Raw genomic sequence first — 115,343 nt, forward strand, 5'->3', positions numbered from 1 at the left:
AATTGGTTCTCGTTGATGGTAACGTTATAAGCATTTTTGGTAAGCACTTTAAGAATCTCAGGAACCGTATTAGAATGCCCAACAATAACCACGGTTTGTCCATGGTGCGCTGCAATCAGTTCATTGACCAATTCGGCATAAGGTTTGTTGGCCGGATATTCCGTAATGGCAATCTTTTTTTCTGAGGCAAGCGGTGTTACGGTTTGTTTGGTTCGGTTATACGGAGTGGAATAAATCGCATTGACATAAACAGATTGCAATGTTTCTCGTAGCGCATCGGCTCTTATCAGACCTTCTGTACTAAGATTGGTGTCTTTTGTTGTATCTGCTTTTTCGGCATGACGCAAAACGATGAATGTTGTTGTGGTTTGGGAAAAGGAAGTTAAGGAAAACAATAAAATCATAACGGCAGCAATTTTTTTCATAACGGTTATCCTTTAGGTGTTGTTCAAAGATAAATCTTTTTATGAAATACTGCAGCGAAATAATTGTCCATAAAAAAATCCCGATGCATCGGGATTTTGTTTTATAGTTCAACCAAAATTTGGTTCTGTAATAAATCTTCAAAAGTTTCTCTTTCTCTGATCAAATGACCTTTGCCGTTTTTCCATAAAACTTCGGCCGGTTTGAAACGTGAGTTATAATTGGAAGCCATCGAGAAACAATACGCGCCGGCATTTCTAAAGCACAACGTATCGCCTTCATGAATTTCCGTGATTCTGCGATTACTAGCAAAAGTATCGGTTTCACAGATATAACCAACCACGGTATAGAAACGCTCTTTTCCTTTTGGATTAGAGATGTTTTCAATGGTGTGCTGCGAACCGTAAAACATCGGACGAATCAAGTGATTAAATCCGGTGTCAATACCGGCAAAAACCGTTGAAGTCGTTTGCTTGATTACGTTTACTTTGGCCAGGAAATAACCGGCTTCGCTCACTAGAAATTTTCCCGGTTCAAACGCCAAAGTCAATTCGCGACCGTATTCCTTTTCAAAAGCCAAAAAGCGTTTGGTTAATTTTTTACCCAATTCTTCGATGTTGGTTTCGATATCACCTTTTTTATAAGGTACTTTAAATCCTGAACCAAAATCAAGGAAGTCTAAGTCTTTAAATTGTTTTGCGGCATCAAATAAAATCTCGGCAGCATACAAGAATACTTCAATGTCCAAAATATCAGAACCTGTATGCATATGGATTCCATTGATGTTCATTTTGGTGTTTTCCACGATGCGCAAAATGTGCGGAATCTGATAAATAGAAATCCCAAATTTACTATCGATGTGACCTACGGATATATTCTCGTTTCCACCAGCCATTACGTGCGGATTGATACGGATACAAACCGGAACTTTCGGATGTTTGGTTCCAAAATGCTCCAATACGGAAAGATTGTCAATATTGATTTGAACACCTAATGCCGCAACTTCTTCTATCTCTTCAAAAGAAACGCCGTTAGGAGTAAAGATGATTTTGTCTGGTGTAAAACCGGCATGCAAACCCAATTGCACTTCCTGAATGGAAACGGTGTCAAGACCTGAACCCAGGTTCTTCAGTAGCTTCAGAATAGAGATGTTTGACAAGGCCTTCATCGCATAGTTGATGCGAAGCTTCTCCACCTTGGCAAAAGCATTGGTTAAACGATTGTACTGAAATTCAATTTTTTCAGCATCATACACATAAAGTGGATTCCCGTATTCGCGGGCCAATTGTTCTAATTCTGTCGGTTGCATAATTGTTATTTAATTTTCATGCAAAGCTAACGCCCAAGTGGCGCAATTCCAAAGAAAAAAATAACAGAATTCGTGCTTTTTGAAAGCTATTCTACAAATTGTAGCCTAAAACCATCAGCAATTGATTGGTCGATAACAAATTCATTGTCAGAGGTTGAGAAACAACCCATTTCAATTCCGTCTATTTTTAAGATTTCTCCACAAGGATAATCAGGATTATCGACAATCTGGTAGTTGTAAACCCCGGTTTCAAAAACATCCCATTTATCCGGGTCGGTATTATTGTTTAATATGCTTACGGTTTGCGTGATTGGATTGAAATCCCAAGTGATTAATCCTGGTTCAAAATCGTTGTCAATTCCGGCAAAAGTACCGCTAACATTTACAAGCTTCCACTGTCCCTGCGGATTGTTTGCATTTGAATTGGAATCATTGCTGCAGCCTGAAAGCAGAATGATTGTCAACAGGCTAAAAAAAGTGATTAGTTTCTTCATGATTTTTTGATTTAAAACAAAGATACGACAGCTTAAAAAGGGTTGCGTAACAGTTGATAAAAAAATGCAAACTAAATTGGGTTACATTTCTTTTTCGTTTGATTCTAATTAATTACTTTTGTGGCACATTTTGCTGAATTCAGTTCGGCATCTCAACACAAATAAAAACTTCAATATGAATATTCACGAATATCAAGGTAAAGAAATTTTAGCCAGTTATGGCGTTCGCATTCAACGTGGCATTGTGGCTAATAATCCGGTAGAAGCGGTAGCAGCTGCAAAACAACTAACGGCTGAAACAGGAACGGGTTGGCATGTTATCAAAGCACAAATTCACGCTGGTGGAAGAGGAAAAGGCGGCGGAGTGAAGTTGGCCAAAAACCTGCAGCAAGTAGAAGAAATTGCGGAACAAATCATCGGGATGCAATTGATTACACCTCAAACGCCACCGGAAGGAAAGAAAGTACACAAAGTTTTAATCGCTGAAGATGTTTATTATCCGGGAGAAAGTGAAACTTCTGAATTTTATATGTCAGTTTTGTTGAACAGAGCCAAAGGAAGAAACATGATTATGTATTCTACTGAAGGCGGAATGGATATTGAAGAAGTTGCTGAACACACACCACATTTAATCTTTACTGAGGAAATTGATCCTGCGGTTGGATTGCAAGGTTTCCAAGCCCGTAGAATTGCTTTCAATTTGGGTCTTTCAGGAAATGCTTTCAAGGAAATGGTGAAATTCGTTGAAGCTTTATATAATGCTTATATTGGTTCAGACGCTTCTATGTTTGAAATCAATCCGGTATTAAAAACTTCTGATAACAAAATCATGGCGGTTGACGCCAAAGTAAATATAGATGACAACGCTTTGTTCAGACAACCTAAATATGCTGACATGCGCGACATCCGTGAAGAGAATCCAATTGAGGTTGAAGCCAAAGAAGTTGGGTTAAACTATGTTGACCTTGACGGAACGGTTGGTTGCATGGTAAACGGAGCCGGATTGGCGATGGCTACTATGGACTTGATTAAATATGCAGGTTTTGAGCCGGCAAATTTCCTTGACGTAGGTGGAACAGCGGATGCAAAACGTGTTGAAACGGCTTTCCGCATCATCTTAAAAGATCCAAACGTAAAAGCAATTTTGATCAATATTTTTGGTGGTATCGTTCGTTGTGACCGTGTGGCACAAGGAGTTGTTGATGCTTACAAAAACATGGGTGACGCTATTAAAGTGCCAATCATTGTGCGTTTGCAGGGAACTAATGCTGAGATTGCCAAAGAATTAATCGATAATTCAGGAATGCCGATTTTATCTGCGGTGCAATTCCAGGAAGCTGCTGACCAGGTGAAAGCTGCTTTATCTTAAGAAAGAAGTACGATTTACAAAATACAAAGTAAAAATCCTGAGCATAGCTCGGGATTTTTTATTATTTTTCGGCTTTATTTTTATCACCAAGTTAATCTCTAAATGGATATCAAAAACTTTTCCACCAAAAGAATAAATATACTGATCGTTTTGATTTCATCGTTGATGATGATTGTCGTGTTGAATTTGCCTTTTAAGGCAAAACCTTTTGGTGATATTACGTTTCATGAAGAATCAAAAAACTTAGCCTTGTTTTTAAAAGGTGACATTGGTTATGATAAAGTCACGATAACCAAAGCGCCCGGACCGATTATTTTTTATACGCCGGCTTATTTGGTGGCACCATCTGATGCTACCGATAACCAGCTTTGGGTTTATGGCGTAGTGTTTACCTTTATCATCATTACCATTAGCCTGCTGCTGATTTTTAGGATTGGTTCCTCTTTCTTTTCCAAGGAAGTCGGATTGCTGAGTGTGCTGCTGTTCTTTATTTTTCCCATCCATTGTTATTATTCCTTGGGAATCTTGGCTGAAGCACCGGCATTTTTTTCATTGACATTAGCGCTTTTTGGTTGGTCAATCGCCTATCATAAACCGGAGAAAAAGAAAGGTTGGCTGTTGTTGATTTTAGGAATGTGGTTTCTGATTTTGAACAGGCCAAATGCCATGTTGCTTTTAGGGTTTGGCATTTTAGTAGTGCTTTTTACCTTTTTTAAAAACAAAGATTTTTTTGCAGCCTATGGAAAGAAATTGGTTATTGCCTGTTTTGCGGTTGGGGTTTTAGGTGTTGCCGTACTTCAATTGGCCAAAATTATAACCGGAACCAAATCCGTTGGCAATCAGGAAGAGTTACTCTATTTTGTTGCCCATCAGGGAAGATTTCAATTCAGGGAAGAACCGACAGATTTTCGTTTTTGGGATAATGAAATCAGACCCGACAGTAAAGATTATCAAAATTGGGTACAAAGCATAGTCGATTTAGAACAAACGAAAGTCAAAACGGGGCAAACCCATAGCGCCGTATACCGCCAATTTTTGATTGACGATGCGTTAGAACATCCCTTTTTGTTCACCCGACAGTTCTTTGTCAAGTGTTTTTATGGCCATGTGTATTTTATCAATAGCGTGAAACCCAAAGATTTTGCGCTCGGCCCAATTCACGGCGTAATTGGTTATTGGTCATTTATTTTATTGATCAATTCCATCAATCTCATTATTTTATTTGGAGCATTTTTGTTTTTATATAAAGAAAAGAACCTACTCAGGTATTGGCCGTTTTGGGCTGTCATCATAGCCTTGTTGATATTTCATGGGCTGACTTACATGGAACCGCGCTATATGTTCCCGGCACGTGTGGCATTGTATATTATGAGTGCGGCAGGTTTATATAAAATTGGTTGGATACAAAGAAAAGTGGATTTTATGTCGAAATTTGTTTTTACGTCTAACAAACAAATCAGCTAATGGAAAGTAATCAAAAACCAATCATTGGTGTTGTTTCACCATGTTATAACGAAGAATCGGTGTTGAATGAAACATCAGCCCAACTAAATGCTATCATCGCCGATTTGGTTTCGAAGGATGTCATTTCCGAGAAAAGTTTTGCAGTTTTCGTAGATGACGGAAGTAAAGACAATACCTGGAAAATCATTGAAGAGAATGCCAGGCAGTTTGTTCATATTAAGGGTTTAAAACTGGCCGGAAATGTAGGACACCAAAAAGCATTGTTGGCAGGCTTGCTTACGTTTAAGGATGAGGCCGATGCTTTGATTTCCATCGATGCCGATTTGCAGGATGATGTGCGTGTGATTGAAGAAATGATTGTGAAGTTTAAATCGGGAACTGATGTGATTTATGGTGTCCGCAAAGAAAGAGCTACTGATACTTTCTTCAAGCGCAATACGGCGCTGATGTTCTATAATCTGATGAAGAAGATGAGAGTCAACATCATTCACAACCATGCCGATTATCGTTTGTGCAGCAAAAGAGTTTTGAATGCCTTATCGGATTTTGGAGAAGTTAATTTATTTTTGCGGGGCATTATCCCAACAATTGGTTTTAGCAAAGATGTCGTTTATTATGACCGTTTGGAGCGTTTTGCCGGAGAATCCAAATATCCTTTCCGCAAAATGGCGGCTTTTGCCTGGAATGGTGTGACTTCGTTTAGTAATTATCCATTGAAACTGGTAACCATAATAGGTTTTGTTATCTTTTTCTTTTGTTTGCTGATGACCGGTTATGCCTTGTTTGCCCTGTATACGGGTAATGTGGTTCCGGGTTGGCTTTCAACGGTATTGCCAATGTATTTTTTAGGCGGAGTTCAATTGTTCTGTTTCGGAATTGTAGGCGAATATATTGGCAAAATATATTCAGAAGTAAAACAAAGACCAAGATATTTTATAGATAAAAGAGTAGATTAATACAGCAGTTATGAAAAAAAAATATGAAGAAAAGTATCACGATGTAGAAACCAATCATTGGTGGTTCAAGTCAAGGAGAAAATATTTGCTCGACTTGTTACAAGATGCACCTAAAGACAGCAAAATACTGGATATTGGTTGTTCTTCGGGGGTTTTCTTAAAAGATTTGGAAGCGCTGGGTTTTTCGCTCGAAAACCTTTATGGTGTTGACATCAGTGAAAAAGCAATTGCCAATTGTAAAGCCAATGGGATTGCCAATGCTTTTGTCATGGATGCCCAAAATATTACCCTAACAGAGACTTTTGATATCATCATCGCTTCCGATTGTTTGGAACACTTACAAGATGATAAAATAGCACTGCAAAACTGGAATTCGTTGTTGAAAATAGGAGGCAAGATGTATGTTTTTGTGCCAGCCTTTATGTCTTTGTGGAGTTATCATGACGTAGTCAACATGCATTTCAGGCGCTATACTTTACCCGAATTAAAATCGAAAATGCTGGCTGAAAAACTGCAGATTGTTAAATCCAGCTATTGGAATTTCTTTTTGTTCGTACCGGTTTATGCGTTTAGAAGACTGACGTCAGTTTTTCAAAAAAACAAAACAGGAGAAAGCGATATTTCAATTGGTAACGCTTTTGTCAACAGTACTTTGCTGCAGCTTATCATTGTTGAGAATAAACTCCTGAAAGTGTTTAATTTTCCATTTGGCGTAAGCACTTTTTGCATAGCCCAAAAAACATCATAATAAGCCGTTGCAAATTCTCGCCCAAAATAGCTAAATACTCATTTAACGCATTTTCAACCAAAAGGAAATGCTATTTTTGTTTGGAACATTACATAAATGTACGAATGAGAATAGAAAAATACTTTCTTTTGGTTGGCTCGTTACTTTTTTCTGTTGTCTGTTGGTCACAAAATCAAAAGACCGACAGCCTGATTTCAGTTCTGCAAAAAACCAGAAATGATATTGACAAAGCAGCATTACTCAACACCATAGCCGATCAATACAAAACCAGCGATCCTAAATTAATGTTGGATTATGCCCAAAAGGCATATGATTTGGCCCAAAAAATCGATTACGAATTAGCCAAAGGAAATGCACTACTGAACTTAGGGAATGCCAATATCATCAGCGGAAATTACCCAAAAGCACTACAATATTTTACTGATGCTCAGCATCTTTTTGAAAACCTGGTCATCAAAAATGATCTTGACAAACAAAAAGGCTTGGCTAAAGCGTTGGGAAGCATCGGGATTGTTTTCTCTGAGCAAAGCAATTATTCAAAAGCATTGCAATATTATCTGAAAGCGGTAAAGATTTACGAGCAAATAAAAGATGAAGAAAAATGTGCCAAATTGTACAACAATATTGGTGTCGTTTACAAATCACAATCGTCCGATTTTAAGGCTTTGGAGTATTTTATCAAAACCCAGAAAATTCAGGAGAAACTAAAAGATCCCAACATTGGAATCACTTATACTAACATTGGAAATGGGTACTTGAGGCAAAAAAACGTACCTGTAGCCTTTAGTTATTATACTAAGGCCAAAACAGCTTTGGATAAAAATCCAAATCCTAGGGCTTTGGGCGAATGGTATAACAATGTTGGGTTGTATTATAAAACTTTAAAGCAGAATGAGAAAGCGGTAGCCCATTGGAATTCGGCCATTGCTACCTTTGAAACCATCGATGATAAATTTGGAATAGGCGATAGCTATATTCATTTGGGCCAATTGTTTTTGGAACAAGGTAAACTCCCCGAAGCGACTCAGTTTGCTAATAAATCATTGGCTTTAGCCAAAGAAATAAAAGTGTTGGAGCAAGTGGTTATTTCAGAAAAATTGCTGAGTGATATTTATGCCAAACAAAAAAATCCGGCCTTGGCTTTGGAACATTTCAAATTATACAGCCGGGCCAAAGACAGCCTGACCAATGAGGAAAATATCAGGAAAAGTGTTGAAGAAGAATTGAATTTTGATTTCGAAAAACGCGAAGCTGTTCAGCAAAAAGAGATAGAAAAACGGGATTTATTGCTAAAAGAAGAATCGAAAAGAAACAATTTACAACTCTTTTTTGCTGCGGTTTTCGGGTTATTGGTTTTCGGGATTGCCTTCCTGATTTATAACAGAATCCAACTCAAAAAGAATCTAACACTGCAAAAAGAACTGGCAGAATACGAACAAAAAGCACTGCATTTGCAGATGAACCCGCATTTTGTGTTCAACTGTCTGGGTTCGATTTCGAGTTTTATCGTGCAAAACGGTACCGATTCGGCGATAAAATATTTATCAAAATTCTCCAAGCTGATGCGATTGACTTTGGAATACTCAAAAGAGTCGTTAATCCCGATTGACAAAGAGATTGAGAGTTTGCAAAACTATTTGGAACTGGAGCAATTGCGTTTCAATAATAAATTTACCTTCACCATTTTTAAAAGCAATGACATTGAAGACGATATGGCCTTGCCGCCGTTGTTATTGCAACCTTTTGTGGAAAATGCCATCATACATGGAGTAATTCCCAAAAAAGAAATAGGAAGTATTGCGGTTCGCTTTACGATTGAAAAAGAAAGTTTGTTTTGCACCGTAGAAGACAACGGGATTGGGTTTAATGAGTCCAGGGCACAAAAGGAAAATTCGGTTGTGGCACATAAATCAATGGCGCTTGACATTACCAAAAAACGTTTGGAGATGATAGAATCGACCACCAAGCAAAAAACGGAATTCAAAATTGAAGAGATAAAAAATAATCCGGAAGAGGTTTTGGGCACCAAAGTAACCCTGCATCTCCCGATACAATACATAAAATAACAGAAATGATTACAGCCATATTAGTTGATGACGACAGCAATTTGAGAAACGGGATGAAAAGCCTGCTCTCGCGTTATGCACCGGAGATACAAATTATTGGTGAAGCCGACAGCGTTGAATCAGGAACCGCACTTTTATTGGAAAGTCAGCCACAGGTTTTGTTTTTAGACATTCATTTGGGTGATGGTTCGGGGTTTGATTTGCTGGAAGAAGTCAGCAAAAAAGGAAAAATTAATTCCCAAATCATTTTTATCACGGCGCATGAACAGTATGCCATCAAAGCTTTCCGGTTCAGTGCTTTGGATTTTTTGCTAAAGCCGGTTGATCCGGAAGAATTGGGCAAAGTAATCGGGAAATTAAAACAGGTCATTGATAAAAATGATAGTGTGGCACATATCGATTTGCTGTTGGAAAACATCAAAAAGAAAGTTGATAATTTCAAGCGTATTGCTTTATCGAATTCTGACGGGATTCATCTTTTTGAAGTGAGCGATATCATTCGCTGCGAAAGCGAAGACAATTACACCAAGTTCTATATCAAAAACAACAAACCGATTTTGATTTCAAAAACACTAAAGGAATACGAGGATTTGTTGACCGAACACGGATTTGAACGGATTCACCAAAGTCATCTGATCAATTTGGCTTATTTGAAATCCTATATCAAGAAAGATGGTGGTTATGTGATTATGGCAGACAACAGTAATCTTCCGATATCACAAAGAAAAAAAGATCGATTACAGGAATTATTGAAGACGATGTAACGAATTCTAAATCAAAACGGGCGGTTACTCATTTAATAAGAATTACTAAAACGACATCATGTAAATTTATAATGTCAAAAAACGAAACAAAATATAATGAATAAATTATACTTTTTATTACTGCTATTTACCGGAATGGCTTTTGCCGCGCCACCTATTGGAACGCCCAATAATTTGCAGGCGTGTGATAATGGTAATGATGGTGTTGAAGTTTTTGATTTAACGGTTAATACTTCGGTTGTACTTGGTGCTTTGAATGCAGATTCATACAGTGTTGCTTATTTTGTATCCAGTGTCGATGCAAATAACTATGTCAATCCCATTGCCAATCCAAATGCATTTTCGAGTTCAGGTCAGGTAATTTATGTCAGGCTGGAAGAGAATGCCGATACGTCAAACTTTGCCGTAGCCAGTTTTAATTTGCAGGTTGTAAGTTTGCCGTTCGCAACCATTTCAGGATCTGCAAGCATTTGTTCAGGAGATATGGGTGTTATTTTTATCACCGGTACGCCTAATGCTGTAGTCACCTATACCGTTAATAATGGTGCGCCTCAAGTCATTATTTTAAATGCAACTGGTACAGCTACTATAGCGGCACAAGCTGTTTTCACTAGTGTTTACCAGCTGGTAAGTGTGTCTGTCGGAAGTATCCCTTGCACCCAACCGCTAATCGGATCCGTAGTGATTACCGTATATTCAGTGCCATCGGCGGAAATTGTAACGCCAGACCAAACAGTATGTAGCAATACCTCAATAGACGTTACGTTTCAAGGTTCCGGTGGTAGTGCTCCTTATATTTTTACTTACTCCATCAATGGCGGTGCTATGCTGACGGAATCCTCAAATCAGGGTAATTTTGCAACCATTACACTTCCGGGAACACCGGGGATTTATGATGTGGATTTAATCAGTGTACAATCCTTAGCAAATAATTGTTCCCAAAATGTTTCTGACAGCGTTCACCTTGTTGTAAGTGAGGTGACTACTACTACACCGCAGAATTTATATGTAGTTGATAATCCTTTTGATGGTTTTGCGGAATTTGATTTGACTTTAAATACTGGATTTTTAATAAACGGAGATCCAAATCGTACCATAACTTATCATGAAACTTTAACAGATGCCGAAATAGACGGAAATGCGATAGCTGCACCTTCTTCTTATATTAATTTGAGCAACGGACAAATGATTTGGGCCAGAGTTGAAAGTAATTTTTCCGGCTGTTTTGTGATTAGAAGTTTTAGGTTATTTGTGACTGATCCAAATGCGCCCAATGATTTTATCTTTATTCCGGATGCCAATTTTAAATCGGCACTGATTACCATTGGTGTGGATACCAATAATGACGGGCAAATCCAATATGTGGAAGCTACAGCGGTTACGCAACTGACTTTCTTTTCCAACCTTGGTATCGCCGATTTGACCGGAATCAATTTCTTTACTAATCTGACTTCGGCCAACTTTAATAATAACCAAATAGCAGGAATCCTCGATATTTCTAATCTGATTAATTTAAACTCTTTTGAATGTAACTATAATCAGATAACAGGTTTGTTGCTTCCTTCTTCCGGAGCGCTGACACAGTTGTTTTGTGGCCAAAACCAAATTACAAGTTTGAATGTTAGTGGCAACACCGGACTTCAGACATTGTATTGTACCGATAACGAAATAAGCTCTTTGATTTTGACGCCTTCATTGACGATACTTTCCTGCGACTGGAATAACCTGACCACATTTGATATTAGTAATCTTACCAACCTTCAGCATTTACAATGTAGTGGTAATGATAATCTGACTTCGTTTACGGCAAACAATTTGCCTAATCTAACGTTGTTGACTTGTATTAACAATCCATCATTACTTTCTATGGATATTCAGGGTTGTACCGGTCTGGAGTTTTTAGTGACCACAGGGGATACTGCTCTGAGTTCACTCAATATTAACGGTTGCACCAATTTGAATTATTTAGATTGTGCCAATGGCCAACTTACTACTCTTGATGCTTCCAATCTTCCTCTATTACAGAGAATAATGTGTAATAATAACCTATTGACTTCTTTGAATATTTCCGGCTGTCCGGTTATAAAAAATTTGATTTGCAATAACAACCAATTGACTACTGTAGACGTTTCAGGTACTCCTGAATTGGAGATTTTTACAGGTAACGACAATCAATTTACTGCGTTAACGGTTACCAATAAACCTAATCTTATCAGTTTTAACTGTAATGCCAATGCGAATCTGGCCAGTCTTGACCTTTCAGGTTGTAGTGTTTTGGGAGCTTTGTATTTAAGTGAATTGGGACAGCTAGCCACTTTGAATGTTTCAGGTTGTACAGCCATGATTGCATTGCAGTGTGAACTAAATGTATTGACCAGTTTAGATGTTTCTGGATTGACTAATTTGTTGACTTTGTATTGTCAAGCTAATCAAATTTCTACTTTGAATCTGACTAACTGTACTTCATTACAATTTTTGAGTTGCTCCAGTAACAATCTTACCACATTAGACGTTTCAGACTCGCCTTTGATTATTACTTTAGATTGTTCAGATAACGACCTTACAGCGTTGGATGTATCTAATCTCACAAGTATGACAAATTTGCATTGTAGTACAAATGCTTTGACTACTTTGGATGTTACCAATTCTCCAAACCTGGCAGTATTAAACTGTACTGTGAACAATTTGGTGTCACTTTTCGTTAAAAACGGAGCCAATGAAAGTGTTGGCTTTCACACCAATCCAAATCTTATTTATATCTGTGCCGATGAAGCCCAGATCAATGGCTTTGTAGATGCTGTGGCACAATACGGTATGAATGCTCAGGTAAACACCTATTGTTCTTTTACACCCGGTGGTCATTACAATAACATTAACGGAAATATTGCTTTTGATTGGAATAATAACGGCTGCGGACCGGAAGATGCCCACCCGTTTATCAGGGTAAATATTTCAAATCCGACTTTTGCAAGTGCAACTTTTACGAATGCTTCAGGAGGTTATAATTTTTATACCGGTGAAGGCGATTATGTCGTTTCACCTGAGTTTGAAAACCCGACATGGTTTAATGTGTCGCCAACCGATCCGGTAATCAGTTTTCCTAATGACGATAACAATATTGCCTCACAAAATTTCTGTATTACGGCCAACGGTGCTCATCCCGATTTAGAAGTGGTAATTTCTCCACTTTTTCCTTCGCGTCCCGGTTTTGATGCAATTTATAAAGTGGTTTACAAGAATAAAGGAAATCAAGTTCTATTTGGGAATGTTAGTTTCTCTTATAATGATGATCTAATGGATTTTGTTTCGGCTTCAGTGGCTGCATCAACAAGTAGTTTTGGAAACTTAACCTGGAATTTTACCAATTTAGAGCCTTTTGAAACCAGAAACATTACGGTAACGTTGAATATCAATGCGCCAACGGATACGCCTGCGGTTAATATTGGTGACTTGTTGACTTTTACAGGAACTATAAACCCAATGGATAATGATGAAACTGTAAATGACAATACTTTCATATTTAATGAAACCGTAATCGGTTCTTTTGATCCGAATGATATTACCTGCCTTCAGGGTGGAATTGTTTCCCCTGTAGAAATTGGAAACTATTTGCACTATGCCATTCGTTTTGAAAATACCGGGACAGCAGAAGCTGAAAATATCGTAGTGAAAACCGAAGTTGATCCGACCCAGTTTGATATCAATTCACTTCAGTTATTGAATGCCTCACATGGTGTTGACGCCAGAATCAACGGGAATATAGTAGAATTCATTTTCCAGAATATCATGCTGGAATCAGGTGGACACGGGAATGTATTGCTAAAAGTAAAATCGAAAGACACCTTGCAATCAGGAGATATGGTGAGCAAACAAGCCAATATTTATTTTGATTACAATTTCCCTGTCGAAACCAATGATGCGGAAACCATTTTCCAATCGCTTGGCCATCCTGATTTTGAGATTGATAATTCGATAAGCATTTACCCGAATCCTTCAAACGGAATAGTCAATATCAGTGGAGATTTCAATATAAGGTCAACGCAGTTGTATGATGTACAGGGAAGATTGCTCCAAACCAATTTGGTTAATGAAAGCAGTACAGTCATTGATCTTTCCGCACAATCGAACGGAATGTATTTTATAAAAGTGATTACCGACAAAGGAATTAAAGTAGAAAAAATTGTTAGAAAGTAAGTTAATAGAAGTGTGGCCATATGCCTCTCTGTAATGGAGAGGCTTTGGTGTTTTGTGCCTTAAAAGAATAAATTATGAAAAAACTATTTTGTCTTTTAGTATTGATTTCGGGTATTTCCAATGCCCAAATTGTAAATATACCTGATGCCAATTTTAAGGCGGCGCTATTGAATGCAAGTACTTCAAATGCGACAGCTTCAAATGCCTATCCAACAACGGCAAGTAGTTTTGTTAGTATAGATTCAAATGATGATGGTGAAATTCAGGTTTCAGAAGCTTTGAATGTTTATTATTTGAATGTATATAGTGATGGTATAAGTGATTTGACCGGTATTGAGTACTTTACCAATTTGAGATTTTTGAATTGTGGCATGAATGATATAGCAACTTTAAATTTAAGCGCATTAACTTACCTTCAAGAATTGAATTGTCAAAACAATAATTTAACGGTCTTGGATGTCAGTGAATTAACGAATCTTATTTATTTAAGTTGCGGGATGAATAACTTAACCACTTTAGATATAAGTGCGTTGCCGCTTCTTCAGGATTTATATTGCTATAGCAATGATTTGACAACATTAATAGTAAGCCCAATAAATAATCTGATGGGTTTGCAATGTAGTCAAAACAACTTCGCCACTTTAGATTTTAGCATGTTAACGCATCTTACCTTTTTGAATTGTTCTTATAATCAATTAACAGCCATAGATGTAAGTATGCTGACTGATCTTACACAATTGTATTGCCATAATAACCAACTAACTTCCTTAGATGTAAGCGCATTGACCAATCTTGTTGAACTCACATGTATTTACAATCAACTGACAGTTTTGGACGTAAGTGCATTGCCTAATCTTTTAGAGCTATATTGTTATAATAATAATTTAAGTACTTTAAATCTAAAAAACGGAAGCAATGAGACGACCCTTCAATTTTCAGGCAATCCAAACCTGCTTTATATTTGTGCTGACGAAGATCAATTGGTTTCAGTTGAGGACAAAATACTTAATTATGGTTATGTAAATTGCCATGTCAATACCTATTGTTCCTTCACACCTGGCGGAAACTACAACACTATATCAGGGAATATCAGTTTTGACAGTGATCAAAACGGTTGTGACGAAAATGATGAAACTTTTCCACACATCAGAGTAAACATTAACGACGGAACCAATCAGGAATATGGTTTTACCAGTGCTTCCGGGAATTATAACTTCTATACAGAAACCGGCATTTTTACGATTACACCGGCGATTGAAAATCCAACCTGGTTTAATTTTACCCCAACTAATGCTTCTGTGGCTTTTACAGATGACAATAATAATATTTCAGATAATGATTTCTGTGTTTCGGCCAATGGCGTTCATTCTGATGTAGAAGTGGTTATTGAACCGATAATGCCGGCGCGACCTGGTTTTGATGCGGTTTATAAATTGGTTTATAAAAACAATGGAAACCAAACGGAAACAGTATTTGTTAACTTTAACTATGATGGTACCAGACTTCAATATGTTTCCAGTTCATCTGATCCGGTAAATGCTGCCACAGGAAGTTTGGCCTGGCAGTTTTCTAATGTGATGCCGTTTGAAAGCGGCAGTATTTTGGTAACGCTTAATGTCAATGCACCAACCGATACGCCGGCTGTAAATATTGGAGATGTTTTAGCGTTTAGCGCATTTGTTGATATTACCACAGATGAAGACTGGGATGATAACGCATTTGACTATAATCAAACAGTGGTAGGTTCTTATGATCCAAATGACATCACGTGTCTTCAGGGCGGAATCGTTTCACCAGTAGAGATTGGAAATTATTTGCATTATGCCATTCGTTTTGAAAACACAGGAAATGCAGCAGCAGAGAATATAGTGGTGAGAACAACCGTTAATCCAACCGGTTTTGATGTCAATTCGTTACAGCTTTTAAACGCATCGCACACTGTTAACACAAGAATAAGCGGCAATATCGTAGAGTTCATTTTTCAGAATATCATGTTGGAATCAGGTGGTCATGGCAACGTATTGCTGAAAGTAAAATCGAAAAGTAATTTGCATCAGGGCGATATGGTAAGCAAGCATGCCAGTATTTATTTTGATTACAACCTTCCGGTGGAAACCAATGATTTTGAGACGGTTTTCCAATCGCTTAATAATCCTGATTTTGAGATTGACAATTCAATCAGTATTTATCCAAATCCATCCAATGGAATAGTTAATATCAGTAGTAACTTCAATATCAAATCGATTGAGTTGTTTGATGTTCAGGGAAGACTTTTGCAGACTAACATAGTCAATAACAATAATACAACCATAGATATCTCAACCCAGTCTATTGGTGTGTATTTCGTCAGAGTGGTATCTGATAAAGGATTAAAAGTAGAAAAATTTGTTAAGCAATAATTTTGGGTTAAAATTTATTGTGTGAAGAGGCGCGCCATAGGTGCGCCTTTTTTGTTTACTGGTTGATTTCCAAAATTTATCAAATAATTAACGAAAACGTTGCCATAATTCTTTTTTATTTCATTTCGAATTCCCTAATTTTGTTAAATTATTAATTTATCAAGATTTATTTCCAATTTATATCATGTCTAAAACAGCTATATTAGAACTTGATGGCGTAAAGTATGAGTTTCCTGTAATCGTAGGAAGTGAAAACGAAGCCGCCATCGACATTGAAAAACTTCGTGCATTAACCGGTGCTATAACACTTGATCCGGGCTATAAAAATTCAGGGTCGTGTAAAAGCGATATCACTTTTCTGGATGGAGAAGAAGGAATTCTTCGCTACCGTGGATATGCTATTGAAGATTTGGCCGAGAAAGCCGATTTTCTTGAAGTTTCCTATTTAGTAATTTTTGGTGAACTGCCTACAAAAGCACAATTACAGCAGTTTGAAAATGATATCAGAAAATATACATTGGTCAATGAAGAAATGAAAAACATCATCGATGGTTTTCCTAAAACAGCTCATCCAATGGGCGTTTTATCTTCCCTTACCAGTGCGCTTACCGCCTTTAACCCAAAAGTGGTAGATGTTGAAAATGAAAAGGAAATGTATGAAGCTGTTTGTAAAACCATGGGTAAATTCCTGGTGATTGCAACCTGGACATACAGAAAAATGATGGGTTATCCTTTAAACTATTATGACAATACCATAGGTTATGTTGATAATTTTATGCAGTTGATGTTTAAATTGCCAACCGGGCCATACAAAGCCAATCCTGTTGTAATTGATGCCTTAGATAAATTATTCATCCTGCATGCCGACCACGAACAAAACTGTTCAACTTCTACCGTTAGAATCGTTGGTTCTTCACACGCCGGTTTGTTTGCTTCAATCTCTGCTGGTGTTTCGGCACTTTGGGGCCCATTACATGGCGGTGCCAATCAGGCAGTTTTGGAAATGCTGGAAGCCATTCAAAAGGATGGAGGAGATGCAGATAAATATTTGGCAAAAGCAAAAGATAAAGATGATCCTTTCCGTTTGATGGGATTCGGACACAGAGTTTATAAAAACTTTGATCCAAGGGCCAAAATTATTAAAAAAGCAGCCGATGAGGTATTGAATACTTTAGGAGTTGATGATCCAATTTTGGATATTGCCAAAAAATTAGAAGCTTCTGCTTTGGTTGATGATTATTTCGTATCCAGAAAATTATATCCAAACGTTGATTTCTATTCGGGAATCATTTATCGTGCCTTAGGAATTCCAACTGAAATGTTTACAGTAATGTTTGCTATAGGACGTTTACCGGGTTGGATTGCACAATGGAAAGAAATGCGTATCAACAAAGAACCAATCGGAAGACCAAGACAGGTTTATACTGGTTATCCATTGAGAGATTTTCAACCGATGGACAAAAGATAAAAACACGAAAAGTTTTTGATACAAACTCCTTGCGAAAGCAAGGAGTTTTTTTGTTTTTATGCCAAAGAGAAAAGTGATGTTTCCCATCTTTTTCCGGTTGGGTTTTAGATTAAAATCGATCCTTTTTAGTCATGCATTTTACTACTGTGATCTAAAAATTAACACAATGTAAAGAAAACAGTATAATGTAAGAATAGTTAATTAATATTTAATAAAAATATGTATTTCATCGATAAAATGTGTATTTTGAAGATTTTTTGAAAACAATCATATAAATTTGGTTTAATAAAATATAAGCAATAAGAACTATTTTGAAGCAAAACCTACAGCCGCCGAGAGATAGTGAAGGAACAAAATAAAAATTTAAGCCACACCCAAAATGTAACCTGAAACAACGAGTTTTTAAATTATTTTTCTAATGCCCCAAATTTTTTAGTTATGAAAAAAAACTACATTTTCTTTACAACGCTAGCTCTTTTATTGATTGCTTTTAAATCTAGCGCACAAACTGATAATACTTTCTCAGGAACAGGTGCTGGTGCGAATAGTACCGGAAATTTTAATACTGGATTTGGTGTAGATGCTTTAAAAGACAACGCCAGTCACAGTAATAATGCTTTTGGAGCCAGAGCGCTATCCGTAACTATCGGAGGTTTTAACAGTGCTTTTGGTAATGAGTCTTTAAGAAATAATACAACCGGTACATTAAATAGTGCTTTTGGTACCAGAAGTTTGTTTAGTAATGTGTCCGGTCAAAGTAATATTGCCTTTGGACACAGAGCAATGGAAGCTAATGTATCAGGAAGCGGTAATACGGCAATTGGTTATGGCGCAATGTTGAAAGCTATTGGAAATAACAATGTTGCCCTTGGAGTAAATACACCGAGAAATTTAGTTTCCGGAAACAACAACGTTTTTATTGGTGCTGAAACCGGTAAAAACCTAATCAATGGAAGCAATAATCTTTTCTTAGGGAATGTCGCACTTGAGCCGGCGTTAACGTCAGCCAAATTAGCGGGAACTAATACCGATGGAACTATAATCCTTGCCGATGGTTTAGGAAATCAAAGATTTTTTGTCAGCAAGTTTGGTAATGCCGGACTTGGTTTAGGAAATAACGTAATACCGGCCAACAGACTTGATGTAAATGGAGGAGTTGTAATCGGGAAAAACTATGTGCCTTCTGCTGGTACTACAACTGCAACTACAACTTTGGCACCTACAAATGGATTGCTGGTTGAAGGAAAAGTTGGGATTGGCAACAGATTACCTAATAATAAAGTTGAAATCACTCATGGTGTAAATGGTAATTCAGGACTTAGATTTACAAATTTGACCAGTCAATACACACCGCCGGTGGCTCAGACTTCTACCAAATTTTTAACGGTTAATGCCAATGGTGATGTAGTGTTGCAAAGAATGGCGGGCTTAACCAATACTAATGTTATGTCGTCAAATGCGAATTTGATGACTACTAATGTTAATAGTGTTACTGCTTCGGCACCAATTGTAAATTCTATTTCGAACATCATAAATTCAAGCAACCAATTGATTACTTCAGTAAATGGAGTAGCTAGTGCTCCCGTAAATCTACCACAATCTCTGGATAATAGCGTTACAAACGAATTGCAGACACTTTCACAAGTTGGAAATACAATCACGCTTTCTAACGGCGGTGGTTCGGTAACCATTCTGCCTATAGAAGATACCGATACCGATCAACAGTCTTTGGGATTAACCGGAAACGTGCTTTCTATTTCAAATGGGAATAGTGTGACTTTACCAACAGTAACACCTCAAACACTTACACAATCAGGAAATACCATTACACTTTCAAATGGTGGTGGTTCAGTTGTGATTCCACCTTATATAGACACCAATACTGACCAACAATCTTTATTTTTATCTGGTCAGGTGCTTTCTATTTCCAATGGGAACAGTGTAACATTACCTGCACAAACCCTTTCACAATCAGGAAATACTATATCACTTTCTAACGGTGGTGGTTCAGTTGTAATTCCGCCTTATGTAGATACCAATACTGACGAACAAGTATTATCAATAACAGGAAATGTACTTTCTATCTCTAACGGAAATAGTGTAGTATTACCAAACCACGGTCCGCAATCAATTACACAAAATGGTGCTATCGTAACCTTATCAAATGGTGGTGGTTCAATCACACTTCAATCTTCTATTGTAACAGCCGGTACCAATGTGAATGTCCTTGGAAACGGTACTGCCGGAACACCTTATGTGGTAAGCGCTACCGATACCAGTCTTTATGCTGACAATGGTGCTATCGATGCTACTACAACTATCAGTGGAAACAGAGTGGTTAATATGAATAACAGCAACATTTGGTTCAATACAGCAAATAGTAGCTCTAATGCTAAAATCTATTTAGGTTCAACTGCTTCCTATCCAAATACAACGGGTAACTACAAATTGTTTGTTGAAGGCGGAATTTTGACAGAGAAAGTAAAAGTAGCTTTGAGAAGTTCAGCCAACTGGGCGGATTATGTTTTTGCCAAAGACTATAAATTAATGCCATTGAAAGAAGTAGAGAAATTTGTTACGGCTAACAAACATTTACCAGGGATTGACTCTGCTGAAGTATTGGCCAAAAATGGTCTTGACGTTGCTGAAATGCAGTCCAAACAAATGGAAAAAATTGAAGAGTTAACGCTTTACATTATTGACCAGGACAAAAAAATCGAAGCACAAGATAAAGCTATTGAAAAAAATAATAAAGAAATTGAAGAATTGAAAGCTTTGGTACAAGCGTTAATGGCAAAAACTAAATAATATGTATAAGATATTTAAAATAGTTTTACTAAGCTGTATTGCTTTCAATTCGGCTACTGTTTCGGCTCAGCTCGATCAGTATCTGGCGGAAGAAAGCAACAGGATTTCACTGTCCCAACAGACAGAGACTGAAATCATACGGTTTATCAATGATAATTTTAAAAATTATAAATTATCAAAAGAGGTAACGGAAGATGTTATAAAGCATCTCAGAGAGGAGGAAGTTTTTTCGGATGAAGAATTGCAAAAAGCTATAATCAATACCAAAATATACGAGCTTAGAAAGTTATTCTTTTATCAAAACCCGGATAAAAAAGAGCATTATATAGCCAAACCGCTTCCACAAACAGTGATGCAATCTTGTGTTAATGGTGATTTTGAAAGCAATACAACCGGTTATTCCTTTTGGTCTGATGCCTATGCACAACCGGCAACCGGCACTGGATGGTTTCAATCTTGTTCTATGCCGACTGCGCTAAATGCAACCAATATGGTAACGCCATCAACCAATAATTTCAATTCAACGATAACATTGATTGACAGTGGAAGTCCGGGTTACCAACAGTATGATCCGACTTTAGCAGCATTAGGGGTAAACATCCCAACGATAAGTTCGAGTGGAGGAAACAAAAGTATCAAACTGAACAATGCCAATGGTTTTGGTTCTTCTGATGTAACCACTATGTCCAGATATTTTCCGGTGATTAATCAATCGACTATCGATTTTAATTTCTCCCTAATCATGGACAACAAACCGGCTCATGGTCAACCGATTCAACCATTTTTCAGGGTTAGGGTTTATGACCAATTCAATAATATAGTGGATGAAATTTGTATCATCGCCAATCCGGATAACTGTTTGTTTAATACTTTGGTCATTGGAACGAACAGAAGGGTTTTATACACCGACTGGATTTGTGCCCGATTGAATGTGCAGGATATTTTAAACCAACCCGGAACAATTGAATTCACAGTAAGTGATTGTGAACCATCGGCTCACTTTGGGACCGTATATATTGATAATATTTGTGGGTCTGTTTGTGCTGTTCCTCAGCTTGGCGCTTTGAGTACCGATCCAACCAATTTCAATTGTCCGGATATGACAGGCAGTACGCCAATTCAGGTATGTGGTACTTATCAGCCACCGGTTAATGCAACAGTGAATTCGATTTCATTGAATATTGTTCAAAATAATGTGGTAATTGGAACTATGGCAGCGCCAACGACTTTGACGCCAAGCACGTATTGCTTTAATGTGAATCCGAGTTTGTTTGGAGCCAATCCTGCAGGAGATTTTGAATTCCAGGTTACTGGTAGTTTCAATGTCAACTGTCCGGCGGGAACCTTTGTTTATGAAATTACCGATAACTCGTCGAGCCTTGGTCCCGATGTAAGTTTTGATAACTGTTGTGAAGCCATATTGACGTTAAGTTCTCCAGCGGACGATGTAAATAACCTGGCTGTTGCGACAACAAAGAAAAAAGAAAGATCCGATTGGATTAAAGCGACCAATATTGTTACTGTGGGTGATAATGTTACCGGTAACGGAGTAATCTATCACGCGGCCAATTATGTCGAGATGAATCCGGGATTCGAAGCGGTTTTTGGGGCACAATTTTCGGCCTATCCTGAAGGTTGTACGGCCAACTTTATCTACAAGGCACCAAGTGTAACCGAGCAGGAAGCAAGAAATGCGATGCAGGCTGAAGAACCTGTCGTTAACTTGGTTAAAATAGCCAATGGTTTTGCTATCATTCCAAATCCATCAAGCAGTTCTATTGAAATTGTGATGAAAGATGCCCAATTCAACAAAGTGAATATTACATCAATCGATGGCAAAACGGTTTTGGATCGCAATATTGAAATGACCGATAAAACACGATTGGATGTAAGCAGTTATGCTAATGGCGTCTATATTATCAACATTACTTCCGAAGATGGCCGAATCCATACCGAGAAATTGATTAAGAATTAATTTTACTTCAAATACTTATAAACAAAGCTTCTCCTAACCGGGAAGCTTTTTTATATTTGTCCATTACCAAAACAAATTTATGTTACAATTAAATGTAAAAGACGAAACTTCAAGATTGAGAGCCGTTGTACTAGGTTCAGCCAAGAATAACGGACCAACACCAAGTGCCGCTGAAGCGTATGACCCAAAATCATTAGAGCATATTCTCGCAGGAACTTATCCTGTAGAAGCAGATATGGTCAAAGAGATGGAAGCGTTCAATCAGGTGTTTCAAAAATATAATGTTCAGGTTTTCCGCCCGAATATGATTGAAAACTACAATCAGATTTTTACCCGAGATATCGGGTTTGTAATCGACGATGTTTTTATCAAAGCCAATATTTTACCCGACAGAGAGCGTGAACTCGATGCAATTCAATATGTGATTGATCAAATCAATCCTGCCAAAGTGGTCCGTCCGCCGGAAGAAGTACATATCGAAGGCGGTGATGTGATGCTTTGGAATGATTATATTTTTATAGGCACTTATAAAGGTTCCGATTATAAAGATTATATCACGGCACGTACCAATATGTTTGGTGTGAATTATATCAAAGAATTATTTCCGAACAAAAAAGTAAAGGAATTTGATTTGGTGAAATCTAAGTTGGAAGCTCGCGATAATGCACTACATTTAGACTGTTGTTTTCAACCGGTAGGAAAAGACAAAGGCATCATTTATAAAAGTGGCTTCCGCGAAGAATCAGACTATGTTTTCTTAGTGGAATTATTTGGCAAAGACAACCTGTTCCACATCACGCGTGACGAAATGTACAATATGAATTCCAATGTTTTTTCCATCGATAATAACGTAGTGGTTTCTGAAAAAAACTTTACAAGATTAAATAATTGGCTTCGCGATAACGGATTTATCGTTGAAGAAATACCATACGCAGAAATAGCCAAACAAGAAGGACTTTTGCGTTGCTCAACCTTACCCTTAATTAGAGACTAAAATGAAACAAACTACCAACTCCATATTAATGATTCGTCCGGTAGCATTCCGCATGAACGAACAAACAGCGGTCAATAATTATTACCAAAAAGTACTTGATGGATTGTCGCCTGAAACGGTAAATGCCAAAGCACAGGCAGAGTTTGATGCTTTTGTAAACAAGCTGCGAAAAGTAGGTGTAAATGTGGTTGTGGTAGAAGATACTTTAGAACCGAACACTCCGGATAGCATTTTTCCAAACAACTGGATTTCGTTTCACGAAAACGGTGATGTGGTTTTGTACCCAATGTTTGCCGAAAACCGTCGCGCCGAAAGAAGAGAAGATATTCTAGATATCCTCGAAGATGACGGATTTGAAATCAACGAAATCATGGATTATACTTTGGCTGAAGAAGACAATGTTTTCCTGGAAGGTACCGGGAGTTTGCTTTTGGATCGTGAAAACGGAAAAGCCTATTGTGCACTTTCGCCAAGAGCCGATGAAGAACTGATGATTGAATTCTGTGAGGATTTCGAATTCACTCCGGTGATTTTTGAAGCATTCCAAACCGTAAACGGTGAGCGAAAACTGATTTACCATACCAATGTAATGATGACTTTAGGCGATACGTTTGCCGTAGTTTGTGCTGATTGTATCGATGATAAAAAAGAACGCAAAATGGTCTTGGACAGCCTGCGTGGTGATGATAAGGAAGTAATCCTGATTACCGAAGACCAGGTCAATAACTTTGCAGGAAACATGCTGGAAGTAAAAGGGAAAAACGACGAGCGATTCTTGGTGATGAGTGAGTCGGCCTATAAAAGTTTGACCAAAAAACAAATCGCCCAATTGGAAGCTCATGTTGAGATTATCCATTCCAGTCTGGATACGATTGAAGCTTGTGGCGGCGGAAGTGCGCGTTGCATGATGGCCGAAATCTTTTTGCCAAGAGAAGAATAACTATTCAAAATTCAACTATAAAAAAGCCTAAAATCAATTCGATTTTGGGCTTTTCATATTTTGATGGATATTATTAAATTCCCCTGATAATGGCCAAAACTGCACTGATGATATACTGAATTCCAATAGCAACGGTTAAAAAACCAACGATTCTGGAAATGGCCACAATTCCGGAAGCACCAAGGTATTTGGCCAAATAATGAGCACTTCTCAAAACCAAAAAAATCAATAACGACACTATAATAATGGAAATGACAGAGGATAAAATTTCCGGAGTTGAATGGTGGTCTTGGTTGAAAGCAATTAATAGCGAAATAGAACCCGGTCCGGCAAGCATTGGCATCGCCAATGGCGTTAATGCAATGGAATTTCTGTTTAACGAATCTTCTTCTACTTCTTTGCTGATTCCTTTCCTTTTTTTCGGATTGGCATTAAGCAAACCAAATCCTGAACTGGCAATCAAAATACCACCGGCAATTCGGAGTGCGGAAATGGTAATGCCAAAAAAACTCAAAACATATTCGCCAATAAAAAAAGAGATTAATAAAATAATGCAAACATTAATAGCAGTCAATAGCGATACCCGTGAGCGTTCTGATTTATTATAGTCTTGCGTTAAACCTACAAAGAAAGGAATGGCACCAATTGGGTTCAAAACCGAAAATAAAGCACCAAGCAGAACAAAAAAAGTATTCAAAAAGATTTCCATTTTTCTAATAATTCTAATCAGTAACAAAGATAAGTAAAGAATAAAAGTAAGTGTTAATTTAAAAACATTATTAGTTAAATTTGTGCCATGAAAAATAAGAAAACATTGGTGCTTGGCGCTACGACAAAACCTGAAAAATATGCTTTTTTGGCCATTAATAAATTAGTAGAAAAAGGACATTCGGTATTGGCTATCGGGCAAAATACAGGCGAAGTAGCCGGCGTTAAAATTTACACCAAACAAATTCCGCTTAAAGGGATAGATACGGTTACGCTGTATTTAAATCCAAAGCGACAAATAGAGTATTACAACTACATTATCGAGACGAAGCCGAAACGCGTCATCTTCAATCCGGGAACGGAAAATCCTGAGTTTTACCAGTTATTGCAAGCCAATGGCATCAAAGCGGAAGTAGCTTGTACGTTGGTGATGCTGGCTACAAATCAGTATTAAAGTTTCTTCTTTACGGCAATTTCAAATTTTCCGGGATAGTACTTGCCGTCTTTTTTGTATCCAAAATGGAATAGGTATTTTTTGTTGAATTCTTTATCCATTAAATTAATTTTGAGCAATACTTCATTTTCCTTTGTTGATTTTTCTTCGGCATGCAGTAAGCCAATTCCGGAAAAAGTCAATGACTGAACATCTATATTTTCTGTTGTAATCGAAATGATGTTGATTTGGTTTTTGAGCAAAAAATCATATTCGCTTACTATTTTCAGGACTATTTTGTCGCCATTATTTTCATAAACAAAAGCATTCTCAGCATTTTGGCCAATCGATTTTGAAGTGCAAAAAAGCAATAGTAGAAAAAAAAGGTTCTTCATTTTTTAAAATTTAGTTTGACTTGTTGCAGGTTTACTAATCAATAACAATCCGATAAATGTGATGAAACCATTCACGATAATCAATTCGTTATCCAAAACGTAATCGCCTAACAGCGCTGCGGAATATTTGCTGATAAAGAAGCAAATCGCCGGGGATATCACACAAACCAAAGGCACGAATTTGTCATGGACAGTTTTGGATTTCATAAACAAACCAAAGGCATACAATCCCAAAAGCGGTCCGTAAGTATAAGACGCGATTTTGAAAATCATCTTCACTACCGAAGCGTCGTTCACTGCATTAAACAATACAATCACCAAAAACATCAGGAATGAAAATCCGATGTGAACCATATGGCGTGTTCGTACAATGTTGGGTTTGTTTTGGTTTTCGACTCTGTCCATGCCTAAAAAGTCCACACAGAAAGAAGTTGTTAAAGCGGTTAAAGCCGAATCGGTTGTAGCAAAAGTAGCTGCTGTCAATCCCAATAGGAACACTACTGCCGGAACAATTGTCAGGTGATTAAACGCAATTTCGGGGAACAATAAATCGGTTCTGGCCACGCCATCAACTATCGGAACGGCGATGCCATTTTTCTCGGCATACAGATATAGCAAGGCGCCAACGCTCAAAAAGAAAATATTGATCAGGACAAAAATCCCGGTAAAAGTGAACATGTTTTTTTGGGCTTCGCCGATGTTTTTGCAACTCAGGTTCTTTTGCATTAAATCCTGGTCCAGTCCAACCATCGCAATGGTCACAAAGATGCCGCCAAGTATTTGTTTCCAGAAGTAATTGCCTTTCAGGAAATCTTCAAAGAAAAACACTTTGGAATAATTGCTTTCTTTTACGGCTTCAAAAGCCTGAAAAGCGCCGAAATCCAAACTGTCACAAATGAAATAAATCGTCAGGAATACCGAAGAAACCAGGAAGAATGTCTGTAAAGTATCAGTAATGATGATGGTTTTTAGTCCGCCGCGATACGTATAGGCAAAAATCAATCCGAGCGAAATCAAAACGGTCAGGGCAAACGGAACATTAAAGGCATCAAACACATAACGCTGCAATACAATCACCACCAAATACAATCGGAACGCAGAACCAATCGTTCGGCTGATTAGGAAAATGGAAGCCGCAGTTTTGTAGCTAATCACGCCCAATCGTTGTTCGATATAACTGTAAATTGATGTCAGGTTCATGCGGTAGTACAACGGCAGCAAAACCTTGGCAATGATTAAAAAACCAATCGCATTTCCCAGGACAAACTGGAAATATTTAAACTGCAAATCGGGATTGCCTACTTCACCAGGAACGGAGATAAATGTAACGCCTGAAAGTGCGGTGCCTATCATTCCAAAGGCCACCAAATACCATTTTGAGTTTTTATTGGCTTTGAAAAAAGTATCGTTATCTGAGCTTTTTTTACTGACCAGATTGGAAATCAAAATCAGTAAGCCGAAATAAATAATGATGATAATCAGGATGGTTGTTGGTGACATATTGCTGTTTTTATAGAAAGCCAAAATACTAAAAAATGTGGCTGCGTTGGTTTGGTTATTCGGTTATTTGTGAAGAATGGAATGTTAATAAAAAATATATTTCCGATAGGCCAAAAATCTAACAATCTGACAGGGTATTTTGTTACTTTTGCCTCATGGAATTTTCTTCAAAACTTTTAGAAAAAGCAGTAAACGAAATGGCACAATTGCCTGGAATTGGAAAGCGAACCGCTTTGCGATTGGTGTTGCACCTGTTGAAACAACCGGCGGAGCAAACGCAATTTTTGTCTCAGGCGCTGACGACTATGCGCGAGGAAATTAAATTCTGTAAAAATTGTCATAACATTTCCGATGTAGAAGTTTGCGAAATCTGTAATAATCCCGCCAGAAATCACAAAATTATTTGTGTGGTCGAAGAGGTACGCGATGTAATGGCTATTGAAAACACCAATCAGTTCAAAGGCATTTATCATGTCCTGGGTGGGAAAATTTCACCCATTGACGGCGTTGGCCCCAGCCAGCTGAACATCAGTTCTTTGGTTGAAAAAGTAAAATTAGGACAGACAGAAGAGTTGATTTTTGCGTTGAGCTCAACAATGGAAGGCGATACAACGAATTTTTATATCTTTAAACAAATCAAAGACTTCAATATAAAAACATCCACCATTGCCAGAGGAATTGCGGTGGGAGACGAATTGGAATATGCCGATGAGGTCACTTTGGGTAGAAGTATTTTAAATCGCGTTCCCTTTGAAAATTCCCTGAAAAATTTATAACAAAATAATAGCGGGCTACATTTTTCTATTTAGATTTGAAAAACTATCTTTGTTTGCTAATTTTTTTAAAAAAACTAATGAATAAACCCAATATATATTTATTTTTTCTATTTAGTCTTTTATTAACCTCTTGTGTTCCTACCAAGGATTTGATTTATCTGCAAAACAACAACGAAGGAACAACTGCTTCGGTAACTCCTTCAAATCAAAAGCCTTACCGACTTCAAACCAACGACTTGTTGAGTGTTACCATCAAAGCCATTGACTCAAAATTGGTGGAGATATTTAACCCAACCGGAGCGCAAAACATTGTTGGTGCACCCGAACAAGGTGGTTACCTGAATGGTTATTCGGTTGATGATCACGGAAACATTCGATTGCCAATCTTAGGCGAAATTAATGTCTTAGGTTTTACCACTGAAGAGGTTAGAGGCAAAATTGAAAAATTACTTTTGGAAAAATATTTTAAAAATGAAGCCGGAATTTTTGTGACGGTAAAGTTAACCGGATTCAGATATACCATCAATGGTGAGGTCAACAATACAGGAACAAAAACAATCTATCAGGATAAAGTAAATATTTTGGAAGCCATCGCCAATGCTGGTGATATTACGATTACCGGTGACAGAAAAGATGTTAAGGTGATTCGAAGTTTTCCGCAAGGCAGTGAAACCTTTAGCATTGATTTAACCGATAGTAAAGCGATGAATTCGCCGTGTTATTATCTTCAGCCGAACGATTATATCTATGTAAAACCATTGAAACAAAAAACATGGGGAACAGGAAAAACAGGGATAGAATCTTTGACCACTATAGTAACTTTATTATCATTAGCAACCACTACTTTTTTGTTACTTAGAAATTAACACTCATTTCCATGCTAGACGTAAAAGATTTTACTTTTTTTGATAAACAAAACAGCTTTGATTTTAAAGGATTTTTAATCAAGACCATCAGTTATTGGAAGTGGTTTGTGGTTGGTTTGATTATTGCTTTTTCCATTGCGCATCAGGTAAATGTTAGAAAGCAAAAGATTTATGGCATAGAAACTACCATTGCGGTTCAGGAAGAAAACAATTCTTTTTTTACTTCAAATACCAGTTTGGTCTTTAACTGGGGCGGAACTTCAGATAAGGTTCAGATGATTTCAACCACTTTAAAGTCGAGATCTCACAATGAAAAAGTTGTTGACAGATTAGAATTTTACATTGATTACCTGAAACAAACCAAATATTTCCTCCAGGATGTTTATGGTGAAGTTCCTTTTGAAGTGGTCTTGGATAAAGAGAAAAACCAATTGATGGATCAGTTTATCAAGGTAAAAATGGTTTCCAAAGATTCTTATCAGATCACGATTCCTTTTCAAAGCGGCACAGCTGATGTGATTCGTTATGCCGATAATAAGAAAACAACAATCAATGTACCGGCTAAAGAGTTTAAGCAGGTATTCAGGATTGGAGAAACTGTCAGACTTCCGTTTCTGAATTGGAAATTGAATTTATCCGCGGATTCCTGGAAAAATTTTGAAGAAGAGATTTTAGTTCGTTTTAATTCTTTTGACAATACCGTTTCGTCATTCAAGGGAATCAGAGTTGATTTGGATGAAAAAGCAGGGTCAATCCTTAAGTTGGGCATGGAGGGGACCAACAAAGCAAGGATGGTAAAATACCTTAACACCACAGTAAAGGTTTTGATTGATGCCCAATTGGATAATAAAAATAAATTTGCGGAAAATACCATCAACTTCATCGATAAGACTCTGGTTGACATGGAAAATCAGTTAAAGAATTCAGGTAATGAATTAAAAGATTTCAGCAAATCCAATGATGTAATAGACATTGAAGAAGGTGGCTTGTCTTATAAAAATCAGTTGCTGGATCTAGATACCAAAAAAGACGAAGTTGAACGGAAGATAGCCTATCTGAATTCCTTAAAAACCTATCTGAAAAACAGCGTTGATTTTTCAAAATTGCCTGCGCCAACGGTTGCCGGGATTGAAGAAGCAAATATTACGACCAATGTCGGTAAATTAATTGCCTTGTCAATTCAAAGATCTGATTTGGGATATTCCATCAAAGGTGATATCTATTATGACAGGGTTGATAATGAAATCGAATCAGTAAAAAAAGTACTCTTGGAAAATGCCAGTTCACTGCGAGTTGCATTGCAGTATGATTTGGATCTTGTGAACAGAAAAATCGCAAAGATTGAAGGCGAAATCACCAAACTTCCTGAGAATAAGCAAGAATGGTTAAAACTGTCGAGAAAATACAACTTAAGCGATAATATCTATAATACATTTTTGCAAAAAAGAAGTGAAGCTTCCATTGTAAAAGAATCTAACGTATCCGATATTCAGTTTATTGATCCGGCCAAAGATGTTGGCGGTGGATTATTAGGGCCAAAAACCAGTGTGAACTATGTTTTGGCATTTTTTGTTGGTTTACTGGTGCCGTTGGTTTTAGTATTCTTCATTTTCTTTATCAGCAATTCCATTCAGAATATAGAGGATATTTCTTCACTAACGCAATTGCCATTAATTGGGATTGTCGGGATAAAACATTCTGAAACCAATTTGTCTGTATTTGAAAGGCCAAAGTCGGCACTGTCAGAATCATTCAGGGCGATTCGTTCATCCTTACAGTTTTTATATAAAAAGCAAAGCATTGAAGGAACAAAAACCCTCATGCTGACTTCTTCGGTCAGCGGTGAAGGAAAAACATTCTGTTCCATCAACATTGCTACTGTTTTTGCCTTGAGTGAGAAAAAGACAATCATACTCGGACTCGATTTAAGAAAACCGAAAATCTTTGATGATTTTAATATTCAAAATGATATCGGTGCGGTCAACTACCTGATTGGACAAAAGAAACTGGAAGATGTTATCCAACATACACACATACCATACCTGGACGTTATTACTTCCGGACCAATTCCGCCAAATCCATCTGAGTTAATCCTGGGTGATTCCATGAGAGAAATGATGGAACAACTGAAAAGGGATTATGATTATATCATTTTGGATACGCCGCCGGTAGGTTTGGTTTCTGACGCGATGGAGTTGGCACAATATTGTGATGTTACCCTATATATCGTTCGCCAGAACTTTACCAAAAAAGAAATGTTGACGCTTTTGAACAACAGGACAAAACGCGGTGAGCTAAACAATGTGAGTATCATTTTCAATGGTTATGAAAATAAAGCCAAATATGGTGTTGGTTACGGTTACGGTTATGGATATGGTTATAGCTATGGTTATGGCTACGGAAGCGGTTACCATGAAGATGATGAACCATCAGGATTTTTTGCGAAATGGAAATTCAGAATCCTAAAAAAATTAAGGATATGATGAATAATGAAAAAGCAATTCTGATTACCGGAGGTGCTGGATTTATTGGTTCAAACCTCTGTGAGTATTTTTTAGACAAAGGATATTCAGTCACTTGCTTAGATAATTTTGCCACCGGTCACCGACACAATGTCGCTGAATTTTTAAACCATAAAAACTTCAGGCTGATTGAAGGCGATATCAGAAATATTGAGATTTGCCATGAAGCAGTAAAAAATATTGATTTTGTGTTGCACCAGGCAGCTTTAGGCTCAGTGCCGCGTTCTATCAATGATCCTGTAACCAGCAATGAAGTAAATGTTTCAGGATTTTTGAACATGCTTTTGGCTTCAAGGGATGCAGGTGTGAAGCGTTTTGTTTATGCTGCCAGTTCTTCAACTTATGGTGATTCGGAAAGTTTGCCAAAAGTTGAGGATAAAATTGGTAAGCCGCTTTCGCCTTATGCCATTACAAAGTATGTAAACGAATTATACGCTGATATTTTTAGCAAAACTTACGGATTGGAAACCATCGGTTTGCGCTATTTTAATGTTTACGGCAGAAGACAAGATCCAAACGGTGCTTATGCTGCGGTAATCCCAAAGTTTGTCATGCAATTGATGGCGCACGAAAGCCCGGTAATCAATGGTGATGGGAATTATTCAAGGGATTTCACCTATATAGACAACGTGATTCAAATGAATGAATTGGCGATGTTGGTACAAAATCCGGAAGCTGTGAATACGGTTTATAATACAGCTTTTGGTGACAGGACAACATTAAATGATATGGTCAGCTATCTCAAATTGTATTTATCAGAATTTGATGAGCAGATAGCCAATATTCCTGTCATACACGGTCCAAGCAGAGCAGGAGATATTCCTCATTCATTGGCCAGTATTGACAAGGCAAAACAATTATTGAACTATAGTCCAAAGTTCTCGTTTCAGCATGGGCTGAAAGAAGCAGTGGCTTGGTATTGGAAGAATTTAAAAAAAGATTAAAAATTACAATTGATAATGAAAATAACTAATATTTGTTGTATCGGAGCAGGATATGTTGGTGGTCCAACCATGGCAGTAATAGCCGAAAAATGTCCACACATAAAAGTAACTGTTGTCGATTTAAACGAGGCCAGAATTGCCGCATGGAATGATAAAGATGTAAACAATATTCCGATTTATGAACCGGGATTGAATGAAATTGTAGCCAATACAAGAGGTAAAAATCTATTCTTTTCTACTGCGGTTGATAAAGCCATAGACGAGGCAGAATTGATTTTCATATCGGTAAATACCCCAACGAAAACTTATGGAACAGGAAAGGGAATGGCTGCCGATTTAAAACACATAGAGCTTTGTGCCCGCCAAATTGCCAAAGTGGCCAAAAACGACAAAATCATTGTAGAAAAATCTACTTTACCCGTAAGAACGGCTGAAGCTTTAAAAAGCATCTTGGACAATACCGGAAACGGAGTTCAGTTCCAAATATTGTCTAACCCTGAATTCCTTGCAGAAGGAACTGCGGTACAGGATTTATTGAGTCCGGACAGGGTTCTGATTGGTGGTGAAACCACACCTGAAGGACAAAAAGCCATCGAATCTTTAGTTGATGTTTACGCCAATTGGGTACCGAGGGAACGCATTTTGAAAACCAATGTCTGGTCATCTGAATTATCAAAATTGACCGCCAACGCATTCCTGGCGCAAAGAGTTTCGTCTATCAATGCGATGTCAGAATTGTGTGAGAAAACGGAAGCCAATGTAAATGAAGTGGCTAAGGCTATCGGAATGGACAGCCGAATTGGTTCTAAGTTCTTAAAAGCCTCTGTGGGCTTTGGAGGTTCTTGTTTTCAAAAAGACATCTTAAACTTGGTTTACATTTCAAAAGCTTTCGGATTAAATGAAGTAGCCGATTATTGGGAACAGGTGATTATTATGAATGATCATCAAAAAAGACGTTTCTCCAGAAATATAGTGCAGACTTTATACAACACGGTTTCGGGTAAAAAAATAGCTTTCCTGGGTTGGGCGTTTAAAAAAGACACCAATGATACCAGAGAATCAGCCGCGATTTATGTAGCCGATGATTTGATCAATGAGCAGGCTAAAATTGCACTTTTTGATCCAAAAGTTGGCCACCAGCAAGTGTTGTCTGATTTGGATTATTTGAATACCAGAAAACCTTCAGAAAACGAAAATCACATCAATACTTTTGACAATCCTTATAAAGCTTGTGAAAATGCTCATGCTGTGGCGATTCTAACAGAATGGGACGAGTTTAAGGATTATGATTGGAAGAAAATTTATGACAGTATGTTAAAACCGGCATTTATTTTTGACGGTAGAAATCTTTTGGATGGAGACAAAATGAGAGCCCTTGGTTTTGTGTATCAATCTATTGGTTCTTAATTAAATAATTATATTTGCCCGCTTGAATTAAATAAATTTTAAACAGTTTTTATGAATATTAAAATTGCAGTTATAGGATTAGGATATGTAGGTTTACCTCTTGCAAGACTTTTTGCTACGAAATATCCTGTCGTGGGTTTTGATATCAATCAGAATAGAATTCAGGAATTAAACTCTGGAGTTGATTCAACACTTGAAATTGACGAAGAGACACTGAATAAAGTATTGGTAACATCAAGCAATAACGCACAAGGATTATTTTGCAGTAGTTCCATTGAAGATATTGCCTCCTGTAATTATTATATAGTAACCGTTCCGACACCAGTTGATAAAAATAATCGTCCCGATTTAACACCTTTATACAAATCGAGTGAAACTGTTGGAAAAGTATTGAAAAAAGGAGATATCGTAATCTATGAATCTACAGTTTATCCCGGTGTTACCGAAGAAGAATGTATTCCGGTTCTGGAAAGAGTAAGCGGTTTAAAATTCAATATTGATTTCTTCGCAGGTTATTCTCCGGAAAGAATCAACCCGGGTGATAAAGAACATACTGTTGAAAAAATCCTAAAAGTAACTTCGGGTTCAACTCCCGAAATCGGAGAAAAAGTAAACGATTTATACAAATCAGTGATTACTGCCGGTACGCATTTGGCACCATCAATAAAAGTGGCAGAGGCGGCAAAAGTGATTGAGAATTCACAACGTGATATCAATATTGCTTTTGTCAATGAATTGGCAAAGATTTTCAATTTATTAGAAATAGATACGCATGCAGTCTTAGAAGCCGCCGGAACCAAATGGAATTTTTTACCATTCAAACCGGGATTGGTTGGCGGACACTGCATAGGCGTTGACCCATATTATTTGGCACAAAAAGCACAGGAAAAGGGTTATCATCCAGAAATTATTTTGGCCGGACGCCGACTCAATGACAGTATGGGCGAATATGTTGCTTCTCAGGTTGTCAAATTGATGATCAAAAAAGGCGTAACGATTAATGGTGCCAAATTGTTGATGTTGGGCATTACTTTCAAAGAAAATTGTCCTGATGTCCGCAATACCAAAATTGTAGATGTAGTTCACGCTTTGGAAGATTATGGTATCGATGTTACCATTTTTGATCCTTGGGCAAAACCTTCGGAGGTAAAGCATGAATACCAATTGACAACGACCAACGAATTACCTTCGGATACTTTTGATGCCATTGTTTTGGGTGTTGCCCATAAGGAATTTGTAAGCGTTGATTTGTCGAAATTGAAAAAAGCAAATGGCGTTTTATTTGATGTTAAAGGCGTTTTAAACGAAAAAGCTGACGGAAGATTATAAAGATGAAGAAGATTTTAATAACAGGTGGTGCAGGATTTATAGGTTCGCATGTGCTTCGTCGTTTTGTGACCAAATATCCGGCCTATGAGATATATAATCTGGATGCGCTGACTTATGCCGGGAATCTGGAAAATATTGCCGATATTGAGCATTCACCCAATTATACGTTTATAAAAGGAGATATCGTTGATGCCGATTTTATCAACGGTTTATTTCAAAAACACCAATTTGACGGTGTGATACATCTGGCCGCGGAATCCCATGTTGATCGTTCGATTACAGACCCACTGGCGTTTGTGAAAACCAATGTGATTGGTACGATGAATTTATTGAATGCTTTCAAAACCATTTGGAAGGATAAATTTGAAGGCAAAAGATTTTACCATGTCAGTACCGATGAGGTTTACGGAAGTTTGGGAACTACAGGTTTGTTTACAGAAACAACGCCTTATGATCCAAATTCACCTTATTCAGCATCGAAAGCAAGCTCAGATCATTTTGTTCGTGCTTACGGAGAAACTTTTGGTTTGCCTTATGTGATTACCAATTGTTCGAATAATTACGGCCCGAATCATTTTCCTGAGAAACTGATTCCACTTTTCATCAATAATATCATTAATAACAAGTCATTGCCGGTTTATGGTGATGGAAATTATACCCGTGATTGGTTGTTTGTCATTGACCATGCGATTGCTATCGATTTGGTTTTCCACGAAGGAAGAAATCATGAGACTTATAATATTGGTGGCTTTAATGAATGGAAGAACATTCAGTTGGTTAAATTGCTTTGTCAAAAAATGGATGCTAAATTAGGCAGGGTTTCGGGAGAATCTGAGAAGTTGATTACTTATGTAAAAGACAGACCGGGCCACGATTTAAGATATGCTATCGATGCTTCTAAAATTAATACCGAATTGGGTTGGGAACCTTCAGTTACTTTTGAGGAAGGTTTGGAAAAAACAATCGATTGGTTTTTGGCCAATGAAGAATGGCTGAAGAATGTGACTTCTGGAGAGTACGCCAAATACTACGAAAAACAGTACCAATAAGTTATTAAAAAAATACCTTATACAAGCCATGTTTACATGGCTTTTTTTATTCCTCACTTTGTGGTTTTTAATTGCGTTTTAAGTATTGTTGAATTTTCAATCTCGTAATTTTACTACCAAAAAATTGTACAGCTTCTATTATATTAACTAAAAATCAATAATTTATTAACACGAAAACGTTTTCGTTTGTGTAGTAAAATTTCGTTTTGTAATTTAGTTAACATAATTTTATAGTTTTATCGACCCACAATCTACATTTACGCTAAACTAATCATCAGCCTAACCTTATATGATGATTAAATTGGTTTCTTCCTGATTTAAGCAATGGTCTTAATTTTAACTAAAATAATCTATTATGGAAAAAAAATTACTTGTTCAATCTTCAAGCCAACTTTGCAAATTAAAATCGCCTGGTTTTTTTAAGGCGTGGTTATTAATGTTGGTCTTAATTACTTTTTCTTCTAAGAAAAGTTTTTCCCAAACAATAGAACAATTTAATTATGCCGCCGGAACTGCTGCCCTGAATGCTAAGAATGGTGGATCAGGATGGTGTACTTCAGGTTCTACCAATTGGTTTAACACCAATACGGGGTTGGATATTTTTAACGGGACGATGGCTTATAGTAAAAACTCATTGGCTTTGAGTACTTTGGGTACCACTTTTCCATCCACAGGGACAGGAGGTCAAAATAACTTCAGAAAAATCACCTCTTATTTAGGTCAGGGTTGTGGAAATAATACCTACTACATTAGTTTTTTAGTTCGCCAAAAAGGCGGTTCCAATATGAACGGATATGCTGGTGTTTCTTTGTTTAGTTCAAACTTGGCTGCCTGTGACGCAGGAACACAAGCCGGTACTGAGCAATTAATAATTGGAAAAAGAAATGGTTCTGGGAATGTTAATTGGGGTTTTCAAATAGGAAACAATATTAATAACGGTAACAATACCGGTGTGGCAATTGATGGAACCACTCGTTTAATTGTGGTAAAGATTAGTGCAGGTTCGGGTTCGACATGGTCAATCAGAATGTGGGTTGATCCGGCTTTGAATAATACTCTTACTGATGGACAGATAGGTACGGCAGCGGGATATTGTGAGTATTTGAACGCAGGCTTGTCGGGGAGTACTTGTTTTGACAAATTTAGAATCGAAGGTGGCGGCGGATCAGGGATTGATTTAGATGAGTTCCGTTTTAGCTCAACTTATACAGACGTTATCCCGGTTCAAGCTCCGGGAATCAGCATCGGAATCACAAGCGGAGCCAATCCGGTTTGTTCAGGTACTTCAGTAACTTTCACAGCAACACCAACCAATGGTGGAACAACACCAACATACATTTGGAAGAAAAATGGCAATGCTATTTCGGGGGCAACAGGAGTAACGTATACTGGAGTAGCAGGAACTGATTTTGTAAATACGGATCAAATAACCTGTCAGGTTACACAAGATGTCGGAACTTCAGGATTGACTGCACAAAGCACAACTTCAAGTGCAATCACAATGACTGTTAATACTGCTGTGGCTATTACGACTAATGTGACCAATGGCTCAGCTTGTCAGGGCAATAGTGCTGTTTTCTCTGTTGCTGCAACAGGTACAGGTTTAGGATATAAATGGCAGGTAAATACAGGGAGTGGCTTTGTTGATTGTACAGCTGCTGACGGATCAGGTTTTACGACCAATACTTTTACTACAGTGGCAACAACTGGTGCTATGAATGGTTATGTTTACCAATGTTTGATTACCGGAACAGCACCTTGTAGCGGACTTACATCAGCTTCAGGGACTTTAACCGTAGTTTCAAATCCAACCATCAGTGTTCCACCGACAACTAATGCCTGTACGGCACAAGGAACGGCATCGATAGTTTCATCACCGGCAGGAGTAAGTTCTTTTGCTTGGTACAGAGTAGGTTCACCGGATATATTGTTGACTAACACTACAATTAGTGGTGTTACTTACAGCGGCGCAACTACGGCAACTTTATCAATGTCTGGACTAACAGTTGCAGATAATGGCGCTCAGTTTTATGTTATTGGCACTGGTTGTGGTGGTAATACAGCAACTTCAGGATTAAGCACATTGACAATTAATACGACACCATCACAAACCATTACAGCGCCTGCAAGCACTTGTGCCAATTCAACAGGAAATCTTGCTTCTGTTCCGAATGCAGGTGTTGGTGCAACTTATGCATGGACGATAGGCGGTGGAACCATTACCAGTGCAGCCAATATTCAACAAATTACCTTTACTGCCGGTGCTTCAGGGTCAGTGACTTTGAATTGTGTGGTAACGGCTAACGGATGCCCTAGTGCCGGAGGACAAAATACTTCGGTAACCATCAATGCGATTCCATCTCAAACTATCACGGCTCCAGGTTTTGTTTGTGGAAGTTCTACAGGAAATCTAGCGTCAGTTCCGGTTAGCGCCGGTGGCAGTTATGCTTGGTCAATTACCGGTGGAACGATAACAAGCGCAACCAACATTCAGCAAATTACTTTCACGGCTAATGCAAGTGGATCAGTTGTTTTGAATTGTGTGGTGACTTCAGCTCAGAATTGTTCAAGTGCCGGAGGTCAAAATACCAGCATTCCAATTACACCTGCAACAGCAGTTACGGGTAATCCTTCCAAAACACCTCAGTCTATTTGTCTTGGTGGGTCAGCAACAGCGCTTTCGGTTACTGCTGTAGGATCAGCGCTTACATACCAATGGTATAGCAATCTAAATGACAGCAACTCTGGTGGTACATTAATTAGTGGTGCTGTTTCAGCCAGTTATACTCCAACTTTTTCAGGAGGAGCAACGTTATATTACTATTGTGTAGTCGGAGGCGGTTGTGCACCAACTTCAGTACCAAGTGATACTTCGGGACCAATTACTTTTGGAGGATTGCCAAGTGATACGGCAAATTATACAATAACCAACGGAGGAAATCAAGGTTTGGGCTTTGGTCCTTGGGCTTACTCAGTAAGTGGTAGCGGTGGTACTTTTAACGGAAGTTCTGACATAGGAACTGCTTGGGGGATTTATGCCAATAATGGAGGTTCTGTAACTGCCAGCAGACCATTTTTGGTGCCATTGTCTTCAGGAAATACCGTAAGCTTTGCTTTTGATAATGGAGGCGTAGATAATGTAGGAAGTAAAGTTGGTGTTCGATTAAAAAATGCCAGTAATAATGTTTTGACAGAGTTCCGCTTTTTGCAGGGAGTAGCACAGTATTCCATTGCGGATTCAGCAACAAATGATACTGGAGTTAATTATACTTCTACCGGATTGAGCAATGTTACTTTTGCTTACACAGGATCAAATACCTATAGCATTTCAATCACCCGCTCGGGTGTTACCACTGTTTTGACAGGTAGAACTTTTGCAAGTGTTGCAGGAGGTTCAGTTCCTTCACAAATAGAATTCTTTAACAACAACGCCGGTGACGGAAGCACAAGAGATGTTTTCTTTAATAACTTAAATGTAAATTACCCTAAAATATTTGTGCAGCCTTCGACTGATACACAAACAGTTTGTCAGAATGCAGCAACTACAGCACTTTCAGTTACTGCCTATGGCGCTAATTTAGGATATCAATGGTATAGTAACCCAGGGAATATTCTATTAGGAGGTGCAACATCATCTAGTTTTACACCACCAAGTGCTACTGCCGGAACCAATACCTATTATTGTGTAGTTAGTTATACAGGTTGTGGTACTGCACCAACACCTGCGACCAGTTCTTCTTCAGGAAACATAACTGTAAATCCTTCAGTGGGTACACCAAGTTTTACGACGGGCTCAACTTCACTTTGTCAGGATGCACCTGATGAGACTTACACTGCAATAGCTTCAAATAGCACCGGTATTACTTATAGCGTTTCGCCGGTTGGAGCAGGAACAATTAATCCAACATCCGGTTTGATGAATTGGAATGCCAATTTTACAGGTCAGGCCACCATAACAGCCAGTGCAGCAGGTTGTAACGGACCAACAACTTTTAATCGAATCGTTGACGTTTTACCTTCTGTTGGGACGCCTAGTTTTACTGCAGGTGCAACTGCGATATGTCAAAATGCTGCGAACGGGACTTATACGGCTACTGCAACTAATGCTACAGGAGGAATCTTTTATGCTGTAGAACCGGAAGAAGCCGGAGTGATTAATGATGTAACCGGTGTAATGGATTGGGATCCTGCTTTTACAGGGGAAGCCACGATAACAGCTTTTGCTTTTGGATGTAATGGTCCTACTACTGCTGATAGAGTAGTGACAGTTAGTACAAACCTAGCTTGGTATCGAGATTTTGATAACGATGGTTATGGTGATCTTAATAACAGCACGAGTAGTTGTACCCAACCTGTCGGTTATGTTGCCAATAGTACTGATTGTAATGATTCAAATAATGCTATTCATCCAAATGCATTTGAGGTTTGTTTCAATGGTATCGATGATGACTGTGATGGATTTTTATCTGAAGGTTGTGCACCAGCCCTGACAAGTATCCTGCCAAGTTTCTGTGGCAATACTTTGTCAAAAGCCAAAGCAACCATCACGGCTTCGGCAGCCACCTATTCAGGTCCTTTTAGTGTGACTTATTTATTCAGAATAACCAATTTGTCTACAAATACAACAGTTGATTTACCAAGAGCATTTAGAAATTTCAACTTGGGAATGACTAACATCATTGCTTATGGAACTCAATATTCAGTAATAGTAGCTGCAGTTATCAATGGTGAGCAACAACCTTTCAGCGCACCTTGTTTAATCTCAACTCCCGGAGTGCCAACCACTAAATTGGTTCAGTGTGGTACAACCGCTACTTCAATGAGTTCTTCTATAGCTTGTAATTCTGTGAGTTATGCATTAGCTTATCAATTTGAGGTTTCCTTAGCCTCAAATCCTGGCGTTGTTAAGGAGTTTGAAAGACTTTACAATAACTTCTCAATGATAATGGCTGGTACTGCGCCAAATGCATTACCACTACTTTACGATACTGATTATGTAGTTAGGGTAAGAGCAAAAGTATTGATTGACGGTGAAGAAGTTTGGGGAGCCTATGGTGATCCATGTACGGTAACCACGCCATTGGCGCCAGATGCTTTTATGGCTGCATGTGACGAAGACGGAATCACACCAGCAACTATGAGTACGATATTGTATGCCAATACAATCAACTATACCAGCATGTATCGTTTTACTTTAGTTAGTGAAGAGTTAGGATACAACCAATTTGTGGAGCATACGTTTAACAATTTCAGATTGAGTGATTTTGAAGCATTATCGCCTTTAACTCCTGGCGCAACTTATTCCATCTTTGTTGATGTTCAGTTGTTTGGTAACTATTATCCTGGTAAAGATTGTCAGTTAATTGTTCCGTTCCCAGCCAAAACAAGAATGGTTGAAACAGAATTTGAAGTTAAAGCTTATCCAAACCCGTTTGCCAACAACTTCTTGATTGATGTGACGAGCGAAAGCGATTCACCGGTAAGCATCAAAGTTTACGATATGGTTGGACGATTGGTTGATCAACAACAGTTTGGCGTTAACAACTTAGAGTCTTCGCCAATCGGAGACCAATACCCAAGCGGTGTTTACAATGTAGTAATCACACAAGACGAAACGGTAAAAACACTTCGTGTAGTGAAAAGATAAAAGTTCAGTTTTGAAAATTAAAATCCCGGCCATTTGGTCGGGATTTTTTTGTTTTTGGATTGTTGAAAAGCAGAATGTACTACTCGTATTTGGAAAAAAATACAAAAAAAATCAACCATTTACCCTTTTTGACGATTTTTTTAGCTGATGCAAGGAGAAATTAGTTCTCAATAAAAGTTCTATATATTTTTGAATTGTAATTATTTATCAATAAGATATTTATAGTAATCTAGATTGACATTGATTTCAAGAATATTTTGCCCAAAAGAATATTAACGTTTAAAAATACCTACAATGAGAACAATTTTACCCTTTTTGAAAATGTATAATAGAGTACTTATAATTGCTTTATTATTTTTTAGCACTTCAGGCTTTGCAACTACTTTTTATCTGAAGAACGCTAATGTAGCTACAGCAAATGTGGTTACGAGTTGGAATACCGATTCTAGTGGCGGAGGTGCAGGCTCAAATGCGGTCGCAGGTGACTTTGCAAATACGGCACATATTTGGGTTATTCTAAGTGGCCAAAATGCAATTTTTGCAAACAACACTACAACCACTATAGCCGGTACCCTACAGATTAACGGTACATTGCAAGTGGCAAATAATCCCTCAAACAATATTAGTACAACCTTAAATGCTACCGGGACGGTAATATTTAGTGCTGTCAGTACCAGTCAGGTTACTTTGTCTAATGCCGGTGGTAATGGTTTAACTACGTTTGCTTTAGGTGCCTCCGGGACTTTACGAACGCCTAATATCAATGGTGTTTTTGGAACCTCATGTTCTTTCGCGCCTATTGGTACTAAATCTGCAGTTACTTTGCCTGCAACTGCTTCTTATGAATTTAATGGAACGGCTAATCAATCTACCACAGGCTTGCCGGCAACAGTAAATAATCTTATTATCAATAATACCGGAGGAACGAATACTACGAATGTGGTTTCGTTGGCTCAGAGTACAGTTGTTACTACGACGCTGACTATGACTTTAGGAAATCTGAATATTGGTAATTTCAATGCAACTGTCGGTAATATTGCTATTTCATCAGCCTCGTCTTCCAAAATGGTTATTGCATCAGGAACAGGTGAATTGAGAAAACGATTTACAGCCAATGGTGCTTTTACCTTTCCCGTTGGAGACAATAATGGTACTACAGAATATTCTCCAATTACTTTAACAGTAACCGGCACTTCTTATACCAATGCTTATTTAGGAGTAAGAGTTACTAATGCCAAACATCCAAGTAATAACAGCGTAACACATTTTTTAAATAGATATTGGAGTGTAACACAATCTGGTATAAATACGGGTGCAGCTTCTTCTTCTGCAACTTATGTCAATGCTGATGTTTCGGTTTCAGAAACAGATATTTCAGCGGCACGATTGCAAGGAACATTTAACCAAAGTACAAACCCTTGGGAAAAATATGGTGCATTAGGGAGTAATACCTTAACCACAACTAGTGAGACGGTTACGGCAGGACAGACTACAGCATTCACCGGGATTACAGCTGCAAATCCAACGGTAGCAATATTAGGAGGAAATGTTACTGTATGTCAAAATGCTAATACAATCTTAACCGCAGATACAACAGGAGATACACCTTTTGCCTATTCTTGGACTGGTTTAATTTCGGGAAGCAACACTATTGCTGCAGTAACCGCCAATACGGCTACGCCGGGTGGTCCTAATTCTTATAGTGTAACCGTTTTAGACGGGAATGGAATATCAGCAACAAGTGCTTCTGTAGATGTAACTGTAACAGCAAATTCAACGCCAACAGTTTCTTTGGCAAGTGATGATGGAGATAATTCATTTTGTGAAGGCACTAATGTTACGTTTACGGCTACAGCCGGAAACATCGCAGGCGGAACAGTAACATACGATTTTAAAGTGGATGGAAATAGTGTTCAATCGAGTGCTTCTAATATCTACGCAACAACAAGTTTGACAAACGGACAAGCAGTGACTGTTGATATTACGGTATCCGGTGGCACTTGTTTGACTACTAACTTGGCAAGCAGCAACAGCATCAGCAATTCAGTAATAGCCAATGTTACTTGGTATTTAGATTCCGATGGTGATGGTTATGGTAATCCGAATAGTACAACCAGTTATTGTACACAACCGTTTGGCTATGTCGCCGATAATACAGATTGTGATGATTCAAGTGATTCGGTCTATCCGGGAGCAGCAGAAATCTGTTTCAATGGGGTTGATGATGATTGTGATGGCTCTCTTTATAACGGTTGCTCACCGGCATTTACTAATATAATACCTAGTTTCAATGGCAGTACTTTATTAAAAGCAAGATCAACTATTACAGCTTCAATTGCATCTTATTCAGGCCCGTTTGCAGTGACTTATTTATTCAGAATAACCAATTTATCTGCAACACCACAAGTTACAGTTGATTTGCCAAGAGCTTTCAGAAACTTTAATTTAGGGATGACAAGTATTCTTGCTTATGATAGTCAGTACTCCGTGATGGTAGCCGCAGTTGTGAATGGTGAGCAACAACCTTTCAGCGCTCCATGTATCATCTCAACACCAGGTGTTCCAACAACCAAACTAGTTCAATGTGGAATAACACCAACATCAATGACTTCAGCTATCCCGTGTAATTCTGTGCCTAATGTTGTAGGGTATCAGTTTGAAGTAGCACTGGCGTCAAATCCTGGTGTTGTTAAAGAGTTTTTCAGACTCTATAATAACTTTTCAATGCAGTTGATTACGAATGCTCCATCTAATGTGCCATTGCTTTATAATACAAATTATATAGTTAGGGTAAAAGCAAAAGTATTGATTGATGGCGAAGAAGTTTTTGGAGCCTATGGTGATCCATGTACGGTTACCACTCCAAATGCACCGGAAGCATTCATGGTTGCCTGTGATGAAGACGGCATTGAGCCGGCGAGTTTGACTACAGTATTGTATGCGGGTCATATTCCATATACAACGATGTATAGATTTACATTGTATAATGAAGCGCTTGATTACAATGAGTCTATTGAGCATTCGTTTAATACTTTCAGATTGAGTGACTTTGATGCGATAACACCTTTGGTTCAGGGAGAAACCTATTCGATTACAGTAGACGCCATGATTTTTGGCAACTATTATCCAGGAAAGGATTGTCAAATAATAGTGCCGTTCTCTGCCAAAACAAGATGGCTTGACTCGCCATTTGAAGTTAAGGCTTATCCGAATCCATTTGCCAATACCTTCCTGATTAATGTAGCGACTGAAAGTAATTCACCGGTCAGTATTAAAGTCTATGATATGATTGGCAGATTGGTTGACCAGCAAACGAATGAAGTGACAAATCTGGAGAATTTACCAATAGGATCACAATACCCAAGTGGTGTTTACAATGTAATCATTACTCAGGATGAGCAGGTGAAGACACTTCGTGTGGTAAAAAGATAATGATTATTTAACTTATGAAAATTAATCCCTGCCTAACGGTGGGGATTTTTTTATGGTTTTCCGTAGTGTTTTAAGCCTAATTTTAAAAAAAGGATAGCAAAATTTCCCAACTTCATTTTTGGAAGCATATTCTTACTTGTGGTTATTAACTCAATCGATGTAATGCCGATAAACTACAAAAAAAATCGACTAACGAACGGTTTGTAATTGGTTAACAATTAGTTAATCTTTTTTTGTTTTCAAAACACTTTTATTGTTTAGATTTGTTACTGCTTTAAACTTTTTTATATGAAAAATATTTTACTTTTTAGAAAGCCATCGTTGCTTTCGTTTTTAAGTTTTGCTTTGTTAATGTTGCTTTTACCCGGACAAGGATTTGGGCAAACTACTCTTGTAGGTTGGGATGGATCTAGTGCCACTGCAACAACTGGTATAGCAATTAATAATACAAGACAATTTACGGCGGTTGGAGGTCCAACTGTCACTGTGAATTCTGCAACTTGTACTAAAAGTTTTTCAGCTAGTGGTTGGGACGCTGGTAGTGGAACCAAATATTGGCAGGCTGCAAGTATAAATACCGTTGGTTATACAACCATTAAGTTGACAAATACAACCCGTTCATCAGGGACCGGTCCTAGAGATTTCAAAGTTCAATATAATTTAGGAGCAGGATGGGTAGATGCATCTATAACTTATGCTATTACCAGTACTGCTTGTACGGTTTCAGTCAATAATGTTACTTTGCCGGCTGCCTGTGAAAATCAAACTTCAGTATCATTACGTTGGATTATGACTTCTAATACGCAATCTGGTTCAGCTTCAGCTGTTGCTGCTGCTGGTACATCTCAAATAACAGCTATTAGTATAACAGGAGTTCCAAATCCAACTCCAACGACAACTTCAATTACACCTAGTTCAGCTACAGCCGGAGGTGCCGGTTTTGCTTTAACGGTAAATGGGACTAATTTTATTAACGGTTTATCTACTGTTACTTGGAATGGTGCCAATAGAACTACAACTTTTGTCAGTGCGACAGAATTAACTGCTACAATTCCGAATACGGATATTGCAAGTGCGGGAAGCGCTAGCATTGGCGTTACAACAACAGGCGCAGCGAGTGTTTCAAATACACAGACATTTACAATAAATTCAGCCGGCGTGCCTACTTTAGTTGTTACAGGAAATACAGCTCATGGGACAATTTGTCTTAACAGTTCAACACCCACTAAAACTTATACGATTACTAATAACGGATCATTAGCATCCAATGTAGTGGTTAGTTCAGATAATCCCGAGTTCGTCGTAACTAATTTGTCTTCTAATACTATAAACGGATCTGGTGGCACTGCTACTTATGATGTTACTTTTACCCCTACTAATTTTGGGGCAAGAACTGCAACCATATCAGTTTATTATGATACAAGTACTTTAGGGACAACCAGTTCATTAACAGGCACAGGAGTTTCTCCGGTGGTACAGTCTGTGACATCAATCGGAGCTACAAGTGTTGTAAATACAACTGCTACATTAAATGGAGACGCTACTTTTGGCATTTGTCCTAATACAACGGCTAAAGGATTTGTTTACTCAAAAGATGGTGACGATACTGATCCACAGGTTGGAGATGCCTTGGTTACTAATGTACCTGTAACTCCTTTAGGCTCAGGAGGAGCTTATTCAACTCCACTGACAGGATTAACACCAAATACTTTATATCATTTCAGAGCTTATGTTTATGATGGTTCAACTTATGCCTATAGTAGTTTACAATCTTTTACTACTTTACAGGTTGCTTCAAAATTGGCTTTTGGGGTAACCCCACCAACATCAGGTTCATCCTTAAATAATTTAGCTTCTTTTACTGTAGTAGCCCAAAGACCTGATAATTCTATCGATACAGAATATACAGGAACGGTAACTTTAGTAAAAGGAACAGTAAGCGGTTCAGCCAATTTATCAGGAAATGTTATTGCAGCTGTGGGTGGTACAGCTACTTTCAGCGGTGTTCAGTTTGACGCACCCGGGACATTTACCCTTACGGCAACAGCATCAGGTTTGACATCTTCTGCAGCGAGTAGCAATATCACAATTACGCTGGCTAATGCCTCGGCAATTGTATGGAATGCTGCTTCATCAGGTACATGGTTGACTCCTGGGAATTGGAATCCAACAACTTTACCATCTTCAACCACTACCGCTCAATTTGCTGGTGTTGGGACCAATACCACAATTGGGATGAATATGAATGGTATTTCTTTAGCCAATAGAACCATTGGAGCAATTGAATTTGCAAGTAGTGCCACATTGGCCAAAACGATTACCAATAGTTCTACAGGAACATCAAATGACCTAATATTGAATGGAGTTGTGGTAAATGGTATGCCTAATGTTATTTTAAGAAACAACAGTTCAGTAGGGATGACAATAGCACAAACAACAACTCAAGCAATAGGAGTTGTATTGGGTAATACTACAAATAACAATATTAATATTGATGGTACAGGGAATATAACCATAGGCTCACTAATTAGTGGGGGTGCTTCTAATCCTTTAACCAAAGGCGGTTCAGGTGCGGGAGTGTTAATTTTAACCAATCCGGGTAATACCTATACAGGAACTACAACAGTTACAGCAGGAGAATTAAGATTGAATCCTTCAAATACCACGGCTACTTTTGCTTCGCCGGTTGTCTTGAATGGAGGTACACTTGGTACTACAAATATAGCTGCAAGCACAACGCTTACCAGCTCATCAACTTTAGGTTTAACAGAATCATCAACGATTGCATTAGGTGCTAATGCACACTCTTTGAGATTTGCGGCTAGTAATGGCGTTTCTTGGACACCATCAAAAACAATCACAATTACCGGTTGGACAGGAACAGCAGGAGCTTCAGGAACCGCAAGTAAAATATTTGTTGGTACTTCAGCAAGTGGTTTGACCGTTGCTCAACTAGATGCGATTACGTTCCAAGGCCATACCAGTGGTACTATGATATTAAGTACAGGTGAGATTGTACCAAAATTACCATCTTATACTGTAACTTATGATGCCAATGGCGGGACAGGTTCACAAACAGATCCAAGCAGTCCTTATGTTTCAGGGTCAACGGTAACGGTTTTAGGACTTGGTTCTATTACCAGAACAGGCTTTACATTTACAGGTTGGAATACAGCAGCCAATGGAAGCGGTACATCTTATGCTCCAAATGTCACTTTTACTATTTCAGGAAACACAACCTTATTTGCCCAATGGATTGTTACAACTTATACCGTAACTTATGATAATAATACAGGTACCGGTTCACAATCTGACCCGAATAGCCCTTATGTAACGGGTTCAACGGTAACGGTGCTAGGTGCGGGTTCAATGGCAAAAACAGGTTATACCTTTGCAGGATGGAATACAGTAGCTAATGGAAGCGGAACTTCTTATGCTCCTAATGACACTTTTACAATTCTTGCCAATACCACTTTGTTTGCACAATGGAATATCAATAGTTATTCCCTAACTTATGACAGCAATGGTGGAACAGGAACACAAACGGATCCTAATAGTCCATACAACTACAATACAAGCGCAACGGTACTTGGCATTGGTTCAGTAGTTAACCCAGGGTTCAGTTTCACTACCTGGAACACACAAGCTGATGGTTTAGGAACTGATTACAACCCGGGTTCAAGCATAACGATGACAGCAGATACAGTTTTGTATGCTCAGTGGATTTCGTTGGCGGCACCTAGTTGTCCGGATGCAACAAATATAACGCCGACAGCTGCTCAAATAGTATGTCAAGGAAATGCTTCTAATCAATTAACAGCCAACATTACATTGGCAGGAACAACAGGAACACCAACATTATCTTACCAATGGTATTATAATGCTACGAATTCTAATTTAGTTTCAACAGCTACCTTAATTTCAGGAGCTACTAGTGCTACTTATACACCGTTGTCTACTTCAGCAGAAATAGGAACGCGTTATTATTTCTGTGTGGGATATGCTACAGACAATAGTTGTGCTCAAACCAATGGGACACAAACGCTTGCTTCAAATGCAGTAAGTGTACACGTTGAGGGAACTCCGGCTACGCCAACCATTTCAGCAGGAAGTGCTACTACTTTTTGTGCTGGCGGAAGTGTTGTTTTAACCTCTAGTTCAGCAACCGGAAATACATGGTCAACCACAGAGACTACTCCAAGTATTACAGTTTCCGCTTCAGGAAGTTATACGGTTACGGTAACTGTTAATGGTTGTCCAAGTGCAGCTTCATTGCCAACAACGGTAACTGTTAATCCATTACCGGCAGCACCAACAATTACGCCAAGTGGTTCAGTGACAGTATGTGCAGGAGAAAGTATTACTTTATCTTCGAGTTCAGCTACCGGAAATGTTTGGTCAACAACTGCAACTACACAAGATATTACTGTAAGTTCAACAGGAACTTACACGGTACACTTTGTTGATGGTAACGGATGTTCAAGCCCTGAATCAGCAGGAACTACGGTTACTGTAGCTTCATCGTTAGTGGTTGGAACAGTGGCTAATTTAGTTGTTCCAACACCTGGTCCACATGTAGTGATTAGTCAGGTTTATGGTGGAGGTGGAAATTCAGGTGCCACTCATAGAAATGATTTTGTTGAATTGTTTAATCCAACTACTTCTTCTGTAAATTTAGCAGGATATTCGATTCAATATGCCTCAGCAACGAGCACTACTAACTTTGCAGTTGCTACTATAGCAAGTGGAACCATAGCACCAGGTAAATATTTTCTTGTTCAATTAGCTTCAGGGGGTGCAGTAGGTGCATTACTAACTGGTGTTGATGCAGACTTAAGTGCAAGTGGTGTTAATATGAGTGCTACAACTGGTAAAGTTGCCTTGGTAAGTAATAATACACCAATAACCGGAGCTTGTCCATCAGTAGGAGCGATAGTTGATTACGTTGGATTCGGTACTACTGCAAACTGTGCTGAAGGTACCAGAACAGCTGCGCCATCTGCTACATTATCAATTATTAGAACTAATCCATGTGTAGATAATAACACTAACAGTCTTGAATTTGCAACAGGAACTCCAAACCCTAGAAATAGTGGAACTGCAGCTTCACCATGTACTTCAAGTGCTCCAACAGAAAGTATTTGTAGTGGTGCAACACCAAGTGCTGTATCAGTTTCAAATGCGACTGGAAGTACTGGGACATATACTTATCAATGGTACAGTTTCAACGGACTTACAACAGCACCAACAGGATCTACTATTCCTGTGGGATGGACTTTAGTAGGTTCTGGCCAATCTTTTAGCCCTTCAGCTTTGACTCAAAGTACTACTTTTGCGTGTTATATAACACCTACAACTTGCGCTACCGGAGCTTGGGCAAATAGCCAACGTCAGGTAACTGTTAATGCATTGCCAACAGCTGCCATTGCAGAAACTGATGCTTCAGGAGCGGCAAATGACAATAATATCTGTTCAGGCGGATCAGCTACTTTAACAGCAAGTGGTGGAACTTCTTACTCCTGGAATACTGTTCCTGTACAAACTACAGCTGCTATTGTAGTATCTCCAACAACAGATACAACTTATACCGTAACAGTAACCAATGCAGCCGGTTGTTCTTCAACTTCACAAGCTACGATTACAGTTTCTCCTTCGCCTACAGCAGCGATTACACCAAGCGGTCCAACTACATTTTATGCAGGTGGAAGCGTTACTTTAACAGCGAGTGGCAGTACTTCATATTCTTGGGATACAGCACCAGTACAAACGACTGCTGCGATTATCGTATCACCATCGACTACGACTACTTATACTGTAACCGTAACGAATGCAAGTGGTTGCTCAGATACAGAACAAATCACAGTAACGGTTAATCCGTTGCCAACTTTCACAAGCATCGTTCAGTTCTATGATCCGATACCACCTTGTAGTGGTGTTGAAGATGCCTTTTTTGATGTAAACGGACTTTTACCGAACACATTCAATACGTTATATTATACGATTAATAACGGTCCTGTGGCATCAATAAATTTAGATATGTCAAACCCAGGAGGATATGTTGGATTCACTTTACCGGTGACATCTGTTAACAACGGTCAAATTTTGAGAGTAACTTCTATTGAAATAACAGGTGCTCCAGAATCTAATGTTGTTATAGCTCCAAGTGGTAATAGCGCCATTGCCTTAGCTGTAACAACTATGGCTACCTGGTATCGAGATTTTGATAATGATGGTTATGGTGATCTTACTAACAGTACGAGTAGTTGTACCCAACCTGTCGGTTATGTTGCCAATAGTACTGATTGTAATGATTCAAATAATGCTATTCATCCAAATGCATTTGAGGTTTGTTTCAATGGTATCGATGATGACTGTGATGGATTTTTATCTGAAGGTTGTGCACCAGCCCTGACAAGTATCCTGCCAAGTTTCTGTGGCAATACTTTGTCAAAAGCCAAAGCAACCATCACGGCTTCGGCAGCCACCTATTCAGGTCCTTTTAGTGTGACTTATTTATTCAGAATAACCAATTTGTCTACAAATACAACAGTTGATTTACCAAGAGCATTTAGAAACTTCAACTTGGGAATGACTAACATCATTGCTTATGGAACTCAATATTCAGTAATAGTAGCAGCAGTTATCAATGGTGAGCAACAACCTTTCAGCGCACCTTGTTTAATCTCAACTCCCGGAGTGCCAACCACTAAATTGGTTCAGTGTGGTACAACCGCTACTTCAATGAGTTCTTCTATAGCTTGTAATTCTGTGAGTTATGCATTGGCTTATCAATTTGAGGTTGCCTTAGCCTCAAATCCTGGTGTTGTTAAAGAGTTTGAAAGACTTTACAATAACTTCTCAATGATAATGGCTGGTACTGCGCCAAATGCATTACCACTGCTTTACGATACTGATTATGTAGTTAGGGTAAGAGCAAAAGTATTGATTGACGGTGAAGAAGTTTGGGGAGCCTATGGTGATCCATGTACGGTAACCACGCCATTGGCGCCAGATGCTTTTATGGCTGCATGTGACGAAGACGGAATCACACCAGCGACTATGAGTACGATATTGTATGCCAATACAATCAACTATACCAGCATGTATCGTTTTACTTTAGTTAGTGAAGAGTTAGGATACAACCAATTTGTGGAGCATACGTTTAACAATTTCAGATTGAGTGATTTTGAAGCATTATCGCCTTTAACTCCTGGCGCAACTTATTCCATCTTTGTTGATGTTCAGTTGTTCGGAAACTATTATCCTGGTAAGGATTGTCAGTTAATTGTTCCGTTCCCAGCCAAAACAAGAATGGTTGAAACAGAATTTGAAGTTAAAGCTTATCCAAACCCGTTTGCCAACAACTTCTTGATTGATGTGACGAGCGAAAGCGATTCACCGGTAAGCATCAAAGTTTACGATATGGTTGGACGATTGGTTGATCAACAACAGTTTGGCGTTAATAACTTAGAGTCTTCACCAATCGGAGACCAATACCCAAGCGGTGTTTACAATGTTGTGATCACACAAGGAGAAGAAGTGAAAACGCTTCGCGTCGTAAAACGATAAATCATATTATTAACAATAAAAAAAGACTTTTGAGCAATCAAAGGTCTTTTTTTATGAATAAACCGGCAGCCAACATTTGATTCGATTGCCATTTATAATTAGGTTGGTAATATTCAAATTAGTAATTTTGATTTTTTCAAAAATTGAAGGTTTTTGATATCAATATTTTTAAATTATTTTAGCGATTGTGGTTAAAGAGAAAGTGATGTGTTTTATGCTTCAGGCAAGACTTGGTTCGACTCGTCTGCCAAGGAAAATGATTCTCCCTTTTTTTAATGAGAAGAATATCCTTCAATTGATTATCGAAAAATTAAAAGCCTCTTTTCCTGAAATCCCTATAGTATTAGCAACTTCAATTGAACCGTCCAATGATGAGTTGGAAACTTTGGCGTTGCAATTGGGTTGTCTGGTACACCGAGGCAGCGAAAAAGATGTATTGCATCGTTTTATTGAAGCCGGACAGCAATTTAATTTTAAGAATATAATTCGGGTTTGCGCGGACAATCCTTTTCTTGATGTAAAAGAAATGCAACATTTGGTTAAATTTACAAAGGAAAATGACCAATATGATTATGTGAGTTTCAAAGTGAATAATGAACCGAGCATCAGAACGCATTTTGGTTTTTGGACAGAATTTGTGACATTGGAAACCTTGGAAAGGGTAAATGCTAAAACAAAAGATGAATTTTATCACGAGCATGTGACCAATTTTATTTATCAAAATCCCGCAGCCTTTAAAATAAAATTCCTGGCAGTAAATCCGGTTTTGGAAGGCAGAAAAGATGTGAGGATGACCTTGGATACGTCAACCGATTTTGAAATGTTGTCTGAGATTTACAAAAGATTATATTTGACCTATGGAAATCAGTTCGGGATTGATGAAATCGTAGCTTTTTTGGACACGCATCCCGATTATAAAGTCGCAATGACTGAACAAATAAATATTAATTCAAAATAAGCCCCATTTTATATTGTATAAATTATGAATGACATCACAAAAAACGGCACTTATATCATTGGAGAAATTGGACAAAACCACAATGGATCGGTAGATATTGCCAAACTGATTGTTGAATTGGTTTCAAGACCTGTTTTTGAGGCCGATTTTGGGTTGGAATTAAAACCAATGAATGCCGTTAAACTCACCAAAAGGGATTTGAAGGAAGAATTGACCGATACCCAAATGAATCGTCCTTATGATTCACCACATTCTTTTGGGAAAACCTATGGCGAGCACCGCGAATTTTTGGAGCTCAACGATGAAGAACATTTTGAAGTATATAAATATGCCAAAAGCAGAGGACTTGATTTTGTAGAAACACTGTGTTCTGTTGGCTGCCTTTCTTTGTTGAAATTATTCACTCCGGATTGCCTGAAAGTGGCCAGTCGTGATTTGACCAACTTACCGTTATTGGCCGCCATGGCGGAAACCAAGATTCCGATTGTATTGTCAACTGGTATGGCCGGAAAAAAGGAATTGGATGATGCGTTGAATACGATTTCAAAATACCACAATAATATTTCAATCCTGCACTGCGTTTCACAATATCCAACGCATCCTGATAACCTGAATTTGAGAACGATTACTTATCTTCAGAAGAACTACGGGCAATATGTTATAGGGTTCTCCGATCATACCATTGGTATTTCAGCTCCGGTTGTTGCGGTGGGAATGGGAGCAAAAATTATTGAAAAACACATTACCATCGACAGAAACATGAAAGGCACAGACCAAGCCGGTTCTTTAGGCCCGGATGGTGTTTTCAGAATGGTTAGAGATATCAGAATTGCTGAAAAATGGGCAGGTGTAGAGGATATTTATATCGAAAAAGACGTCCTTTCCGCCAAAGTAAAATTAGAGCGTTCCATTGCGACCAAGCGACAGTTGAATGTTGGCGATGTAATACAGGAAGAAGATTTACAGCTTCTAAGTCCCGGTGATGGCTATAAATGGAGCCAGAAAGCCGAAATTATAGGAAAACAGGTTCAAGTGACTGTTCCCAAAAATGAGTTGATTTATCCGGATATGATTAGGTTCTGATAAAAAACGCATAGTTTTTACAGGACTTATTTGTTTAAGGCTTTTTTACATTTAATAATTAATTAAACTATTGATAAATGGGCATCGAAATAAAAACTATTGCTTCAGCGACGGAACTTAACAAAAGAGAACAGTTTTTTGAATTATTTGAAAAATCACCTATTCCGAAAAATGAAAGGCTGACTAATTCAGGTTTGTTTGTAAAAAGGCAAGACCTAACAAAACAATTGTTTTTTAATGATTTGTATAATCAATTTTTAAATGTACATGGTGTCATTATGGAATTCGGAGTTCGCTGGGGACAAAATTTAGTGACACTTAACAACCTCAGAGGCATACACGAACCTTTTAACCACAGCCGGAAAATAATCGGGTTTGATACCTTTGAAGGTTTTGCCAACGTAGATAAAAAAGACGGGAATCATGAGATAATAAAAAAAGGTGCATTTTCAGTCACAGAAAATTATGAAGAATACCTACAACAAGTATTAGAATACCACCACAGTGAATGCCCTTTGAATCACATTAATAAAAATTTGTTAATCAAAGGGAATGCCATAGTAACTTTGGAAAAATATTTAAAAGAACACCCGGAAACAATAATTGCATTCGCCTATTTTGATTTTGATGTTTATGAACCGACAAAAAAATGCCTGGAATTGATAAAACCCTATTTAACTAAAGGTTCTATCATCGGTTTTGATGAATTAAATGACCCCCAATTTCCGGGAGAAACAGTAGCTGTAAGAGAAGCCTTTGGACTGCAAAATGTCAGGATACAAAGGAGTAAATATAGTGGAATCCAATCTTATGTCGTTATAGAATAAAATTGATTTCCGATGTTGAGAGGACTGTAACTGTTCTCAAAATGAATTGATTGTCCCAATATGATTAAATTTTAGTAATGATAATTGATAGTTTGGTTTTAGGAAAAGAATTGAGATATCTATTTCAAAAATTCTATGTTTTGGAAAAGGTAGACATCAATTTTGAAGATGATGCCATTTACGAAAAAGCGCTGGCTGTTTTCCAGTTTGATTATCAACGATATTTTCCTGAAGAAGTAATCCTAAAGGAGCATTTATTTTCGAGAATTGAATTGATCGGCATTTTATTATACCGAATTGCAAGGAATTATTATTTAGACGGTAAAGAAGAAATTGCTTTGCATTACAGCAACCTCGGAAGGATTATTTCCGGATCTGAAATATTTTACTCAGCCGATATCGGCAAAGGGATAAAAATTAACCACGGATTTGGAACTGTAATTGGCGCCCGATGTACAATAGGGGAAAATGCATTAGTGCATCAGAACGCTACGCTTGGAGACCGAAATGGAGGAAGGCCAATTTTGCTTGATAATGTCACCGTGTATGCCGGAGCCAAAATTTTAGGAAATATCATTTGTGGCAATAACTCGGTCATTGCAGCCAATTGTGTTTGTATGATTGATGTGCCCGATAATGGACTGATTGCCGGAGTTCCCGGAAAAATAAAGAAAATATGAAGAAACTGCCAAAACTGATAATAACTGACATTGATGGCGTTTGGACCGATGGCAGCATGTACTACGATCAAACCGGAAACGAACTGAAAAGATTTCATACTTATGACAGTGCCGGAGTATTGTTTGCAAGGCTGTTAAATATTCCGGTGGCGATTTTAACCGGAGAAACGACTGAAATTGTCAACAGAAGAGCTGCGAAACTCAATATCGAATACCTTTTTCAAGGCGTGAAAAATAAAGTCGAAACGACTCAGAAAATCTTAGACGAACTCAAAATTGGTTTTGAAGATTGTGCTTTTATCGGCGATGACATCAATGATGTAAAGCTTTTAGGCAAAGTTGGATTTAGTGGTTCTCCTGCCAATGCCCCCGATTATATTAAAGCAAAAGTGCATTATGTAACGCAAAAAAAAGGTGGTGAAGGTGCTTTTCGTGAATTTGTAGAGCACATTTTGAGAGAACAGGGCGTTTTTGAAGAAGTTTTAGAAAAAGCAATTTCCAATCATGAAAAATCAAATTGAGAATTATTTTGACAGGCTTTTTCCTTTAAACAGAAGTCTTACCGGGAATGGCGTCAGACAAACCTTTGACATTTTAAAAGAATTGGTTGACTTTGAAATCACAGAAGTGCCATCCGGTACAACGGCTTTAGATTGGACAGTGCCCAAAGAGTGGAATGTCAACAATGCTTATATCATTACGCCGGAAGGAAAAAAAATAGCTGATTTTTCAGTGAATAATCTCCATTTGATGGGTTATTCCGTTCCGTTTTCGGGAAGCCTGACTTTTGAGGAATTGAAAAATCACATCATGACGCGTCCCGATTTTCCAGAGGCCATTCCTTATGTCACTTCCTATTATGTGGAAAGATGGGGTTTTTGCCTAAGCCACAACGAATTTTTGAGTTTGCCAAAAGAAGGAAATTATGAGGTTGTAGTTGATACTACATTGAAAAATGGCGCAATGACGGTTGGCGAAGCGGTCATCAAAGGAACATCAGATAAAGAGATTCTTTTTACCTCTTATTGTTGTCATCCGAGTATGGCCAACAATGAACTTTCGGGAATGTTGGCGTTGGCGTTTTTGTACCAATTGGTTAAAGCCAAGAAAAATTTAAAATATACTTACCGATTTTATTTGGCACCCGAAACCATTGGCGCCATTTATTATTTGTCCCAAAAAGGATTGGATTTCAAACAAAACCTTCTCGGCGGCGTTGTATTAACCTGTTGCGGAGATGCCGGCCCAATGACTTTGAAAAAATCGAGAAGCGATTCCTATTTCAACGATGTGTTGAAAAACATTTTAACCCACAGTCACAAGAAAGCCTTTACTGAAATGGATTTCTTCCCGATGGGAAGTGATGAGCGCCAGTATTGTTCTCCGGGATATGATTTGCCGGTAGTATGCCTGACCCGAACGATGTATGGCAAATACAAAGAATACCATACTTCAAAAGACGATAAATCGATTATTGATTTTGGCGCTTTGGAAGAGTACATTTTGTTGTTGAACGAATTGGTGGACAGCATTGAATTGGATGGGAATTATACCAACAAAAGCCCTTACGGCGAACCACAATTGGGCAAAAGGGGTTTGTATCCAACCCTGATGGCGATTGAAGAACGGGGCGAAAGCTTGGCCCGATTGTTATACCTGCTGAATTACAGCGATGGGAAGCATTCTCTGTTAAATATCAGTAATATGATGCAACAACCGATGGTTTCGTTTCAAAATGAAATTAATCAGTTAGTGGAAAAAGGACTATTGGAAAAAGCAGAATGATGTTCAGAGACCGTAAAACACTTTTTTATTTCAATCAGTATTTTGTCATTAGACTTGGCGAGAAAATTTACAAATTCGATTCTAAAATTGAAAGCTTCCCGCTGATAAGAAGCCTTTTTACTTTATTGTTTCATGCCGCCAAACTGTTGTTTAAAAGGCAAGACACTTCCATTAAAAAAAAATATCGGCATATCGTTTTTATTGAAACGATAAATCAGAAGAATGCCATTTTGGATGTTTTCAACTTTATGCAGAATGATAGGGAAGAAGTCTTGTTTATTGTCAACAATGGCATCACCATAGATGGTTTTGATAACCTACAATTCAATAACAGAAAGGCCTTTTTACTCGGGTTGTTTTATTGGCCAAAAGCCTGTTGCGTTTCCCTAAGATACACCCAAAGAAATAAAGGAATTATAAACCGGGTGCATGTTTTGGTGAACCTGTCCTTGTTCCTTTCCTCAGAGAAGATATTTAACCGATATATCGAAAAAACCGGTGCGCAGAAAATCATTTTAACCAACGATCACAATCTCCAACCTTTGGCATTACTACTTTCGGCTAAAAGAAAACAGGTTAAAAGTTATTACATTCAGCATGCTTCGGTGTCTTCGGCTTTTCCCAAATTATTACCCGATGTTTCGCTTTTGGAAGGGCAACAGGCTATTGATACTTATAACCAAATCGGCAATTATTCCAGAGAAATCAAACTCGTCGGCATTGCCCGACTGGATGGCATTTTGGCTTATAAAAAAGAATACAGGACCAAAGACATTACCGTTGGTTTTTGTTTGAAACCTTATTATTCCTTAGAGTTAATCAGGGAAATTATTGAAGCTATCAAAGCGTCAAATAACGTGGCCGAAGTCATTCTTCGACCGCATCCCGGCAATTCAGCTAAATTTTATAGGTCTTTGGAACAGTTTAATGTTTCGATATCCAATGCAAAAAAAGAAAGGCCACATGAATTCATCAAACGAATTGATGTGATGATCTCGGGTGAATCCTCCATTATTTTGGAAGCATCGTTAATGAAAACAAAGACCATTTACATTGATGATAAGATTGCCCAACTGGATTTGTATGGATTTATTAAGAATAGAATAACTACATTTGCCCAAAACTTAAGGGAAATTACCCAAATGCTCGACACGATGGATGCTTCGCAAATAGAAAGTCAGTATGCCAATTGCGGATATTATTGTAGTACAGTAAACACTCCATTCGAAAATAAATCACGGGAATTAATATTAAATAATCTCTTATATAATGATAAATAAAATTATTGGTATCATAAAGAGACTCAGAAAAAGTTATTACAAGCGTAATGTTCTGAAGACAGCACAGTCGGTTAAAGGTGAAGTAACGGTGAACGGACTTACCTATGTTAATTCGAAAACAGTGCTTGGCCATAATGTTCATTTTAATGGGTTAAAGGTTTTGGGAAGAGGAAAAGTGACCATCGGTGACAATTTTCATTCCGGGATGGAATGCGTATTGCTCACGGAAATTCACAATTACAAAGGGACAAAATTACCTTATGATGAAACCAACATCCTGAAAGAAATTATCATTGAAGACAATGTTTGGTTAGGTCATGGCGTAATCATCATCGGAAGCGTTACCATTGGTGAAGGAGCTATTGTTCAGGCTGGTGCTGTTGTGGTAAAAGACATTCCTAAATATGGCATAGCCGGAGGTAATCCTGCGGTTGTTTTTAAGTATCGTGATGAAGAACATTATACGTCTTTAAAGCAGGAAGGGAAATTCCATTAATTATGATTAAAAAGCTTTTTTCTCACACCTTTATCTATGGTTTTGCCAATCAGATTCCCAAAATAGCAGGCGTTTTTTCTTTGCCTTTTATTACCAAGTATCTGACCGAACAGGACTATGGTATTTTTGGGGTGATAACCTCTTACATAGCCGCGATTGAAGTGTTAAGTTCGCTTGGGCTAAGGGTTATATTGGTAAATACCTTTTACAAACACCCTAATTGGTACACCAAAATTTGGCGCGAGATTTATGGTTTTTTAATGATGTGGAACATCGTTTACCTGTTTTTCAAAGTACTCTTCTTATGGATAGTAATGCCCAAGGAAGTTGATAATGTGCCTTTAGTGATTTTTTTAAATGTTGGCGCAGGACTTTTTTTTGGTCCAACAGCAATGATAGGATCAACATTCTTCCAAATACAACAAAAACCGCTTTCCATTGCTATGCGAACGGCGATATTCGGATCATTGACGGTTTTATTGAACATTCTCTTTATTGCTCATCTTAAATTAGGATACCTCGGTTGGTTTTACTCTATTTTTATAGTGTCTGTCATGGGGAATGCTTCCTATTTTTACCCGTTATTTTACAAGTATAAATTAAACCCGATATTTAAGGTTTCATACAAAAGAATCAGGACTTATTTAAGGGTTACACTGCCAACGATTCCACACTATTATTCCTCTTTTCTGTTGAATACTTCCGATAAAATCGTGATGAACCAATTGTCGGTTCCTATTAATGACATCGGAAAATACAATGCCGCCTATACGGTGGGTAATCTGTTTAATTCATTAGGTATGGTGAGTGGATTTGCCATAACGCCGCTGATGAATGAATGTTATAAAAACAAAGACGAAAAAGGGGCCAGGGAATTGGTGTTTGTATTACAGGCTGTCTTTTTTTTGGGATCGTTTATTGCCTGTTTATGGCTTAAGGAAATTTTTCAGATTTTGATTAAAAATGAAGCTTTGGCAGCAACTTATCCTTTGGGAATCATACTGGTGATGGGTTACAATTACAGAGCGATGTATTATGGTGCCATCAATAAATTATTTTATTTAGAGAAGACAAAAATTCTCTGGAAAATTACATTCGTTGCCGGAGTGACAAACATCATCATGAACTTTATCGCCATTCCGCTTTTTGGCTATAAAGCAGCTGCTGTTACTACTTTTATCAGCTTGATGTTTATGGGATATTCCGGTTATTTTCTGAAAGATTTTAAACAAAATTCAACCGTTAATTATTACCCGATTCGTTGGATTCTCATAACGATTCTACTCACCATTGTTTGTTATTTACTGAGAGACATTACGTTGTTTTATAAAATAGGTCTTTCTGCAGTATTTCTGGTTGTTTTGGTTTATTTATCGTGGTCGGTTTTTGTAAAAAAGCGCCATTTAAAACTATAAGCTGATGAAAATAATCAGACTTACAGCACTGCTTGATTTTGGAGGACAGGAACGAAAGTATATTTTGTTTTCTGAAAAGCCTTCGCTTTTAAAACATGACTATATTTTTTCCGCTATCGGGCATGGTGGCCACGCTGAAAAGCTGATAAAGGAAAGAGGATTTGAGGTTAAAATATTCAATCAAAATCCGGCCATTTCCAATATCCGAAATATATGGATGTTGTATAAATGGTTCAAAAAAGAAAAACCTGATATAGTACACACTGCCGCAGCGGAAGCCAATTTTCACGGCGTCATTGCCGCTAAACTGGCCGGAGTTCCCTATGTCATTGCGGAGGAAATAGGCTTTCCAAATCATTCGGGTAAAGCAAAGATTGTTTTTAAATATGTTTACCGATTGGTTTCTAAAGTGGTTTGTGTTTCCAAAGCGGTGAAGGAATTTTTAATACAAATAGGAGAAATCAAGGAACCAAAAGGAATCGTAATTTACAACCCGGTTGGTGATGTAGCCATAAAACAAAGACAACTTACCGATGTATTTACCATAGTTTGTGTGGGCCGATTGGAGAAAGTCAAAAACCAGCAATTACTGGTTCGCGCCTTTTCTGAAATGACAAATAAGAAGAGCAAGTTGATTATAGTGGGTGATGGCAGAGAACGGGAGAATTTAGAACAACTCATCAAGGAGTTAGGATTGCAGGACAGGATTGAAATAACCGGTTTTACACCAAATCCGGAACAGTATTTACAAAAAGCCAATTTGTTTGTGTTGCCTTCGCTTTCAGAAGGTTTTGGCATTGCAGTAGTCGAAGCCATGTTGCAAAAAGTACCTTGTCTGTGTTCAAAAGTTGGCGGAATTCCGGAGTTTATCGAGGAAGGCAAAACAGGATGGTTATTTGACCCATTGCAGGAATCAGAATTGGTAACAAAGCTCAATCAATGCGCCAATATGGATCATGAAGCCATGGAAATGATAGGTGAAAATGGATATCACAGTATTGAAAACGCATTCACCGTTGAAAATTATGTGCAGCAGTTAGAATCTTTATATGAGGCTAAAAAACAATAGAACTATCATAGCTTATTTTATCCCTTTAAAAATTAGCTTACCGAGGTAATACCATAGTGTTGGATGGTAATACAAATTACTCGACATGCTTTTTTCCTTTTGCACAACCAAAGTGTTATTAAAAAAATCAGCTATTGCTTTATTGAGTAGTTCTAATCCTTTCGACAACTGTACAAGCGGATAAGTTGTAAAATTGTCCGACGATGACATCGCCACTTTTTCCTGGGCTATAACGGTTCCGGTATCTATTCCTTCGTCAACAAAGTGAACGGTAACGCCACAATTTTCGATGTCATTGTTGGCCATTGCCCAATAAGCACCGTGTACACCGCGATATTTAGGTGTGATTCCGGCATGGGTATTTATAAAACGACATTCCACAGCAGAAATTACCTTTTTTGAAATGATTCGGGTGCCGTTTACGATGATTAAATCGGGATTAATTTCCTGTAACAATGCTATGGTTTCCGGAGCGTTAACGGAAGAAACCTTTTTTATCTTATCAGCAGGGATTTCGGAAAAATCCAATTGGCTTTGCTCGATAATTTGCTTTCTTCTTTTTTTAGAAAAGACGCTTAACGCTTTTGGGACAACCAATTGGAAACTAATTTGCCCCAAAACGGTTAGTAAACCCAAGCGTTTAATCCTTCTTTTTATGAATACTTTGCTGTTTTCCTTTTCCTCAATGATGGTCAAAGTGATGCCGTGTTCCTTATCAACTGAGTTATAAACCGCAGTTGTTGAGATTCCTTTACCTCCTAATAAAACTATTTTTTTAGACATCCTGTATGATTCTTTTAGCCAGATTTGTCATCGTGATGCTCTCAAAATTATAGGTAGCATTCAAATGCTGATAGTATTTCAAAATCTTTTCAAGAAACGCAAAGTTCTCCTCCTGGTTGATGCCAAAATTATGTGGATGCCACCATAAATGATAGGTCAGGTTGTTTTTAGCGGCATAAGTCATACCTGATTTTATGCGTCGGAGTTTTAATGCGTCAAGAAAAGCTGTTTTTTTGGAATAAGCCCTTAGCAATCTGGTGGACGGAATGTCAACCGGAATTTTTCCTTTCATGGAGGCTTCGCTATAACAGTTATTTCCCGAAAGATTGATATAAACATCAATAAGCCTGAAAGCTCTTCTGAACAAACTTTCTTTTTTGCTGTTTTTGGCAGCATAAAGCCACGAACGTTCATTGCCTCTGTAACATATAATGCCCAAATCTTTACAAACATTTAAATAATCATTGTTGAACTGATTTCTCGGAAAAATTAAAGAGGTCGTGTCAATGCCTTCCTTTTGGGCTACCCAAATGGCTTTTTCAATATCACTTCTAAAATCATCAACCGTTTGTCCTTCTTCCAGACAATAATAATGGGAATAGGTGTGAGTGCCGATTTCCTGTTCGGGATGATCTTTTATTAATTTGATTAGCGATGGTGCAAAATGATATGGGTCAACTTCATGATTGTGGCCTACTTTTTCAAAATGACCATTATAGGGTGATAAGTTTTTATCCTGATAATTGGGAACATTCTTTGGAACGTTATGGATGAGTTGCTCTTTGGTTTCAAAGAATAAAAAACCAACGGTTGAAAAGGTGGCCTTAATTTTATATTGATCAAAAAGGCTTAAAAGTTTTGGGATAACCTGATGAACTCCTTTGATGTTTTCGCCATAGCTTTCAATGGTCTTTTTGTCCCTGACACCCCATAATAGCTCGAAATCAAGCGATATAACAAACTTTCCGTTCTCCATTTTTGAATGCTAAAAAATAATAATCTAATTAAAAAATACTCCTGTTTTTTGGAAGAAGTAAAAGTACTGCTTTTAAGAATTAAAATAAACCTACTAACTAAAATAAAATTATCTTTGGAGCAATAAAATAAAGCTTGATGTTTTCAGTTGTTATATCTTATTATAAAAAAATAAAATATATTGAAAGGTGTCTGGATTCGGTCATGAATCAGTCTTTTCAAAATTTTGAAGTGATTCTGGTTGATGATGGTTCGAATGATAATGTGAAGGAACTTTTGGATCAAAAATATCCCAAGGTTAAATTGATCACTAAAAAAAATGAAGGTGTTTCTATCGCCAGAAATACCGGTATAGCTGCGGCAAGTTTTGACTATATAGCACTGCTGGATGCCGATGATGATTGGCATTTTCAATATTTGGAGTTCATGAATGCCGTTATCCGGGAACATCCCGATGCCAAAATTATCGGAACCCATTATTCGGTCAACAGGGATGACATTCCAAAAGGCAGCACAACACTTCGGTATAGAAAATTAGAGCATTATTTTAAGATTGCGATTGTCAATACACTCTTTACCAGTTCTTCATCGGTTATCCGCAAAAGTTTTTTTGAATCCAATCAGGGGTTTAATCCGGCATTGCGTTCGGGTCAGGATGTAGATGTTTGGTTTAGAACAGTTTTAAGCGGTGGTGGCGTTTATTTTATTGATAATACTTTAATGTTTTATTGCCAGGAAGATACTCAGGGTGTAACCAAGCTAAAACTGAATCAAACCATTGAGTTAAAGGATATTTTTTTGGGCAACATCCCGAAAAATTATTATCCGCTATATGACACGATTGATAATGAGGAATTCAAGGTTTTTATTTCAAAATACATTTACTTTAACCTTTACAGATACTATTATTCTGAACGATTCCACGATTTAGCCGTAGAAATTTTAAAGTCTAAAAAGCACAGCTACTTTTTATTGGATCTGGTTTATAAAATTCCTTTGTTTGTTGGTTATAAACTGATTAGGAAGCCAAAATTCAGTTTGTTGCTAAGGAATTATATGAAGTTTGTGTTCAGGAGAATATTAAAATAACAAGATTGATAGATTGATACGCGTATTACATATTCAGGAAACCATTCGCTCCGGAGGTGTTGAAAGACGTAGGCTTTCAATGGCCAAACTATTGGATAAACAACAGTTTGAGATGAAACTTGTCTGCCAGCATAAAGGTGGCACTATTGGCGAGGAAATCGAAGCGGAAGGTGTTGAAGTGATATGCCTGAATAGGTCACTTACCGGACTTTTTGATAGAAAGCAGCATAAAAGCATCCAAAAGATCATAGAAGATTTCAAGCCTCATATCATCCATGGCGCCGTTTTCGAGGGCGTTACCATGGCCGCGATTAATGGTTATTTGAAAAAAGTACCCATCATCATAATCGAAGAAACCTCTGATCCGCAAAACAGATCATGGAAAGGAAATTTGTTAATGAGATTTTTTGCCTTTTTCTCCGATAGAGTGATTGGCGTATCAAAAGCAGCCACAGATTACCTCGTTAAAATTGGCATTCCTAAATCTAAAGTTGTTTTGATCAATAATGGTGTGTCCATTCCGAGAGTTGTTTCTGCTGCTGAGGTTTTGGAATGCAAAAAAAAGTTTGGTATTCAGGAGACCGATTTTGTTATCGGTTCGGTCGGACGGATGCAGGATGACAATCACAAACGTTTTTCCGACCTTATTAAGTCATTTGCTTTGTTTGCCAAAGAAAAATCCAATGTTAAACTGTTGCTTGTGGGCGATGGAAAACAAAAAGAAACTTATATCAAACTGGCAGCCGAACTTGGGATTGGCGATAAAGTGATATTTGCCGGAAGTCAGTATGATGTGACATTGTTTTACAATATGATGAACATTTTTGCGCTTTTTTCAGCGTATGAAGCGTTTGGATTGGTATTGGCAGAAGCCATGATGAATAAGTTACCCGTCGTAGCAACAAGAGTTGGCGGCATGCAGTATATAGTGGCGGACAATGAAACCGGATTTTTGGTTGAAAAGTTTGAGACAGCCCAAATGACAGAGAAGTTCGAGATTTTATACAGCAATGATGAATTGCGGATTTCCTTTGGCCAAAAAGGCTTGCAGAGAGCTACAGCTGAGTTCTCGGAAAAAAGATATGTAGCCGAAATCAAAGATCTTTATTTGCGAATGTGTGCACAAAAAAATATAATTTAATTTTCTGTTTAATAGCTAAATTTTAATGTCAGTAGCCAATAAAAGAGTGCTTTTTATTACTTGGGATGGACCACAAACCAGTTATATGGAAGGATTGTTTATGCCCATACTGAGCGAAGTGCAAAAAAATGCCGGATATGCTGTTCATGTGATTCAATTTACATGGGGAACCAAAGAAAGAATTGCCATAACCCAAAAGAAAGCGGAAGAGTTAAACATCAATTACACAGCCAAAACCATTTTAAGAAAACCCATTGCGGCTTTAGGAAGTTTACTAACGTTATACAGCAGCATAAATTACTTAAAAAATTACATAAGGAAGCATAAGATTGATATTGTAATGCCAAGAAGCACTATGCCTTCCATAATGGTCAACCGATTGAAGAAAACCAATTTCCAAATCCTCTTTGATGCCGATGGATTGCCATTGGAAGAACGTGTTGATTTTTCGGGGTTGAAGAAAACAAGCAGGCAATACCGCTTTTTAAAGCAGGAAGAAAATAAAATGCTATCCCATGCCGATGGTGTTATTACGCGTTCCAATAAATCGATTGCCATTCATTTAAAAACGTTGAAAGGCGCTAATCCGGAGAAATTTTCCCTGGTTTACAATGGAAGGAATATTGAGGATTTCAAACCAAACGATACGCTGAGAGAAGCCGTAAGAACCGGACTCCATGTCGAGAATGGAGCCCGACTTTTTGTTTACTGTGGTTCTCTCGGACCTCAATATGGCTGGGACCAAATGCTGGCTATTTTTCAACGATTTCAACAAAATCACCCGAATGCCAAATTCTTAATCCTGACCGGAAATATCGAATTTGCACAAGAAAGGATTCCGGAGGAAATGAAAGAAAGCATCCTGCTCAAAAAAGTTCCTTTTGGACAAGTGCCCAAATATCTTTCTGCAGGTGACATTGCTTTTGCCATCAGAGAACCAAAATTCAGCATGCAGGGCGTGGCTCCGATAAAATTAGGGGAATACTTTTTAATGGGAATTCCAACCATTGCGTCTGCAGGAATAGGCGATACCGAAGAATTGATAAAAGAGGCACCCGATTCGTTTTTATTCCATCATGATGATGATAAAAATATAGCCAATGCGGTGGCCTTTGCCGAAAGTCTTTCAAGCGTGAATCATGATAAAATCCGTGAATTCGGTATTCAATTTTTCTCGGTTGAAAAAAGCGCCGAAAGTTATATTAAAGCCCTAGAAAAGCTATCATGAAAGTACTCTATCTCACCAAATATACCCGAAAAGGTGCCAGTTCGCGCATGCGAAGCTATCAGTTTTTTCCAAATTTAGAGCAACACGGTATGCAGATTACTGTTCGTCCGCTCTTTAATGATGAGTACCTGACGCAATTATACAATGAAGAAAAAATATCAAAAGGCAATCTTTTGAAATGCTATCTCAAGCGTTTCTTTGTGTTGTTTTCCGTATTGAAGTATGATAAAATTGTAGTCGAAAAAGAACTTTTTCCTTATTTGCCGGCCTGGCCAGAAATCATATTGAGTAAAATCAAAGGTTATATTGCCGATTATGATGATGCCATTTTTCACAATTATGATTTAAGTACCAATCGCGTCATCCGTTTTTTTCTGAAAAGGAAGATCGATGTCGTGATGAAAAACAGCCAATTGGTTGTTGCCGGAAATGAATATTTGGCCGACAGGGCAAAATCGGCCGGAGCCCAAAACATCATCAGGATACCAACCGTGATTGATTTGGACCGTTATAGCGTGAAAAATGATTACAGCTCCGATCAAATCAAAATCGGGTGGATTGGTTCGCCATCCACTTTATGGCATTTAAAACCTTTTACCGATTTGTTCAATGAATTGGTAGCACTGCACAATGTAAAAATCATCATTATCGGTGCGACTGAAAAATTCGGAGTTACACACAATATTGAATATATAAACTGGTCCGAAGAAAGTGAGGTTGCCGAAATGCTGAAATTCGATATTGGCATAATGCCGCTCACCGAAACACCTTGGGTCATGGGAAAATGCTCTTTCAAACTGATACAGTATATGGGTTGCGCTCTTCCGGTTGTGGCATCACCGGTGAGCATGAACAATGAAGTAGTGGATGTTGGTGTTAATGGCTTTTTGGCTACAACTCCGGAAGAATGGAAGGTTGCCCTGGAAAAATTAATTTTTGATGAAAGCCTGAGAAAAAGGTTTGGTCAGGCAGGCAGAAAAAAAGTAGAGGAAATATACAATCTGGAAACCAACTCAGGGAAAATTATAAAAATTTTGGCTTCGGATTAATTCAACAGTAAAGTTTATATTTACAACCTGATTCAATCAATGCTAAAAGTTCAACTTTTGAAATAACTATGGATTTTTTCTTCATTCCTTTATTTATAGGCTTAGGTTTTCTATTTATCAATAGTTTCAAAAGTTCTTTGTCAAAGTATGATATTACTACTTTGCAAAGATTGTTTGTTTACCATTTGATATTTGGGACCTATTATTGCTTTTTTGTTGCGGGCGATGCTGCCGGTTATTGGAATGCTTCTAAATCAATGAGTTTCGAAGATTCCATTTATAATCTCACCCAGGAACAGGGAACTTTCTTTATTTGTGCCCTCAACTATTTCCCATCCAATTCTTTAGGGCTGTCGTATTTTACCGGAACCATGTTGTACAGTTTGTTGGGTTTTATCGGCCTGACTTATTTTTATATTCTGGCCAAAGACTTGGTGCCCTACAATTCAAAGTTTAGAGGATATTACTTATTCCCATTTTTGTTTTATCTGCCCAACCTTCATTTTTGGAGTTGTGCAGTTGGAAAAGATACTTTACTTTTTCTTTGCATTGCCTTTTTTATGTATGGAATAATGAAACCATTCAAGCGCATCCCAATGCTGGCTTTAGCACTATTATTATCCTATTTCATCCGACCACATATCACCTTTTTCCTTTTGGTTTCTTTTAGTTTGGTGTATGTCAATAGTACCAAAGCATCCGTTTTTCAACGGATTGTGTTTTTAGGTTTGATGATTGGTTTGAGTGTTACCATTTTGCCTTCAGTAATGGAGTTTGCCAAAATTGAAGAAACTACCATAGACAGTTTTGAACAGTTTTCTGAAACCAAATCATCAGTATTGAGCAGAGCCAATGTGGGTTCAGCCATTGATATCTCTTCCTATCCTTTTCCTTTAAAGGTTTTTACTTTTTTATATCGTCCGCTTTTCTTTGATATCAATGGTATTCCAGCGGTATTGGCATCCTTTGAAAATTTACTCTTATTGGTTTTGTCGATTAAAGTACTGCGAAACAAACCTTTGCTGACCTTCAGAAAAGCACCTTTTGTCATACAGGGAATGATTTTCTTCTTAATCATCGGAACCTTAGCCTTCTCACAATCGTTAGGGAATTTAGGGATTATGATTCGTATGCGTAATATGTTTTTACCGGGATTGTTGATTTTTATTCTTTGGTCTTTTTCCTATCAGTACCAATTATCACAGGAGGAAAAGAGAAAAATGAGCTGATATGCTAAAAAATAGATTGTACATATTACTCTTTTTTTACCATCTGCTATTTATTGTTTTTTCCTATTTCCTGGCACAATCTATTGGTGGTGATTCTCTTTTGTATTGGGCAAAAACATTCGACATAGCCCAATACAATTGGTTCCATTTTGCCAGTTATGGCGCTAAATCAATAGTGTTTTTAAATTACCCGTTAATCAAGATAGGCCTGCCTTTTTGGTTTGGATTTTTGCTCTATGGAATTATCGGTTTTTTTGGTATTTTAAAATGGGTGCAATGGGCCGAATTGGTCACAAAAGACCATTTCAATTATAAAGGATTCAACTTTTTATACTTATTGTTTTTTCTTCCTAATCTTCATGTCTGGACTGCAACTTTAGGTAAGGAAGCTTTTATTTTCTGGGGCATTGCGGCTGTCATTTATGCCTTTACCACCCAAAATTTCAAAACGTTCAGTTTTATCGCCGGAAGTTTGACAGTTTTAATTATTCGACCACATGTCGCTTTAATGTTGCTGAGTGCGATTGCGATAGTTTTTTTGTTTCATAAAGGGTTTTCACTTAAAAAAAGAATAACAGTCGCAGCAGTTTCTTTTACCGGAGTGTTGGCATTGCTGTATGCCGTTTTTCAAACCACGAATATCAACTACTGGGATTGGGAAAGGATTAAATACTTTAATGAATATTCTGTTTTGTCTTTCAGGCATTCGGGTTCCTATGTTCCTATGCTCGAGTATAATTATTTCTACAAATGGTTTTCGTTTCAATTTCGACCGCTTTTTTTTGATGCCCATTCCATTTTTTCCTTTTTAGCGAGTATTGAAAATGCATTTTCATTGGCGATTTTTATAGTGGCTTTGTTTTTTGCCCTTCGATTTTACCATAAAATAAACTTCACTCCGGAAATGAAACTCATATTTTTATTTACTTTTATCGCTGGTTTATTGTATGTTGAAAGATATGCCAATCTGGGTATTTTTATGCGAACCAAAATAATGTTTCAACCCTTTTTGACAGTTTCCCTGCTAATGATAATTCATCAGGGTTTTAGATTAATGAAAGACAAAAAAAATGAATAAACCCAAATTGATTCGTATTACCACTGTGCCATTATCATTGGACAAACTTCTGGAAGGCCAGCTTCATTTTATGAATTCCTTTTATGACGTGGTTGCCGTTTCATCTGAGAAAGAATACTTGGAAAAAGTGGGTGACAAAGAAAAGGTAAAAACCTTTCACCTCGAGTTGACCCGAAAAATCACACCGGTCAAAGATTTGATTGCAGTGATCAAACTCTTTGTGTTTTTAAGAAGGGAAAGACCACTCATTGTTCATACACATACCCCAAAAGCAGGAATTATCGGGATGCTCGCAGCAGTTTTGGCCGGAGTTCCCAATCGTTTGCACACCGTAGCCGGAATGCCATTGATGGAAAGTACCGGTTTTAAAAGAAAAATGTTGGATTTTGTAGAAAAGCTGACTTACAGTTGTGCCACCAAAGTCTATCCCAATTCCTATGGTTTGGCCGATATCATTGTGAAAAACAACTATTGTGAGCTGAACAAATTAAAAGTGCTGGCCAATGGCAGCTCTAACGGAATTGATACTGCACATTTTAATCCGGAATTGTTTAGTGAAGAACAAAAAGCGGCTTTAAGAAAAGAATTGGATATCGCTGCAGATGATTTTGTGTTTGTTTTTGTGGGCAGAATTGTAAAAGACAAAGGCATCAACGAATTGGTTGAGGCTTTTGGGCAGTTGTCAAAAGAGAATACAAACACAAAATTACTTTTGGTAGGCGATTATGAATCCGATTTGGATCCGTTAACACCGGAAACCTTAAGCCTGATCAATCACAATAAATCCATTGTGTCTGTTGGCTTTCAAAGAGATGTTAGGCCTTATTTGGCAGTTTCTGATGCTTTGGCTTTTCCAAGTTACCGGGAAGGATTTCCAAACGTCGTAATGCAGGCTGGCGCTATGGGTTTGCCGAGTATTGTTTCAAATATCAATGGCTGTAACGAAATCATAGCAGAAGGTGAAAACGGACTAATCATACCGGTAAAAAATGCGGATGCGTTGTTTGAAGCCATGAATAAAATACTGAACCAGACTAGAATTAAAGAAGGTTTAAAAAGAAAAGCCAGAGCGATGATTGTCAATCGATACGAGCAAAAATTGGTTTGGCAGGCGATATTAGCCGAATATCAAAAATTCGATAAGAATTAAAAAACAAGCGCTACTATTCAATAATTAGTTATTTTTGCGCGTTAGCCGAATTTTAAAAATGTATAAAAACTTCCTCAAAAGAATATTAGATTTTATTGCCGCTTTTATTGGGATTTTAATTCTGAGTCCTGTTTTTTTGGTAGTAACGGTGTTTTTATATTTTGCCAATTCAGGTAAACCTTTTTTTACACAACAGCGTCCCGGAATGCATGGTCAGATATTCAGGATTATCAAGTTCAAAACCATGAACGATAAAAAAGATGAAAACGGTCAATTGCTTCCTGATGCCAAAAGACTAACCGGTATTGGTAAGTTTGTCCGAAGAACTTCTTTGGATGAAATTCCTCAATTGCTAAATGTAATCAAAGGAGATATGAGCATCATCGGACCGAGACCGCTTTTGACGCATTACCTGCATTTGTATTCTGATTTTCAAAACCGACGCCATGAAGTCAAGCCCGGTATCACCGGTTGGGCACAAGTCAACGGAAGGAATGCAATTTCTTGGGATAAAAAATTTGAATTGGATGTATGGTATGTTGATCATATTTCTTTTATTCTGGACATGAAAATACTTTTTAAAACAGTATTAAAAGTGATAAAAAGTGATGGTATAAACGCTGCTGATGCAGCCACAATAGAACCGTTTAATGGAAACTAGTGTAACACTTTATGGTGCCAGTGGTCACAGCAAAGTCATAATCGATATTTTAAACTGCAGCTCAGTGGGCATTGACAACATTATTGACGACAATCCTAAAACGGATACCATTTTAGGGCTGCCAATATTAAGAAGCACAGATGCTGATTTTTCAGCGATTAAAAGCATGATTATTTCCATCGGAAACAACAAAGTCAGACAAAGGATTTCGGATAAAATCAAAGTGAATTATGTCAATGCGATCCATCCGACAGCCATTCTTTCCCCGACAGTCAGCCTTGGAAAAGGAACGGTAATCATGGCCGGAGCCATTATCAATCCGGATGCAGTTATCGGGGATCATTGCATTGTAAATACCGGAGCTGTCATAGAACACGATTGTCATATCGCCGATTTTGTTCATGTTTCTCCGAGCGTTTCACTGGCCGGAAATGTCGCCATTGGAGAAGGAAGCCATATTGGCATTGGTGCCAAAGTCATTCAGGGAATTAAAATAGGGAAGTGGGCCACCATTGGTGCCGGAGCAGTTATTATTAAAGACATTCCGGATTATGCCGTAGTGGTTGGAAATCCCGGAAAAATTATAAAATACAATCAGGAAAATGAGTAATTCAAAAATATGGTTATCGTCACCTCATATGGGTGGCAATGAGCAAAAATTTGTTCAGGAAGCATTTGATACCAATTGGGTAGCACCTTTAGGGCCAAATGTAACCGGCTTTGAACAAGACTTAGAAAAGTATTTAGAAGAAGAAATACATGTCGGCGCTTTGAGTTCAGGAACGGCTGCACTTCATTTGGCACTGATTTTATTAGGCATAAAAAGCGGCGATGAGGTCATTTGTCAAAGCATGACTTTTTCTGCTTCAGCGAATCCGATTGTGTATTTAGGAGCAACGCCAATTTTTATCGACAGCGAACCTGAAACCTGGAATATTTGCCCGGTTTCATTGGAGAAAGCCATACAGGACCGAATTGCAGCAGGTAAAAAGCCAAAAGCTATTGTTGGTGTTCATTTATACGGAATGTCATTCAAAGTGGATGAAATCACTGCGATTGCGGATAAATACGAAATTCCGTTAGTGGAAGACAGTGCCGAAGCATTGGGCAGCACTTACAAAGGCAGGAAGTGTGGTACTTTTGGCGATATCTCTATTTTGTCTTTTAACGGGAATAAGATCATCACTACTTCGGGCGGTGGCGCCATTGTGACTAAAACTTTGGAACAAAAAAACAAAGCGGTTTTTCTTTCCACACAGGCCAGAGACAATGCACCACATTATCAGCATAGTGAAATTGGATACAATTACAGAATGAGCAATATCTGTGCGGGAATCGGAAGAGGACAAATGGAAATACTGGATAAGCATATTGGATTGAGAAGGGCAATGCACGATTTTTATGTCAATCTGTTTGAAAATATCCCCGGAGTTACTGTGTTTTCGGAACCCAACAGCGATTATTTTTCCAATCATTGGCTGACTTGTATTAGCATTGATGCCAATAAAACCAACGGAATTACAAGCGAGAAACTAAGATTGGCACTCGAAAAAGAAGAGATAGAATGTCGTCCACTTTGGAAACCAATGCATTTGCAGCCTGTATTTAGCGATTGCCTGTATTTTGGTGGTAATGTAGCTGAAAACCTATTTGCTAACGGGTTGTGTTTGCCTTCCGGTTCCAATTTAACCGAAAATGATAGAAATAGAATAACGAATGCCGTTGAAGCCGTATTTCGTTAATTTTTTTAATACTTTTACTGTCCAATAATAATTTTTGAATAAGCGTTGAGTAACAATAAAGAAAAAAGATATTTATCAGATTTAAGAAACTATTTTTCCGAACTTCAATTTGGATTTAAGTTAGAGAATTTAAGTTATCTGCCCAGATGGATGGTATTGCTTTTGGATATCACCATGATATTTTTAGGCGGATTCATGACTTATTTCATTTTTGACGGGATAAAGCTGAAGTACATCAGATATGAAAATCTTTCCATTTCAACACCGCTCTACTTTTTTGTCAATATTTTTTTCTTTTGGATTTTCAGAACCTATTCAGGAGTCATAAGACACTCATCACAAGTTGATGCCTTAAAATTATTTTTCTCGCAGTTTTTCTCTATTGCGGTTTTAATATCAATCAATTATTCCGCGTTTATTTATTGGAATAATAAGTTTTTCCTAACCACCGGATTGGTGATAAACGGAATAATATCCTTTTGTTTCTTATTCTTTTACAGAATAGTGGTGAAGTATACTTTTGAACATTATTTTAATAATAAAAATACAGACAACCTCACCAAAGCCTTGATCTTCGGGTCTGATGTGAATGCGATTGCTTTGGCCAACTCGCTGCAGTCAGAATCTCCAAAACGATTTAAAGTGATTGGGTTCATGGATAAGTCTGCCCAAAACACAACGAAGAGGATTCATAATTTACCGATTTTTACCGGGAATGTAATCACAGTTTTGAGAACAATGGATGCCGATGCCCTGATATTTGCCGATAAATCCATTTCAAAAGATGAGCGTTCCCAAATCATTGAAGATTGTTTGGAATACAATTTTAAGGTATTTACCATTCCGCTTTTAAATGATTTAGAAGACCAAAAAGAAATCTCCAAAAAGATTAAAAACTTCGAAATTCTTGATTTGTTGGAGCGTAAACCAATCGTTTTAGACAACAATTCAATCTCGAAGCAGTTGCATAACAAAACCATTTTAGTGACCGGTGCTGCCGGTTCCATCGGAAGTGAAATTGTGCGCCAGGTGATTTTGTTTAAGCCTAAAAAGATTATTGTTTTAGATCAGGCTGAAACTCCATTGCACAATCTTAGCCTGGAAATTTCCAGTTTGGATCCGGACGTGGAAACCATCAATATCATTTCCGATATTAAGAATATTGACGAAGTAGAACAGGTTTTCATAAAGCACAAGCCGGAAGTGGTTTACCATGCTGCCGCTTATAAGCATGTACCATTGATGGAAGAGAATCCGGCACAGGCGATTTTGAATAATGTTATGGGAACCCGAAATTTAGCCGATTTGTCTGCAAAGTATAATGTCAAAAACTTTGTAATGGTTTCTACGGACAAAGCGGTAAATCCGAGTAATGTTATGGGTGCCAGCAAGCGAATTGCCGAAAAATATGTACAGTCACTGGATTATAAATTAAAGAATGAAAACCCTAAAAACTGTACCAAGTTCATCACCACCAGATTCGGAAATGTACTTGGCTCCAACGGTTCTGTAGTTCCTTTGTTCACCAGGCAAATTCAGGCCGGTGGTCCCATTACCATTACACATCCTGAAATCATCCGATATTTTATGACTATTCCGGAAGCGTGCCAGTTGGTTTTGGAAGCCGGAGCAATGGGTCAGGGCGGAGAAATTTATATTTTTGATATGGGTCAGCCGGTTAAAATTATTGATTTGGCTAAGAAAATGATTCGTTTAGCTGGATTTACGCCCGATAATGAAATCAAAATCAAGATTATCGGACTCAGACCCGGTGAAAAATTATATGAAGAATTACTCAATGATACTTCAAAAACTTTACCGACACACAACACCAAAATTATGATTTCGCAAGACGAGTTTCATCACCATGATGATTTAAACAGTTCAATAAATTTACTGATTGAAACTGCTAAAGTCAAACCGAATCACACGATTGTGTCCAAAATGAAAAAAATAGTTCCCGAATACAAGAGCCTGAATTCTGTTTATGAAGCATTGGATAATGTCAATGTGAAAAATTAGTTCTTGCAGCTTCTTTACACAAACTACTAATAAATCTTTATATTACAATATGATTTATAAAATCATATTGTAGATTTGCAATCTTAAAATATTAGTTGATTTAATAATAACTCACAAATTTCTATAAAATGATTAAAAAGTTATTGCTCTTTATAATAGTGTCAATTCTTTTGGTTTCCTGCGCCAACAAAAAAGATATTTTATATTATCAAGACATACAAAATAATTCCCAAGACCAAATTAGCTATTTATCCAGTAATGTTCAGATTAATGACATATTGTATATTAAGGTTTCGGCCATTATACAGGAATCAGCTGATCCGTTTAATATTACCAACAGCAGCAACGGAAATGGAAATGTCAATATAGAATCGTATAAAATTCAGGGATACTTGGTTTCACAGGAAGGAAACATCATTTTCCCGTTATTGGGTAAAATCAATGTTGTTGGAAAAAGTACCGACGAAGTTCAGGATTTATTGGCTAAAAGGCTGATTGATTTTGGCTATATCAAAGAGCCGACAGTAAGTGTTAGAATCATCAATAGCAAGGTAACGGTTCTGGGCGAAGTTAAGCAACCGGGTACTTATGCTTTTGACGAACAGAATATCTCTCTAAACCAAGCCATTGGTTATGCCGGCGACTTAACAATTAATGGGGTTAGAAAAGATGTTTTGCTGATAAGAGAAGTAAATGGAGTGAGAACTTATATTCATTTGGATCTGACTTCTTCTAACTGGTTTAATAGTCCGTACTATTACGTGAAGCAAAACGATATCATTATTGTAAATCCAAATGGACCTAAAATCATGGCTTCCGGTTATTTGAATAGTATAGGAACAACTTTAGGGATAGTTTCCTTTGGAATTACTGTATATTTATTGTTAAAAAACTAATTCGATGGAAAATCTTCATTTTGAATCCCAAAGGGATGAGAACAATCTAAATGTCATCAGTCAAATATTCAGATACGTAAGATTTTGGTATTGGTTTTTATTATCGGCCTTGGTTTGCCTTCTAATTGTCAATTACTATTTGAACCATACGTTGCCTATTTATGAGACCAAAGCCAATATCAGAATCATCGATGATTCCAAAAACACCTTTGTGCTGCCGAATTCCGGCTTTACAGGAATCGGTAAGTCAAAAGTCAATCTTGACAATCAAATTGAAGTTTTAAAATCCCATAGGTTAGTTGAACAGGTAGCCAGAAGTCTCGATTTGACGACCCAGTATTATTCCATAGGGTATTTTAATAATGTCGAAATCTGGAAAAACAGGCCTTTTGCCATTACATGGTTGGATTCGTCCTTGAACATGGAAGACAAAAATATTTCGTTTGATATTGAAATTGTAGATGGAGGTTATAAACTTGTCAATTCAACTGATAGCGATAAAATCTACAATTTTGGTACTATTCAAAAGATTAAGGGAGTTCCTTATAGGTTAGACCTTCAGGTTGGCGCCAAGTTAAACAAATTGCAAGAGAAAAAATACTCGATTCGTCATATCCCAATCAACACTTTAGTGATTGGACTGTCAAATAGTTTGACGATTGTCAACAGCAATGAGAACTCTGACATCCTAAACATATCTATTTCGGGCGGAAATAAAGACAAATCAGAAGCCATACTAAACCAATTGATCAAACAGTTTGACATAGATGGTTTGAACGACAGAAGATTGGTTTCTGAAAGAACGATTGAGTTTGTCAATGACCGTTTCAGATCTTTGGAAAGAGAATTGGATTCCATAGAATCTAACAAAGCCAGTTATAAGCAAAGCAACGAACTGACTTTCATTGAAGCCGATGCTTCTACAGCAACTTCAGGAAAAATTACATCCAATAACGATGTTTTTGCGACGGAAACCCAAATTGAATTATCCAAACTTTTGGAACAAACGGTAAGATCAGATAAGAAACTGAATTTGCTTCCGACAAACTTAGGTGTTAGCAATGGTAATGTTAATGGCTTAATTGCAGATTTTAACACTGTCGTTTTAGAACGTGACCGATTTTTGGTTAGTGCAGGAGATAACAATCCTAAAATCAGAATCCTTAACAGTAAATTGATAGAACTTCAAAGAAACATTTTAGAATCTATCAAAACCTATCAGCAGGAGTTGCAAACTTCGCTTTCCCAAAATAATTTCATCAAAAGAACAAACACTCAGAAATTTAGCGCTATTCCAATTAATGAGAAAGTCCTGAATTCCATAGAAAGACAGCGTGCGATTAAAGAATCGTTGTATATCCTTCTTTTGCAAAAAAGAGAAGAAGCAGCGGTGAATTTGGCGATTACATCTTCTTCATTGAAAGTGGTTGATTATGCGATGACCAATGCAGCGCCAATTGCACCAAAAAGAGGCGCTTTTTATTTAGGTGCATTGCTTATCGGTCTTTTGATCCCTTTTCTGATTATTTACACAGGATTCTTGTTGGATGATAAATTGCATACCAAAGAAGACATTCTGAAACTGACCAAAAACAAAATCATTCTTTCTGAAGTGCCACACATTGATTCTGAGGTGAAACTAACCAGTGTCAATGACAGGTCTTTGTTGGGAGAAACCTTTAGGATTTTAAGAACCAACCTGACCTATATTTTCCCGTTGCAAAAGGAAAAATCAGGTCAGACATTAATGGTAACTTCAACCATCAAAGGAGAAGGAAAAACGTTTACCGCATTGAATTTATCGATTTCCTTTTCGATAATGAACAAAAAGGTTTTATTGATTGGAGCTGATATGCGTAATCCTCAGTTGCACAATTACCTGAATGTTAAAAAGAATGACAAAGGATTGCAAAACTATCTGCACGATATGTCAATCGATTGGCACTCAATTGTTAAGAAAAACATGAACGGAATTGAGAATCTGGATATCATCATGTCGGGTGTAATTCCGCCAAACCCTGCAGAATTACTTTCTAACGGAAGGCTTGAAACCTTAATTGCGGAAGCTAAAAAAGAGTACGATTACATCATCGTTGATACGCCGCCAACATTATTGGTGACCGATACACTGGTTATTTCTCATCTTGTTGATACAACGTTATACGTTGTAAGAGCCGACTTTACGCCTAAAAATATCTTGGAGTTCTCAGTAGATTTGAGCAATAGAGGCAAACTGAAAAACATGGCTTATGTCATTAATAACGTAGGTTCTAACTATAAAGGTTATGGAAGAGGTTATGGTTACAAATACAGTTATAGCTATGCTTATGGTTATGGTTATGGCTATGACAATGAAACCGAAGGTAAAAAGTCATTCTTAAAACGAATTTTATCCATCTTTAAAAAATAAGGATTTAGAAATCAAAAAAAGAATTGTTCTGGAAAGCAGATTTTAAAAAATCATGGTTTTTCAGGACAATTTTTTTTTGCATAAACTCCAAATGTCTCGCGTGGTGAACATCTGAGCCCACAAAATCAATCAGTTGTTCTTTTAATAAAAGATCTGAAATCCTGGCAACACGCTGACCATAATAACCTGTTGTGGAAAGCATGTTCAATTGAAAAAGACAACCGGCTTTCTTTAATTTTTTGTACTTCTCAATGGAATGATGGTAAAAGCCATAACGTTCAGGATGTGCCAAAACGGGTTGGTATCCGGCAATTTGAAGCTCAAACAGGATATCATAAAGTTGTATCGGCGGATTTAAATAGGATATTTCAACAAGAACATAGTTTTCCTTTAAAGTCAGTAATTTTTCATGAATAAAAAGCTCCCTGAACTCTGAATCAATCATGTATTCTGCAGCTGCTTTGAAATTATGCCCAATCTCAGGTACAGTTAACTCTTCTATGGTATTTTTTAATTTGTCTTCAATTTGCGTTCGGGTATTTTGCCATACTTCGCCCATCACGTGCGGTGTGGTGATAAACTTGGTAATGCCCATTTGCTTCATGCCTTCAATGAGCGTTGCAGTATCTTCAATACTCGCAGCACCATCATCAATACCGGGAAGTAAATGGGAATGTATATCGATGTGATTGTTTGGAATTAAATCACATAAAAATGGCTTGTTTCTTTGGAAGAAAATCAAAATATGGAATCTTTTATACAAAAATAGATTATTTTTTTTAATAAAATTGTCGTTTTCTTTTTCTAAATTTGGAAACCAATTGCAAGTCACGAACCGGTAATGAATACCTGAAATGGCTTGATAATTATCAATCTAAAAATGATTAAGAGAAAGGCGATACAATTTCTAAAAACTAATTTCGAACATCTGTTTTTTTTTTACAGCTATCTAAAAACTAAACTTTTATACGTTGTTCTTTTCAGTTTTTTTGTAAGTCTGCTCGATGCATTGAGTCTGTCAATGTTCATTCCGCTTTTTGAAGTCGCTTCCCAAAGTGCCAATGCGACCAATAGCAACAAGCTAAGTCATTACTTTGTTTCCTTTTTGGAACTGCTCAATTTATCGCCAACAATTAACAGCGTGCTGTTTTTGATGGTTTTCTTTTTTGTGCTAAAAGCAGTTTTCAGGTATTTGGATGTGTATTTCAGAAATTTAGTCAATTCCTATTTTGTAAAAAAGATAAGAATCGAACTGTTGAATTTGATTTCAAACCTTAAGTATTCCAAATTCATCTCCACCGATTTAGGAACCATTCAAAACTCACTGACCACCGAAGTAGTCAACGTGAACAATGCCTACACGCATTATATATCGGTGATTCAAAACTCCATTTTTATCATTGTTTATATTTCAATGTCTTTTTGGGTCAATTCTAAATTTACCCTGATCATTATTTTTGGTGGTTGGATTTCCAAAGTTTTGTTCCAAAGATTCTACAGCAACTCCAAAGCATTGTCTTTCTCCATTGCCAATAAAAATGGGATGTTGGCCAGTCTTTTGATGCAACAGGTAAATAATTTCAAGTATTTGAAATCAACGGCGACGATGCCGATTTACTCCAAAAAACTGGAAGAATCAATCGTCGAAATTGAAGATGACCAATTAAAAATCGGGAAAATCAGCGCCAGGGTTTTATCCATCAGGGAACCTATTGTTGTTTTCTTTTTGGTGATTGCCATCTTTGTTCAGGTGAATGTTATTGGCGGTACCTTGAGTTCTGTTTTACCAAGTTTACTGTTCTTTTACAGGGCTTTTAATAGCCTTATGAGCGTGCAGTTGAGCTGGACGGCATTCCTGAAATATGTTGGTTCTGTTCAACACATCACCGAATTTAAAACCCAACTCAGATCTGAAGCCGAAAATTTAAGAGGCAATCAGTTTAATGGTTTTACCAATGAGATTAAGTTTGACAATGTTTCTTTTGAATATTCAAGCGAAAGCAAAGTATTGGACGATATCAACTACACGATTAACAAAAATAAAACCATTGCCATTGTAGGGAAAAGTGGTTCAGGAAAAACCACTTTTGTCAATCTGCTGTCGGGATTGTTGGTGCCAAACCAAGGCCAGATTCTCATCGATAATGTGAGTTTGGATAGCTATAACATCAACACATACCGAAGTAAAATCGGATTGATTTCACAGGAAACAGTTGTTTTTAATGATACTTTATTTAACAATGTGACGTTTTGGTCACAGAAAAACGAACATAATTTAGCAAAATTCAAATCGGTAATCGAAAAGGTTGACCTACAGGAGTTTTTAGAAAGAAGCAATTCCAAAGAAGATATCATGCTGGGAGATAACGGTGTTGTGATGTCCGGCGGTCAGCGGCAACGACTTTCCATTGCCAGGGAATTATTCAAAGACACTGAAATCCTAATCCTTGACGAAGCCACTTCGGCCTTGGATTCCCAAACTGAAAAGCTCATTCAGGAAAGTATAGACAGGATAAAAGGTTCATTAACCATCATTATTATTGCCCACAGATTGTCTACCATCAAAAGTGCAGACACTATTCTTCTGTTGAAAAATGGCCGAATTGACGCAGAAGGCAACTTCCAGGATTTGGTCAAAAAATCACCTGTTTTTTCCAAAATGGTAGAATTACAAGAGATTTAAGCCTTAAACTTTTTCCAAATGTCGCTACAAAATCCAAAGGTTTCCGTTTTAATCTCTACCAAAAACCGTTGCGAAGACTTGCTTTTCTCATTGGGAAAGGTGATGCCCCTGCTCAATGAAAATGTTTCCTGCCTTGTTTTTGATGATGGTTCAACTGATGGCACTTGTGAAAAAGTAAGACAGCAATTTCCCCAAATTACATTGCACAGAAATGAAACTTCGAAAGGGTATATGTATTGCCGCAATCGAATGCTTAATGAAACCGAAGCGGATTATGCCATTTCACTCGATGACGATGCGCATTTCCTGACTCAGAACCCAACAGAAATTATAACCCGTTTTTTCTCTGAAAACCCAAATTGTGGCTTAATCGCCGCCCGGATTTTTTGGAGTAAAACGCCGCCGGACAATCAACAAAGTGATGATGTGACTCAAAAAGTAAAGAGTTTTATTGGTTGTGGACACGTTTGGCGGATGAAAGCCTGGCGGGAAATTCCCAATTATCCGGAATGGTTTGAATTTTACGGAGAAGAAAATTTTGCTTCCTTCCAATTGTTTAAAACCAAATGGGAAGTGCAGTATGTTCCCGATATTTTAGTCCAGCATCGCGTTGACTTAAAGGAAAGAGCCAATGACAATAGTGCTTTTGCCTTTCGTTACCGAAGAGCGATTCGCGCCGATTGGTATACTTATTTTTTGTTTTTTCCTTTGTCTGTGATTCCAAAAAAGCTGGCTTATTCGCTTTGGATGCAGGGCAAAACCAAAATTTTCAGAGGCAATTTCAAGGTAATTCCACCTTTGTTTTTAGCCATAATCGATTTGTTTTTGGCCATGCCAAAATTGATTAAACACCGAAACGCACTAACTTCAGAAGAATATGCCGCTTACGGCAAATTAAACGAGGCAAAAATATATTGGAAACCGGAAAAATAGTTATTTTTACTTCCATTACAATCGATTTTGATGAACAACAAACCCTATTTAATTGCCGAAATTGCACAAGCTCACGAAGGTAGTTTGGGAATTCTGCATTCCTATATCGACGCGGTGGCCAAAACCGGAGTTCAGGCGATTAAGTTCCAAATGCACATCGCCGAAGCCGAAAGCAGTATTCATGAACCGTTTCGTGTCAAATTCTCCAAAGAAGATGCAACGCGTTATGATTATTGGAAAAGAATGGAATTCACGCTTGAGCAATGGAAAGGAATCAAGCAGCATTGTGATGAAGTTGGTTTAGATTTCATCTGTTCGCCATTCAGTAATCTAGCTGTAGATTGGCTGGAGGAAGTTGGAATTCACACCTATAAAATAGGCTCAGGTGAAGTCAATAATTTTCTGTTATTGGAAAAAATTACCCAAACCGGAAAACCAATTATTATCTCCTCAGGCATGAGCAGTTTTGCCGAATTGGACAAAACGGTTGATTTTTTGAAAAGTAAAAAATCCCAATTTTCGATATTGCAATGTACCACCGCATATCCGACAAAACCCGAGCAATACGGACTCAATGTCATAACCGAATTAAAGGCAAGATATAATGTGCCGATTGGTTTTTCAGACCATTCAGCTAAAACCGCTACCGGAATTGCCGCTGTGGCTTTGGGCGCAGAAATTTTAGAATTCCATGTGGTTTTTGACCGCTCGATGTTTGGCCCCGATGCGATAGCATCGCTGACTTTAGAAGAAACAAAACAATTGGTGGAAGCAGTGAATGAGGTTCACTTGGCGCAAAACCATCCGATAGATAAAAACAGCAATGACAATTTCAGGGAACTCAAATCCATCTTTGAAAAATCATTGGCTATCAATAAAAATTTACCACAAGGACATGCCATTACGTTTGCCGATTTGGAAAGTAAAAAACCAAAAGGTTATGGTATTTCCGCAGCCGATTTTGAAAAAGTAATCGGGCGACAACTGAATAGCAATAAGTCCCAATGGGATTTTTTGAATGAAGAAGATTTAGCATGAGTACAACCCGAAAAATAGCTGTCGTTATCACAGCAAGACCATCTTATAGCCGAGTTAAAACTGTTTTGACTGCTATCAAAAAGCATCCCGAACTCGAGTTGCAGCTTATCGTTGCGGCTTCCGCTTTGCTCGACAGATATGGAAGTGCGGTGAATTATATTGAAAAAGACGGTTTCGAAATTGCCGCCAAAGTGTTCAACGTACTGGAAGGCGAAAACCTTACCGCTGCAGCGAAAACCACCGGAATCGGAATACTCGAACTCTCAACAGTTTTTGATAATCTTCGCCCGGATATTGTGGTAACGGTTGCCGACCGATTTGAAACGATGGCTACCGCGATTTCTGCTTCCTATATGAATATTCCTTTGGCACACATTCAAGGTGGCGAAGTAACCGGAAATATTGATGAGAAGGTCAGACATGCCATTACCAAATTAGCCGATTATCATTTTGTGGCTTCCGAAAATGCCAAGCAAAGAGTGATTCAGTTGGGTGAAAATGCCCAAATGGTTTTCAATACCGGTTGCCCTTCGATTGACATTGCACAGGAAGTGGCTAAAAATAACGCACTCACTTTTAATCCGTATGAGAAATATGGTGGCGTTGGTTCGCAACCCGATTTGAGCAACGGTTACATCGTGGTGATGCAGCATCCTGTGACCAATGAATATCAGGATTCCCGAAAACACATCGAAGCAACATTGAGAGCGATTCAAAAAATAAACAAGCCAACGCTTTGGTTTTGGCCTAATGTTGATGCCGGAGCCGATGGAACTTCTACCGGAATCCGTTCATTCCGTGAAAAATATAAAATGGAAAACGTCCATTTCTTTAAAAATATGGAAGGTGATGATTTCCTAAACCTGTTGCATTCTTCGCTTTGCCTTGTAGGCAATTCGAGCGTAGGCATCAGGGAATGTGCTTATCTTGGCGTTCCGACCATCAATATCGGTTCACGTCAAAATCGCCGTGACCGTGGGGAAAATGTAGTCGATGTGACTTACGATGAAAATGAAATTGTTGAAGCAATCACCAGTATTTTGAACCAAAACAACAGGGCAAAATCGGATGTATATGGCGGTGGCGATGCCGGAATCAAAATAGCGGAACTGCTCAAAAAATTGCCGTTGCAGTTCCACAAAACGATTACTTACTAAATACAGCCTGTCATGATATCCATTCTGATCAGAAATAAAAATGAAGCCAGGTATTTAGACAAAACCCTAAAAAGCATCAGCAATCAGCAGTTCACGGTTCCATATGAAATCGTATTTATTGATGATCATTCTACAGACAATTCGGTAGAAATTGCCCTTAAATACGGATGCAAAGTTGTTGAACTCGATAGAAAATTTAGTTATGGTTATGCACTCAACTTCGGAATCCAACATTGCAGTTATGAAATTGTGTTGTTGTTGAGTTCGCATAATATCCTTTTGTCGAATGATTTTTCGGCCAAATTGGTTTCCTATTTTGAAGATGAAAAAGTAGCCGGAGTCCGATGTACGCCGGTGGCGAATGGCAAGCAAATAGAACAATCACTCTATGATATCGTAAAACTCAATGCGGAGAATTATGACCATTCAAAAGATTGGCCTAATCTGTTAGTTGCCAATTGTTCCGCAGTCCGCAAAAGTGTGGCTGAAAAAATCAAGTTTAATGAAACCATACGATCGAATGAAGAAAAGCTCTGGTGTTTGGATGCCTTCAAAAGCGGTTATACCATTTATTCCAATGTTCCATGTTATTTCATTTACAACAAAATAAACAAATTGGATACAGTCATTCGGGATACCATTTCTAAATATCAGGTTGACGGCATAGCACCAACATCAACGGCTTCCTTTATTTTTAACGTTTTTAAATCAATTCCGTGGGCGATAAAAATAGCTTTTGAGACTTGGTATACCAACATTAGGGTAAAGTATAATTTTTTCCTAATTCCTTTCAAACACAAAAAAGGCAATTATAAATAATGAAAAATAAAGTTTTAGTCATCATTCCGGCCCGCGGCGGTTCAAAAGGCGTTCCCAAAAAAAACATCAAATTATTGGGAGATAAGCCTTTGATTGCGCATGCGATTGATTGTGCTAAAGATTCGACTAAAACCACAAAAATAATTGTAACCACAGATTCTGAAGAAATTGCGGAAGTAGCCCAAAAATACCAAAGCGAAGTTATCCTCAGACCGGCAGAACTGGCAGATGATACCAGTAATGTGGTTACGGCAGTGGAACACGTTTTGCAAAATGTTGGTGAATCATACGATATCATTGTGTTACTCCAGCCGACATCGCCTTTGCGAACCGGTCAGGATTTAGACAACGTAATCACCATTTTAGAAGAAAATAATGCGGTTGACGCTGTCATCAGCGTGGTACCATTGGATGATTTGCATCCGGCAAGAATGTATAATATTATTGATCAAAAGTTGAGTTCTTTTGTTACCAACGGAGAAACGTTGAGAAGACAGGATTTACAACCGGTGTATTACAGAAATGGTTGTTTTTATGCCATAAGAACCAATGCTTTTCTCAAAGAGAAATCTTTTATGGTAGCTAACAAAATGCCTTATGTAATGGACACAGAATGGTTGGCCAATATCGACTCGCCAAGAGATTTTAAAATAGCAGCCGTGCTTTACGAAGAATGGAAAAAATGAAAATTCTAATCACCGAATCACAGGATTTTAGCCCAAAAGCGATTGCCGAACTTCAAAATCATTTTGAAGTGGTTCAGCATGATTTTAATTCTCAGGAAGAATTGGTTGCCGAAATGGGTGATGCTGACGTTTTGTTTGTCCGACTTCGGTTTAAAATGACCAAAGAAATACTCCAAAAAGCACCGAAACTAAAATACATTTTAACTGCAACAACTGGCTTAGACCACATAGACACCGCTTATTTTGAAACTTGCGGTGGAAAAGTGATTTCGCTCAAAGGTGAAGTTGATTTTTTAGGTTCGATTCCATCGACAGCCGAACATACCTGGGCTTTGTTGCTGGCTTTGTTGAAAAGAATTCCGTCGTCATTCACCGATGTCAAATCGGGAAACTGGAACCGGGATAACTTTAAGGGCAATAACCTTCGCGGCAAAAAAATCGGTATTCTCGGTTTGGGCAGAGTAGGCAAACAAGTCGCTCATTTTGCTGAAGCTTTCGGAATGAACGTTGGTTATTTTGATGTTATCTCCCAAACCAATACTTATAAAAACTTTTCAAATCCGCAGGAAATGTTTGCCTGGGCAGATATTGTCAGCATTCATATTCCGTACAATGCGGATAATGAAAACTATGTAAATGAGGAATTGTTGCAACATTGCCAGTCTAATGCTATTTTAATCAACACTTCCCGTGGGAATGTATGGGATGAAAAATGCGTAGCCAAACTAATTCGGGAAAACAAAATTGCAGGCTTGGCCACAGATGTTTTGCAGAATGAATTTGACAAGGAGAATATCGCTCAAAATCCTTTAGTGCAATTGGCCCAAAATGGATTTAACGTAATCATTACACCTCATATTGCCGGTGCTACTTATGAATCGATGGCCATGACCGAAGATTTTATAGCGGCCCAATTTTTAAAAATAATTACCCTATAGTATGTGTGGAATCGTCGGAATCATAGGCCAGAAAGCCAGTCAGCAAGCCATATTGAAAATGCTCGAAGCCCAAAAGCATCGCGGTCCCGATCATACAGATCATTGGGTCAAGGATAATACCGTAGCGTTTGGACACAACCGGTTGAGCATAATCGATTTGTCTGAAGGTGCAAATCAGCCTTTTTTTAGTGATTGCGGTAATTATATCATGATTTTCAATGGAGAGATTTACAATTACCTCGAATTGCGAAAATCACTTCAGCCAAAATATATTTTTAAGACACAATCAGACACCGAAGTTTTACTCAATGCTTACCGTGAATGGGGCGAAAAGTGTTTGGAGCAATGCAATGGGATGTTTTCTTTTGCCATCTGGAATATCAGAGAACAATCGCTTTTTGCGGCCAGAGACCGATTTGGCGTAAAGCCATTTTATTATTTTTTTGACCAAAATAATTTCTGTTTTGCTTCAGAAATCAATACCATTTTCGCTTCCGGTGTGGCTAAAGTTCCAAACGACAAGGTTTGGCTCAATTTCTTTTCCGAAGGCAGTTACGGATTACCCAATGAAACGTTCTGGGCGAATGTGCAACAGCTTGAAGCCGGGCATTTCCTAACGTTGACCAATCAAAAACTGCAAATCAAGAAATGGTATTTCTTTGAAGAGCAGATTGCCAAATGGCAAAATCATTTTGAACAAAACGAAGAAGAATACATCACCAATCTGTTGCTCAAAGCCATCAATCTGCGTTTCAGGGCGGATGTTCCTGTAGGATTTAATTTGAGCGGTGGTTTGGATTCGAGTACGCTTTTGGCTTTGATTGACCAACAGGATATTGACAAATCGGCTGTGGAAGCTTTTACTTTTATCACCCACGATGACCGATATGATGAATTGCCATGGGTGAAATCAATGTTGGAAAAACGACCTTATCATTTGAATATTTGTCCGCTAACCGCTAATGAAATTCCGGATTTGGCGTTGAAAATAGCCCAACATCAGGCAGAACCTTATGGCGGAATTCCAACCATTGCCTATTCCAGGATTTTTAAAACGGCTGGCGAAAAAGGCGTCAAGGTTTTACTAGACGGTCAGGGTTCAGATGAGGCCTGGGCAGGTTATGATTATTATATCAACAATTCGCAAAGTACGATTCAGGGCGTTCATAAATCGCCGTTTAGAGCTAATGTCCTGGATGGAGATTTTGCCAAAAATTACAGCAAAACAAATTACCCGAAACCTTTTGAAGACGGACTGTTAAATCTTCAATACCGAGATTTATTCTGCACCAAAATCCCAAGAGCATTGCGCTTTAATGACCGGGTTTCGATGTTATACGGAACGGAGTTGCGCGAACCGTTCCTGGATTATGAATTGGTGGAATATGTTTTCAGCAGGCCAACGGCTTTTAAAATCAAAAATGGCATTCAAAAATGGATGTTGCGAAAAATAGCAGAGAAGTTTCTGGAAAAAGACTTAGTTTTAGCCCCGAAAAGACCTTTGCAAACACCACAACGGGAATGGCTTTCCGAGGATTTGAAAGATTGGGTAACTGCTGAAGTAAATCAACTAAAGCAGCACCAATGGTTCAATAAGGCAGAATTAGAATCGGAACTGGATAAATTTTTCAAAGGCGATAACCAAAGTAGTTTTCATATATGGCAATGGATAAATGCCGCTCAATTATTAAAATAACATGCAAAAATTAACCCAACTTAACAGATTAGATTTAAGCAACAAATTACTGATTTTGAAGTATTTGCTTAAACGTGGTTTGCGTTTGAAAACTACAGAAAATGAGCGATTGGTCAACGAATATTATTTCCATCTGATTCGGATGAATGGCTATTTGAAGGAAGACAATCCAAAGGATTTTGTGGCCCATTATCCCAATTTTAACGCCACCATCAAATTAAGAAAAAAACCTTCGAGTGATTTGAATGTCTTCAGTCAGGTGTATGAATATAAAGAATACCAACCGGTAGTGGAAGTTTTCAAAAAGAATTTTCCATCGGTTTCAAATTTGAATTTTATCGATGCCGGAAGTAATGTAGGCCTGACTTCAGTTTATTTTTCTAAATTTTTCCCCGATTCCAAGTACATCAATATTGAACCGGATACGTCCAATTTTGAAACCATGTCTTTTAATCTTTCCACCAATGGCATTCAGTCTGTTGAGAAAGTCAAAGGTGGTGTTTGGAGTACGAATTCCTATCTGAAAATCGTAAGTGATTTTCGCGATAAGAACGATTGGTCATTCCGGGTGGAAGAAACGCAGGAACCAACGGATTTAAAGGCTTTTTCGATTAATCATTTGATCGAGAAAAATGATTTTCAGCACATTGACATTCTCAAGATAGACATTGAAGGTTCGGAAAAAGAAGTGCTTACTTCTCCTAAAGCGGATGTTTCCTATTTGGCCAAAACCAAATGCATTGCCATCGAAATTCATGACGAGTTTGATTGCAGGGAAGCCATTTATGATGTATTGAAAAAATACAATTTCGAATTCTTCAACTCAGGAGAATTAACCATCGGTATTAACCAAAGCTTGCTGTAAATGCAGTCAGTCAGTCGTTTAAGGGAATTGGATTTTTTGCGTGGCATCGCCATTCTTTTGGTGTTTTTCAGGCATCAGTATCTGTTCGATTTCTTAAAAACGATAGGCTGGATTGGAGTTGATTTATTCTTTGTCATCAGTGGTTTTTTGGTTTCGGGATTACTGTTTAAGGAATACCGAAGGTTTGGCTCCGTCAATGCCAAACTCTTCCTCATCAGAAGAGGTTTTAAAATTTATCCGATATTTTATCTTTCTTATGTACTATATGTCATTCCCAGGGTTCTAATGAACAAACTGGATTTGGAGAAAGTCTTCTATGAACTGACTTTTACCCAAAACTACGCTTTGGGCTGGGGCTATGCTTATAGTGCCAGCTGGTCATTGGCGGTCGAAGAACATTTTTATTTTGGTCTGGCATTGCTTTTATGGCTGATTTTCAACAAAAGAATCATGCGGTTTGAAATGGTTCCCAACAGGTTTACTCTTTTTGAAAAATCAATAGTAGCGATTTTGATTATAGTGCTGGGCATGCGACTGTGGGCTAATATCGATGTGATAGAGAATGAAGCACTTCATATAACAATGACCCATTTGCGGATTGATTCACTACTTTTCGGGGTTTTATTGTCCTATTGGTATTATTTCAGGAAAGAACAATTGACAGAGTTGTTTAAGAAAAATCAAAGCATTCTAATGATTGCCGCTTTACTGATGCTTTCCTTTACGCCGTTTTATGACCTTATGACTTCTTATTTCGTAAAAACTGTTGGATTTACTTTGCTCTATTTGGCTTTTGGAATTGTCTTGCTTTATTTTCTTTTGAATGAGAATATCAACCATAGACTGAACCGTCTGTTTTCAGCCCGTGTTGTTGATTTTGTTAGCAAAATAGGCTATTGTTCTTATTCAATTTATATCATTCACACTTTTGTGATTCTTTATTGTGATGCATTTCTGGCGCCAATAAATCCTTATCTGCTCACGGTGATCACTTTTACCATTACGATGATTTCCGGTTTTATCATGACCTTCAAAATCGAAAAGTTATTTTTGAATTACAGGGATAAATATTATCCAAGCCGAACAATTTAGCCCGCATTTACTTTCATATTAACTCTAAAATAGAGATATTTGAGACTTCAATTGAAAACTAAGAATGCAAAACAAAAAAATATTTATACTGCTTCCTGATGGTGTTGGCTTGAGAAATTTTTCTTTTACAAATTTTCATGAAATTGGTCAGCAAAAAGGGTTTGACATTACTTTTTGGAACAATACGCTTTTTAACTTAACGGAGCTGGGCATCAAGGAGATAAACATCCAAAATGCCAAGTCTCATCCGATGACGGATATCCTAAAAAATGCCCAGATTCAGATTGAACTCAACCTCAATATCAAAAGGTCAAAAGATACCATTTACAATTTTTACCGATTTCCGTTTTCTTATTCCAATTTAAAATCGGCACTCAAAAGCACTTATAAAAACAGTTTGATTTTTTGGAACAATTCCGAAAAAGGATTGGAACGAATCCGCAAGCGCATTGTACAAAGTGAAAGAAAAACCAAATTGTATTTTGACAGCTTGGAAACCTTAAAAGCAGAAAAACCAAAACTTGTTTTTTGTACCAATCAAAGGACAATGTTGGCCGTAGCTCCAATATTAGCTGCTCAGGACTTGGGAATTCCAACGGCTACGTTTATTTTTTCATGGGACAATTTGCCCAAAGCGACCAAGATTGTTGAAACTGATTTTTATTTTGTCTGGAGCAATCACATGAAAAATGAGTTACTCTTTTATTATCCGCATATCAAGGAGAATCAGATTAGGGTAACCGGCACGCCGCAGTTTGAAACCCATACCCAAAAAGAGCTGTTGCTCACCAGAGAAGCTTTTTTTAGAGAATATAATTTAGATTTAAACAAAAGATACATTTGTTTCTCAGGAGATGATATTACCACTTCACCCAATGACCCGCAATATCTTACCGATACGGCTGAGGCGGTGATTAAGCTAAATGAAAAAGGATACAATTTGGGTATCATTTTCAGAAGATGCCCTGTTGATTTTTCCAACAGATTTGATGCAGTGCTGTCCAAATACAGCCATATTATCACGGCAATTTCACCTAAATGGGAGAAAAAAGGCGAAGCATGGCACGATATTTTGCCGACTAAAGAAGACTTAGTACTCCAAATGAATACTATTTTTCATACGGAGTTGGTGGTAAATTTAGGCTCATCAATGGTATTTGACTATGTTTCTTTTGACAAGCCTTGTTGTTATGTCAATTATGATGTGCCTAATAGTCAATTTCCGAAGTGGACTGTAAATAATATTTATAAATTTATACATTTCAGATCGATGCCAAGCAAGGATGCTGTTTTGTGGATCAACAAACCGGATGAAATAGAATCCTGTCTTGAAAAAATTATGACCAATCAGGCGGAGGAAGTGATTGCCAATGCTAAAAAATGGTTCGAAAAAATCAATCAGCATCCACCAAAAATGGCTTCTGAGAGAATTTGGACCGCAATAGAAGAAATTGCAAACTAAGAAAATGGGGAAAGAAATACTCTTATCTGATTACAAACGCTATGGATTTCACAAAATCTCCATCGGTGTTTTATTGGATGTTTTTATTCTCAGACCCATTCCCGGACTCAAATTCATGACCATTTTCCGTATGGTGCAACGCTACAGAAGAAGCAACAGATTGTTGTTTTATTTTTATTTTCTGTGGTGGCGACGATTGCGTGTAAAATATGGTTTTGATATTTCCTATAGAACCCAAATCGGGAAAGGACTTTATATTGGTCACTTTGGAAGCATCGTGATACACGGTGACAGCATCATCGGGGATAATTGCAATATTTCTCAGGGAATTACCATCGGGGTGAGCAATTATGGTTCCAAAAAAGGTGTGCCAACAATTGGTAACGAAGTTTTTATTGGTCCCAATGCCGGAATTTTTGGCAACATTACCATTGGAAACAAAGTCACTATCGGCGCTAATGCAGTAGTAACAGACGATATTCCCGATAACAAAACAATCCTGCCGGCAGCCACAGTAATTATCGATAAAGATTTATCGGAATACTATATTCAAAACAAAGCCAACTAATTATATTGAACATCATGTCATACCAATCTTTATTGCCTTTATTACAAAAAACAGGTAGTTCCTTGTCTCCTGAAAAATTCCAGGAACGGATCAATATAGTATTTCATGATTTTGAAGCCGGACATTACGATGCCATGCACACCGATATGTGGGGAAGTTTACAGGAGCAAATCAACCTATTGATTGCCGATTTGTTTTCGCATCACAAACCGCAAAGTAACGAACTCAGCCTGCTCGACATTGGTTGTGGCACCGGATTGAGTTCGCAGATTCTGTTAAATTCCCAATTAGGCCAGCATATCAACAAAGTTACGCTGTTGGATACTTCACCCAATATGTTGAAATACGCCGAGCAAAAAGCCAAAACCTGGGGAAAGGAATACAAAACCAGAAATGGCTATTTGGCAGATGTCAACGAAAAGTTTGATGTCATCATCATCAGTTCGGTGTTGCACCACATTCCCGATTTAGAAGCTTTTTTAAATCAAGTAGACAACGCTCTGAATCAAGGTGGAATCCTGATACATATTCAGGATCCAAACGGTGATTATATCAATACGACTGAGTATCTGCAAAGAAAAGAGGAATATGAAAAAGTGATTGATGCCTTACCAAAAAATAAAAAAATCACCGATTTTATTCCGAAACCATTGTTGAAATCCATTAAGCGAATGCTGAATCGAAAAGATTATATCGACTTAATCAACGACCAGTTATTGGCAGAAAAAACGATTAAAAGACGCATGACTGCCAATGAAATCTGGACCGTAACCGATATTCATGTGGAAACCAAGACCGATTCGGTTAACAAAGGAATTTCATTGGAATTTTTGAAGAAGCAATTGACCGGTTTTGAATTGCTCCAAATGCGTTCGTATGGTTTTTATGGTTTTCTGAAAAGTGATTTAATCGACAGTTATAAAGAAAAAGAAGCCCAATTCATTGCCGAAAACAATGTCAATGGTAGAAATATATCCTGCATTTGGATGAAAAAATAGCCTGATGAAAATAGCCTTTCTAACTTCAGAATATCCGCATGCCAGAGCCAATTTTGCCGCAGGCATTGGTACGAGTATCATGAATTTGAGTAAAGGTTTATTACAGCAGGGACACGAAGTGGTGATTGTGCTTTACGGACAGGATAAAGATGAAACCTTTCAGGACAACGCTATCACTTTTTACAAAATCAAAAACATAAAACTCAAAGGTTTTTCCAGGATATTAACCCAGAAGAAAATCCAAAAGTTACTCAATGCTTTGGTCAAAGAAGGTAAAGTAGATTTGGTTGAAGTTCCCGATTGGACCGGTATCAGTTCCAATATCAAACCCAATTGCCCTTTGGTGATTAAACTCCACGGAACCGATACTTATTTTTGCCATCTCGACAATCGTCCGGTAAAATTCATCAACAAACTTCGTGAAGAAAAAGCCTTGAAAAAAGCCGATGCGTGGCTTTCGGTAAGCCAATATGTTGCCAAAGTCACCAAGGAATTATTTTCATTGTCCAATGATTTTACAGTCATTCCCAATGGTATCGATTTGGAGCAGTTTTCCCTACGCAATGACCAGCAAAGCGCTCAGGAAAACACCATTTTATACTTTGGAACACTCATCAGAAAGAAAGGCTTACTCGAATTGCCTTTGATTTTCAATGAAGTTTACCAACAGAATAACCAAGCCAAATTAATCCTCATCGGACGCGACGCTTCGGATATAATTTCCGGAAATGCCTCTACCTGGTCCATGATGCAGACCTTATTCGATAAGGAAGTGTTGCCCAATGTGAATTATCTGGGTAGCGTTCCTTACGACCAAATCAAAGTACATATCAATGCAGCTACAGTTTGTGTTTTTCCCACTTTTGCCGAAGCACTTCCGGTTTCCTGGATTGAGGCGATGGCGATGCAAAAAGCCATTGTGGCTTCCAATATCGGTTGGGCAACCGAAGTGATTGATGACAACAGTAACGGATTTTTAGAACACCCGAAAGCGCATTCCGACTATGCCAAAAAAATAGTGACATTGCTCGAAGATGAAAATTTGAGAAAGCAATTTGGCGCCAAAGCCAAAGAAAAAGCGACTCAAAAGTTCAGCATTGAAGTCGTAGCCAGACAAAGTGCCGAATTTTACCAAAGGATTTTGAATGATTATAAGCAAAAAGAATCATGATTGTCCTCTATCACAACCAATCCAAGATAACTGCAATCGTTTCTACTACGGGCGAAAGTCCCAATGGAGTGAATCGAAATAGTACCGCTGTTTTACTGGAGTTGGCCCAGAAATTTCAAAACGAAATATTGGTTTGGTGTCACGAAAGTCAGCGAGATAATCTGAATATTGAAGCTATTGAAGGTTTGTTTCACCATCACAAATTTATGTTTTCATTGGCTAACGATTATCTTGGCCGGGAATTGGGTTATGTTGAAGATTCACCGTTTATAAAAGTCAATAAAACGGTTCGTTATGCCACCTGGCAAATGAGCAGTCACGTTGGCGCCGTTCATGCTTCGGTTCTCATCGCTTGTAAAAGGGATTTGAAAATCGAGAAAGATTTTGACTATTTCCTCAATTCATTGGCCAAAAGAGCTATTGCTTTTGGGTTATTGTGTTACTCTGAGCCCAAATTGCTGAAAGACAAATCAATTACGACTGAAAAGCCGAAATCCAACCTGTCAACACTGTTTAAATTTACCAAACAACATTATAAAACACGCTGGATTTTCCTTATGTTTTTCAACCTGTTGGTGTATGAAAAGCGATTTCCGTTTTTTGCATTACTCGCGTCCTTATTTTATCCGAAACGGACTTTTAACCCAACACGATTGAACCAAATTGATTTGGTTTCAACCCGGAAAATCATTGAAAACGGAACGATTGATGTCCTGATCCCGACCATCGGGAGAAAGGATTATTTGTTGGCAGTGTTGCATAATTTGGCGTCACAAACTTATTTGCCGACCAATGTTATTATTGTTGAACAAAATCCTGAAATCGGCAGCATTTCCGATTTGGATTTTATCCAAAGTGAGACTTGGCCATTCAAGATAAAACATCACTTTACACACCAAGCCGGAGCCTGTAACGCCAGAAATATAGGTTTAGATTTGGTAGAAAGTGAGTTCTGTTTCTTTGCCGATGACGATATTGTTTTTGAAAATGATTTGCTCGAAAAGGCGATGGCGTCTTTTCAGCATACGGGCAACGAAGTTTTTTTAGTGGCTTGTCATTTGAAATCACAAAAAATAGCACCCGATAAGCCAAAGCAATTTACTGTTTTCGGTGCCGGACATGCTTTTGTGAAATCTTCCTGTGTGAAAGATTTGCGGTTTAAGATGGGCTACGAATTTGGTTTTGGCGAAGACAATGATTTCGGGATGCAGTTGCGTCTCAAAGGCTTTGATATTTTGTATATTTCCACTTCGGAAATTTTGCATTTAAAAGCGCCAATCGGAGGTTTCAGAACCAAACCAACATTGCGTTGGCAAGAAGAAATTATTCAGCCTAAACCGTCGCCAACCGTGATGTTGTTTAGGTTATTGTATGATTCCAAAGAACAGTTGTTGAGCTATAAAACCACACTTTTCTTTAAGATTTTCAATAAAAACTTTTTCATAAATCCGTTTGGGTATATAAAAACATTCAGGCAGAAATGGGACAGAAGTGTTTTTTGGGCCGAAAAGTTAAAAGAGGAATAACATGAATTTCACCTTAATCATCTGTACTTATATGCGACCGAATCCTTTGCTGAAGCTATTGGAATCGGTCAAGCTGCAGACTGTTTATCCCAATGAGATTCTGATTATTGATGGTTCAACCAGTCCTGAAACCGAAGCTGTTCTAAAACAAAATCCGTTTCAAAACCTTCATTACTTTTTGGTAACCGATAAAGACAGAGGTTTGACCAAGCAGCGAAATTTTGGCATTGCTAAAACAGCCGACACGGCCGATATTATTTGTTTTTTGGATGATGATACGATTTTGGAATCCAATTATTTTGAAGAAATATTAAGAGCTTATGAGGTTCATCCAGAAGCGTTGGGCGTTGGCGGTTTTATTACCAATGAAGTGGTTTGGGAAAAGGTTTCTGAAGATTATAAACCAACGATTGAAGAGTTTTTCTATGATGGTTGGAAGAAAAAAGATGGCAGTCGTTTTGTCCTAAGAAAGAAATTGGGATTGGACACAGATACAAAACCTGGTTTTTTACCCGAGTTTTCCAATGGAAGGAGCATCAGTTTTTTACCGCCAACGGGCAAGATTTATGAAGTAGAACAGTTGATGGGCGGCGTTTCCTCGTTTCGGAAATCGGTTTTTGAAAGTTTTTCCTTTTCGACTTATTTTGAAGGTTACGGTTTGTATGAAGATGCCGATTTTACCTTAAGGCTTTCCAAAACAGGAAAATTATTTGTCAATACCAACGCACGTTTAGGGCATTATCACGATGAATCCGGTCGGCCAAATAAATACAGTTATGGCAAAATGGTGGTGCGAAACGGCTGGTATGTGTGGCGCGTGAAATATCCAAACCCATCATTAAAAGCAAGGTTTAAATGGAATGCCATCATATTATTATTGACATTCATCAGATTTAGCAATATATTTACCACTAACAAACGCAAAGAAGCTTTAACCGAATTTTGGGGAAGATTGGTTGGATGGATGAGTTTGTTTTTCAATCAACCTAAAATTGAATCCTAAACGATAATGACCTTTTGTATCATCACACATGTGGCTCACGGCAACCAGAGCGGGGAATATTTTGCCTATTCACCCTATGTGAGAGAGATGAACATTTGGGCCAAATATGTCGATAAAATCATCTTGGTCGCACCGCTGAATCTGGAGCAAAAAACTTCGATTGACATTGCGTATGACCATCATAACATTGATTTCAGAAAGGTGGCCTCTTTCCACTTTTTGTCGCTGACATCCGCTTTCAAAACCCTATTGGCCTTACCCCGAATTGCAGCTGAAATCTATAAAGCCATGAAACAATCGGATCATATTCACTTGCGATGCCCGGGAAACATGGGATTGTTGGCTTGCTTGATTCAGATTTTATTTCCCAGCAAACCCAAAACGGCAAAATATGCAGGAAATTGGGATTTAAAAGCAAAGCAACCGTTGAGTTATCGCCTGCAAAAATGGATTTTGCGCAACACATTCCTGACCAGGAACATGCAGGTTTTGGTCTATGGTGAATGGGAAAACAGCACCAAAAACATCAAGCCTTTTTTTACGGCGAGCTATTTTGAAAAAGATAAAATTCAGGTTAGCCCAAGAGTATTAACCGGTAAAATTTCGTTTGTTTTTGTGGGAACACTTTCCAATGGGAAACAACCTTTATACGCAGTACAACTGATTGAGCAACTGTATAAAAAGCAGTATGATGTTGAATTAAGCATTTTCGGAGAAGGCGTAGAACGGGCAAGTTTAGAGAGTTATATCACCAAAAATAATTTGGAGAGTATCATTTTTTTAAAAGGAAATCAAAATCAGAGCGTGATTAAAGAAGCCTATATCAAAAATCATTTTGTAGTTTTACCATCCTTGAGTGAAGGTTGGCCAAAAGTCATAGCCGAAGGCATGTTTTGGGGTTGTTTGCCTATTGCTTCGAGAGTTTCCTGCGTTCCCAATATGTTGGATAACGGAAACAGAGGTTTGCTTTTGGAAATGAGATTAGCCAATGATGTTGACCAAATTGAGTCTGTGCTACAAGACAATAATTTGTACCAAACCAAAGTCGGGAATGCCATTGACTGGTCAAGACACTATACTTTAGATATTTTTGAGACCAAAATTAAACAGCTTTTGCAATCATGAGAATAGTGCAGATTATAGATTCCTTAGAAGTTGGCGGTGCCGAAAAAATGGCGATCAATTATGCCAATGCACTTTCGAAAAGGATTACTTTTTCGGGTTTGGTTGCTACCAGAGCGGAAGGGCATCTGAAAAGCCAATTGAATGATTCGGTTTCGTATTTATTTTTGAAAAAGACAAAAACGCTTGATTTTGCTGCGGCTTTTCGATTAAAACAATATTGCAGGGAAAACAAGGTTGATTTTCTTCAACCGCACAGTAGTTCTTATTTCATTGCGTTATTAGTCAAAATAATTTACCCAAAAGTTCAAATCATCTGGCATGATCACAACGGACTGAGCGAGTTTATCAGCACCCAAAAATCATTGGTGCTCAAAATGGCTTCGTTTTTTTTCAAGGGCATTATTGTGGTGAATTTCAAACTGAAAAATTGGGCTGAAAAAGAACTGAATTGTAAGCAGGTTATCTATCTACCCAATTTCACCAATGATGTTTCAACGGTATCAGTAGAGACGCAATTGAAAGGTATTGAAGGCAAACGCATTTTGTGTTTGGCCAATTTAAGAGATCAAAAAAATCATTTTTTATTGCTTGAGATTGCGGGCAAATTAAAAAAATCGCATCCGGATTGGAGCTTCCATTTGGTTGGAAAAGACTTTGAAGATGACTACTCCAGGCAGATTCATGAACTGATCATCAACAGGGAATTAGAAAGCCATGTTTTTATTTATGGTTCTAAAAATGATGTGGTGAATATCATTAATCAATCAAATTTAGCTATATTGACCTCAAAATCAGAAGGATTGCCTGTGGCGTTAATTGAATATGGATTGTATAAAAAACCTGTTGTATCCACCAATGTGGGTGAAATTCCGTTAATCATTAAAAACGGAAGCAACGGATTTATAGTTGGCGTACAGGACGTAGAAGCCTTTTATGATGGTCTGTTGCAACTGATAAACGATGAAACGTTGAGAAAACAATTTGGAGAAGCATTACATCAAACCATAGTTGAAAACCACTCGGAAGAAGGCGTTATGACGAAATATTTAAATTGGATTAAAGGGTTGTAAGGCAATGAAAGACAAAAATTATATACTATTAGTTGCACTCCATGTCCTGATTGGATATTTAATCTATACTTTTCCGCAATTCTCAAAAATATATGGTTTTGCCATTGTTATTTTGGGAGTCTATTTTGTAATTAAAAATGCAAATAGGCATAATGAAGTGCTTTATGTATCGGCCTATTTGGTTGGGAGTGAAGTTTTCCTTCGGATGACTGGCGGTAATATTCTCTATGAGTTTTCTAAATATGGAGTAATGATGTTCCTTTTTTTAGGGATGTATTATAGCGGTTTTTCTAAAAATGCGGTTCCCTATTGGGTTTATTTGCTCTTATTGTTTCCCGGGATTATTGTAGCCACCGAGACTTTAAATCTAAAATCCGACCTTAGGACTTCTTTGGCTTTTAACATCTCCGGTCCGGCTTGTCTCGGAGTGGCTGCCATTTATAATTACAACAGGAAGATTTTGTTTTCCCAACTCAACAATATAATGTTGACGATGGGATTGCCCATTATTTCAACCACGGTTTATTTGATTTTTTATACACCCGATTTGAAAACCGTTCTGATTGGAACCGGTTCAAATCCGGAAACTTCGGGAGGATTTGGGCCAAATCAAGTGGCAACAGTTCTCGGAATTGGGATGTTTATATTTTTTTCCAGATTAATTTTAGAATCAAAAAGCAAGTTGATATTCATCCTGAATCTGGTCATTATCTTTAATATCAGTTATCGTGGTTTGGTAACTTTTTCAAGAGGAGGAATGATTACCGGACTTTTGATGATTTTGATTTTGATTTTCTTTCTGTACAAAAACGCACATGGTCATGGTAAGTATAAATTGAATATACTTTTGATACTTTTCCTTTTTGGATTTGCCCTTACCTGGATTTATACGTCAAATCAGACTGGTGGTTTGATTGATAAAAGATATGCCAATCAGGATGCAACCGGAAAAGTAAAAGAAAGCCAGTTTACCGGTAGGGAAGAGATTCTGGACAGTGAAATTGAAGCTTTTAAAAGCAGTCCTGTTTTTGGTATTGGAGTTGCCAAAGGTTTGGAAGTAAGAGAAGAAATGACTGGTGGCGCCATCATAACCTCGCATAACGAAGTGACGAGAACTATTGCTGAACACGGAACTTTGGGCATTATAGCACTGTTGATTGTCTTTTCAACGCCTATTTTTTTATATCTCGACAACAAGCAGAATATCTATATGTTTTGTTTTTTAGTATTTTGGCTGATGACAATTAATCACGCCGCTATGAGAATAGCTGCTCCGGCTTTTGTATATTCGTTTACGCTATTAAAAGTTTATATGGATGAGTAGCCTACTTTACATAGGAAATAAGTTATCCAAACACGGTTACACTTCTACTTCAATTGAAACGCTAGGTTCGTTTCTTGAAGCTGAAGGGTTTACTGTTTATTATGCTTCTTCTAAAAAAAGTAAGTTTTTCCGAATGCTTGAAATGATTTGTATGACGTTTAAGTACGCCAGAAAAGTCGACTATGTTTTAATTGATACTTACAGCACTAAAAATTTCTGGTATGCCTTTATCATTTCCCAACTTTGTAGAATTTTAAATGTTAAATACATCCCGAAATTGCATGGTGGTGATTTGCCAAGCAGGATTATAAGAACTAAGTTCCTTTCCGATTTAATTTTTAAAAATGCTTTCATCAATATTGCGCCGTCCAATTATCTTTATGAAGCTTTTAAAAATAATGGTTACACCAATCTGAAATACATTCCCAACACAATAGAACTTCAGATGTACACCCAGTCGGTTAAGGTATTTGATGCCCCTAAATTGCTATGGGTAAGATCATTTGCCAAAATATACAATCCATTAATGGCGGTAAAGATTTTTATCGATTTAAAGAAGATTTACCCTGAAGCCAAATTGTGTATGATTGGTCCAAAAAAAGACGATAGTTATGAAAAAACGGTTCGTTTCGCCAAGAAAAATAATGTTGAGGTCAAATTTACAGGCAAATTATCAAAAGAAGAATGGATAGCCGAATCAAAGGAATACAATGTCTTTATCAATACCACTCATTTTGATAATACACCAATCAGTGTTATCGAAGCCATGGCTTTAGGATTGCCGGTGGTTTCAACCAATGTTGGCGGAATTCCTTATTTATTGGCACATGGTACCAATGCATTATTGGTAGCGGATGATGATGCAGAGAATATGACTGCCCAAATTAACCGATTGTTTACCGAACCAAAATTAGCGGAGGATTTGGCAAAAAATGCTAAGGAAACGGTCCAACACTTTGATTGGCCAATCGTTAAAAAGCAATGGACGGATTTACTAAAATAATCGATATATTTAATACCTTGCGACTTCAAAAAACAAGCTGTTATTAAAAACATGAACAAATACAAGGACATACATTTTGAAGTTTCTGAAAGAAAGATTCTTTTAAGGCTTTTTGATGTTATTTCTGTGCTTGTTTCTTTGTACATCGTCGGAATTGTATTCAAGTTTAATTATTTCAATATTTCCACAACCAACTTTTACTGGACCATCGTTTTGGCATTCTACCTGAACTTTCTCGGTTCTGTATTTGAAATGTACAATTTGCAGGTGGCGAGCAATCAGTATCAGGTGATTAAAAGTATCATTCTGACTTCGTCTACCACAGTGTTGCTTTACCTATTAACGCCAATTTATACACCGGTCTTACCATCCAACCGTATTCAGATTTTTTTCTTTTTCATAGCGATATTCGTGGCTCTGCTTACCTGGAGAATGATATATGTGCGTTTTTTTGCTTCGAATCGTTTTTTGAAAAAAGTAATCCTGATTTGTGATAAGGAACAGGTCACCGAATTGATTGACGGATTGGAAAGCGCAGATCCTCATTACCGCGTATTGGGATTTGTCAATTCGGATAGTGCCAATTTAGGAGCTGCTATTTCATCCAAAATTAAAAACATTGAGATTAATGACCTGGAAACCTTTGTAAAGAAAAATTCCATTTCAGAGATTGTCATTGCTTCCCAAAAAACGGATGGTATTACCGTAAAACTCTATAATCAATTGATCCATCTGCTCGAAAACGGTTATATCATCCGTGAGTATACTCAAGTATATGAGAATATAACCCAACGTATTCCTGTGCAATATGTATCAAGGGATTTTTACCGTTATTTCCCGTTTAGCCGAAGCAATCAGAATCATTTGTATTTGATTGTGGTTCGTTTTCTGGAAATCGTTATTTCTATCATCGGACTGGTAATCGGAGCTGCTTTGATTCCATTGGTGTTTATCGGAAATCTTTTTGGCAACAAAGGAAAATTATTTTACACCCAGGAAAGAGTAGGGAAGAACGGAAAAATATTCAATATTGTGAAGTTTCGTACCATGATAAAGAATGCCGAATCGGCAGGTGCTGTGTTTGCAACAACCAATGATTCAAGAGTGACGCCATTTGGTAAAATCATGAGAAAATCAAGGATTGATGAGTTTCCGCAATTCCTGAATATCTTAAAAGGCGATATGGCAGTGATTGGCCCAAGACCGGAAAGACCGGTTTTTGTCAACGAAATCGCCGAAGTAATGCCTTTCTACGAAACAAGACACGTAATAAAACCGGGATTAACCGGTTGGGCACAAGTCAACTATTCTTATGGGGAAACAATTGATGACAGCTTGATCAAACTCCAATACGATTTGTATTATATCAAACACCGAAGTCTTTTCCTTGACTTTAGCATCATGTTTAAAACCTTTAGTACGGTTTTATTTTACCGGGGACAATAGTTTTAATGGATTTCTGCCGTTGATTTTCAAAAGCATATAGAAAGCAGTCAGGATGAATGGCAACATGATTCCCAAATGTGGTTTGTTGACCATGATAATGGAGTAAATGAATAAAAGCGCAATGCAGATATGGCTGATTCTGTTCAATGTAGTGTTTTTCAAAAATGGCAAAACCAAAAACAACGGGCTAAACAATAAGGCGTTGTAATTCCAAAGCAATTCGCTGTGGTCGGAATAAAATCCAATAAGGCAAAGGAAAACACCAAACAATCCGCAAACAAAAAGATAGCTCAAAAACAACCAGCGTTTGTTGATGGCGATGAGCACAACCAAAAAGGCAATAATCAGGTAAATGCTGTTGAAGAAAGAGAATCCCACGACTTTTTCAGTTCCGGGAAGGATGGTTTTCTTTGCGGATACCAATGGTTTTCCATCAACAGTAGCTTTGTCCAGACTATTCATCAATTCCACCGGGAGGAATAATTTTTCGGCGTCTTTGTCTGTTTTGGCTCCGAAAACAATGTTGATTCCCAATTTGTACCAAAAGTAGTTCTCGAAATAAGGATAAAGTAATGTTCTGTAGCTTATGGTTTTGTCATCGACTTTCTGAATTTGGGTTTGGTCCAATAAACCGTTGATTTTTTCTACCACCATCGTCGTACAATTTCGGTCGATGAACTTATAGGTATAATATTTTTCGGAAGTATAAAGCGCTGCACTCAATTCATCAAAGAGCTTTTGTTTACTGCTTAACGGCAAGCTCAGCGTTTGTTCAATGACTTCTCTTTTATCCATCTGGTATTCTAGGATAAAATCTTCAAACGAAGTCACATTCATAAAATATTGCAAATCACCTTTGACAAACTTCAGATAGAAATTCTCTGTCCTGAAGTCGAAAGCACCATAATTGAAAACGACATCGAGTTGGTTCGCATCATCTTTAATTCGCAAGGCAGTATGCCCAAAAGTGGAATACAACTGTTCGCCTCGGCCACAGGTAAAAATACTGATTTGTGTACTTTCGGAAAGTTTCGGACTTTGTGAAAAAGTATTTAAACTAAAAACGAGTAGAAGGAATAGAAGTACTTTTTTCAACATGGCTTTTTATCTAAAGATGCTCAAATCAACTTTCACTGAAAAAATATTGGAGTACAAAGCCGCACTTTGGTCACCCAAATCGGTCAACGCATAATCTACCTGTATGCCTTTGTATTTAAATCCTAAACCAATATTCGGCTGGAAGCTGACTTTTTTAGTACCATCCAATTGTTCGGCGTTTTGGAAATTACCAACACCGGCACGGAGAAAAACCAAATCGGTGTAGCCAAATTCAAACCCCAGCGCCGGATCAATGCTTACCGCATCGGTCGAAATGACATCGTTGGTTCGGGCAAACTGCATGTTCAGATTGACTGCTGCGAGCAAAGTATAGTCGTAGTGGAATTCAAATTTCTTGGCGATACCCAATTGGGCTTTTGGTAAAGTAATCTCAGTGCTTTCCGGTAATTCCTGATTCTGGCCTTCAACCGCTTCACTGATTTCTTCGAATTTTTCTTCGTCAATTGCCCAAACGTTATAGGTTGTTGTGATATCGCGAAGCATCAATCCGAAGTGCCAATCGTTGCGGTCAAACTGCAAACCGGCATCAAAACCAAATCCCCAGGAATTGGCAAAATCCCCAATGATCCTGCGGATGACTTTGGCATTTACGCCATATTGAAAGCCTTCCAATTTCATTCTTCGGGCATAGGAAAAAGTCAAACCATAATCGGCGGTAGAAAAAAGACTGATCCTGTTGTAGTCGATATTGCCTTCGCTGTCGATTAATTGCGTGGTATTTAAGATGTCATCCACCCCAAAACGGATTAGGGAAACACCCCAAGCGCTGCCATCGTCTATTTTTTTGGCGTAAGCCGCATAATCATATTGGGCAATATTGGCAAAATAACTCGCGTGCATCAAAGCCGCTTCGCTGTCTTCAATTTTTAACAAACCAGCCGGATTCCAATAACCCGAATTGACATCGCCCGTAAAAGCTGTCACGGCATTCGACATACCTAATGCTGCTGCATCAACGCCTATATTCATAAACTCATTCGAGTATTTTCTAACGGCTTGAGCATGAGTAATTAGGCTAATGAAAAGTAGCAGAATAGCAATCGTTTTTTTCAAGGCAATTTTTCTTTTTACAAATATCACATAAAAATCTCTAATATAAAACGCAGAAGTCTGCAACTTATTGTATTAAATTTGTAAATCTTTAAAAAAATAAACCCAACCACAAATGAATATCAAAAGGCTGATTCCGAATTTATTTACGATGTTGAATCTGTTTTGTGGTTGCGTGGCGGTGGTTTTGGTTGCCGGGAATGAATTTGATTGGGCGTTTTATTTTGTTTGTTTGGGGATTTTCTTCGACTTTTTTGATGGTTTTTTTGCCCGAAAGTTTGGTGTTTCAGGACCATTAGGCGTGCAGTTGGATTCTTTAGCCGATATGGTGACCAGTGGCGTTGTTCCTGGGTTTGTGATGTATCAATTATTGATGGATCGGAAGAATCTATATGTTTCCAATCTGGATTGGTTTGATATTTCGCTGCCTTATTTGGGTTTTATTATCACGCTAGGAGCTTGTTATCGTTTGGCCAAATTTAATATTGACACTAGGCAGTCGGATAGTTTTATTGGTGTGCCGACTCCCGCAAATGCACTTTTTATCACGAGTTTACCATTGGTAGCGAACTATTTCCATACTGAAATTGATATGGGCTTTTCATATAATTGTTGGTTTTTATTGCTATTAACAGCGTTAAGCGCCTATGTTATGAATGCTAAAATTCCTTTATTTTCCTTAAAGATTAAGAATTTTAGTGTTGCCAAATACAAACTGCAGATTTTCTTTTTGGCCATCTCCGTTCTGATGCTGGTTTTCCTTCAGATACTGGCGGTACCGTTGATTATTTTGCTTTATGTGTTACTGTCGGTTATCAATAATATAGTCAACAAAAAAGCTTCCAGTTAGGAAGCTTTTTTTGTAATCATATAAACTATAAATCCGAAAAATAAAGCGGCTAATAATAGCGCTACATAAGCTTTTGGATTGGCAAAATTTAGGGTAATACCATAATTTGGGTTGGGCTTTTCAACAAAAACACGTTGGTCTTCTTTATTGAAATAAAATAAACCAAATTTCCAATTCTTTTTCGAAGTTCCTTGCATAATGAAAGTCTATTTTCTGTAGTCTATTCTCTATTTTCTTGCTTAAAAATGCAGTTTCTTTTTACGCAACTCAAAGTTTTGTCCGAGATAAACCTTTCTCACCATTTCGTCAGCGGCTAATTCTTCCGGGATTCCGGCTTTTAGAATGCCGCCTTCAAACATCAAATAGGTTTTATCGGTAATAGCCAACGTTTCCTGAACGTTGTGGTCGGTAATCAGGATTCCGATGTTTTTATTTTTTAACTGCGCTACAATGCGCTGAATGTCTTCTACAGCCACCGGGTCAACTCCGGCGAACGGTTCGTCCAACAAAATAAACTTTGGATCGGTTGCCAAAGCGCGGGCAATTTCTGTTCTACGTCTTTCACCACCGGATAATAAATCACCGCGGTTGGTTCGGATGTGTTCCAAACTAAATTCGGCAATCAGGCTTTCCATTTTGGCTACTTGTTCTTCTTTGGAAAGTGAAGTCAGTTGCAATACACTCAAAATATTGTCTTCAATACTCAGTTTTCTGAACACAGAAGCTTCCTGAGCCAAATAGCCAATACCGTTCTGCGCGCGTTTGTACATCGGGAATTCGGTGATGTTCATGTCATCCAGATAAATATTCCCCGAATTGGGTTTGACCAATCCGACAATCATATAGAAAGAAGTGGTTTTTCCGGCACCGTTCGGCCCCAAAAGCCCAACGATTTCTCCTTGGTTCACTTCCACGGAAATGCCTTTAACAACGCTTCTGCCTTTATAGGTTTTGACTAAATTTTCTGCTCTTAGTTTCATTTACTGAAATTGTATTTGCTGCAAATAAACAAATTATCGTTTTAACAATGGTTGGCTTTAACAATTATTTGGTTGCTTCCAAAGCTTCCCAAAACTCGTAAGCTCTTCTCAAATGCGGAATCACAATGGTGCCGCCAACTAAAGTAGCAATACCCATAGCTTCCATCATTTCTTCTTTGGTGATGCCTTCTTTGTAACTGGTTTCCAAATGATATTTGATACAATCATCACAACGCAAGACCGTCGAAGCCACTAAACCTAAAAGTTCTTTGGTTTTTACATCCAAAGCGCCTTCGGCATAAGCATTGGTATCCAAATTGAAAATTCGTTTGACAATTTTGTTGTTGTCGGCCAATAACTTCTCGTTCATTCTGGAACGATAGTCGTTAAATTCTTGTACTAAATCAGACATTTTCTTTCTCTTTTTTAACCACTATTGCGGAAATTAAAATACTCACTTCATATAAAATCAACATCGGAATGGAAACCACAACCTGGCTTGGAATATCCGGTGGCGTTACTATCGCAGCCACAATCAAAATGATGACAATTGCAGCTCTTCTGTATTTTCTTAAGAATGCCGGGCCAACCAATCCTAATTTGGTCAGGAAATAAATGATAATAGGCATTTCGAATAACAATCCGCTGGCAATCAAAGACATTTTAATCATGCTGATATAAGACTCAATTGTAAACTGATTCACGACTTGGTGACTTATATTAAAAGTTGCGAAAAAGTTAATTGACAAAGGCACAATCACAAAATAACCAAACAATACGCCAATGAAAAACAACAATGACGAAACGATGATAAAAATAGCTGCATTCTTGCGCTCCTTTTCATAAAGTGCCGGACTGATAAAACGCCAAAATTCGTAGAGAATATAAGGGAAACCCAGGATAAATCCGGCCGCGACCAATATCCATAAATAAATGGAAAACTGTCCACCGACTTCAGTGTTCTGGATGATAAACGAATAATCTGTCGCACAGGCGTATGTATCATCAACGCCAAAAAAACGGGTTAATTCACAAAAGAATTTATAAGTAACAAAATTGGGGTCTTTTGGCCCAAAAATAATTGTATCAAAAATATAATCGTCAATAAAATAACAGGCACAGGCAATAATTACGACTGCCAACGTACTTCTTACCAATAACCATCTTAATTCTTCGAGATGATCTAAGAATGACATCTCGCCCATAGGTTTTCTAGCCATTATACAATTCCTTCTTTTAAAATGTCATGTAAATGGATAACGCCTTTGTATTCGCCGTTATCAACCACTACTAATTGCGTGATAGAGAAATCCTCCAAGATGTTCAATGCATCACTCACCATGTCGGTAGATTTAATCGTTTTCGGATTGACCGTCATAATGTCTTTGGCGACCAAACCTGAAATCGTATCAGTTTTGTTGAGCATTCTTCTAATATCACCATCGGTAATGATTCCGATTACTTTGTTGTCATCAACCACGGCCGTAACACCCAAACGTTTTTCGGAGATTTCTACAATAACCGTTTTGATATTGGAATTAGGTGCGACAATCGGTTTATGTGTAGTATCGAGCATATCGCCCACACGAAGTAACAGTTTTTTACCCAAAGCACCACCGGGATGGTATTTGGCAAAGTCTTCGGCTGTGAAGTTTCTCATTTCCATAAGGCAAACCGCCAAAGCATCTCCCATAACCAATTGGGCTGTTGTGCTGTTCGTTGGTGCCAGATTAATTGGGCAGGCTTCACTTTCTACATAGGTATTCAAAACATAATCAGCTTCTTTGCCCAAAAATGAGGTTGTATTTCCGGTTATGGCTACCAATTTGTTGCCAAAACGTTTCAATAACGGCACCAATACTTTTATCTCAGGGCTGTTACCACTTTTGGAAATACAAATCACCACATCACCGGGTTGTACCATGCCCAAATCACCATGAATGGCTTCTGAAGCGTGAAGGAATAATGATGGTGTTCCGGTGGAATTTAAAGTAGCCACAATTTTTTGCGCGATGATGGCACTTTTGCCAATTCCGGTGACTACTAACCTCCCGGTTCCGTTGTATATGATTTCAACTGTTTTTACAAAATCGTCATTTACAAAATCTACCAGCTTTGCAATGGCTTCACTTTCTGATAATATTGTCTTTTTGGCAGAGGCTAAAATGGTTTCTTTAGGTATCAAAATTGAAATAATATAAAATTTGTATGTATAAAAGAAAGTCGTATCTTTATGTTTGCAAATTTATGTAAAAATACCATTAACACAGAATGAATTTAAACGAAATTGACATCCACAAGGAATTAAAAAAGTATTTTGGTTTCAGCCAATTTAAAGGTCTACAGGAACAAGTCATAAAAAGTATTATCACTAAACATAATACATTCGTTATAATGCCGACAGGTGGTGGAAAATCACTTTGTTACCAATTACCCGCATTAATACAAGAAGGAACAGCAATAGTGGTTTCACCATTGATTGCCTTAATGAAAAATCAGGTCGATGCCATCAGGAGTTTGTCTTCTGAAAACGGGATTGCCCATGTACTCAACTCGTCATTGACCAAAACTGAAATCACTCAGGTTAAAAAAGATATTACGTCAGGAATCACGAAGCTGCTTTATGTCGCTCCGGAATCTTTGACCAAAGAGGAATATGTGGAATTTCTGCAAAGCGTGCCGATATCATTCGTAGCGATTGATGAAGCACACTGTATTTCGGAATGGGGACATGATTTCAGACCCGAATACCGAAATCTGAGGCACATTATCAAGCAGTTGGGCGACGTACCTGTAATCGGTTTAACCGCTACGGCTACGCCAAAAGTTCAGGAAGATATCCTGAAGAATTTGGATATGTCTGATGCGACCACATTTAAGGCATCGTTTAACCGTCCAAATTTATTTTACGAAGTACGCACCAAAACCAAAAATATCGAAGCGGATATCATTCGCTTTATCAAACAACACAAAGGCAAATCGGGAATCATTTATTGCCTGAGCCGAAAGAAGGTGGAAGAAATCGCCGAAGTGCTTCAGGTAAACGGAATTAGTGCGGTTCCATACCACGCCGGATTGGACGCCAAAACCAGAGCCAAACACCAGGACATGTTCCTGATGGAAGATGTGGAAGTGGTTGTGGCAACGATTGCTTTCGGAATGGGAATCGACAAACCGGATGTTCGTTTTGTGATCCATCACGATATCCCAAAATCACTGGAAAGTTATTATCAGGAAACCGGACGTGCCGGTCGCGATGGAGGAGAAGGCCATTGTTTGGCGTACTACTCCTATAAAGATGTGGAAAAATTGGAAAAATTTATGTCGGGCAAACCGGTGGCCGAACAGGAAATTGGTTTTGCATTGCTTCAGGAAGTCGTGGCGTATGCCGAAACTTCGATGTCGAGACGTAAATTCCTGTTGCATTATTTCGGTGAAGAATTTGACAGCGAAACCGGAGAAGGTGCCGATATGGATGACAATGTTCGCAACCCAAAAAGCAAAGTCGAAGCCAAAGACGAAGTTAAAATGTTATTGGAAGTCGTTCGCGATACCAAACATTTATACAAATCAAAAGAAATTGTATTTACGCTCATCGGAAGGGTAAATGCCACTATAAAAGCACACCGAACGGATGCCCAAACCTTTTTTGGTTGCGGTTCGGCCTTTGATGAACGCTACTGGATGGCGTTGATCCGCCAGGTTTTAGTCGATGGACTGCTCAATAAAGACATTGAAACCTACGGGATTTTAAAAGTTTCCGACCGAGGCCATGAGTTTATCAAGAATCCGATTTCATTCATGATGTCGGAAGACCATGAATACAGCGAAAGTGAAGACGAAGCCATTGTAACGGCAGCAAAATCGAGTGGAACAGCCGATGAAGCCTTAATGGGAATGTTGCGTGAGTTGCGTAAAAAAGTAGCGAAAAAATTAGGCGTGCCACCATTTGTGGTGTTCCAGGATCCGTCATTGGAAGACATGGCGTTAAAATACCCGATTACGATTGATGAATTGAGTAATGTTCATGGCGTTGGAGAAGGTAAGGCCAAAAAGTACGGCAATGAATTTGTCGAACTGATTGAAAGATATGTTGAGGACAATGACATCATTCGTCCGGATGATTTGGTGGTAAAATCTACCGGTGCCAATTCGTCCAATAAATTATACATCATCCAAAACATCGACCGAAAACTATCGCTTGAAGACATTGCCAAAGCGAAAGGAATGAATATGGACACGCTCTTGAAAGAAATGGAGCAAATCGTATATTCGGGAACCAAGCTCAATATCGACTATTGGATTAACGAAATTTTAGACGAAGACCAACAGGAAGAGATCCACGATTATTTTATGGATTCTGAATCGGATAAAATCGAAGAAGCGCTTAAGGAATTTGATGGTGATTATGATATTGAAGAGCTGCGCCTGATGCGAATCAAATTTATCAGCGAAGTGGCGAACTAGAGTTTACAGTCGCAGTCACAGTTTTAAGGACTATAGAAGAAATAAAAAAACGGCTACCCATAAAGTAGCCGTTTTTAGTTGTGTGAAGTTTAGTGTTTATCTTTTTATCACCTGAAGTGTTTTTGCTTTTCCTTCTTGCGTTACCGTTACGTTATAAATCCCGGAAGGATATCCGTTCCCGATTTCCACATTTGAAATGTCATTGAAGCTAACCGCTCTGTGTTCGATTAATCTTCCAACCATATCATAAACATTGACAACAACATCTGATGGGTTATTCGTTTGAATGTCTAATTTAAAGGTTTGTGAATAAGGATTTGGATAAGCAACCACTCTGTTTAATAACTGAGCAGAAGGATTTCCTAAATCACATTCTTCAGGGGTTTGTACCGTAGCTGTAACCGCAACCCTTGCTGAAGAACATACTTCAGTAATATCCCAATTGAAGAAGTAGTAATAACTGTAAACATCAATACTGCCATTGTTTATACCGCCGGTAATAGTCACAGCGCCATTGGTAACCGGGAATGGATTTGGCCATACACTTACATAAGCCAATGCATTGTCATAAGAACCACCGTCCGTAATTTCAAGCGAATAATTATCACCTGCTGGTAATTGATAGCCAAGCGTTACAGTTTGAGCAGTAGTGGTAGGAGACCAACTTGAGAAAGTGTTTGGTGTAAAAACAACTTCAGAAGTACCTGGTACCTGAACACCATTTTGGAATACTTTAACCGTAATTGGCATTGGTCCTGTTCCTCCAGGATTTTGTTGTGGATAAACCTTAACAGAATTTAAAATGGTCGCATTGGACAAGTTAAAAGCTACACCTTTGTTCAAACCTCCATTTCCATATCCGTCTTCGGTATAGGTAAAGCCTGCTGTACCGTTAGTGGTAGATTCTGTTCCTGCATAGAAAGTTGTTGTTGAAGCAAGCACAGGAGTTGTAAATGAATTTCCTGTTGCCAAAGCAGCACCACCGGTTTGTGAAGCATACCACTTAACATCACCAGCTGATGACGTCGCTAACAAAATCGCAGTGTCAGTTGGCAAACAAATAGTAGCCGGAGTAGTAGTAAGTATAGTATTGTTTAAGGTGATTTGAATCGGTGTTGAAGGAACTGTTGTTGAGCTAAAATAGCAAGTTACGTTACAACGATAGTAAGTATTTGTCAAAGGCGTAGCTGAACAACTAGTTGCTGTAGCGGCCGGGATGTCGGTGTAATCTATGCCGTTTGTAGAACTTTGCCATTGGTAACCGATTCCTTCACCTACGACAATGTTTTCCAAGCTCAAGTCAACTGATTTTCCGTTACAAACATTAGTTTCAGAAGCTATTGTACTTCCCGGATTTACTGCTGTACATTCTGCCTGTCTGGCAGTAGAAAAATAACCTTCAAAACCTGAAAACGGCAATGGATCTGTAGTTGAGGTTAAGGTGGATAATCCTCCTAAAGTTTCATAGGTAGCCGTTATTCCAAAATCATTGTCATAAACTCCTGAAGCTGACGGTGCCTGAACAATAATGCTGGTTTCGATTGCAGTTGGATCAGCCAGTCTGATATTGAAATCAGTAACGGTTCCGGCAGTTTTTGAAACTTCCCATCTGTTTTGACTTAAATGGGCAATGTTAGTAGATTCTGTTCCGGTATTGGTATCAAAAGCCTCTACTTTTATATTGGCTCCCGGACTTTCAAATCCTCCGTCAGGAGTTGTTACGCCAACCCAAATTGGCGCGTAAAATGATTTCCCTACAGGGAAAAAGAATTTTTCATAAAGTCCCGAACCATCATTCAGCGCAGTGGCATTTTGACCACCACTGATGTCTTTGGCAAACGGACCGTCGATATAACAATTGGCTCCGAAATTTCCTGAAAGATAAGCTGTGTACGCCAATGAAGGTGTTCCTACTTTCAGTACACTCGTAGCTGAAGTGTGAATGATTCCATTTTCCATGATTAATCCGTTAACCACATTGAAAGGTATCATAAATGTTACGCCGGCATTACTTTCGTTATTAACCTTTAACTGGGTAACTGAACCTGTATTGAACTCAGTATTAAGGATAACATCGGCCTGTGCGTTAAAAGTTCCTGTTCCGGAGATGGTTTGCGGTAAAGATGTAGCCACAAAACTGCCATCAAGATAATTACCCAGCGCCATATTTGTTAGGTTCATGGCTCCATTATTTACAATATTTCCTCCAAAGTAAGTATCAAGATTTATTCCTTTTAATTTTCCTTGTACAAGCGTAAAGTCATTTTGTACATTCATGAC

Annotated in this window: 87 protein-coding genes (2 of these 87 running past the window's edge); 70 read left to right on the top strand and 17 right to left on the bottom strand. The window is 38.0% G+C overall.

Going from position 1 to position 115,343, the window contains the following annotated elements; all coding sequences use genetic code 11:
• From P1K33_RS04890 to P1K33_RS04900, 3 genes are all read right to left on the bottom strand, one after another.
• Positions 1–425, bottom strand: the 5' portion of a protein-coding gene (locus P1K33_RS04890) for a phosphoglycerate mutase family protein (protein WP_284651768.1). Its footprint begins 82 nt before the window's first position; the window shows 425 of its 507 coding nt (coding positions 1–425); it begins with the start codon at positions 423–425; its stop codon lies beyond the left edge, outside the window.
• Positions 426–526: 101 nt separating this feature from the next.
• On the bottom strand, positions 527–1,732 hold the full coding sequence (gene lysA, locus P1K33_RS04895) for a diaminopimelate decarboxylase (protein WP_284651769.1): 1,206 nt from the start codon (positions 1,730–1,732) through the stop codon (positions 527–529).
• 86 nt (positions 1,733–1,818) lie between these two features.
• A complete protein-coding gene (locus P1K33_RS04900; RefSeq protein WP_284651770.1) occupies positions 1,819–2,226 on the bottom strand; it encodes a hypothetical protein in 408 nt (135 codons plus the stop codon).
• 175 nt (positions 2,227–2,401) lie between these two features.
• Here P1K33_RS04900 and sucC point away from each other — a divergent pair, with 175 nt between their 5' ends.
• The 13 genes from sucC (at position 2,402) to ctlX (ending at position 24,371) form a co-directional block, all read left to right on the top strand.
• On the top strand, positions 2,402–3,595 hold the full coding sequence (sucC, locus tag P1K33_RS04905; protein WP_284651771.1) for an ADP-forming succinate--CoA ligase subunit beta: 1,194 nt from the start codon (positions 2,402–2,404) through the stop codon (positions 3,593–3,595).
• Positions 3,596–3,697: 102 nt separating this feature from the next.
• Positions 3,698–5,059: a phospholipid carrier-dependent glycosyltransferase gene (locus tag P1K33_RS04910; protein WP_284651772.1), complete on the top strand. Its 1,362-nt coding sequence runs from the start codon at positions 3,698–3,700 to the stop codon at positions 5,057–5,059.
• Positions 5,059–6,015, top strand: a complete 957-nt coding sequence (locus P1K33_RS04915; RefSeq protein ID WP_284651774.1) for a glycosyltransferase family 2 protein — start codon at positions 5,059–5,061, stop codon at positions 6,013–6,015. Before P1K33_RS04910 ends, P1K33_RS04915 begins: the two co-directional genes overlap by 1 nt.
• 10 nt (positions 6,016–6,025) lie before the next feature.
• Positions 6,026–6,763 carry a class I SAM-dependent methyltransferase gene (locus tag P1K33_RS04920; protein ID WP_284651775.1) on the top strand — a complete coding sequence of 246 codons (738 nt, stop codon included), beginning with the start codon at positions 6,026–6,028 and terminating at the stop codon, positions 6,761–6,763.
• A gap of 104 nt (positions 6,764–6,867) precedes the next feature.
• Positions 6,868–8,829, top strand: coding sequence for a tetratricopeptide repeat-containing sensor histidine kinase (locus P1K33_RS04925; RefSeq protein WP_284651776.1), 1,962 nt, complete (start codon positions 6,868–6,870; stop codon positions 8,827–8,829).
• A 5-nt stretch (positions 8,830–8,834) separates the two neighbouring features.
• Positions 8,835–9,593, top strand: coding sequence for a LytR/AlgR family response regulator transcription factor (locus tag P1K33_RS04930; RefSeq protein WP_284651777.1), 759 nt, complete (start codon positions 8,835–8,837; stop codon positions 9,591–9,593).
• Between the two features lie 96 nt (positions 9,594–9,689).
• Entirely contained in the window at positions 9,690–13,787 is a 4,098-nt protein-coding gene (locus P1K33_RS04935; RefSeq protein ID WP_284651779.1) for a DUF7619 domain-containing protein, read from the top strand.
• Between the two features lie 74 nt (positions 13,788–13,861).
• The gene (locus tag P1K33_RS04940) at positions 13,862–16,186 is read left to right on the top strand and encodes a DUF7619 domain-containing protein (RefSeq protein ID WP_284651780.1); all 2,325 of its coding nucleotides are present in this window, start codon (positions 13,862–13,864) and stop codon (positions 16,184–16,186) included.
• 184 nt (positions 16,187–16,370) lie between these two features.
• Positions 16,371–17,654: a citrate synthase gene (locus P1K33_RS04945; protein ID WP_284651781.1), complete on the top strand. Its 1,284-nt coding sequence runs from the start codon at positions 16,371–16,373 to the stop codon at positions 17,652–17,654.
• Positions 17,655–18,092: 438 nt separating this feature from the next.
• Complete coding sequence (locus P1K33_RS04950; RefSeq protein WP_284651782.1) at positions 18,093–20,462, top strand: beta strand repeat-containing protein; 2,370 nt, start codon at positions 18,093–18,095, stop codon at positions 20,460–20,462.
• A gap of 1 nt (position 20,463) precedes the next feature.
• Positions 20,464–22,437 (top strand): T9SS type A sorting domain-containing protein, encoded by a 1,974-nt coding sequence (locus P1K33_RS04955; RefSeq protein ID WP_284651783.1) that lies wholly within the window; start codon positions 20,464–20,466, stop codon positions 22,435–22,437.
• 79 nt (positions 22,438–22,516) lie between these two features.
• Positions 22,517–23,431, top strand: a complete 915-nt coding sequence (locus P1K33_RS04960; protein WP_284651784.1) for a dimethylarginine dimethylaminohydrolase family protein — start codon at positions 22,517–22,519, stop codon at positions 23,429–23,431.
• Position 23,432: 1 nt separating this feature from the next.
• Positions 23,433–24,371: a citrulline utilization hydrolase CtlX gene (gene ctlX / locus P1K33_RS04965; RefSeq protein WP_284651785.1), complete on the top strand. Its 939-nt coding sequence runs from the start codon at positions 23,433–23,435 to the stop codon at positions 24,369–24,371.
• 73 nt (positions 24,372–24,444) lie between these two features.
• On the opposite strand, the gene P1K33_RS04970 is transcribed toward ctlX, so the two are convergent.
• Complete coding sequence (locus P1K33_RS04970) at positions 24,445–25,080, bottom strand: MarC family NAAT transporter (protein ID WP_284651786.1); 636 nt, start codon at positions 25,078–25,080, stop codon at positions 24,445–24,447.
• An 87-nt stretch (positions 25,081–25,167) separates the two neighbouring features.
• Here P1K33_RS04970 and P1K33_RS04975 point away from each other — a divergent pair, with 87 nt between their 5' ends.
• Positions 25,168–25,533 (top strand): CoA-binding protein, encoded by a 366-nt coding sequence (locus P1K33_RS04975; RefSeq protein ID WP_284651787.1) that lies wholly within the window; start codon positions 25,168–25,170, stop codon positions 25,531–25,533.
• Here the strand turns inward: P1K33_RS04975 and P1K33_RS04980 are convergent.
• Together P1K33_RS04980 and P1K33_RS04985 are read right to left on the bottom strand one after the other, a co-directional pair.
• Positions 25,530–25,907 carry a hypothetical protein gene (locus P1K33_RS04980; protein WP_284651788.1) on the bottom strand — a complete coding sequence of 126 codons (378 nt, stop codon included), beginning with the start codon at positions 25,905–25,907 and terminating at the stop codon, positions 25,530–25,532. The two genes, P1K33_RS04975 and P1K33_RS04980, sit on opposite strands and share 4 nt — an antisense overlap.
• A gap of 3 nt (positions 25,908–25,910) precedes the next feature.
• Positions 25,911–27,407: a sodium:solute symporter gene (locus tag P1K33_RS04985; protein WP_284651789.1), complete on the bottom strand. Its 1,497-nt coding sequence runs from the start codon at positions 27,405–27,407 to the stop codon at positions 25,911–25,913.
• Between the two features lie 155 nt (positions 27,408–27,562).
• Here P1K33_RS04985 and recR point away from each other — a divergent pair, with 155 nt between their 5' ends.
• The 20 genes from recR (at position 27,563) to P1K33_RS05085 (ending at position 62,541) form a co-directional block, all read left to right on the top strand.
• Positions 27,563–28,183: a recombination mediator RecR gene (gene recR, locus P1K33_RS04990; protein WP_284651790.1), complete on the top strand. Its 621-nt coding sequence runs from the start codon at positions 27,563–27,565 to the stop codon at positions 28,181–28,183.
• A gap of 77 nt (positions 28,184–28,260) precedes the next feature.
• Positions 28,261–29,049: a polysaccharide biosynthesis/export family protein gene (locus tag P1K33_RS04995; RefSeq protein ID WP_284651791.1), complete on the top strand. Its 789-nt coding sequence runs from the start codon at positions 28,261–28,263 to the stop codon at positions 29,047–29,049.
• 11 nt (positions 29,050–29,060) lie between these two features.
• On the top strand, positions 29,061–31,532 hold the full coding sequence (locus P1K33_RS05000; RefSeq protein WP_284651792.1) for an exopolysaccharide transport family protein: 2,472 nt from the start codon (positions 29,061–29,063) through the stop codon (positions 31,530–31,532).
• The gene (locus tag P1K33_RS05005) at positions 31,529–32,515 is read left to right on the top strand and encodes an SDR family oxidoreductase (protein WP_372508201.1); all 987 of its coding nucleotides are present in this window, start codon (positions 31,529–31,531) and stop codon (positions 32,513–32,515) included. The genes P1K33_RS05000 and P1K33_RS05005 overlap by 4 nt, the downstream gene beginning before the upstream one ends.
• A 15-nt stretch (positions 32,516–32,530) precedes the next feature.
• Positions 32,531–33,922 carry a UDP-glucose 6-dehydrogenase gene (locus P1K33_RS05010; protein ID WP_284651793.1) on the top strand — a complete coding sequence of 464 codons (1,392 nt, stop codon included), beginning with the start codon at positions 32,531–32,533 and terminating at the stop codon, positions 33,920–33,922.
• A gap of 51 nt (positions 33,923–33,973) precedes the next feature.
• Complete coding sequence (locus tag P1K33_RS05015) at positions 33,974–35,251, top strand: nucleotide sugar dehydrogenase (RefSeq protein ID WP_284651794.1); 1,278 nt, start codon at positions 33,974–33,976, stop codon at positions 35,249–35,251.
• Positions 35,252–35,253: 2 nt separating this feature from the next.
• Positions 35,254–36,300: a dTDP-glucose 4,6-dehydratase gene (rfbB, locus tag P1K33_RS05020; RefSeq protein ID WP_284651795.1), complete on the top strand. Its 1,047-nt coding sequence runs from the start codon at positions 35,254–35,256 to the stop codon at positions 36,298–36,300.
• A 355-nt stretch (positions 36,301–36,655) separates the two neighbouring features.
• Positions 36,656–41,947, top strand: coding sequence for a T9SS type A sorting domain-containing protein (locus P1K33_RS05025; RefSeq protein ID WP_284651796.1), 5,292 nt, complete (start codon positions 36,656–36,658; stop codon positions 41,945–41,947).
• A 294-nt stretch (positions 41,948–42,241) separates the two neighbouring features.
• On the top strand, positions 42,242–45,379 hold the full coding sequence (locus tag P1K33_RS05030) for a T9SS type A sorting domain-containing protein (RefSeq protein ID WP_284651797.1): 3,138 nt from the start codon (positions 42,242–42,244) through the stop codon (positions 45,377–45,379).
• 288 nt (positions 45,380–45,667) lie between these two features.
• A complete protein-coding gene (locus tag P1K33_RS05035) occupies positions 45,668–52,948 on the top strand; it encodes an InlB B-repeat-containing protein (RefSeq protein ID WP_284651798.1) in 7,281 nt (2,426 codons plus the stop codon).
• 187 nt (positions 52,949–53,135) lie between these two features.
• Entirely contained in the window at positions 53,136–53,906 is a 771-nt protein-coding gene (locus P1K33_RS05040) for a cytidylyltransferase domain-containing protein (protein WP_284651799.1), read from the top strand.
• 24 nt (positions 53,907–53,930) lie between these two features.
• On the top strand, positions 53,931–54,989 hold the full coding sequence (locus P1K33_RS05045) for an N-acetylneuraminate synthase family protein (protein WP_284651800.1): 1,059 nt from the start codon (positions 53,931–53,933) through the stop codon (positions 54,987–54,989).
• 77 nt (positions 54,990–55,066) lie between these two features.
• The gene (locus tag P1K33_RS05050; protein WP_284651801.1) at positions 55,067–55,816 is read left to right on the top strand and encodes a crotonobetainyl-CoA--carnitine CoA-transferase; all 750 of its coding nucleotides are present in this window, start codon (positions 55,067–55,069) and stop codon (positions 55,814–55,816) included.
• Positions 55,817–55,893: 77 nt separating this feature from the next.
• Positions 55,894–56,496: a serine O-acetyltransferase gene (locus tag P1K33_RS05055; RefSeq protein WP_284651802.1), complete on the top strand. Its 603-nt coding sequence runs from the start codon at positions 55,894–55,896 to the stop codon at positions 56,494–56,496.
• Positions 56,493–57,017: a 3-deoxy-D-glycero-D-galacto-nonulopyranosonate 9-phosphatase gene (locus P1K33_RS05060; protein WP_284651803.1), complete on the top strand. Its 525-nt coding sequence runs from the start codon at positions 56,493–56,495 to the stop codon at positions 57,015–57,017. The genes P1K33_RS05055 and P1K33_RS05060 overlap by 4 nt, the downstream gene beginning before the upstream one ends.
• On the top strand, positions 57,001–58,281 hold the full coding sequence (locus P1K33_RS05065) for a DUF4910 domain-containing protein (protein WP_284651804.1): 1,281 nt from the start codon (positions 57,001–57,003) through the stop codon (positions 58,279–58,281). The genes P1K33_RS05060 and P1K33_RS05065 overlap by 17 nt, the downstream gene beginning before the upstream one ends.
• Entirely contained in the window at positions 58,278–59,561 is a 1,284-nt protein-coding gene (locus P1K33_RS05070; RefSeq protein WP_284651805.1) for a hypothetical protein, read from the top strand. Before P1K33_RS05065 ends, P1K33_RS05070 begins: the two co-directional genes overlap by 4 nt.
• A complete protein-coding gene (locus P1K33_RS05075; RefSeq protein WP_284651806.1) occupies positions 59,551–60,057 on the top strand; it encodes an acyltransferase in 507 nt (168 codons plus the stop codon). The genes P1K33_RS05070 and P1K33_RS05075 overlap by 11 nt, the downstream gene beginning before the upstream one ends.
• 2 nt (positions 60,058–60,059) lie before the next feature.
• Complete coding sequence (locus tag P1K33_RS05080; protein WP_284651807.1) at positions 60,060–61,472, top strand: oligosaccharide flippase family protein; 1,413 nt, start codon at positions 60,060–60,062, stop codon at positions 61,470–61,472.
• A 4-nt stretch (positions 61,473–61,476) separates the two neighbouring features.
• Positions 61,477–62,541 (top strand): glycosyltransferase, encoded by a 1,065-nt coding sequence (locus P1K33_RS05085; protein WP_284651808.1) that lies wholly within the window; start codon positions 61,477–61,479, stop codon positions 62,539–62,541.
• Between the two features lie 12 nt (positions 62,542–62,553).
• Here P1K33_RS05085 and P1K33_RS05090 read toward each other — a convergent pair whose 3' ends face one another.
• The gene (locus P1K33_RS05090) at positions 62,554–63,324 is read right to left on the bottom strand and encodes a formyl transferase (protein WP_284651809.1); all 771 of its coding nucleotides are present in this window, start codon (positions 63,322–63,324) and stop codon (positions 62,554–62,556) included.
• Complete coding sequence (locus P1K33_RS05095; protein ID WP_284651810.1) at positions 63,317–64,300, bottom strand: polysaccharide deacetylase family protein; 984 nt, start codon at positions 64,298–64,300, stop codon at positions 63,317–63,319. Before P1K33_RS05095 ends, P1K33_RS05090 begins: the two co-directional genes overlap by 8 nt.
• A 137-nt stretch (positions 64,301–64,437) precedes the next feature.
• On the opposite strand from P1K33_RS05095, the gene P1K33_RS05100 reads away from it, so the two are divergent.
• The 13 genes from P1K33_RS05100 to P1K33_RS05160 all read left to right on the top strand — a co-directional run bounded on the left by P1K33_RS05100 (position 64,438) and on the right by P1K33_RS05160 (position 79,994).
• Entirely contained in the window at positions 64,438–65,388 is a 951-nt protein-coding gene (locus P1K33_RS05100; protein WP_284651811.1) for a glycosyltransferase family 2 protein, read from the top strand.
• A 13-nt stretch (positions 65,389–65,401) separates the two neighbouring features.
• Positions 65,402–66,529, top strand: a complete 1,128-nt coding sequence (locus tag P1K33_RS05105) for a glycosyltransferase (protein ID WP_284651812.1) — start codon at positions 65,402–65,404, stop codon at positions 66,527–66,529.
• A gap of 25 nt (positions 66,530–66,554) precedes the next feature.
• Entirely contained in the window at positions 66,555–67,757 is a 1,203-nt protein-coding gene (locus P1K33_RS05110; RefSeq protein WP_284651813.1) for a glycosyltransferase, read from the top strand.
• Positions 67,754–68,806, top strand: coding sequence for a glycosyltransferase family 4 protein (locus tag P1K33_RS05115; protein ID WP_284651814.1), 1,053 nt, complete (start codon positions 67,754–67,756; stop codon positions 68,804–68,806). Before P1K33_RS05110 ends, P1K33_RS05115 begins: the two co-directional genes overlap by 4 nt.
• 68 nt (positions 68,807–68,874) lie before the next feature.
• Entirely contained in the window at positions 68,875–70,035 is a 1,161-nt protein-coding gene (locus P1K33_RS05120; RefSeq protein ID WP_284651815.1) for a hypothetical protein, read from the top strand.
• Position 70,036: 1 nt separating this feature from the next.
• Entirely contained in the window at positions 70,037–71,113 is a 1,077-nt protein-coding gene (locus P1K33_RS05125; protein WP_284651816.1) for a hypothetical protein, read from the top strand.
• Entirely contained in the window at positions 71,106–72,263 is a 1,158-nt protein-coding gene (locus P1K33_RS05130) for a glycosyltransferase family 4 protein (RefSeq protein ID WP_284651817.1), read from the top strand. Before P1K33_RS05125 ends, P1K33_RS05130 begins: the two co-directional genes overlap by 8 nt.
• A 58-nt stretch (positions 72,264–72,321) precedes the next feature.
• Positions 72,322–72,924 (top strand): sugar transferase, encoded by a 603-nt coding sequence (locus P1K33_RS05135; protein WP_284651818.1) that lies wholly within the window; start codon positions 72,322–72,324, stop codon positions 72,922–72,924.
• Positions 72,914–73,534 (top strand): acetyltransferase, encoded by a 621-nt coding sequence (locus P1K33_RS05140; RefSeq protein ID WP_284651819.1) that lies wholly within the window; start codon positions 72,914–72,916, stop codon positions 73,532–73,534. Before P1K33_RS05135 ends, P1K33_RS05140 begins: the two co-directional genes overlap by 11 nt.
• Positions 73,527–74,666 (top strand): DegT/DnrJ/EryC1/StrS family aminotransferase, encoded by a 1,140-nt coding sequence (locus P1K33_RS05145; RefSeq protein ID WP_284651820.1) that lies wholly within the window; start codon positions 73,527–73,529, stop codon positions 74,664–74,666. Before P1K33_RS05140 ends, P1K33_RS05145 begins: the two co-directional genes overlap by 8 nt.
• Before the next feature lie 45 nt (positions 74,667–74,711).
• Entirely contained in the window at positions 74,712–76,688 is a 1,977-nt protein-coding gene (locus P1K33_RS05150) for a polysaccharide biosynthesis protein (protein ID WP_284651821.1), read from the top strand.
• A 128-nt stretch (positions 76,689–76,816) separates the two neighbouring features.
• A complete protein-coding gene (locus tag P1K33_RS05155) occupies positions 76,817–77,584 on the top strand; it encodes a polysaccharide biosynthesis/export family protein (protein ID WP_284651823.1) in 768 nt (255 codons plus the stop codon).
• A gap of 4 nt (positions 77,585–77,588) precedes the next feature.
• Positions 77,589–79,994, top strand: coding sequence for an exopolysaccharide transport family protein (locus tag P1K33_RS05160; RefSeq protein ID WP_284651824.1), 2,406 nt, complete (start codon positions 77,589–77,591; stop codon positions 79,992–79,994).
• A 4-nt stretch (positions 79,995–79,998) separates the two neighbouring features.
• Here the strand turns inward: P1K33_RS05160 and P1K33_RS05165 are convergent, their stop codons facing one another.
• A complete protein-coding gene (locus tag P1K33_RS05165) occupies positions 79,999–80,757 on the bottom strand; it encodes a tyrosine-protein phosphatase (protein WP_284651826.1) in 759 nt (252 codons plus the stop codon).
• Positions 80,758–80,874: 117 nt separating this feature from the next.
• Between P1K33_RS05165 and P1K33_RS05170 the strand changes: the two genes are divergently transcribed.
• The 21 genes from P1K33_RS05170 (at position 80,875) to P1K33_RS05270 (ending at position 104,597) form a co-directional block, all read left to right on the top strand.
• Positions 80,875–82,677, top strand: coding sequence for an ABC transporter ATP-binding protein (locus tag P1K33_RS05170; protein ID WP_284651827.1), 1,803 nt, complete (start codon positions 80,875–80,877; stop codon positions 82,675–82,677).
• Positions 82,678–82,695: 18 nt separating this feature from the next.
• The gene (locus P1K33_RS05175) at positions 82,696–83,610 is read left to right on the top strand and encodes a glycosyltransferase family 2 protein (protein ID WP_284651828.1); all 915 of its coding nucleotides are present in this window, start codon (positions 82,696–82,698) and stop codon (positions 83,608–83,610) included.
• Between the two features lie 30 nt (positions 83,611–83,640).
• Positions 83,641–84,648: an N-acetylneuraminate synthase family protein gene (locus P1K33_RS05180; protein ID WP_284651829.1), complete on the top strand. Its 1,008-nt coding sequence runs from the start codon at positions 83,641–83,643 to the stop codon at positions 84,646–84,648.
• On the top strand, positions 84,645–85,805 hold the full coding sequence (gene neuC, locus P1K33_RS05185) for a UDP-N-acetylglucosamine 2-epimerase (RefSeq protein WP_284651830.1): 1,161 nt from the start codon (positions 84,645–84,647) through the stop codon (positions 85,803–85,805). Before P1K33_RS05180 ends, neuC begins: the two co-directional genes overlap by 4 nt.
• A gap of 12 nt (positions 85,806–85,817) precedes the next feature.
• The gene (locus tag P1K33_RS05190) at positions 85,818–86,624 is read left to right on the top strand and encodes a glycosyltransferase family 2 protein (RefSeq protein WP_284651831.1); all 807 of its coding nucleotides are present in this window, start codon (positions 85,818–85,820) and stop codon (positions 86,622–86,624) included.
• Complete coding sequence (locus P1K33_RS05195) at positions 86,624–87,310, top strand: acylneuraminate cytidylyltransferase family protein (protein WP_284651832.1); 687 nt, start codon at positions 86,624–86,626, stop codon at positions 87,308–87,310. The genes P1K33_RS05190 and P1K33_RS05195 overlap by 1 nt, the downstream gene beginning before the upstream one ends.
• Positions 87,307–88,248 carry an NAD(P)-dependent oxidoreductase gene (locus tag P1K33_RS05200; RefSeq protein ID WP_284651833.1) on the top strand — a complete coding sequence of 314 codons (942 nt, stop codon included), beginning with the start codon at positions 87,307–87,309 and terminating at the stop codon, positions 88,246–88,248. The genes P1K33_RS05195 and P1K33_RS05200 overlap by 4 nt, the downstream gene beginning before the upstream one ends.
• Position 88,249: 1 nt before the next feature.
• Complete coding sequence (gene asnB / locus P1K33_RS05205; protein ID WP_284651834.1) at positions 88,250–89,944, top strand: asparagine synthase (glutamine-hydrolyzing); 1,695 nt, start codon at positions 88,250–88,252, stop codon at positions 89,942–89,944.
• A 1-nt stretch (position 89,945) separates the two neighbouring features.
• The gene (locus tag P1K33_RS05210) at positions 89,946–90,809 is read left to right on the top strand and encodes an FkbM family methyltransferase (RefSeq protein ID WP_284651835.1); all 864 of its coding nucleotides are present in this window, start codon (positions 89,946–89,948) and stop codon (positions 90,807–90,809) included.
• Positions 90,810–91,901 carry an acyltransferase family protein gene (locus P1K33_RS05215; protein ID WP_284651836.1) on the top strand — a complete coding sequence of 364 codons (1,092 nt, stop codon included), beginning with the start codon at positions 90,810–90,812 and terminating at the stop codon, positions 91,899–91,901.
• A 64-nt stretch (positions 91,902–91,965) separates the two neighbouring features.
• Positions 91,966–93,363: a glycosyltransferase family protein gene (locus P1K33_RS05220; RefSeq protein WP_284651838.1), complete on the top strand. Its 1,398-nt coding sequence runs from the start codon at positions 91,966–91,968 to the stop codon at positions 93,361–93,363.
• Between the two features lie 4 nt (positions 93,364–93,367).
• Positions 93,368–93,931, top strand: a complete 564-nt coding sequence (locus tag P1K33_RS05225) for a serine O-acetyltransferase (protein ID WP_284651839.1) — start codon at positions 93,368–93,370, stop codon at positions 93,929–93,931.
• A 14-nt stretch (positions 93,932–93,945) separates the two neighbouring features.
• A complete protein-coding gene (locus tag P1K33_RS05230; protein WP_284651840.1) occupies positions 93,946–94,929 on the top strand; it encodes a class I SAM-dependent methyltransferase in 984 nt (327 codons plus the stop codon).
• Between the two features lie 4 nt (positions 94,930–94,933).
• The gene (locus tag P1K33_RS05235) at positions 94,934–96,100 is read left to right on the top strand and encodes a glycosyltransferase family 4 protein (RefSeq protein ID WP_284651841.1); all 1,167 of its coding nucleotides are present in this window, start codon (positions 94,934–94,936) and stop codon (positions 96,098–96,100) included.
• Positions 96,097–97,626 carry a glycosyltransferase family 2 protein gene (locus P1K33_RS05240; protein ID WP_284651842.1) on the top strand — a complete coding sequence of 510 codons (1,530 nt, stop codon included), beginning with the start codon at positions 96,097–96,099 and terminating at the stop codon, positions 97,624–97,626. Before P1K33_RS05235 ends, P1K33_RS05240 begins: the two co-directional genes overlap by 4 nt.
• Position 97,627: 1 nt before the next feature.
• A complete protein-coding gene (locus P1K33_RS05245) occupies positions 97,628–98,629 on the top strand; it encodes a glycosyltransferase family 2 protein (RefSeq protein WP_284651843.1) in 1,002 nt (333 codons plus the stop codon).
• A gap of 6 nt (positions 98,630–98,635) precedes the next feature.
• The gene (locus tag P1K33_RS05250) at positions 98,636–99,754 is read left to right on the top strand and encodes a glycosyltransferase family 4 protein (RefSeq protein ID WP_284651844.1); all 1,119 of its coding nucleotides are present in this window, start codon (positions 98,636–98,638) and stop codon (positions 99,752–99,754) included.
• On the top strand, positions 99,751–100,824 hold the full coding sequence (locus tag P1K33_RS05255; RefSeq protein ID WP_284651845.1) for a glycosyltransferase: 1,074 nt from the start codon (positions 99,751–99,753) through the stop codon (positions 100,822–100,824). Before P1K33_RS05250 ends, P1K33_RS05255 begins: the two co-directional genes overlap by 4 nt.
• 4 nt (positions 100,825–100,828) lie before the next feature.
• Complete coding sequence (locus P1K33_RS05260) at positions 100,829–102,148, top strand: O-antigen ligase family protein (protein ID WP_284651846.1); 1,320 nt, start codon at positions 100,829–100,831, stop codon at positions 102,146–102,148.
• Positions 102,141–103,151, top strand: a complete 1,011-nt coding sequence (locus tag P1K33_RS05265) for a glycosyltransferase family 4 protein (RefSeq protein ID WP_284651847.1) — start codon at positions 102,141–102,143, stop codon at positions 103,149–103,151. Before P1K33_RS05260 ends, P1K33_RS05265 begins: the two co-directional genes overlap by 8 nt.
• Positions 103,152–103,202: 51 nt before the next feature.
• Complete coding sequence (locus tag P1K33_RS05270) at positions 103,203–104,597, top strand: exopolysaccharide biosynthesis polyprenyl glycosylphosphotransferase (RefSeq protein ID WP_284651848.1); 1,395 nt, start codon at positions 103,203–103,205, stop codon at positions 104,595–104,597.
• Here P1K33_RS05270 and P1K33_RS05275 read toward each other — a convergent pair.
• Positions 104,577–105,695, bottom strand: coding sequence for a lipoprotein N-acyltransferase Lnb domain-containing protein (locus P1K33_RS05275; RefSeq protein ID WP_284651849.1), 1,119 nt, complete (start codon positions 105,693–105,695; stop codon positions 104,577–104,579). The two genes, P1K33_RS05270 and P1K33_RS05275, sit on opposite strands and share 21 nt — an antisense overlap.
• A 6-nt stretch (positions 105,696–105,701) precedes the next feature.
• Positions 105,702–106,769 (bottom strand): putative type IX sorting system protein PorV2, encoded by a 1,068-nt coding sequence (locus P1K33_RS05280; RefSeq protein WP_443667532.1) that lies wholly within the window; start codon positions 106,767–106,769, stop codon positions 105,702–105,704.
• A gap of 112 nt (positions 106,770–106,881) precedes the next feature.
• On the opposite strand from P1K33_RS05280, the gene P1K33_RS05285 reads away from it, so the two are divergent.
• The gene (locus P1K33_RS05285; RefSeq protein ID WP_284651851.1) at positions 106,882–107,616 is read left to right on the top strand and encodes a CDP-alcohol phosphatidyltransferase family protein; all 735 of its coding nucleotides are present in this window, start codon (positions 106,882–106,884) and stop codon (positions 107,614–107,616) included.
• Here the strand turns inward: P1K33_RS05285 and P1K33_RS05290 are convergent.
• From P1K33_RS05290 to P1K33_RS05310, 5 genes are all read right to left on the bottom strand, one after another.
• Positions 107,613–107,813, bottom strand: coding sequence for a DUF5808 domain-containing protein (locus P1K33_RS05290; RefSeq protein ID WP_284651852.1), 201 nt, complete (start codon positions 107,811–107,813; stop codon positions 107,613–107,615). The two genes, P1K33_RS05285 and P1K33_RS05290, sit on opposite strands and share 4 nt — an antisense overlap.
• A 42-nt stretch (positions 107,814–107,855) precedes the next feature.
• Entirely contained in the window at positions 107,856–108,596 is a 741-nt protein-coding gene (lptB, locus tag P1K33_RS05295) for an LPS export ABC transporter ATP-binding protein (protein ID WP_284651853.1), read from the bottom strand.
• 64 nt (positions 108,597–108,660) lie between these two features.
• Positions 108,661–109,008 carry a carboxymuconolactone decarboxylase family protein gene (locus tag P1K33_RS05300; protein ID WP_284651854.1) on the bottom strand — a complete coding sequence of 116 codons (348 nt, stop codon included), beginning with the start codon at positions 109,006–109,008 and terminating at the stop codon, positions 108,661–108,663.
• The gene (gene tatC, locus P1K33_RS05305) at positions 109,001–109,816 is read right to left on the bottom strand and encodes a twin-arginine translocase subunit TatC (protein ID WP_284651855.1); all 816 of its coding nucleotides are present in this window, start codon (positions 109,814–109,816) and stop codon (positions 109,001–109,003) included. Before tatC ends, P1K33_RS05300 begins: the two co-directional genes overlap by 8 nt.
• Entirely contained in the window at positions 109,816–110,781 is a 966-nt protein-coding gene (locus tag P1K33_RS05310; protein ID WP_284651856.1) for a KpsF/GutQ family sugar-phosphate isomerase, read from the bottom strand. Before P1K33_RS05310 ends, tatC begins: the two co-directional genes overlap by 1 nt.
• 86 nt (positions 110,782–110,867) lie before the next feature.
• On the opposite strand from P1K33_RS05310, the gene recQ reads away from it, so the two are divergent.
• Positions 110,868–113,063, top strand: a complete 2,196-nt coding sequence (recQ, locus tag P1K33_RS05315) for a DNA helicase RecQ (protein WP_284651857.1) — start codon at positions 110,868–110,870, stop codon at positions 113,061–113,063.
• A 96-nt stretch (positions 113,064–113,159) separates the two neighbouring features.
• On the opposite strand, the gene P1K33_RS05320 is transcribed toward recQ, so the two are convergent.
• Positions 113,160–115,343 carry the 3' portion of a DUF8696 domain-containing protein gene (locus tag P1K33_RS05320; RefSeq protein ID WP_284651858.1) on the bottom strand. 2,223 nt of this gene lie beyond the right edge of the window, so 2,184 of the gene's 4,407 nt are visible here — the last part of the coding sequence; the start codon falls outside the window, past its right edge — the gene reads right to left on this strand; it ends in the stop codon at positions 113,160–113,162.

This window comes from Flavobacterium terrisoli, assembly GCF_030167905.1.
GTDB lineage: Bacteria > Bacteroidota > Bacteroidia > Flavobacteriales > Flavobacteriaceae > Flavobacterium > Flavobacterium terrisoli.

What these genes read in the sequence shown, in the direction of transcription:
- lysA (WP_284651769.1), bottom strand. Translation starts at nt 1,732, where the DNA reads ATGCAACCGACAGAATTAGAACAATTGGCCCGCGAATACGGGAATCCA.
- P1K33_RS04900 (WP_284651770.1), bottom strand. Translation starts at nt 2,226, where the DNA reads ATGAAGAAACTAATCACTTTTTTTAGCCTGTTGACAATCATTCTGCTT.
- sucC (WP_284651771.1), top strand. Translation starts at nt 2,402, where the DNA reads ATGAATATTCACGAATATCAAGGTAAAGAAATTTTAGCCAGTTATGGC.
- P1K33_RS04910 (WP_284651772.1), top strand. Translation starts at nt 3,698, where the DNA reads ATGGATATCAAAAACTTTTCCACCAAAAGAATAAATATACTGATCGTT.
- P1K33_RS04915 (WP_284651774.1), top strand. Translation starts at nt 5,059, where the DNA reads ATGGAAAGTAATCAAAAACCAATCATTGGTGTTGTTTCACCATGTTAT.
- P1K33_RS04920 (WP_284651775.1), top strand. Translation starts at nt 6,026, where the DNA reads ATGAAAAAAAAATATGAAGAAAAGTATCACGATGTAGAAACCAATCAT.
- P1K33_RS04925 (WP_284651776.1), top strand. Translation starts at nt 6,868, where the DNA reads ATGAGAATAGAAAAATACTTTCTTTTGGTTGGCTCGTTACTTTTTTCT.
- P1K33_RS04930 (WP_284651777.1), top strand. Translation starts at nt 8,835, where the DNA reads ATGATTACAGCCATATTAGTTGATGACGACAGCAATTTGAGAAACGGG.
- P1K33_RS04935 (WP_284651779.1), top strand. Translation starts at nt 9,690, where the DNA reads ATGAATAAATTATACTTTTTATTACTGCTATTTACCGGAATGGCTTTT.
- P1K33_RS04940 (WP_284651780.1), top strand. Translation starts at nt 13,862, where the DNA reads ATGAAAAAACTATTTTGTCTTTTAGTATTGATTTCGGGTATTTCCAAT.
- P1K33_RS04945 (WP_284651781.1), top strand. Translation starts at nt 16,371, where the DNA reads ATGTCTAAAACAGCTATATTAGAACTTGATGGCGTAAAGTATGAGTTT.
- P1K33_RS04950 (WP_284651782.1), top strand. Translation starts at nt 18,093, where the DNA reads ATGAAAAAAAACTACATTTTCTTTACAACGCTAGCTCTTTTATTGATT.
- P1K33_RS04955 (WP_284651783.1), top strand. Translation starts at nt 20,464, where the DNA reads ATGTATAAGATATTTAAAATAGTTTTACTAAGCTGTATTGCTTTCAAT.
- P1K33_RS04960 (WP_284651784.1), top strand. Translation starts at nt 22,517, where the DNA reads ATGTTACAATTAAATGTAAAAGACGAAACTTCAAGATTGAGAGCCGTT.
- ctlX (WP_284651785.1), top strand. Translation starts at nt 23,433, where the DNA reads ATGAAACAAACTACCAACTCCATATTAATGATTCGTCCGGTAGCATTC.
- P1K33_RS04970 (WP_284651786.1), bottom strand. Translation starts at nt 25,080, where the DNA reads ATGGAAATCTTTTTGAATACTTTTTTTGTTCTGCTTGGTGCTTTATTT.
- P1K33_RS04975 (WP_284651787.1), top strand. Translation starts at nt 25,168, where the DNA reads ATGAAAAATAAGAAAACATTGGTGCTTGGCGCTACGACAAAACCTGAA.
- P1K33_RS04980 (WP_284651788.1), bottom strand. Translation starts at nt 25,907, where the DNA reads ATGAAGAACCTTTTTTTTCTACTATTGCTTTTTTGCACTTCAAAATCG.
- P1K33_RS04985 (WP_284651789.1), bottom strand. Translation starts at nt 27,407, where the DNA reads ATGTCACCAACAACCATCCTGATTATCATCATTATTTATTTCGGCTTA.
- recR (WP_284651790.1), top strand. Translation starts at nt 27,563, where the DNA reads ATGGAATTTTCTTCAAAACTTTTAGAAAAAGCAGTAAACGAAATGGCA.
- P1K33_RS04995 (WP_284651791.1), top strand. Translation starts at nt 28,261, where the DNA reads ATGAATAAACCCAATATATATTTATTTTTTCTATTTAGTCTTTTATTA.
- P1K33_RS05000 (WP_284651792.1), top strand. Translation starts at nt 29,061, where the DNA reads ATGCTAGACGTAAAAGATTTTACTTTTTTTGATAAACAAAACAGCTTT.
- P1K33_RS05005 (WP_372508201.1), top strand. Translation starts at nt 31,529, where the DNA reads ATGATGAATAATGAAAAAGCAATTCTGATTACCGGAGGTGCTGGATTT.
- P1K33_RS05010 (WP_284651793.1), top strand. Translation starts at nt 32,531, where the DNA reads ATGAAAATAACTAATATTTGTTGTATCGGAGCAGGATATGTTGGTGGT.
- P1K33_RS05015 (WP_284651794.1), top strand. Translation starts at nt 33,974, where the DNA reads ATGAATATTAAAATTGCAGTTATAGGATTAGGATATGTAGGTTTACCT.
- rfbB (WP_284651795.1), top strand. Translation starts at nt 35,254, where the DNA reads ATGAAGAAGATTTTAATAACAGGTGGTGCAGGATTTATAGGTTCGCAT.
- P1K33_RS05025 (WP_284651796.1), top strand. Translation starts at nt 36,656, where the DNA reads ATGGAAAAAAAATTACTTGTTCAATCTTCAAGCCAACTTTGCAAATTA.
- P1K33_RS05030 (WP_284651797.1), top strand. Translation starts at nt 42,242, where the DNA reads ATGAGAACAATTTTACCCTTTTTGAAAATGTATAATAGAGTACTTATA.
- P1K33_RS05035 (WP_284651798.1), top strand. Translation starts at nt 45,668, where the DNA reads ATGAAAAATATTTTACTTTTTAGAAAGCCATCGTTGCTTTCGTTTTTA.
- P1K33_RS05045 (WP_284651800.1), top strand. Translation starts at nt 53,931, where the DNA reads ATGAATGACATCACAAAAAACGGCACTTATATCATTGGAGAAATTGGA.
- P1K33_RS05050 (WP_284651801.1), top strand. Translation starts at nt 55,067, where the DNA reads ATGGGCATCGAAATAAAAACTATTGCTTCAGCGACGGAACTTAACAAA.
- P1K33_RS05055 (WP_284651802.1), top strand. Translation starts at nt 55,894, where the DNA reads ATGATAATTGATAGTTTGGTTTTAGGAAAAGAATTGAGATATCTATTT.
- P1K33_RS05060 (WP_284651803.1), top strand. Translation starts at nt 56,493, where the DNA reads ATGAAGAAACTGCCAAAACTGATAATAACTGACATTGATGGCGTTTGG.
- P1K33_RS05065 (WP_284651804.1), top strand. Translation starts at nt 57,001, where the DNA reads ATGAAAAATCAAATTGAGAATTATTTTGACAGGCTTTTTCCTTTAAAC.
- P1K33_RS05070 (WP_284651805.1), top strand. Translation starts at nt 58,278, where the DNA reads ATGATGTTCAGAGACCGTAAAACACTTTTTTATTTCAATCAGTATTTT.
- P1K33_RS05075 (WP_284651806.1), top strand. Translation starts at nt 59,551, where the DNA reads ATGATAAATAAAATTATTGGTATCATAAAGAGACTCAGAAAAAGTTAT.
- P1K33_RS05080 (WP_284651807.1), top strand. Translation starts at nt 60,060, where the DNA reads ATGATTAAAAAGCTTTTTTCTCACACCTTTATCTATGGTTTTGCCAAT.
- P1K33_RS05085 (WP_284651808.1), top strand. Translation starts at nt 61,477, where the DNA reads ATGAAAATAATCAGACTTACAGCACTGCTTGATTTTGGAGGACAGGAA.
- P1K33_RS05090 (WP_284651809.1), bottom strand. Translation starts at nt 63,324, where the DNA reads ATGTCTAAAAAAATAGTTTTATTAGGAGGTAAAGGAATCTCAACAACT.
- P1K33_RS05095 (WP_284651810.1), bottom strand. Translation starts at nt 64,300, where the DNA reads ATGGAGAACGGAAAGTTTGTTATATCGCTTGATTTCGAGCTATTATGG.
- P1K33_RS05100 (WP_284651811.1), top strand. Translation starts at nt 64,438, where the DNA reads ATGTTTTCAGTTGTTATATCTTATTATAAAAAAATAAAATATATTGAA.
- P1K33_RS05110 (WP_284651813.1), top strand. Translation starts at nt 66,555, where the DNA reads ATGTCAGTAGCCAATAAAAGAGTGCTTTTTATTACTTGGGATGGACCA.
- P1K33_RS05115 (WP_284651814.1), top strand. Translation starts at nt 67,754, where the DNA reads ATGAAAGTACTCTATCTCACCAAATATACCCGAAAAGGTGCCAGTTCG.
- P1K33_RS05120 (WP_284651815.1), top strand. Translation starts at nt 68,875, where the DNA reads ATGGATTTTTTCTTCATTCCTTTATTTATAGGCTTAGGTTTTCTATTT.
- P1K33_RS05125 (WP_284651816.1), top strand. Translation starts at nt 70,037, where the DNA reads ATGCTAAAAAATAGATTGTACATATTACTCTTTTTTTACCATCTGCTA.
- P1K33_RS05130 (WP_284651817.1), top strand. Translation starts at nt 71,106, where the DNA reads ATGAATAAACCCAAATTGATTCGTATTACCACTGTGCCATTATCATTG.
- P1K33_RS05135 (WP_284651818.1), top strand. Translation starts at nt 72,322, where the DNA reads ATGTATAAAAACTTCCTCAAAAGAATATTAGATTTTATTGCCGCTTTT.
- P1K33_RS05140 (WP_284651819.1), top strand. Translation starts at nt 72,914, where the DNA reads ATGGAAACTAGTGTAACACTTTATGGTGCCAGTGGTCACAGCAAAGTC.
- P1K33_RS05145 (WP_284651820.1), top strand. Translation starts at nt 73,527, where the DNA reads ATGAGTAATTCAAAAATATGGTTATCGTCACCTCATATGGGTGGCAAT.
- P1K33_RS05155 (WP_284651823.1), top strand. Translation starts at nt 76,817, where the DNA reads ATGATTAAAAAGTTATTGCTCTTTATAATAGTGTCAATTCTTTTGGTT.
- P1K33_RS05160 (WP_284651824.1), top strand. Translation starts at nt 77,589, where the DNA reads ATGGAAAATCTTCATTTTGAATCCCAAAGGGATGAGAACAATCTAAAT.
- P1K33_RS05170 (WP_284651827.1), top strand. Translation starts at nt 80,875, where the DNA reads ATGATTAAGAGAAAGGCGATACAATTTCTAAAAACTAATTTCGAACAT.
- P1K33_RS05175 (WP_284651828.1), top strand. Translation starts at nt 82,696, where the DNA reads ATGTCGCTACAAAATCCAAAGGTTTCCGTTTTAATCTCTACCAAAAAC.
- P1K33_RS05180 (WP_284651829.1), top strand. Translation starts at nt 83,641, where the DNA reads ATGAACAACAAACCCTATTTAATTGCCGAAATTGCACAAGCTCACGAA.
- neuC (WP_284651830.1), top strand. Translation starts at nt 84,645, where the DNA reads ATGAGTACAACCCGAAAAATAGCTGTCGTTATCACAGCAAGACCATCT.
- P1K33_RS05190 (WP_284651831.1), top strand. Translation starts at nt 85,818, where the DNA reads ATGATATCCATTCTGATCAGAAATAAAAATGAAGCCAGGTATTTAGAC.
- P1K33_RS05195 (WP_284651832.1), top strand. Translation starts at nt 86,624, where the DNA reads ATGAAAAATAAAGTTTTAGTCATCATTCCGGCCCGCGGCGGTTCAAAA.
- P1K33_RS05200 (WP_284651833.1), top strand. Translation starts at nt 87,307, where the DNA reads ATGAAAATTCTAATCACCGAATCACAGGATTTTAGCCCAAAAGCGATT.
- asnB (WP_284651834.1), top strand. Translation starts at nt 88,250, where the DNA reads ATGTGTGGAATCGTCGGAATCATAGGCCAGAAAGCCAGTCAGCAAGCC.
- P1K33_RS05210 (WP_284651835.1), top strand. Translation starts at nt 89,946, where the DNA reads ATGCAAAAATTAACCCAACTTAACAGATTAGATTTAAGCAACAAATTA.
- P1K33_RS05215 (WP_284651836.1), top strand. Translation starts at nt 90,810, where the DNA reads ATGCAGTCAGTCAGTCGTTTAAGGGAATTGGATTTTTTGCGTGGCATC.
- P1K33_RS05220 (WP_284651838.1), top strand. Translation starts at nt 91,966, where the DNA reads ATGCAAAACAAAAAAATATTTATACTGCTTCCTGATGGTGTTGGCTTG.
- P1K33_RS05225 (WP_284651839.1), top strand. Translation starts at nt 93,368, where the DNA reads ATGGGGAAAGAAATACTCTTATCTGATTACAAACGCTATGGATTTCAC.
- P1K33_RS05230 (WP_284651840.1), top strand. Translation starts at nt 93,946, where the DNA reads ATGTCATACCAATCTTTATTGCCTTTATTACAAAAAACAGGTAGTTCC.
- P1K33_RS05235 (WP_284651841.1), top strand. Translation starts at nt 94,934, where the DNA reads ATGAAAATAGCCTTTCTAACTTCAGAATATCCGCATGCCAGAGCCAAT.
- P1K33_RS05240 (WP_284651842.1), top strand. Translation starts at nt 96,097, where the DNA reads ATGATTGTCCTCTATCACAACCAATCCAAGATAACTGCAATCGTTTCT.
- P1K33_RS05245 (WP_284651843.1), top strand. Translation starts at nt 97,628, where the DNA reads ATGAATTTCACCTTAATCATCTGTACTTATATGCGACCGAATCCTTTG.
- P1K33_RS05250 (WP_284651844.1), top strand. Translation starts at nt 98,636, where the DNA reads ATGACCTTTTGTATCATCACACATGTGGCTCACGGCAACCAGAGCGGG.
- P1K33_RS05255 (WP_284651845.1), top strand. Translation starts at nt 99,751, where the DNA reads ATGAGAATAGTGCAGATTATAGATTCCTTAGAAGTTGGCGGTGCCGAA.
- P1K33_RS05260 (WP_284651846.1), top strand. Translation starts at nt 100,829, where the DNA reads ATGAAAGACAAAAATTATATACTATTAGTTGCACTCCATGTCCTGATT.
- P1K33_RS05265 (WP_284651847.1), top strand. Translation starts at nt 102,141, where the DNA reads ATGAGTAGCCTACTTTACATAGGAAATAAGTTATCCAAACACGGTTAC.
- P1K33_RS05270 (WP_284651848.1), top strand. Translation starts at nt 103,203, where the DNA reads ATGAACAAATACAAGGACATACATTTTGAAGTTTCTGAAAGAAAGATT.
- P1K33_RS05275 (WP_284651849.1), bottom strand. Translation starts at nt 105,695, where the DNA reads ATGTTGAAAAAAGTACTTCTATTCCTTCTACTCGTTTTTAGTTTAAAT.
- P1K33_RS05285 (WP_284651851.1), top strand. Translation starts at nt 106,882, where the DNA reads ATGAATATCAAAAGGCTGATTCCGAATTTATTTACGATGTTGAATCTG.
- P1K33_RS05290 (WP_284651852.1), bottom strand. Translation starts at nt 107,813, where the DNA reads ATGCAAGGAACTTCGAAAAAGAATTGGAAATTTGGTTTATTTTATTTC.
- lptB (WP_284651853.1), bottom strand. Translation starts at nt 108,596, where the DNA reads ATGAAACTAAGAGCAGAAAATTTAGTCAAAACCTATAAAGGCAGAAGC.
- P1K33_RS05300 (WP_284651854.1), bottom strand. Translation starts at nt 109,008, where the DNA reads ATGTCTGATTTAGTACAAGAATTTAACGACTATCGTTCCAGAATGAAC.
- tatC (WP_284651855.1), bottom strand. Translation starts at nt 109,816, where the DNA reads ATGGCTAGAAAACCTATGGGCGAGATGTCATTCTTAGATCATCTCGAA.
- recQ (WP_284651857.1), top strand. Translation starts at nt 110,868, where the DNA reads ATGAATTTAAACGAAATTGACATCCACAAGGAATTAAAAAAGTATTTT.